Annotated in this window: 107 protein-coding genes, 2 tRNA genes and 1 pseudogene (2 of these 110 only partly in view); 49 read left to right on the forward strand and 61 right to left on the reverse strand. The window is 63.5% G+C overall.

Annotation, left to right across the window (positions count from 1 at the left end; genetic code table 11):
• The 5 genes from leuS to LJX93_RS23780 all read left to right on the forward strand — a co-directional run.
• On the forward strand, window positions 1–2,406 hold the 3' portion of the coding sequence (leuS, locus tag LJX93_RS23760) for a leucine--tRNA ligase (protein ID WP_033701708.1). It extends 201 nt beyond the left edge of the window; only the last 2,406 of its 2,607 coding nucleotides appear in the window; the start codon falls outside the window, past its left edge; the stop codon is at window positions 2,404–2,406.
• A gap of 60 nt (window positions 2,407–2,466) precedes the next feature.
• A complete protein-coding gene (gene lptE / locus LJX93_RS23765; RefSeq protein WP_033701709.1) occupies window positions 2,467–3,072 on the forward strand; it encodes an LPS assembly lipoprotein LptE in 606 nt (201 codons plus the stop codon).
• Window positions 3,073–3,109: 37 nt separating this feature from the next.
• On the forward strand, window positions 3,110–4,147 hold the full coding sequence (gene holA, locus LJX93_RS23770) for a DNA polymerase III subunit delta (RefSeq protein ID WP_033701710.1): 1,038 nt from the start codon (window positions 3,110–3,112) through the stop codon (window positions 4,145–4,147).
• Between the two features lie 144 nt (window positions 4,148–4,291).
• Entirely contained in the window at window positions 4,292–4,456 is a 165-nt protein-coding gene (gene arfA, locus LJX93_RS23775) for an alternative ribosome rescue factor ArfA (protein WP_016501800.1), read from the forward strand.
• A 60-nt stretch (window positions 4,457–4,516) separates the two neighbouring features.
• Window positions 4,517–5,833, forward strand: coding sequence for a lytic murein transglycosylase (locus tag LJX93_RS23780; protein ID WP_033701712.1), 1,317 nt, complete (start codon window positions 4,517–4,519; stop codon window positions 5,831–5,833).
• 27 nt (window positions 5,834–5,860) lie between these two features.
• Here LJX93_RS23780 and LJX93_RS23785 read toward each other — a convergent pair whose 3' ends face one another.
• The 13 genes from LJX93_RS23785 to LJX93_RS23845 all read right to left on the reverse strand — a co-directional run bounded on the left by LJX93_RS23785 (window position 5,861) and on the right by LJX93_RS23845 (window position 18,304).
• Window positions 5,861–6,799 carry a S66 peptidase family protein gene (locus LJX93_RS23785; RefSeq protein WP_033701713.1) on the reverse strand — a complete coding sequence of 313 codons (939 nt, stop codon included), beginning with the start codon at window positions 6,797–6,799 and terminating at the stop codon, window positions 5,861–5,863.
• Between the two features lie 135 nt (window positions 6,800–6,934).
• The gene (gene lipA, locus LJX93_RS23790; protein WP_033701714.1) at window positions 6,935–7,951 is read right to left on the reverse strand and encodes a lipoyl synthase; all 1,017 of its coding nucleotides are present in this window, start codon (window positions 7,949–7,951) and stop codon (window positions 6,935–6,937) included.
• 2 nt (window positions 7,952–7,953) lie between these two features.
• Window positions 7,954–8,601 (reverse strand): lipoyl(octanoyl) transferase LipB, encoded by a 648-nt coding sequence (gene lipB, locus LJX93_RS23795; protein ID WP_033701715.1) that lies wholly within the window; start codon window positions 8,599–8,601, stop codon window positions 7,954–7,956.
• Window positions 8,601–8,876, reverse strand: a complete 276-nt coding sequence (locus tag LJX93_RS23800; protein ID WP_033701716.1) for a DUF493 domain-containing protein — start codon at window positions 8,874–8,876, stop codon at window positions 8,601–8,603. The genes lipB and LJX93_RS23800 overlap by 1 nt, the downstream gene beginning before the upstream one ends.
• Window positions 8,877–8,951: 75 nt before the next feature.
• Window positions 8,952–10,112: a D-alanyl-D-alanine carboxypeptidase family protein gene (locus tag LJX93_RS23805; protein WP_033701717.1), complete on the reverse strand. Its 1,161-nt coding sequence runs from the start codon at window positions 10,110–10,112 to the stop codon at window positions 8,952–8,954.
• Window positions 10,113–10,352: 240 nt separating this feature from the next.
• Complete coding sequence (locus LJX93_RS23810) at window positions 10,353–11,354, reverse strand: septal ring lytic transglycosylase RlpA family protein (protein WP_033701718.1); 1,002 nt, start codon at window positions 11,352–11,354, stop codon at window positions 10,353–10,355.
• A complete protein-coding gene (gene mltB, locus LJX93_RS23815) occupies window positions 11,354–12,364 on the reverse strand; it encodes a lytic murein transglycosylase B (protein ID WP_033701719.1) in 1,011 nt (336 codons plus the stop codon). The genes LJX93_RS23810 and mltB overlap by 1 nt, the downstream gene beginning before the upstream one ends.
• Window positions 12,365–12,381: 17 nt before the next feature.
• Window positions 12,382–13,485, reverse strand: a complete 1,104-nt coding sequence (gene rodA / locus LJX93_RS23820; RefSeq protein WP_050506153.1) for a rod shape-determining protein RodA — start codon at window positions 13,483–13,485, stop codon at window positions 12,382–12,384.
• 38 nt (window positions 13,486–13,523) lie between these two features.
• Window positions 13,524–15,413, reverse strand: a complete 1,890-nt coding sequence (gene mrdA / locus LJX93_RS23825; RefSeq protein WP_033701721.1) for a penicillin-binding protein 2 — start codon at window positions 15,411–15,413, stop codon at window positions 13,524–13,526.
• Window positions 15,414–15,429: 16 nt separating this feature from the next.
• Window positions 15,430–15,897 (reverse strand): 23S rRNA (pseudouridine(1915)-N(3))-methyltransferase RlmH, encoded by a 468-nt coding sequence (rlmH, locus tag LJX93_RS23830; protein WP_023382530.1) that lies wholly within the window; start codon window positions 15,895–15,897, stop codon window positions 15,430–15,432.
• A gap of 9 nt (window positions 15,898–15,906) precedes the next feature.
• Window positions 15,907–16,329, reverse strand: a complete 423-nt coding sequence (gene rsfS / locus LJX93_RS23835; RefSeq protein WP_033701722.1) for a ribosome silencing factor — start codon at window positions 16,327–16,329, stop codon at window positions 15,907–15,909.
• A gap of 42 nt (window positions 16,330–16,371) precedes the next feature.
• Entirely contained in the window at window positions 16,372–17,031 is a 660-nt protein-coding gene (nadD, locus tag LJX93_RS23840; protein WP_033701723.1) for a nicotinate-nucleotide adenylyltransferase, read from the reverse strand.
• 1 nt (window position 17,032) lies between these two features.
• Window positions 17,033–18,304, reverse strand: coding sequence for a glutamate-5-semialdehyde dehydrogenase (locus LJX93_RS23845; protein ID WP_033701724.1), 1,272 nt, complete (start codon window positions 18,302–18,304; stop codon window positions 17,033–17,035).
• A 262-nt stretch (window positions 18,305–18,566) separates the two neighbouring features.
• On the opposite strand from LJX93_RS23845, the gene LJX93_RS23850 reads away from it, so the two are divergent.
• Entirely contained in the window at window positions 18,567–19,235 is a 669-nt protein-coding gene (locus LJX93_RS23850) for a DNA-3-methyladenine glycosylase (RefSeq protein ID WP_047582379.1), read from the forward strand.
• Between the two features lie 3 nt (window positions 19,236–19,238).
• Window positions 19,239–20,555, forward strand: coding sequence for a bifunctional DedA family/phosphatase PAP2 family protein (locus tag LJX93_RS23855; protein ID WP_033701726.1), 1,317 nt, complete (start codon window positions 19,239–19,241; stop codon window positions 20,553–20,555).
• Between the two features lie 22 nt (window positions 20,556–20,577).
• On the opposite strand, the gene LJX93_RS23860 is transcribed toward LJX93_RS23855, so the two are convergent.
• From LJX93_RS23860 to LJX93_RS23870, 3 genes are read right to left on the reverse strand one after another with little or no spacing between them, the layout of a single operon-like run.
• Window positions 20,578–21,168: an LON peptidase substrate-binding domain-containing protein gene (locus LJX93_RS23860; protein ID WP_033701727.1), complete on the reverse strand. Its 591-nt coding sequence runs from the start codon at window positions 21,166–21,168 to the stop codon at window positions 20,578–20,580.
• A gap of 9 nt (window positions 21,169–21,177) precedes the next feature.
• A complete protein-coding gene (locus LJX93_RS23865) occupies window positions 21,178–21,894 on the reverse strand; it encodes an LrgB family protein (RefSeq protein ID WP_033701728.1) in 717 nt (238 codons plus the stop codon).
• Window positions 21,891–22,253, reverse strand: a complete 363-nt coding sequence (locus LJX93_RS23870) for a CidA/LrgA family protein (protein WP_033701729.1) — start codon at window positions 22,251–22,253, stop codon at window positions 21,891–21,893. The genes LJX93_RS23865 and LJX93_RS23870 overlap by 4 nt, the downstream gene beginning before the upstream one ends.
• A gap of 143 nt (window positions 22,254–22,396) precedes the next feature.
• On the opposite strand from LJX93_RS23870, the gene LJX93_RS23875 reads away from it, so the two are divergent.
• From LJX93_RS23875 to LJX93_RS23915, 9 genes are all read left to right on the forward strand, one after another.
• A complete protein-coding gene (locus LJX93_RS23875; protein ID WP_033701730.1) occupies window positions 22,397–22,852 on the forward strand; it encodes a MaoC family dehydratase in 456 nt (151 codons plus the stop codon).
• A 198-nt stretch (window positions 22,853–23,050) separates the two neighbouring features.
• Window positions 23,051–23,929, forward strand: coding sequence for a 50S ribosomal protein L11 methyltransferase (prmA, locus tag LJX93_RS23880; protein WP_033701732.1), 879 nt, complete (start codon window positions 23,051–23,053; stop codon window positions 23,927–23,929).
• A 40-nt stretch (window positions 23,930–23,969) separates the two neighbouring features.
• On the forward strand, window positions 23,970–25,328 hold the full coding sequence (locus LJX93_RS23885; protein WP_227696479.1) for a DUF3426 domain-containing protein: 1,359 nt from the start codon (window positions 23,970–23,972) through the stop codon (window positions 25,326–25,328).
• A 213-nt stretch (window positions 25,329–25,541) separates the two neighbouring features.
• Entirely contained in the window at window positions 25,542–26,555 is a 1,014-nt protein-coding gene (gene dusB / locus LJX93_RS23890) for a tRNA dihydrouridine synthase DusB (RefSeq protein WP_033701734.1), read from the forward strand.
• Complete coding sequence (gene fis, locus LJX93_RS23895; protein ID WP_012274390.1) at window positions 26,552–26,872, forward strand: DNA-binding transcriptional regulator Fis; 321 nt, start codon at window positions 26,552–26,554, stop codon at window positions 26,870–26,872. Before dusB ends, fis begins: the two co-directional genes overlap by 4 nt.
• Before the next feature lie 79 nt (window positions 26,873–26,951).
• On the forward strand, window positions 26,952–28,559 hold the full coding sequence (gene purH / locus LJX93_RS23900) for a bifunctional phosphoribosylaminoimidazolecarboxamide formyltransferase/IMP cyclohydrolase (protein ID WP_033701735.1): 1,608 nt from the start codon (window positions 26,952–26,954) through the stop codon (window positions 28,557–28,559).
• Between the two features lie 99 nt (window positions 28,560–28,658).
• Window positions 28,659–29,954 (forward strand): phosphoribosylamine--glycine ligase, encoded by a 1,296-nt coding sequence (gene purD / locus LJX93_RS23905; RefSeq protein ID WP_033701736.1) that lies wholly within the window; start codon window positions 28,659–28,661, stop codon window positions 29,952–29,954.
• Between the two features lie 135 nt (window positions 29,955–30,089).
• The gene (locus LJX93_RS23910; protein WP_227696480.1) at window positions 30,090–32,861 is read left to right on the forward strand and encodes a hybrid sensor histidine kinase/response regulator; all 2,772 of its coding nucleotides are present in this window, start codon (window positions 30,090–30,092) and stop codon (window positions 32,859–32,861) included.
• A 53-nt stretch (window positions 32,862–32,914) separates the two neighbouring features.
• The gene (locus LJX93_RS23915; RefSeq protein ID WP_033701739.1) at window positions 32,915–33,511 is read left to right on the forward strand and encodes a MarC family protein; all 597 of its coding nucleotides are present in this window, start codon (window positions 32,915–32,917) and stop codon (window positions 33,509–33,511) included.
• On the opposite strand, the gene LJX93_RS23920 is transcribed toward LJX93_RS23915, so the two are convergent.
• The 7 genes from LJX93_RS23920 to cobG form a co-directional block, all read right to left on the reverse strand.
• Window positions 33,508–34,131: a hypothetical protein gene (locus tag LJX93_RS23920; protein ID WP_095063864.1), complete on the reverse strand. Its 624-nt coding sequence runs from the start codon at window positions 34,129–34,131 to the stop codon at window positions 33,508–33,510. The two genes, LJX93_RS23915 and LJX93_RS23920, sit on opposite strands and share 4 nt — an antisense overlap.
• Window positions 34,118–34,798, reverse strand: coding sequence for a hypothetical protein (locus LJX93_RS23925; protein ID WP_227696481.1), 681 nt, complete (start codon window positions 34,796–34,798; stop codon window positions 34,118–34,120). The genes LJX93_RS23920 and LJX93_RS23925 overlap by 14 nt, the downstream gene beginning before the upstream one ends.
• Window positions 34,799–34,861: 63 nt before the next feature.
• Entirely contained in the window at window positions 34,862–35,551 is a 690-nt protein-coding gene (locus tag LJX93_RS23930; protein ID WP_047582365.1) for a hypothetical protein, read from the reverse strand.
• A 99-nt stretch (window positions 35,552–35,650) separates the two neighbouring features.
• Window positions 35,651–37,348 (reverse strand): precorrin-3B C(17)-methyltransferase, encoded by a 1,698-nt coding sequence (cobJ, locus tag LJX93_RS23935; RefSeq protein WP_227696482.1) that lies wholly within the window; start codon window positions 37,346–37,348, stop codon window positions 35,651–35,653.
• Window positions 37,336–38,070: a precorrin-2 C(20)-methyltransferase gene (locus LJX93_RS23940; RefSeq protein WP_033701745.1), complete on the reverse strand. Its 735-nt coding sequence runs from the start codon at window positions 38,068–38,070 to the stop codon at window positions 37,336–37,338. Before LJX93_RS23940 ends, cobJ begins: the two co-directional genes overlap by 13 nt.
• Window positions 38,067–38,693: a precorrin-8X methylmutase gene (locus tag LJX93_RS23945; RefSeq protein WP_033701746.1), complete on the reverse strand. Its 627-nt coding sequence runs from the start codon at window positions 38,691–38,693 to the stop codon at window positions 38,067–38,069. Before LJX93_RS23945 ends, LJX93_RS23940 begins: the two co-directional genes overlap by 4 nt.
• On the reverse strand, window positions 38,686–40,017 hold the full coding sequence (gene cobG, locus LJX93_RS23950) for a precorrin-3B synthase (protein ID WP_033701747.1): 1,332 nt from the start codon (window positions 40,015–40,017) through the stop codon (window positions 38,686–38,688). Before cobG ends, LJX93_RS23945 begins: the two co-directional genes overlap by 8 nt.
• Window positions 40,018–40,148: 131 nt before the next feature.
• On the opposite strand from cobG, the gene LJX93_RS23955 reads away from it, so the two are divergent.
• From LJX93_RS23955 to cycA, 11 genes are all read left to right on the forward strand, one after another.
• On the forward strand, window positions 40,149–41,360 hold the full coding sequence (locus LJX93_RS23955) for a bifunctional cobalt-precorrin-7 (C(5))-methyltransferase/cobalt-precorrin-6B (C(15))-methyltransferase (RefSeq protein ID WP_047582358.1): 1,212 nt from the start codon (window positions 40,149–40,151) through the stop codon (window positions 41,358–41,360).
• Window positions 41,353–42,447: a cobalt-precorrin-5B (C(1))-methyltransferase gene (locus tag LJX93_RS23960; RefSeq protein WP_047582356.1), complete on the forward strand. Its 1,095-nt coding sequence runs from the start codon at window positions 41,353–41,355 to the stop codon at window positions 42,445–42,447. The genes LJX93_RS23955 and LJX93_RS23960 overlap by 8 nt, the downstream gene beginning before the upstream one ends.
• On the forward strand, window positions 42,444–43,166 hold the full coding sequence (locus tag LJX93_RS23965) for a cobalt-precorrin-6A reductase (protein WP_227696483.1): 723 nt from the start codon (window positions 42,444–42,446) through the stop codon (window positions 43,164–43,166). The genes LJX93_RS23960 and LJX93_RS23965 overlap by 4 nt, the downstream gene beginning before the upstream one ends.
• A 226-nt stretch (window positions 43,167–43,392) precedes the next feature.
• The gene (locus LJX93_RS23970; protein WP_033701751.1) at window positions 43,393–43,830 is read left to right on the forward strand and encodes an NfeD family protein; all 438 of its coding nucleotides are present in this window, start codon (window positions 43,393–43,395) and stop codon (window positions 43,828–43,830) included.
• Window positions 43,831–43,856: 26 nt separating this feature from the next.
• On the forward strand, window positions 43,857–44,711 hold the full coding sequence (locus LJX93_RS23975; RefSeq protein ID WP_033701752.1) for an SPFH domain-containing protein: 855 nt from the start codon (window positions 43,857–43,859) through the stop codon (window positions 44,709–44,711).
• A gap of 141 nt (window positions 44,712–44,852) precedes the next feature.
• Window positions 44,853–45,242: a DUF2946 domain-containing protein gene (locus tag LJX93_RS23980; RefSeq protein ID WP_033701753.1), complete on the forward strand. Its 390-nt coding sequence runs from the start codon at window positions 44,853–44,855 to the stop codon at window positions 45,240–45,242.
• 46 nt (window positions 45,243–45,288) lie between these two features.
• The gene (locus LJX93_RS23985) at window positions 45,289–45,774 is read left to right on the forward strand and encodes a copper chaperone PCu(A)C (protein ID WP_033701754.1); all 486 of its coding nucleotides are present in this window, start codon (window positions 45,289–45,291) and stop codon (window positions 45,772–45,774) included.
• Window positions 45,775–45,797: 23 nt separating this feature from the next.
• A complete protein-coding gene (locus LJX93_RS23990) occupies window positions 45,798–46,238 on the forward strand; it encodes a DUF2946 domain-containing protein (RefSeq protein WP_227696484.1) in 441 nt (146 codons plus the stop codon).
• A 66-nt stretch (window positions 46,239–46,304) separates the two neighbouring features.
• Window positions 46,305–48,371 carry a TonB-dependent copper receptor gene (locus LJX93_RS23995; RefSeq protein WP_227696485.1) on the forward strand — a complete coding sequence of 689 codons (2,067 nt, stop codon included), beginning with the start codon at window positions 46,305–46,307 and terminating at the stop codon, window positions 48,369–48,371.
• A gap of 58 nt (window positions 48,372–48,429) precedes the next feature.
• The gene (locus LJX93_RS24000) at window positions 48,430–49,794 is read left to right on the forward strand and encodes a PepSY-associated TM helix domain-containing protein (RefSeq protein ID WP_227696486.1); all 1,365 of its coding nucleotides are present in this window, start codon (window positions 48,430–48,432) and stop codon (window positions 49,792–49,794) included.
• Window positions 49,795–49,926: 132 nt separating this feature from the next.
• A complete protein-coding gene (cycA, locus tag LJX93_RS24005; RefSeq protein ID WP_227696487.1) occupies window positions 49,927–51,333 on the forward strand; it encodes a D-serine/D-alanine/glycine transporter in 1,407 nt (468 codons plus the stop codon).
• Window positions 51,334–51,374: 41 nt separating this feature from the next.
• On the opposite strand, the gene LJX93_RS24010 is transcribed toward cycA, so the two are convergent.
• On the reverse strand, window positions 51,375–52,826 hold the full coding sequence (locus tag LJX93_RS24010; RefSeq protein ID WP_227696488.1) for a hypothetical protein: 1,452 nt from the start codon (window positions 52,824–52,826) through the stop codon (window positions 51,375–51,377).
• Between the two features lie 265 nt (window positions 52,827–53,091).
• Here LJX93_RS24010 and urtA point away from each other — a divergent pair, with 265 nt between their 5' ends.
• From urtA to LJX93_RS24040, 6 genes are all read left to right on the forward strand, one after another.
• Window positions 53,092–54,357: an urea ABC transporter substrate-binding protein gene (urtA, locus tag LJX93_RS24015; protein ID WP_033701760.1), complete on the forward strand. Its 1,266-nt coding sequence runs from the start codon at window positions 53,092–53,094 to the stop codon at window positions 54,355–54,357.
• 129 nt (window positions 54,358–54,486) lie between these two features.
• Window positions 54,487–55,974 carry an urea ABC transporter permease subunit UrtB gene (gene urtB / locus LJX93_RS24020; protein WP_156311342.1) on the forward strand — a complete coding sequence of 496 codons (1,488 nt, stop codon included), beginning with the start codon at window positions 54,487–54,489 and terminating at the stop codon, window positions 55,972–55,974.
• Complete coding sequence (gene urtC, locus LJX93_RS24025; RefSeq protein ID WP_033701763.1) at window positions 55,974–57,053, forward strand: urea ABC transporter permease subunit UrtC; 1,080 nt, start codon at window positions 55,974–55,976, stop codon at window positions 57,051–57,053. Before urtB ends, urtC begins: the two co-directional genes overlap by 1 nt.
• Window positions 57,050–57,907, forward strand: coding sequence for an urea ABC transporter ATP-binding protein UrtD (urtD, locus tag LJX93_RS24030; protein ID WP_033701764.1), 858 nt, complete (start codon window positions 57,050–57,052; stop codon window positions 57,905–57,907). The genes urtC and urtD overlap by 4 nt, the downstream gene beginning before the upstream one ends.
• Before the next feature lie 37 nt (window positions 57,908–57,944).
• Entirely contained in the window at window positions 57,945–58,643 is a 699-nt protein-coding gene (gene urtE, locus LJX93_RS24035) for an urea ABC transporter ATP-binding subunit UrtE (RefSeq protein ID WP_033701766.1), read from the forward strand.
• A 31-nt stretch (window positions 58,644–58,674) separates the two neighbouring features.
• On the forward strand, window positions 58,675–59,190 hold the full coding sequence (locus LJX93_RS24040) for a GNAT family N-acetyltransferase (RefSeq protein ID WP_227696489.1): 516 nt from the start codon (window positions 58,675–58,677) through the stop codon (window positions 59,188–59,190).
• Between the two features lie 122 nt (window positions 59,191–59,312).
• Here LJX93_RS24040 and LJX93_RS24045 read toward each other — a convergent pair whose 3' ends face one another.
• Together LJX93_RS24045 and cbpA are read right to left on the reverse strand one after the other, a co-directional pair.
• On the reverse strand, window positions 59,313–59,621 hold the full coding sequence (locus LJX93_RS24045) for a chaperone modulator CbpM (RefSeq protein ID WP_033701768.1): 309 nt from the start codon (window positions 59,619–59,621) through the stop codon (window positions 59,313–59,315).
• A gap of 2 nt (window positions 59,622–59,623) precedes the next feature.
• Window positions 59,624–60,580, reverse strand: coding sequence for a curved DNA-binding protein (gene cbpA, locus LJX93_RS24050; RefSeq protein ID WP_033701769.1), 957 nt, complete (start codon window positions 60,578–60,580; stop codon window positions 59,624–59,626).
• A 164-nt stretch (window positions 60,581–60,744) separates the two neighbouring features.
• Here cbpA and LJX93_RS24055 point away from each other — a divergent pair, with 164 nt between their 5' ends.
• The gene (locus LJX93_RS24055; protein ID WP_033701770.1) at window positions 60,745–62,016 is read left to right on the forward strand and encodes an Hsp70 family protein; all 1,272 of its coding nucleotides are present in this window, start codon (window positions 60,745–60,747) and stop codon (window positions 62,014–62,016) included.
• A gap of 38 nt (window positions 62,017–62,054) precedes the next feature.
• On the opposite strand, the gene LJX93_RS24060 is transcribed toward LJX93_RS24055, so the two are convergent.
• The 3 genes from LJX93_RS24060 to LJX93_RS24070 all read right to left on the reverse strand — a co-directional run bounded on the left by LJX93_RS24060 (window position 62,055) and on the right by LJX93_RS24070 (window position 64,281).
• Entirely contained in the window at window positions 62,055–63,062 is a 1,008-nt protein-coding gene (locus tag LJX93_RS24060; RefSeq protein ID WP_156311339.1) for an AI-2E family transporter, read from the reverse strand.
• Between the two features lie 71 nt (window positions 63,063–63,133).
• Window positions 63,134–63,418, reverse strand: a complete 285-nt coding sequence (locus tag LJX93_RS24065) for a PsiF family protein (RefSeq protein ID WP_047582340.1) — start codon at window positions 63,416–63,418, stop codon at window positions 63,134–63,136.
• Between the two features lie 74 nt (window positions 63,419–63,492).
• Entirely contained in the window at window positions 63,493–64,281 is a 789-nt protein-coding gene (locus tag LJX93_RS24070) for an AraC family transcriptional regulator (protein WP_033701774.1), read from the reverse strand.
• 132 nt (window positions 64,282–64,413) lie between these two features.
• Here LJX93_RS24070 and LJX93_RS24075 point away from each other — a divergent pair, with 132 nt between their 5' ends.
• The gene (locus tag LJX93_RS24075) at window positions 64,414–65,307 is read left to right on the forward strand and encodes a DMT family transporter (protein ID WP_227696490.1); all 894 of its coding nucleotides are present in this window, start codon (window positions 64,414–64,416) and stop codon (window positions 65,305–65,307) included.
• Here LJX93_RS24075 and LJX93_RS24080 read toward each other — a convergent pair.
• Window positions 65,288–66,178 (reverse strand): esterase/lipase family protein, encoded by an 891-nt coding sequence (locus LJX93_RS24080; protein WP_227696491.1) that lies wholly within the window; start codon window positions 66,176–66,178, stop codon window positions 65,288–65,290. The two genes, LJX93_RS24075 and LJX93_RS24080, sit on opposite strands and share 20 nt — an antisense overlap.
• 123 nt (window positions 66,179–66,301) lie before the next feature.
• Between LJX93_RS24080 and osmE the strand changes: the two genes are divergently transcribed.
• A complete protein-coding gene (gene osmE, locus LJX93_RS24085; RefSeq protein WP_033701777.1) occupies window positions 66,302–66,643 on the forward strand; it encodes an osmotically-inducible lipoprotein OsmE in 342 nt (113 codons plus the stop codon).
• Window positions 66,644–66,691: 48 nt separating this feature from the next.
• Window positions 66,692–67,222, forward strand: a complete 531-nt coding sequence (locus LJX93_RS24090) for a ferritin-like domain-containing protein (RefSeq protein WP_033701778.1) — start codon at window positions 66,692–66,694, stop codon at window positions 67,220–67,222.
• Window positions 67,223–67,336: 114 nt separating this feature from the next.
• On the opposite strand, the gene LJX93_RS24095 is transcribed toward LJX93_RS24090, so the two are convergent.
• The gene (locus tag LJX93_RS24095) at window positions 67,337–69,403 is read right to left on the reverse strand and encodes an AsmA family protein (RefSeq protein WP_033701779.1); all 2,067 of its coding nucleotides are present in this window, start codon (window positions 69,401–69,403) and stop codon (window positions 67,337–67,339) included.
• A gap of 338 nt (window positions 69,404–69,741) precedes the next feature.
• Here LJX93_RS24095 and LJX93_RS24100 point away from each other — a divergent pair, with 338 nt between their 5' ends.
• The 4 genes from LJX93_RS24100 (at window position 69,742) to LJX93_RS24115 (ending at window position 72,328) form a co-directional block, all read left to right on the forward strand.
• Entirely contained in the window at window positions 69,742–70,104 is a 363-nt protein-coding gene (locus LJX93_RS24100; RefSeq protein ID WP_227696492.1) for a hypothetical protein, read from the forward strand.
• A 123-nt stretch (window positions 70,105–70,227) separates the two neighbouring features.
• On the forward strand, window positions 70,228–70,860 hold the full coding sequence (locus LJX93_RS24105) for a TetR family transcriptional regulator (protein WP_033701781.1): 633 nt from the start codon (window positions 70,228–70,230) through the stop codon (window positions 70,858–70,860).
• A 50-nt stretch (window positions 70,861–70,910) separates the two neighbouring features.
• Window positions 70,911–72,008, forward strand: a complete 1,098-nt coding sequence (locus LJX93_RS24110; protein WP_156311338.1) for an AGE family epimerase/isomerase — start codon at window positions 70,911–70,913, stop codon at window positions 72,006–72,008.
• Window positions 72,009–72,082: 74 nt separating this feature from the next.
• Window positions 72,083–72,328, forward strand: a complete 246-nt coding sequence (locus LJX93_RS24115; protein WP_047582332.1) for a hypothetical protein — start codon at window positions 72,083–72,085, stop codon at window positions 72,326–72,328.
• Window positions 72,329–72,365: 37 nt separating this feature from the next.
• On the opposite strand, the gene LJX93_RS24120 is transcribed toward LJX93_RS24115, so the two are convergent.
• The 6 genes from LJX93_RS24120 to LJX93_RS24145 form a co-directional block, all read right to left on the reverse strand.
• Window positions 72,366–73,133 carry an SDR family oxidoreductase gene (locus LJX93_RS24120; protein ID WP_033701784.1) on the reverse strand — a complete coding sequence of 256 codons (768 nt, stop codon included), beginning with the start codon at window positions 73,131–73,133 and terminating at the stop codon, window positions 72,366–72,368.
• A 596-nt stretch (window positions 73,134–73,729) separates the two neighbouring features.
• On the reverse strand, window positions 73,730–74,446 hold the full coding sequence (locus LJX93_RS24125) for an ABC transporter ATP-binding protein (protein ID WP_033701785.1): 717 nt from the start codon (window positions 74,444–74,446) through the stop codon (window positions 73,730–73,732).
• Complete coding sequence (locus tag LJX93_RS24130; RefSeq protein ID WP_047582330.1) at window positions 74,443–75,318, reverse strand: ABC transporter ATP-binding protein; 876 nt, start codon at window positions 75,316–75,318, stop codon at window positions 74,443–74,445. The genes LJX93_RS24125 and LJX93_RS24130 overlap by 4 nt, the downstream gene beginning before the upstream one ends.
• Entirely contained in the window at window positions 75,315–76,616 is a 1,302-nt protein-coding gene (gene livM / locus LJX93_RS24135; RefSeq protein ID WP_033701788.1) for a high-affinity branched-chain amino acid ABC transporter permease LivM, read from the reverse strand. The genes LJX93_RS24130 and livM overlap by 4 nt, the downstream gene beginning before the upstream one ends.
• Before the next feature lie 2 nt (window positions 76,617–76,618).
• Window positions 76,619–77,533 (reverse strand): ABC transporter permease subunit, encoded by a 915-nt coding sequence (locus LJX93_RS24140; protein WP_033701789.1) that lies wholly within the window; start codon window positions 77,531–77,533, stop codon window positions 76,619–76,621.
• 154 nt (window positions 77,534–77,687) lie between these two features.
• The gene (locus tag LJX93_RS24145; protein ID WP_047582328.1) at window positions 77,688–78,824 is read right to left on the reverse strand and encodes a branched-chain amino acid ABC transporter substrate-binding protein; all 1,137 of its coding nucleotides are present in this window, start codon (window positions 78,822–78,824) and stop codon (window positions 77,688–77,690) included.
• A gap of 457 nt (window positions 78,825–79,281) precedes the next feature.
• Here LJX93_RS24145 and pncB point away from each other — a divergent pair, with 457 nt between their 5' ends.
• Window positions 79,282–80,487 carry a nicotinate phosphoribosyltransferase gene (gene pncB / locus LJX93_RS24150; protein ID WP_033701793.1) on the forward strand — a complete coding sequence of 402 codons (1,206 nt, stop codon included), beginning with the start codon at window positions 79,282–79,284 and terminating at the stop codon, window positions 80,485–80,487.
• Between the two features lie 3 nt (window positions 80,488–80,490).
• Complete coding sequence (nadE, locus tag LJX93_RS24155; protein ID WP_033701794.1) at window positions 80,491–81,318, forward strand: ammonia-dependent NAD(+) synthetase; 828 nt, start codon at window positions 80,491–80,493, stop codon at window positions 81,316–81,318.
• 130 nt (window positions 81,319–81,448) lie between these two features.
• Here the strand turns inward: nadE and azu are convergent, their stop codons facing one another.
• Window positions 81,449–81,898: an azurin gene (gene azu, locus LJX93_RS24160; protein ID WP_033701795.1), complete on the reverse strand. Its 450-nt coding sequence runs from the start codon at window positions 81,896–81,898 to the stop codon at window positions 81,449–81,451.
• A 349-nt stretch (window positions 81,899–82,247) separates the two neighbouring features.
• On the opposite strand from azu, the gene LJX93_RS24165 reads away from it, so the two are divergent.
• Window positions 82,248–82,835, forward strand: coding sequence for a TIGR00730 family Rossman fold protein (locus LJX93_RS24165; RefSeq protein WP_033701796.1), 588 nt, complete (start codon window positions 82,248–82,250; stop codon window positions 82,833–82,835).
• Between the two features lie 43 nt (window positions 82,836–82,878).
• Here the strand turns inward: LJX93_RS24165 and LJX93_RS24170 are convergent, their stop codons facing one another.
• The 8 genes from LJX93_RS24170 to rnr all read right to left on the reverse strand — a co-directional run bounded on the left by LJX93_RS24170 (window position 82,879) and on the right by rnr (window position 92,507).
• Window positions 82,879–85,179 carry a YgiQ family radical SAM protein gene (locus tag LJX93_RS24170; protein ID WP_033701797.1) on the reverse strand — a complete coding sequence of 767 codons (2,301 nt, stop codon included), beginning with the start codon at window positions 85,177–85,179 and terminating at the stop codon, window positions 82,879–82,881.
• A 141-nt stretch (window positions 85,180–85,320) separates the two neighbouring features.
• Window positions 85,321–86,718 (reverse strand): replicative DNA helicase, encoded by a 1,398-nt coding sequence (gene dnaB / locus LJX93_RS24175; RefSeq protein ID WP_033702579.1) that lies wholly within the window; start codon window positions 86,716–86,718, stop codon window positions 85,321–85,323.
• A 113-nt stretch (window positions 86,719–86,831) separates the two neighbouring features.
• Window positions 86,832–87,278 carry a 50S ribosomal protein L9 gene (gene rplI / locus LJX93_RS24180; protein WP_033701798.1) on the reverse strand — a complete coding sequence of 149 codons (447 nt, stop codon included), beginning with the start codon at window positions 87,276–87,278 and terminating at the stop codon, window positions 86,832–86,834.
• 20 nt (window positions 87,279–87,298) lie between these two features.
• Entirely contained in the window at window positions 87,299–88,162 is an 864-nt protein-coding gene (locus tag LJX93_RS24185) for a hypothetical protein (RefSeq protein WP_033701799.1), read from the reverse strand.
• Between the two features lie 34 nt (window positions 88,163–88,196).
• Window positions 88,197–88,427 (reverse strand): 30S ribosomal protein S18, encoded by a 231-nt coding sequence (rpsR, locus tag LJX93_RS24190; RefSeq protein WP_003249563.1) that lies wholly within the window; start codon window positions 88,425–88,427, stop codon window positions 88,197–88,199.
• Window positions 88,428–88,455: 28 nt separating this feature from the next.
• Complete coding sequence (gene rpsF / locus LJX93_RS24195) at window positions 88,456–88,881, reverse strand: 30S ribosomal protein S6 (protein ID WP_033701800.1); 426 nt, start codon at window positions 88,879–88,881, stop codon at window positions 88,456–88,458.
• 306 nt (window positions 88,882–89,187) lie between these two features.
• Entirely contained in the window at window positions 89,188–89,934 is a 747-nt protein-coding gene (rlmB, locus tag LJX93_RS24200; RefSeq protein ID WP_027592540.1) for a 23S rRNA (guanosine(2251)-2'-O)-methyltransferase RlmB, read from the reverse strand.
• A complete protein-coding gene (gene rnr / locus LJX93_RS24205) occupies window positions 89,931–92,507 on the reverse strand; it encodes a ribonuclease R (protein WP_033701801.1) in 2,577 nt (858 codons plus the stop codon). Before rnr ends, rlmB begins: the two co-directional genes overlap by 4 nt.
• 275 nt (window positions 92,508–92,782) lie before the next feature.
• Here rnr and LJX93_RS24210 point away from each other — a divergent pair.
• From LJX93_RS24210 to LJX93_RS24225, 4 genes are all read left to right on the forward strand, one after another.
• A tRNA-Leu gene (locus tag LJX93_RS24210) sits at window positions 92,783–92,869 on the forward strand.
• Between the two features lie 88 nt (window positions 92,870–92,957).
• Window positions 92,958–93,044 (forward strand) — tRNA-Leu (locus tag LJX93_RS24215).
• Between the two features lie 199 nt (window positions 93,045–93,243).
• A complete protein-coding gene (locus LJX93_RS24220; protein WP_033701802.1) occupies window positions 93,244–94,257 on the forward strand; it encodes an extracellular solute-binding protein in 1,014 nt (337 codons plus the stop codon).
• Complete coding sequence (locus tag LJX93_RS24225) at window positions 94,257–95,822, forward strand: ABC transporter permease (RefSeq protein ID WP_033701803.1); 1,566 nt, start codon at window positions 94,257–94,259, stop codon at window positions 95,820–95,822. Before LJX93_RS24220 ends, LJX93_RS24225 begins: the two co-directional genes overlap by 1 nt.
• Before the next feature lie 301 nt (window positions 95,823–96,123).
• On the opposite strand, the gene LJX93_RS27550 is transcribed toward LJX93_RS24225, so the two are convergent.
• The 13 genes and pseudogenes from LJX93_RS27550 to LJX93_RS24285 all read right to left on the reverse strand — a co-directional run bounded on the left by LJX93_RS27550 (window position 96,124) and on the right by LJX93_RS24285 (window position 110,526).
• Complete coding sequence (locus LJX93_RS27550; RefSeq protein ID WP_371856394.1) at window positions 96,124–97,008, reverse strand: methyl-accepting chemotaxis protein; 885 nt, start codon at window positions 97,006–97,008, stop codon at window positions 96,124–96,126.
• Between the two features lie 21 nt (window positions 97,009–97,029).
• A pseudogene (locus LJX93_RS27555) lies at window positions 97,030–97,722 on the reverse strand (methyl-accepting chemotaxis protein); the annotation flags it as partial.
• A 515-nt stretch (window positions 97,723–98,237) separates the two neighbouring features.
• Window positions 98,238–99,530, reverse strand: coding sequence for an adenylosuccinate synthase (locus LJX93_RS24235; RefSeq protein ID WP_008095424.1), 1,293 nt, complete (start codon window positions 99,528–99,530; stop codon window positions 98,238–98,240).
• A gap of 56 nt (window positions 99,531–99,586) precedes the next feature.
• Window positions 99,587–100,774: an ATP phosphoribosyltransferase regulatory subunit gene (locus LJX93_RS24240; RefSeq protein ID WP_033701805.1), complete on the reverse strand. Its 1,188-nt coding sequence runs from the start codon at window positions 100,772–100,774 to the stop codon at window positions 99,587–99,589.
• Window positions 100,775–101,075: 301 nt separating this feature from the next.
• Window positions 101,076–101,945: a protease modulator HflC gene (gene hflC, locus LJX93_RS24245; protein WP_033701806.1), complete on the reverse strand. Its 870-nt coding sequence runs from the start codon at window positions 101,943–101,945 to the stop codon at window positions 101,076–101,078.
• Window positions 101,945–103,126 (reverse strand): FtsH protease activity modulator HflK, encoded by a 1,182-nt coding sequence (hflK, locus tag LJX93_RS24250; protein ID WP_033701807.1) that lies wholly within the window; start codon window positions 103,124–103,126, stop codon window positions 101,945–101,947. The genes hflC and hflK overlap by 1 nt, the downstream gene beginning before the upstream one ends.
• 96 nt (window positions 103,127–103,222) lie before the next feature.
• A complete protein-coding gene (gene hflX, locus LJX93_RS24255; protein WP_033701809.1) occupies window positions 103,223–104,524 on the reverse strand; it encodes a ribosome rescue GTPase HflX in 1,302 nt (433 codons plus the stop codon).
• Window positions 104,525–104,536: 12 nt separating this feature from the next.
• Window positions 104,537–104,797, reverse strand: coding sequence for an RNA chaperone Hfq (gene hfq, locus LJX93_RS24260; protein ID WP_003258160.1), 261 nt, complete (start codon window positions 104,795–104,797; stop codon window positions 104,537–104,539).
• A 94-nt stretch (window positions 104,798–104,891) separates the two neighbouring features.
• A complete protein-coding gene (gene miaA, locus LJX93_RS24265; protein WP_227697315.1) occupies window positions 104,892–105,863 on the reverse strand; it encodes a tRNA (adenosine(37)-N6)-dimethylallyltransferase MiaA in 972 nt (323 codons plus the stop codon).
• A 1-nt stretch (window position 105,864) separates the two neighbouring features.
• Window positions 105,865–107,763: a DNA mismatch repair endonuclease MutL gene (gene mutL / locus LJX93_RS24270; protein ID WP_033701811.1), complete on the reverse strand. Its 1,899-nt coding sequence runs from the start codon at window positions 107,761–107,763 to the stop codon at window positions 105,865–105,867.
• Window positions 107,760–109,193 carry an N-acetylmuramoyl-L-alanine amidase gene (locus LJX93_RS24275; RefSeq protein WP_033701812.1) on the reverse strand — a complete coding sequence of 478 codons (1,434 nt, stop codon included), beginning with the start codon at window positions 109,191–109,193 and terminating at the stop codon, window positions 107,760–107,762. The genes mutL and LJX93_RS24275 overlap by 4 nt, the downstream gene beginning before the upstream one ends.
• Window positions 109,194–109,213: 20 nt before the next feature.
• Window positions 109,214–109,678, reverse strand: coding sequence for a tRNA (adenosine(37)-N6)-threonylcarbamoyltransferase complex ATPase subunit type 1 TsaE (gene tsaE / locus LJX93_RS24280; RefSeq protein ID WP_033701813.1), 465 nt, complete (start codon window positions 109,676–109,678; stop codon window positions 109,214–109,216).
• A complete protein-coding gene (locus tag LJX93_RS24285) occupies window positions 109,666–110,526 on the reverse strand; it encodes an NAD(P)H-hydrate dehydratase (protein WP_033701814.1) in 861 nt (286 codons plus the stop codon). Before LJX93_RS24285 ends, tsaE begins: the two co-directional genes overlap by 13 nt.
• 65 nt (window positions 110,527–110,591) lie before the next feature.
• Here LJX93_RS24285 and queG point away from each other — a divergent pair, with 65 nt between their 5' ends.
• On the forward strand, window positions 110,592–111,656 hold the full coding sequence (gene queG / locus LJX93_RS24290) for a tRNA epoxyqueuosine(34) reductase QueG (RefSeq protein ID WP_033701816.1): 1,065 nt from the start codon (window positions 110,592–110,594) through the stop codon (window positions 111,654–111,656).
• 24 nt (window positions 111,657–111,680) lie between these two features.
• Here the strand turns inward: queG and LJX93_RS24295 are convergent, their stop codons facing one another.
• Both LJX93_RS24295 and orn read right to left on the reverse strand, forming a co-directional pair.
• Complete coding sequence (locus tag LJX93_RS24295; RefSeq protein ID WP_033701817.1) at window positions 111,681–112,292, reverse strand: trimeric intracellular cation channel family protein; 612 nt, start codon at window positions 112,290–112,292, stop codon at window positions 111,681–111,683.
• A 91-nt stretch (window positions 112,293–112,383) separates the two neighbouring features.
• Window positions 112,384–112,735, reverse strand: partial view of an oligoribonuclease gene (orn, locus tag LJX93_RS24300; RefSeq protein ID WP_033701818.1) — the 3' portion only. The gene runs 191 nt beyond the window's last position; the window shows 352 of its 543 coding nt (coding positions 192–543); its start codon lies beyond the right edge, outside the window — the gene reads right to left on this strand; its stop codon occupies window positions 112,384–112,386.

A 112,735-nucleotide genomic window follows, 5' to 3' on the forward strand; every position in this document is an offset into this window, starting at 1 on the left:
ATGCTGGGCAAAAACGTCCTGCAGCCGATGGGCTGGGACGCCTTCGGCATGCCCGCGGAAAACGCGGCGATGAAAAACAACGTCGCCCCGGCCAAGTGGACATACGAAAACATCGACTACATGAAGACCCAGCTCAAGAGCCTGGGCCTGGCCATCGACTGGGCACGTGAAGTCACCACCTGCAAGCCGGACTACTACCGCTGGGAACAGTGGCTGTTCACCCGCCTGTTCGAAAAGGGCGTCATCTACCGCAAGAACGGTACCGTCAACTGGGACCCGGCCGACCAGACCGTGCTCGCCAACGAGCAGGTCATCGACGGCCGCGGCTGGCGTTCGGGCGCGCTGATCGAAAAGCGCGAAATCCCGATGTACTACTTCCGCATCACCGACTATGCAGACGAGCTGCTGGAAAGCCTCGACGAGTTGCCGGGCTGGCCTGAACAGGTCAAGACCATGCAGCGCAACTGGATCGGCAAGTCGCGCGGCATGGAAGTGCAGTTCCCGTTCGACCAGGCCAGCATCGGCCACGAAGGCACCCTCAAGGTCTTCACCACCCGCCCCGACACACTGATGGGCGCCACCTACGTCGCAGTCGCCGCCGAACACCCGCTGGCCACCCAGGCCGCCCAGGGCAACCCGGCGCTGCAGGCGTTCATCGACGCGTGCAAGAGCGGTAGCGTCGCCGAGGCCGACATGGCCACCCAGGAGAAGAAGGGCATGCCCACTTCCCTGTTCGTCGACCACCCGCTGACCGGCGAGAAGCTGCCGGTGTGGGTCGCCAACTACGTATTGATGCATTACGGCGATGGCGCGGTGATGGCCGTGCCGGCCCACGACGAGCGCGACTTCGAGTTCGCCCACAAGTACAACCTGCCGGTCAAGGCCGTGGTGCGCACCAGCGCTGGCGATGACGTCGGCAACGAGTGGCTGGCCGCCTATGGCGAGCATGGCCAGCTGATCAACTCCGGCGAGTTCGACGGCCTGGACTTCGCCGGCGCCTTCGACGCCATCGAGGCCGCCCTGATCCGCAAGGACCTCGGCAAGTCGCGTACCCAGTTCCGCCTGCGCGACTGGGGCATCAGCCGTCAGCGCTACTGGGGCTGCCCGATCCCGATCATCCACTGCCCGTCCTGCGGCGACGTGCCGGTACCGGAAGACCAGCTGCCGGTCACCCTGCCGGAGAACGTGGTACCGGACGGCGCCGGCTCGCCACTGGCGCGCCTGCCAGAATTCTACGAATGCACCTGCCCGAAATGCGGCACCGCGGCCAAGCGCGAAACCGATACCATGGACACCTTCGTCGAGTCGTCCTGGTACTTCGCCCGCTACGCCTCGCCAAACTACGATCAGGGCCTGGTCGACCCGAAAGCGGCCAACCACTGGCTGCCGGTCGACCAGTACATCGGCGGCATCGAGCATGCGATCCTGCACCTGCTGTACGCGCGCTTCTTCCACAAGCTGATGCGTGACGAAGGCCTGGTCACGTCGAACGAGCCGTTCAAGAACCTGCTGACCCAGGGCATGGTGGTCGCCGAGACCTACTACCGCGTCGCCAGCAACGGTGGCAAGGACTGGTTCAACCCGGCCGACGTCGAAATCGAGCGTGACGCCAAGGCCAAGATCATTGGTGCGCGGCTGAAGACCGACGGCCTGCCGGTGGAAATCGGCGGCACCGAGAAGATGTCGAAGTCGAAGAACAACGGCGTCGACCCGCAATCGATGATCGAAGCCTACGGCGCCGACACTTGCCGCCTGTTCATGATGTTCGCCTCGCCACCAGACATGAGCCTGGAGTGGTCCGACTCCGGCGTCGAAGGTGCAAGCCGCTTCCTGCGCCGTGTCTGGCGCCTGGCTCAGGGCCACGTCAACCAGGGCCTGCCGGGCACGCTGGATGTCGCCGCGCTGGACGACGCGCAAAAAACCATCCGTCGCGCCATCCATGCCGCCATCAAGCAGGCCAGCACCGACGTGGGCCAGTACCACAAGTTCAACACCGCCATTGCCCAGGTGATGACCGTGATGAACGTGCTGGAAAAGGCCCCGCAAGCCACCGAACAGGACCGCGCCCTGCTGCAGGAAGGCCTGGAAGCCGTGACGCTGCTGCTGGCACCGATCACCCCGCACATCTCCCACGAACTGTGGAAGGCGCTGGGCCACGACCAGGCGGTCATCGATGCTGGCTGGCCAGCGGTCGACGAGAGCGCGCTGGTGCAGGACAGCATCGTCCTGGTGGTACAGGTCAACGGCAAGCTGCGTGGCCAGGTCGAAATGCCGGCCGCCGCCAGCCGCGAGGAAATCGAAGCCGCCGCCCGCAGCAACGAGAATGTCCTGCGCTTCATCGATGGCCTGACCATCCGCAAGGTCATCGTGGTGCCGGGCAAGCTGGTCAACATCGTCGCCAATTGATGGCACGCCCGCCCGCAGCCACTGCGGGCGGGCGGTACAGGCCCAAGAGGGAGCAACAACATGATCAAACGCAATCTGCTGGTAATCGGCCTGGCCGTTTTGCTCAGCGCCTGCGGTTTCCAGCTGCGCGGCACTGGCTCTACCGAGCTGAGTGTCAAGGAGATGGACGTCAGTGCACGTAATGCCTATGGCGAAACCGTGACCGAACTGCGCCAGGTGCTGGAGCGCAGCGGCGTCAACGTGCACGCCGGCGCACCGTACCGCCTGGTCCTGACCAACGAGCAGGAAAACCAGCGCGCCGCGACCTACAGCGGTGGCAGCCGCTCGGCCGAGTACGAGCTGACCACGGTGCTGAACTACAGCATCCAGGGCCTGAACAACCTGGAACTGCTCAGCGACAAGCTGGAAGTGCGCAAGATCTACGTGCGTGACGCCTCCAACATCACCGGTTCCGAGCAGGAAGCCAATCGGGCACGTGAAGAAATGCGCCGCGACCTGGTCAACGCCATGGTTGTACGCCTGCAAATGCTGACCCCGGCCCAACTGGACGAGCTGCAGGTCAAAGCCGACGAACGCGCCAAGGCCGAAGCCGACGCGCTGGAAGCGGCCCGCAGCCAGCAGGCTGAAACGCCGCAGCAGTCGCCACTGGAAGTTCCGGGCAACTGAGCCCGCGCGGGGCACCCCGGTGCCCCGCCTGTTTCCAATGAAACTCGCCCCCGCCCAACTCAACAAGCACCTGCAAGGCGCCCTGGCACCGGTCTACGTGGTCAGTGGCGACGACCCGTTGCTGTGCCAGGAAGCCGCCGACGCCATCCGTGGCGCCGCACGCCAGCAGGGTTTCGACGAACGCCAGGTGTTCAGCGCCGACGCCAATTTCGACTGGGGCACCCTGCTTCAGGCCGGTGCCAGCCTTTCCCTGTTCGCCCAGCGCCGCCTGCTGGAACTGCGCCTGCCCTCTGGCAAACCCGGGGACAAGGGCGCTGCCGCGTTGATGGAATACTGCGCCAACCCGGCCGAGGACACGCTGTTGCTGATCAGCCTGCCCAAGCTCGACGGCAGCGCGCAGAAGACCAAATGGGGCAAGGCCCTGATCGAAGGCGCCCACTGCCAGTTCATCCAGATCTGGCCGGTAGATGCCCACCAGCTACCCCAGTGGATCAACCAGCGGCTGTCACAGGCGGGCCTTTCGGCACAGCGTGATGCGGTCGACCTGATTGCCGCACGCGTCGAAGGCAACCTGCTGGCCGCCGCCCAGGAAATCGAAAAGCTCAAGCTGCTGGCCGAGGGTAACCAGATCACCGTGGAGACCGTGCAGTCGGCAGTCGCCGACAGCGCCCGCTTCGATGTCTTCGGGCTGGTCGATGCCATTCTCAATGGCGAAGCCGCGCATGCCCTGCGCATGCTCGAAGGGCTGCGCGGTGAAGGCGTGGAGCCACCGGTGATTCTGTGGGCACTGGCCCGCGAGCTGCGGCAACTGGCCGGGCTGGCTCAGCAGTTCAGCCAGGGCGTACCGTTGGACAAAGCCTTCAGCCAAGCACGACCACCGGTGTGGGATAAACGCCGCCCGCTGGTCAGCAAAGCACTGCAGCGCCTTTCCGCGCAGCGTTGGGCCCAGCTGTTGCAGGATGCCCAGCGTATCGATGCGCAGATCAAGGGGCAGGCCGAGGGGTCGCCTTGGACCGGGCTGGCGCGGCTTTCGTTGTTGATGGCGGGGCAACGCTTGGCGCTTCCTTCGCAATAGCCGGGCGCGCTGCGCGCGCCTTTCGCGACGCAAGGCCGCTCCTACGAGCGTCGCGTACTGCCACCCATAAACACAATCAATTGGCCCGTAGTAGCCCTGGGGCCTACAGTGCGCCCCGAAAGCCACCCATCGGGAACCTGCACCATGAGCAAAAAGCCGAAAAAGCACGGCCCCAACAAGGCCAAGTCGATCGTCGCCCAGCCCCTGTTCCGCTGCCGCCAGGAACAACCAGACAAGGGCAAAGGCAGCTACCGCCGCGAAGCCTTCCAATCGAGAGATTGGGAGGCTTCTTACTTTTTGGCCGCATGAAAGCATCGAAAGCGCAGGCATGGTATGGTCGGCACCTGACCTGAAATTCTGGATCTGTGCATGCTCTTCAGTCTTCTCCCCCGTTGGAAATCCCGTCAGCTGATCGCGGCCTCCAGCTTCATCCTGCTCGTCGCCTGTGCGGAAAAGCCCACCGCCGCCGATGCCTTGCCGCTGGCCCCTGCCCAGCCCGCTCCAGTGGTGAACCTGCCCGGTGCAACGCCCGACGCCAGCACTGAGATCCAACCCCTGCAAACCTTCGCGCAATGGCAGGCTGGCTTCCGCCAACAAGCGCTGCAGGCCGGTATTTCGCCCAACACCTTCGACCGTGCATTCCTCGGTGTTACCCCCGACCTGGACGTGATCAAGGCCGACCGCAGCCAGCCTGAGTTCAGCCGGCCGGTGTGGGAGTACCTTGAAGGCGCCCTGTCGCCACTGCGTGTGCGCAACGGCAAGAAACTGCTGGAGCAGAATGCAGAGCTGCTGACCCGCCTCGAACAGCGCTATGGCGTGGATCGCCAGGTGCTGGTTTCGGTCTGGGGCATGGAAAGCAACTTCGGCCAGTTCCAGGGCAGCAAGTCGGTCATTCGCTCGCTGGCGACCCTGGCCTACGAAGGCCGCCGCCCGCAGTTCGCCCAGGACCAACTGATTGCCGCCCTGCAGATCCTGCAGAACGGTGACATCCAGCCGGAGGCCATGCGCGGTTCGTGGGCCGGTGCAATGGGCCAGACCCAGTTCATTCCGACTACCTACAACACCCATGCGGTGGATTTCGACGGCGATGGCCGCCGGGACATCTGGAACAGCACCCCGGACGCCCTGGCCTCGACCGCGCACTACCTGCAAAGCTCCGGCTGGAAGCGTGGCCAACCCTGGGGCTTTGAAGTGCAGGTGCCGGCAGGTTTCGACTTCTGGCTGGCGGATGGTTCGCTGCGCAAGCCGGTGAGCGAGTGGCTGCAACTGGGCGTGACACTGCCAGCCGGCACCCAACTGCCCGCCAACAGCAATCAGCTGTCCGCCGCCCTGCTGCTGCCTGCGGGCGCTCGCGGCCCGGCGTTCCTGGTACTGGACAACTTCCGCGCGATCCTCAAGTACAACAACTCATCGTCCTATGCCCTGGCAGTGAGCCTGTTGGGTGATCGGTTCTCAGGCTGGGGATTCATTGCCGGCAGCTGGCCGAAAGAGGACCTGCCCCTGAGCCGCAGCGAACGCATGGAGCTGCAGCACCTGCTCAATGCCAGCGGGCATGACGCGGGCAATGCCGACGGCATCATTGGCGCCAATACCCGCAAGGCCATTCGCACCGCCCAGCAGGGGTTGGGTTGGCCGGCGGATGGGTATCCGACGCACAAGCTGCTTGAGAGCTTGCGTCAGCGTTGAGGCAGTTGGGGCTGCGCCGCAGCCCCATCAAGCCCTGAACAGATCCTGCTGCAACACCAGGCTCATCTTCTCGCTGTCCAGCACCACCTCGGCTCCCAGCGGCAAGCACACATTCGGGTCACAATGCCCACTGCGCCACCCGGCCAGCACAGGCACACCCAGCGGCCCGAAAATGTCCTGCAGCAACGGCGTCATAGCCGCCACGGTAATACCGGCGAAATCCCCCACCAGCACCCCCTTCACCCCTGCAAGCTTGCCCGCCAGGCGTAACTGGGTCAGCAAACGGTCCACGCGAAACAGCGGCTCGTTGACGTCTTCGATGAACAAGATGCAGCCCTGCGTATCGATCTGGGCCACAGTGCCCAGGGTCGCACCCAGCATCGACAGGTTGCCGCCCAACAAACGCCCGCTGGCAACACCCGGCACTACGCAGCTCAGGGCAAAGTCTGCCGGATGAGCGATCGCGTCCCCCGCCCCTACCTGCCCCATCAACTGGGCCACCAGCGACGACTCGGTCGGTTGCTGCTTGGCACCTAGCAGGTCGGCATTGAGCATCGCCCCATGAAAGGTAATCAACCCGGTCTTGCGGTAGATGGCCGTGTGCAGCGCGGTGATGTCGCTGTAGCCGATCAGCGGCTTGGGATTACGCCGAATGAGCTCAAAATCGAGCCTATCGAGCAAACGCATGCTGCCGTACCCCCCGCGCATGCACACAATCGCATCGATGGCTGGATCGGCGAAGGCATCGTGAAGGTCCTGCAGCCTTTGCTGATCGGTACCTGCGAGGTAACCCTGGGCCTCTTCCACCCCCGGGTAGATACGGCAACGGTAGCCACGCCCGGCAAACCATTGGCTGGCCTTTTGCGCATCCAGCCGTGCCGGACCGGCCGGGGCGACGATGGCAAAGCAGGCATTGCCTGGCAGTGCAACAGGTAGGCGTGACTCGGTGCGTTCAGTGCAGTACATCGTGCAACTCCTTGCAGGTATAGGGCCGCCCAAATCTAAATACGCAAGGCTTTCCAACACAGTAGGAAAAAAGCCTAAACAAAAATGCCGATGCCGCCTTTCGGCGCGCATCGGCATGTGTGGCTCAGACCAGGCTCAGAGCTTGATCTTGGCTTCGTGAGCCTGCTGGTCGGCATGGTACGAAGAACGCACCAGCGGGCCGGAGGCGACGTTCTTGAAGCCCATCTTGTAGCCTTCCTCGGCGAACCAGGCGAAGGTGTCGGGGTGCACGAAACGCTGCACCGGCAAGTGGCTGCGCGACGGCTGCAGGTACTGGCCGAGGGTCAGCATGTCGATCTCATGCTCGCGCATGCGCTGCATCACTTCGATGACTTCTTCGTCGGTCTCACCCAGGCCGAGCATCAGGCCCGATTTGGTCGGCACGTGCGGCACCATCTGCTTGAACTTCTGCAGCAGGTCCAGCGACCAATCGTAGTCCGAACCGGGGCGCGCTGCCTTGTAAAGGCGCGGTACGGTTTCCAGGTTGTGGTTGAACACATCCGGCGGCTCTTGCGCGGTGATCTGCAGGGCGACATCCATACGACCACGGTAGTCCGGGACCAAAGTTTCCAGCTGCACGCCCGGCGACAAGGCGCGGATCTCGCGAATGCAGTCGGCGAAGTGCTGGGCACCACCGTCACGCAGGTCGTCGCGGTCTACCGAGGTGATCACCACGTACTTCAGGCGCAGGTCGGCGATGGCGACCGCGAGGTTTTTCGGCTCATCGACGTCCAGTGCCTTCGGTCGGCCGTGGCCAACGTCGCAGAATGGGCAACGACGGGTGCAGATGTCACCCATGATCATGAAGGTCGCGGTACCGCCAGAGAAGCACTCGCCCAGGTTCGGGCAGGAGGCCTCTTCGCAGACGCTGTGCAGCTTGTGCTTGCGCAGCAGTTGCTTGATGCGGTCTACCTCGGGCGAAACCGGGATGCGCACACGGATCCAGTCGGGTTTCTTCGGCAGCTCATCGGTGGGGATGATCTTCACCGGGATGCGCGCCACCTTGTCGGCGCCACGCAGTTTGACCCCAGCTTCCACCTTTTTCGGCGCAGTGCGCGGGGTGGCATCCAGGGTAGGTATCAGGTTCGGCACGGCTTCTTGCACAGTTGTCATATTCAGTCGATTCCGCCCGTGAGGGTCGTCTGCTCAGCGTAGTCGAGGTGCTTGACCAGCTGTCCGCGCAGCCTTGTCCTGACCTCGTTGAGTTCGATCGGGCCTGCCTGATCGCGTAGCTGGGTCATGGCCAGCCCCGCATAGCCGCAGGGGTTGATTCGGCGGAATGGCGCAAGGTCCATGTCCACGTTCAGGGCAAGGCCGTGGAAAGAACGGCCGTTGCGGATTCGCAGGCCGAGGGAGGCGATCTTCGCTCCATCGACATAGACACCCGGGGCGTCGGGCTTGGCCGCGGCCTGGACATCGTAACTGGCAAGCAGGTCGATCAGCGCCTGCTCGATGCGGCTGACCAGCTCACGTACACCAAACCCCAGCCGCCGTACATCCAGCAGCAGGTAAGCCACCAACTGCCCGGGGCCGTGATAGGTCACCTGGCCACCGCGGTCGGTCTGCACCACCGGGATATCGCCCGGGATCAGCAGGTGCTCGGCCTTGCCAGCCTGGCCCTGGGTAAAGACCGAAGGGTGTTCGACCAGCCAGATTTCGTCCTGGCTGTCGGGCCCACGCTGCTCGGTAAAGCGACGCATGGCTTCCAGCACCGGTTCATAGGGCTGCAGGCCGAGATCGCGAAAACCGAGACAGGCGGACATCAGAGCACCATTTTCACGATGCCGGTAGCACGCAGGGCGCTATTGATATCGTGCAACTGATCCTCGCTGGTGGCAACGATGTGCAGTTGCACCGTGGTGTACTTGCCTTCCTTGCTCTGGCGCTCGGCCAAGGTCTGCATGTCGACCTCAGCATATTTCTTCAAGATCTCGATGACCGTGTCCTTGAAATTGACCACGGTGTCACCGATCACCTTGATCGGGTAATCAGCGCAGGGGAATTCGATCTTGTGCGACTTGACGTCAGGTTCGCTCATGGCGGAAACGGCCTCGTAAGCCGTGGCAACAACAACGCTCCCGCATGCACAGCGGGAGCGTGGCAGGTCACGTTATCAGTTGAACAACCCGTAGAAGAATAGACGGATGCTATCCCACATACGGCGGAAGAAACCACCTTCCTCGACGCCATCGAGGGCGATCAGGTCGGCGCTGTGAACCACGTTCTCGTCCAGTTTGACTTCCACTTTGCCGATCACGTCACCTTTGGCGATCGGCGCGGTGAGCTGCGGGTTCATGGTCATCGAAGCTTGCAAGCGCTTCAATTGGCCTTTAGGCATAGTCATGGTCAGGTCGTTGGCCAGGCCCGCCTTGACTTGGCTGGTGGCGCCCTTCCAGACCGGGGCCTGGGTCAGCTCGGTGCCCTTCTGGTAGAAGGTCTGGGTTTCGAAGAAGCGGAAGCCGTAGGTCAGCAGCTTCTGGGTTTCGGCGGCACGGGACTGCTCGCTGTTGGTGCCGAACACCACGGCGATCAGGCGCTGGCCGTCACGTACGGCCGAAGCCACCATGCAGTAACCGGCTTCGTCGGTGTGGCCGGTCTTCAGGCCATCGACGGTCTTGTCGCGCCACAGCAGCAGGTTGCGGTTGGGCTGCTTGATGTTGTTCCAGAAGAACTCTTTCTGCGAGTAGATCGCATAGTGGGCCGGGTCGACGTCGATGATCGCACGCGCCAGCAGGGCCATGTCATGCGCCGAGGAGTAGTGCTCCGTGTTCGGCAGGCCGGTCGGGTTCATGAAGTGGCTGTTGGACATGCCGAGGTCGGCGGCTGTCTTGTTCATCATGTCGGCGAAGGCGTCTTCGCTGCCGGCGATGTGCTCGGCCAGGGCGACCGAAGCATCGTTACCCGACTGGATGATGATGCCGTGCAGCAGGTCGCTGACCGTGACCTGGCTGCCGACCTTGATGAACATGCGCGAACCGCCGGTACGCCAGGCGTTTTCGCTGACGGTAACCGGATCGTTTTCACCGATCTGGCCACGGCGAATGTCCAGGGTGGCGATGTAGGCGGTCATCAGCTTGGTCAGGCTGGCCGGTGGCAGGCGCTCGTCACCGTTGTTCTCGACCAGCACGTTGCCGCTGGACGCGTCCATGAGTACGTAGGACTTGGCTGCCAGTTGCGGTGGTGCCGGCATCATCTGCTCTGCCGCGAAAGCAGCAGGCGTGATCATCAGCAGTACGGGCAGGCAAAGTCGTTTGGCAAGGTTGGTGATGTTCATCCGTCTCTCGAAAATCGCTAATGGTCTGAGATGTTCCCTGGGCCACGTCGTGCACCCAGCGCCAGTCAGTCTAGTTTTAAGGCCTTGGGCCGTGCCCACGAAGTGCGGCTTTATGTCGCTGCGGGCAAAAACGGCCATTGTACATGCGCGCGCCCGGCAATTCATGACAAAACCGACAGTTTGGTGTAGCGCGCTTCGCGGGTAAACCGCTTGGGTTTACCCGCGAAGAAGCCGACTCGGTCAGTCAGCTGTGACCAGCTTGGCCTGCCCCAAGTTCGCCAGGCGAATGCTGTCTTGCGCCTGCTGGATCTCACCTTGGCTGCCGATCGGCCCCAGACGCACGCGGTGCAGCGTCTGCTGGTTACGCACGATAGAGCTGATGAACACCGGTGCGCTGACCATGGTGCTCAGCTTCGAACGCAGCAACTCGGCGGCGTCCGGGTTGGCGAAGGCGCCCACCTGCAGGAAGCTGCCGCCGTTGCCCGCCGGCACATTGTTACCGCCGACTTGCACGGGCACGACAGGCGCCGCGTGCTGCTGCGGTGGCGGGGTCCACTGCTCGACGCGGCCGGTGCTGGCCGGGATCGACTGGGTCTGCGCGACCTGAGGCTCCTTCAGCACCAACGGTGGCTGTTGGCCACGCTGGGCCCACCATTGTTGCGGGTCGATGCCTTCGACGCGTACATGCGCGGTGCCGATTTCGGCGTAGCCGAGCTTTTTCGCCGCCGCGTACGACAAGTCGATGATGCGGTCGGAATAGAACGGGCCACGGTCGTTGACCCGCAGGACCACGCTGCGGCCGTTGGCCAGGTTGGTCACCCGCACGTAGGCCGGCAGCGGCAAGGTCTTGTGCGCGGCGCTCATGCCGTACAGGTCATAGAGCTCGCCGTTGGCGGTGTTCTGCCCGTGGAACTTGGTGCCATACCACGACGCGGTACCCTCGGCGCGGTAGTTGCGCGATTCCTGCATCGGGTAGTAGGTCTTGCCCAGCACCGTGTACGGGTTGGCCTTGTAGTTGCCGGTGTGCACCGTCGGCGTGGCGTCGGGGATCTTGTTCACATCCACGTCCCACCACGGCGCACCGTCCTTGTGGGCACGGTTGATGTCCAGCCCAGGCTGCGTGCGCACGGTGTTACCGCTGCTTTGCGGGGTCGGGCGGCTGGAAGAACAGCTGGCCAGGGCCACGCCGACGGCGAGGCAGGTCAGCAGCTTGAAAGCGTTGGTAGAGATGATTGCGCGCATTACTTGACGCCCCGTGCTTGGACCAGCTGTTCCGAAAGCTGATGCACCGCCATGGCATACATCACGCTGCGGTTGTAGCGAGTGATCGCGTAGAAGTTCTTCAGGCCCATCCAGTACTCGGGGCCGTTTTCGCCCTCCAGGCGGAAGGCGGTAACCGGCAGATCATCGCGCAGCGCATCATGACTTGACCAGCCCAGCGCCCGCAACTCCCCGACCGTCTTCACCGGCTCGATACCGGTGGTCAGGCCTTCGTCGGCCCGCTCGCCCTGCACCATGGCACGACTGACCACGCCCTCGCCGGCCACCCAGCCATGGCGCTTGAAGTAGCTGGCGACACTGCCGATGGCATCGTCCGGGTTGTTCCAGATATTGATGTGACCATCGCCGTCGAAGTCCACGGCATAGTTGCGGAAACTGCTCGGCATGAACTGCGGCAGGCCCATGGCACCGGCGTAGGAACCCTTGAGCGTGAGCGGGTCAAGCTGCTCTTCGCGGGCCAGCAGCAGGAACTCGCGCAACTCCTTGCGGAAGAATTCGGCCCGCGGCGGGTAGTCGAAGCCCAGCGTCGACAGGGCGTCGATCACCCGGTAATTGCCGGTATTGCGGCCAAAGAAGGTCTCTACGCCGATGATCGAGACGATGACTTGCGCCGGCACCCCGTATTCCTGCTCGGCACGGGCCAGCACCGCTTCGTGCTGGCGCCAGAAGTCCACACCGCGGGCGATGCGCGCGTCGGTGATGAACATCGGCCGGTAGTCCTTCCACGGTTTGACCCGTTCGGCCGGCCGCGAGATGGCATCGAGGATCGACTGCTTACGCTGCACTTCGCGGAACACGCCGGTCAGCTGCTCACTGGCAAAGCCATAGTCACGGGCCATTTCGCCAACGAACTCGGCCACCTGGGGCGAGCCATCGTAGTCGCCCGCATGGGCCAGCTGGACAGCGCCGAACAGGCCCACCGCACCGATCCACGGCGTACAACGGGCAGCCCAGTTACGCACTGCTTGCATTAAATTCTTCACCTTATTCAAACCTGTGCGATCCATTTGCGGTGCGTATGGATCGACATCAGAACGCCAAACGCTGACAGCAGCGTCACCAACGAAGTTCCGCCATAGCTGATGAAGGGCAGCGGCACGCCCACCACGGGCAGAAGGCCGCTGACCATACCGATATTGACGAACACGTATACAAAGAAAGTCATCGTCAGGCTGCCCGCCAGCAGCTTGCCGAACAGGGTCTGCGCCTGGGCCGTGATCATCAGCCCGCGGCCGATCAGCAGCAGGTAGACGATCAGCAGCAGGCAGATGCCGACCAGGCCGAACTCCTCACCCAGCACCGCAATGATGAAGTCGGTGTGGCTCTCGGGCAAAAAGTCCAAGTGCGACTGGGTGCCCAGCAGCCAGCCCTTGCCAAAGACGCCGCCCGAGCCGATCGCGGCCTTGGACTGGATGATGTTCCAGCCGGTGCCCAGCGGGTCGCTTTCCGGGTCGAGGAAGGTCAGCACGCGCTGCTTCTGGTAGTCGTGCATGACGAAGAACCACATGGCCACCGCCACTGGCACCGCGGCGGCCACCACGCTGACGATCCAGCGCCAGCGCAGCCCCCCCATGAACAGCACGAAGGCACCGGAGGCGAGAATCAGCAGCGCCGTGCCCAGGTCAGGCTGGCGGACGATCAGAATGAACGGCACGCCGATCAGCACCAGGCTGATCGCCACATGCTTGAGGTGCGGCGGCAAGGTGCGCTTGGACAGGTACCAGGCGATGGTCGCCGGCATGATGATCTTCATGAACTCCGAGGGCTGGAAGCGGATCACCCCCGGGATGTTGATCCAGCGCGTCGCGCCCATTGCGTTGTGGCCCATGACGTCCACGACCACCAGCAACAGCACCCCCGTCAGGTAGGCCAACGGCACCCAGCGCGCCATGAAACGCGGCTCCAGCTGGGCGATGACGAACATCGACACCAGGCCGATGCCGAACGAGGTGGCCTGCTTGAGCAGCAGGTCCCAGTTCTTGCCACTGGCCGAATAGAGCACGAACAGGCTGCCGGCCGCGAGGGCCAGCAAAATGACCAGCAACGGTCCGTCGATATGAATGCGCTGCAGAAAACTGGCGCGCCGACGCATCACATCCTCGCTGGAGAGCATGCGATCGAAATTGTTCATCACAGGGCCGATTCCTGAGTAACGGTGGCGGGAGCGAACTCGGTCTTGAGCCGGCCGTGCTCGTCGAGCAACCAGGCGTCCATGATCTGGCGCACCACCGGTGCGGCGACGCCAGAGCCTGACTCACCGTTCTCGACCATCACCGAAATCACGATCTTCGGGTCATCGGCCGGTGCAAAGGCGACGAACAAGGCGTGGTCGCGGTGGCGTTCCTGAAGTTTGTTGCGGTCGTATTTTTCGCCTTGCTTGATCGCCACCACCTGGGCGGTACCGCTCTTGCCGGCGATACGGTACTGGGCGCCAACCGCAGCCTTGCGCGCGGTACCCCGTGCGCCATGCATCACCTGCTCCATGCCATGGGTAACCTTGGCCCAGTCGGACTTGTCCCGCAGGATGATGTTTTCCATGGGGTTGTCGTCCACCGGTGGCTGGCCTTCGATGGTCTTGGCCAGGTGCGGGCGGTTCCACACGCCTTTGTTGGCGATCAACGCGGTGGCCTGGGCAAGCTGCAGCGGCGTGGCCTGCATGTAGCCCTGGCCGATACCGAGAATCAGGGTTTCACCGGGGAACCAGGCCTGGCGACGGGTGGCGCGCTTCCATTCACGCGACGGCATGAGCCCGGAGGACTCTTCGAACATGTCGAGGGACACCTTCTGGCCAATGCCGAACTTGTTCATGTAGGTGGACAGGCGGTCGATGCCCATCTTGTGGGCAAGGTCGTAGAAGTAGGTGTCGTTGGAGCGCATGATCGCGGTATCCAGGTCGACCCAGCCATCGCCAGAGCGGTTCCAGTTACGGTACTTGTGATCGTAATTGGGCAACTGGTAATAGCCTGGGTCGAACACCCGGCTGCCGGCATTGACAACGCCACTGTCCAGGCCGGCGATGGCCACCGCCGGCTTGATGGTCGAGCCGGGCGGGTACAGCCCGCGCAACACGCGGTTGAACAGCGGCCGGTCGATCGAATCACGCAGTTCGGCATAGGCCTTGAAGCTGATGCCGGTGACGAACAGGTTGGGGTCGAAGCTCGGCTGGCTGACCATTGCCAGCACCTCACCCGTGCGCGGATCGAGCGCAACTACCGCGCCGCGCCGGCCGCCCAGGGCCGCTTCGGCGGCTTCCTGCAGCTTGATGTCCAGGCTCAGGACGATGTCCTTGCCCGGCTTCGGGTCGGTACGCTTGAGCACCCGCAGCACCCGGCCGCGGGCGTTGGTCTCGACTTCTTCGTAACCGACCTGGCCGTGCAGGGCATCTTCGTAGAAGCGCTCGATACCGGTCTTGCCGATATGGTGCGTGCCGCTGTAATTCACGGGGTCCAGGGTTTTCAGCTCTTTCTCGTTGATGCGCCCGACATACCCCACCGAGTGCGCGAAGTGTGCACCCTGCGGATAGTGCCGCACCAACTGCGCGACCACTTCCACGCCCGGCAGGCGGAACTGGTTCACTGCCACACGGGCAATCTGCTCTTCGTTGAGCTCGAACAGGATGGGCACCGGCTCGAACGGCCGGCGGCCTTGGCGCATGCGTTTTTCGAAGAGGGCGCGGTCGTCCGCTGTCAGCTCCAGCACTTCGACGATGTTGTCCAGCACCACCTGCCAGTCCCCTGCGCGTTCACGGGTCATGGACAGGCTGAAGCTGGGCCGGTTATCGGCGATGATCACCCCGTTTCGGTCGAAGATCAGCCCGCGGGTCGGCGGGATCGGCTGCACATGCACCCGGTTGTTCTCCGACAGCGTCGAGTGGTAGTCGTACTGGATGATCTGCAGGTAATACAGCCGCGCGATCAAGACGCAGATAAGCAGCATGATCGCCACCGCGCCGACCACGACGCGGTTACGCACCAGGCGGGCGTCTTTCTCGTGGTCCTTGAGACGGATCGGCTGCGACATCGGACTGCTTACAGGCTCATTTGTGGTAAGGATGCCCGGACAACACGGTCCAGGCGCGGTAGATCTGCTCGCCGATGAGTATCCTTACCAACGGGTGCGGCAACGTCAGCGGCGACAGCGACCAGCGTTGCTCGGCGCGCGCGCAGACCTCAGGCGCCAGCCCTTCCGGGCCGCCAACCATCAAATTCACCGTGCGCGCATCCAGGCGCCAGCGGTCCAGCTCGGTCGCCAGTTGCTCGGTGCTCCAGGGCTTGCCATGGACCTCGAGGGTAACGATGCGTTCCCCAGGCTGCACCTTGCTCAGCATGGCCTCGCCCTCCTGACGGATCAGGCGAGCGACGTCGGCATTCTTGCCACGGGTATTCAGCGGGATTTCCACCAGCTCGAGCGACAGCTCCGGGGGCAGGCGCTTGGCATATTCATGCCAACCGTCCTCGACCCACTTGGGCATGCGCGAGCCGACCGCGATCAGGCGCAGACGCACGACGCTTCCTTATTCCCGGTCTTTGATCTTGTCATCGAAGTAGGCGCTGACGTTTTCCGGGCTGTGATGCTTGGCATCAACAGCACGGCTCTGCTCGGCACCGGCCCACAAACGCTCCAGGTCGTAGAACTGACGGGCAGCGGCGGTCATCATGTGCACGATGACGTCATTCAGGTCCAGCAGCACCCAGTCGCTGTCGCCCTTGCCTTCTTCGCCCAGCGGCTGCGCGCCTTGTTTCTTGACCGCTTCACGGACCTTTTCCAGCATCGCGTTGATCTGGCGGTTGGAGGTACCGGTGGCAATGATCATGTAGTCGGTCAGGCTGTGCTTTTCGCGCACGTCGATGACCTGGATGTCCTGGGCCTTGACGTCTTCCAGCGCGCTAATGGTCAGTTTGACCAGATCTTCGCCGTGAATTTTCTGCTTGTTCATATAAAACTCGTTCAACTTGTTGGATGAGGTGCCGGAGCACCGTCAGTTAGGCACACGATACAGTTCGTGCGCCTCGATGTAGGCCAGTACGGCGTCCGGCACCAGGAACCTCACCGACTTGCCGCTGGCCAGCAGCTGTCGGATCTGTGTAGCCGACACCGCAAGCGGGGTCTGCCAGACGAACGAAATATTTCCCGCCGGGCCGGACATGGCGGTGGGATCGCTCTCGGAGCGCGCAGCCAGCAGGTTGCGCAGCTCGTCAGGGGGTTCTACGTCGGCATCCGGGCGTTGCAGCACCAGGATGTGACAGTGTTGCAGCAGTTCTTCCCAGCGGTGCCAGCCTGGCAAACCACAAAAGGCATCCCAGCCCAGCACCAGGAACAACTGGTCGTGCGTGCCCAGCTCGGCGCGGATCGACTCCAGTGTGTCGATGGTGTACGACGGCTTGTCGCGCGCGAGCTCGCGGGCGTCGACACTCAGGCGCTCGACACCCTGCACGGCACTTTGCACCATCGCCAGGCGATCCTGCGCGGCCACTTGCGGCGTGTCGCGGTGCGGCGGCCGGGCGTTGGGCAGCAGGCGCAACTCGTCCAACGCCATGAGCTCGGCCACTTCCAGCGCGCTGCGCAAGTGGCCGATGTGCACGGGGTCGAAGGTGCCGCCTAGAATGCCGATGCGCCGGACTGCCTGGGCCTTGCTCAACTCAGCAGGACTCCTGGCCGCGCAGCTGGCCGTCGCCGATCACCACGTACTTCTCGCAGGTCAGCCCTTCCAGGCCGACCGGGCCGCGGGCATGCAGCTTGTCGGTGGAAATACCGATCTCCGCACCCAGGCCGTACTCGAAACCGTCGGCAAAGCAGGTCGGGGTATTGAGCATCACCGACGCCGAGTCGACCTCGGCCATGAACTGGCGGGCCTGGCCCTGGTGCTCGGTGATGATCGAATCGGTGTGGTGCGAGCCATAGTGGTTGATGTGCTCGATGGCCTGGTCCAGGTCATCGACCACACGAATCGACAGGATCGCATCCAGGTACTCGGTGTGCCAGTCGTCTTCGCTGGCCGGCTTGGCGTCGATGAACGCACGCGTGCGCTCGCAGCCACGCAGTTCGACGCCTTTTTCCTGGAAACGGCGGGCCATTTCCGGCAGGAACCGTTCGGCTACGCGCTGGTCGACCAGCAGGGTTTCCATGGCGCCACAGATGCCGTAGCGGTAGGTCTTGGCGTTGAAGGCGACGCGCCAGGCCTTGTCCAGGTCGGCGTGCTCGCTGACGTAGACATGGCAGATGCCGTCCAGGTGCTTGATCACCGGCACCCGCGCATCGCGGCTGATACGCTCGATCAGGCCACGGCCGCCGCGCGGCACGATGACGTCAACGAACTCGGGCATGCTGATCAGCGCGCCCACGGCTTCGCGGTCGGTGGTCTCGACCACCTGCACCACTGCCGCCGGCAGGCCGGCCTCGGCCAGGCCGCGCTGGATGCAGGTGGCGATGGCACGGTTGGAGTGGATCGCTTCGGAGCCGCCACGCAGGATGGTCGCGTTGCCGGATTTAAGGCACAGGCTGGCAGCGTCGATGGTCACGTTCGGGCGTGATTCGTAGATGATCCCGATCACCCCCAGCGGAGCGCGCATCTTGCCGACCTGAATACCCGATGGGCGGTAGCTCATATCGCGGATGGCACCGACCGGGTCCGGCAGGCTGGCCACCTGGCGCAGGCCGGTGATCATGCCGTCGATACGCGCCGGGGTCAGCGCCAGGCGGTCGAGCAGCGCTGGCTCCAGGCCATTGCCGCGGCCGGCGGCCAGGTCCAGCTCGTTGGCGGCGGTCAGCTCGGCGCGTGCGGCGTCCAAAGCGTCGGCGGCCGCTTGCAAGGCGCGGTTCTTCTGCGCGGTGCTGGCACGGCCGATCACCCGGGAAGCCTGGCGAGCAGCGCGACCCAAACGGGTCATGTAGTCAAGAACGGACTCAGTCATGGGTTCGGTGTCTTGGCGAAGGGGAAATCGGCTGATTATAACTGGCGCGCAGGTGTACGCCCAGCGGCGGCTGGCGGATGGTAGAAAATGGCTGTTCACGACTTGGTATTTTCGGTGCCTGCGAGGTCGAGCGCCGCCCCTCCCAAGGCAAACATCACCCTGGCGCGAAACATATCGATACCAATGAATCAGGGCACTGGTTCAGCCTCGATTAAGCCATTCATTGCTATTATCCCCGCCTTTCCACCGACGAACTGCCAGCATGCCAGCCCTGCCCGACAGCTTTTTCGACCGTGACGCCCAAATTCTGGCCAAGGCCCTGCTGGGCAAGGTCATCCGCCATCGCCAAGGCGACCTGTGGCTGGCGGCACGCATCATCGAGACCGAGGCGTACTACCTTACCGACAAAGGCAGCCATGCTTCGCTCGGCTACACCGAAAAACGCAAGGCGCTGTTCCTCGACGGCGGGCACATCTATATGTACTACGCCCGCGGTGGCGACTCACTGAACTTCAGCGCCCAAGGCCCGGGCAACGCCGTGTTGATCAAATCCGCCTACCCTTGGCAGGATGCGACCTCAGGCCCCAACAGCCTGGCACAGATGCAGTTGAACAACCCCGATGCCAGCGGCAACCTGCGCCCGGCCGAGCGCCTTTGCGCCGGCCAGACCCTGCTGTGCCGCGCACTGGGCTTGAAAGTGCCGCACTGGGACGCCCAACGGTTCGACCCCGAGCGGTTCTACGTCGACGATTGCGGCATCGCCGTACCGCGAGTGATCCAGGCCGCCCGCCTGGGCATCCCACACGGGCGCGACGAACACCTGCCGTACCGCTTCGTCGACGCCGAATACGCCCGCGTCTGTACGCGGAACCCGTTGCGTCGTGGCCAAGTCGAAGGCCAAGACTTCTTCATACTCGAACAAGGAAGCTGACACATGGGCCAATGGCTCGACAGCCTGACCGGCTGGCTAAGCGCCAACCCACAGTGGCTTGGCCTGGCGATTTTCCTGGTGGCCTGCATTGAATGCCTGGCCATTGCCGGCATCATCGTGCCTGGCACGGTGCTGCTGTTCGCGGTCGCCGTGCTGGCCGGCAGCGGTACCTTCAGCCTGGGCGAAACCCTGCTGCTGGGTTTTCTCGGCGGTTTGCTGGGCGATGCGCTGTCATACACCGTGGGCAAGTATTTCCATCAGAACATCCGGCGTCTGCCGCTGCTGCGCCATCACCCGGAATGGATCGGCAGCGCCGAGGCCTACTTCCAGCGCTACGGCATCGCCAGCCTGCTGGTGGGGCGCTTCATCGGGCCGCTGCGGCCCATGCTGCCGATGGTCGCCGGCATGTTCGACATGCCGCTGCCGCGCTTCATCGCCGTCAGCCTGGTGGCCGGCGCCGGCTGGTCGGTCGCCTACCTGCTGCCAGGCTGGGCCACCGGCGCGGCCATGCGTCTACCGCTACCGGAAGGCTTCTGGCTAGATGCCGGCATCATCGCCGGCACCCTGGCAGTCATCATCGGCCTCAGCCTGACCACCAGCATTCGTGACCAGCGCCATGGAACACGACTGATCGCCGGCATGAGCTTCGCAGCCCTGACCGGGGTATTCCTCGGCTGGCCGTACCTGCACGAATTCGACCAGGGCGTGATGACACTGGTGCAGGAGCACCGCAGCCAGGCCGTCGACGGCGTTGTGGTGCTGGTGACCCGACTAGGCGATTTTCGCACCCAGTTCTTTCTCGGCGGGCTGCTGACCGGCCTGCTGCTGCTCGCCCGGCAATGGCGCCACGCCCTGTTTGCCGGCGGCGCCTTGATGGGGACGGCGCTAGCCAACGGCACGCTGAAATGGCTGTTCGCCCGCGCGCGCCCCGAGGTGCTGACCGACCCGCTGACGAGCTACAGCATGCCCAGCGGCCACAGCTCGGCGTCGTTCGCGTTCTTTCTGGTGATGGCGGTGCTCGCCGGGCGCGGCCAACCGCCGCGGATGCGCCTGACCTGGGTGATGCTGGGGTGCATCCCCGCCCTGGCGATTGCCTTGTCGCGGGTATACCTGGGGGCGCACTGGCCGACCGACATTCTGGCCGGCGCCCTGCTGGCGTGCTGCGTCTGTGCGTTGAGCCTGACCCTGTCGCAGTACCGCCAACCGCTTACCGCCCTGCCGCTGCGGGTGTGGTGGCTGGTGCTGCCGGCGTGCATTGCGTTGCTGGCGTTCTTTGCCATGCATGCATTGCCGCAGGCGCTGCTGCGCTATCAGTACTGAGGCCGACTAAAGCACCGCAGCATCAGGCAAACAACTCGCCCTGGATGCGCTCCAGCAGCCGCTGGATCTCTTCCAGGCGCAACTGCGGCGAATCGATCGCCAGCAGATCGAGCTTGTCCTCTTCCATGAACGGCAGCAGGTACGCCAACTGATTGGCCAACGCCTGCCGCCCGTCCACCGGTCGCGGCATGTCCAGCGCCTCGACCATCGGGTGCTCGCCCAAGGCAACCAGCAACGCCAGCAGGTCTTCGTCCGGCTCGCCCACCGGGCTGTCCGCCAACTCCGGCAGCCATTGCACCTGGCCCACCAGCAACTGGTCCTTCTGCACCTCGGTCTGCTCCAGGCTGAAACGCCGCACCCCTTCGACGCGGATCCCCAGCAGGCCGTTATCCTGCTGCACGAAGTCGCGGATCATCGCTTCGCAGCCGATCGAAGCCACCACCGGCGGCGCCTTGCCGACCTGCTCGCCTTCAAGGATGCACACCACACCAAAGCCCGCCCCCTGCTTCATGCAGCGGCTGATCATGTCCAGGTAACGCGCCTCGAAAATCTGCAAATCGAGAAAACAGCCGGGAAACAGCACGGTATTGAGGGGAAACAGCGGTAGCGTCATCACAACTCCTCAAGCCACCAGGCTGACCGCCAGCGGCAGGAACACCGCCGTGGCCACCCCCATCAGGCTCATCGCCAGCGCGGCAAAAGCGCCGCATTCGTCACTTTCCTGCAAGGCTACCGAAGTGCCCACCGCGTGCGCGGTAACGCCCAGCGACATGCCACGCGCTTCGGGGCTGTGCACACCCAGCCGGGTCAGCAGCGCTGGGCCGAAGATTGCGCCAATCACACCGGTGATCAACACGAACACCGCAGCCAGTGCAGCCACGCCGCCGATCTGCTCAGCCACCAGCATGGCGATCGGCGAAGTCACCGATTTTGGCGCCATGGTCATCAGGATCATGTGCTCGGCACCGAACCACCAGCCCAGCAGCAGGCAGCAGACGGTGGCGAACAGGCCCCCGACTACCAGCGTAGTAAATGTCGGCCAGAACAGTTGGCGGATCCGCCGCAGGTTGAGATAGAGCGGCACAGCCAGAGCCACGGTGGCAGGCCCCAGTAGCGTGTTCATGATCTCGGTGCTTTTGCGGTACTCGCTGTAGTCGATGCCACACACGAGCAGCACCCCGATCACCAGCAGCATCGAAACCAGCACCGGCTGCAGGAAGATCCAGCGGGTCTTCTCGTACGCCGCGAGCACCACCTGGTAAGCCCCGAGGGTAATGCCGATACCAAACAAGGGGTGGTGGATGACTGCGTCGAGCGCGCCTTGCCAGTCGAACATCATGGCTGCTCCTCGCGCTTGCCCTGGCGATGGATGAGCTTTTGCATCAGCACGCCGACGAATACCAAGGTCAGCAGGCACGAAATGAACAACGCACCGGCAATCGCCCAAAAGTCGGCAGCAATATCCTTGGCATACACCATCACCCCCACCGCCGGAGGCACCAGCAACAGAGGCAGGTAACGCAGCAGGCTGCCGGCAGCCTCGTTGAGCGGCTTGCCCACCTCACCCCGGGCCATCAGAAAGGCCAGCAGCAACAGCAAGCCGATGATCGGCCCTGGTAAAAACGGCACAAACAGGTGATTGATCGCCGTACCCAGCAGCTGGAACAACACCAGCCAGGTCAAACCACGCAACAGCATAAGCATCTCCCTCGGGCATGGCGGCCATTATAAGCACGCCGCAGCTATAAGCCGATATTCGCCGAAAAACGCATAACTTGACTGAAACGGTTCGCCGTGCTGATCTTGCACTTTCGTACCAAATGACAACCTGGAGAGTCGCGATGCCTTATGTACCGGTTACAGAGCTTTCGCAGTACGTTGGCAAGGAACTCGGACGTTCCGAATGGCTGACGATCGACCAGCAGCGCATCAACCTGTTTGCCGAGGCCACAGGCGATTTCCAGTTCATTCATGTCGACCCGGAAAAGGCGGCGAAAACACCCTTTGGCGGCACCATTGCCCATGGTTTTCTGACGTTGTCGCTGATCCCGACATTGATGGAGGACATCCTGGTCCTGCCGCAAGGGTTGAAGATGGTGGTGAACTATGGGTTGGACAGCGTACGGTTCATCCAGCCGGTCAAGGTCAACAGCAAGGTGCGGCTGAAGGTGGACCTGGCTGAAGTGGTGGAGAAGAAGCCGGGGCAATGGTTGCTCAAGGCGATTGCAACGTTGGAAATCGAGAATGAAGACAAGCCTGCCTATATAGCTGAGTCGCTTTCGCTCTGTTTCGTCTAGGCACCACGATAACTGTGGGGGCAACTGTCTTGTGCTTGCTCTGCCATCACCGGGGCCGCTCTGCGGCCCTTTCGCGACACAAGGCCGCTCCTACAGGGTCCGCGCCTGGTCTTCTCTACAAACCCTGCGCACTCGCGTAAACTGCCAGCCTTCGCGCAGCCTCGGGCTGCCCCTGTCGATTTACCAAAGGTGCCCGCCATGCCCTGGCTGCAAGTACGCCTGGCCATCAGCCCGGAACAAGCCGAAACCTACGAAGACGCGCTGCTTGAAGTCGGCGCCGTCTCAGTCACGTTCGTGGACGCAGAAGACCAACCGATCTTCGAACCCGACCTCAACACCACGCCCCTGTGGTCGCACACCCATTTGCTGGCCCTGTTCGAGGCCGATGCCGAACCCGAGCAGGTGTTCGCCCACGTCCGCCTGCTGACCGGCGCCGAGCTGCCCGAGCACCAGGCCGAAGTGATCGAAGACCAGGACTGGGAGCGCAGCTGGATGGACAACTTCCAGCCGATGCGCTTCGGCCGCCGCTTGTGGATCGTGCCAAGCTGGCACGAAGCCCCGGAGAAGGACGCAGTCAACCTGCTGCTCGACCCGGGCCTGGCGTTTGGCACCGGCACGCACCCGACCACCGCCCTGTGCCTGGAATGGCTCGACGGCCAGCAACTCGAAGGCACCCACGTGCTGGACTTCGGCTGCGGGTCGGGGATTCTGGCCATCGCGGCGCTGCTGCTGGGCGCCCGCGAAGCGGTCGGCACCGACATCGACGTGCAGGCGCTGGAAGCCTCGCGCGACAACGCCGGGCGCAACGGCATCGCTGACGCACAGTTCCCCCTGTACCTGCCCGAGCACATGCCGGCCATGCAAGCCGACGTACTGGTCGCCAACATCCTGGCCGGCCCGCTGGTCTCGCTGGCGCCACAGTTGTCTGGCCTGGTTCGCCCTGGCGGCCTGCTGGCACTGTCGGGCATCCTTGCCGAACAAGGCGAGGAAGTGGCCGCTGCCTACGCCGCCGACTTCGAGCTGGACCCGATCGCCGTACGCGATGGTTGGGTGCGCATCAGTGGTCGCCGCCGTTAAGCGGGCCTAGAATAACCTTTGTACAACCCCGGATCGCCGCATGACCGACAGTTTCGTCACCCAGTGCCCGCATTGCCAGACCAGCTTTCGCGTCACCCATCACCAGTTGAGTGTGGCGCGCGGGGTGGTGCGTTGCGGCCATTGCCTGCAGGTGTTCAACGCCGCAAAGCAACTGCTGGAGCAGAACCGTACCGATGCCGCCAGCACCCCCGTGGTGCCGCCAGCACCGGCCGCGCCTGCCGAACCGGTTGCCGCGCCTGCGGTTACGCCCGATCCGCCCATCAGCGAGCGCCCAGCGGCCATCGAGGAAGACTGGGCGCTCACCGCCCAGGCCCTGGATGAACTGGACCTGGACCAGGAGCTTGCCCGCCTTGAACGTCGCGGCGACCCTGCCGCCGCTCGCCCGGTCAAGCCGGACAACGGCTTGCAGGCCCGCCGTGACGAGCATCAGCCAGACGCGCATGCCGACACCCTGTTCGGCAACGCCACCGACGACCGCTTCGAGCAGCAGCAGGCGCCCGCGCCTGCACCGGTGCTGCTGGAACAGGAACCTCTGGACCTGGAGCCAGCCCCGGGCGATCGCACCGAACCTACCCTGGGCGGCCATCTGGACCTGGACATCGACGATGAGCCGCCTGTACGCCGGGACATCGAGGCCGACGAGCACCATGCGTTCGTCAGCGAGCACTTCGCCGCCAGCGATGATGCCGCCCCGGAAAAGGGCCTGAGCGCCCGCGACGACGACGACGAACTGGACCTGCACCTGTCGGCCCATCACGACGCCCCTGACGCGCCGCTGCCCGGCGAACGCCTGGAGCCAGGCCTGTCCAGCAGACCCGAGCGTGCACCGCGCAAGGAGCCGCTGGTCGACGTGGTCGACGACCCGCTGCAACTGGGCTGGGAAAAACCCCAGCCGAACTGGGGCAAGCGCCTGCTGTGGGGCTGCCTGACGCTGCTGGCCGCCGGCCTGCTGGCGTTCCAGTACGTCTGGTTCCACTTCGACGAAATGGCCCGCCAAGACCAGTACCGGCCGATCTTCCAGCAGTTGTGCCCGGTATTGGGCTGCAAGGTGCCGACCCGCGTCGACATCGCCCGCATCAAGAGCAGCAACCTGGTGGTGCGCAGCCATCCGGACTTCAAGGGTGCGCTGATCGTCGATGCGATCATCTACAACCGCGCGCCCTTCGCCCAGCCGTTCCCGCTGCTGGAGCTGCGCTTCGCCGACCTCAATGGCCAATTGATCGCCAGCCGGCGCTTCAAACCGAGCGAGTACCTCTCCGGCGAACTGGCCGGGCGTGGCGAAATGCCCAGCCAGACCCCGATCCACATCGCCCTGGACATCCTCGACCCGGGCCCCAAGGCCGTGAACTACAGCCTCAGCTTCCGCTCGCCGGAATAAGCGACAAGCGGCTAGCCGCAAGCTACAAGACAAGAGGCCCAGACCGCGCCCGCTTTTGTCTTGCCGCTTGCGGCTTGCGGCTTGAAGCTCAAAGTCATAAGCCGACAACTGTTCAGATTTTATCCAAATCCATCTTTATCCGGTCACCGAGAGCGGGTATCATGCCCACCCTTTTTCGAACTCCAAGATTCGGCCCCACAACAGGGATCACCTATGTCGGCGGTACGCATCGGCCCATACACACTGCGCAACAACCTGATCCTCGCCCCCATGGCCGGGGTCACGGACCAGCCTTTCCGAACACTTTGCAAGCGCCTTGGCGCAGGCATGGTGGTATCGGAGATGGTGTCCAGCGACATGAACCTGTGGAACAGCCGCAAGTCGAGCCTGCGCCGCATCCACGAAGGTGATCCCGAGCCACGCTCGGTACAGATCGCCGGTGGTGACGCACAGATGATGGCGGCGGCGGCAAAGGCCAACGTACAAGCGGGTGCCCAGATCATCGATATCAACATGGGCTGCCCGGCAAAAAAAGTCTGCAACAAAGCTGCAGGCTCTGCTTTATTGAGAGATGAAGCCTTGGTCAGCGAGATTCTCCACGCCGTGGTAGGCGCCGTGGACGTCCCGGTGACGCTGAAGATCCGCACTGGCTGGGATCGGGCGAACAAGAACGGCCTGAATGTGGCGAAGATCGCCGAGCAGGCCGGTATCCAGGCGCTGGCGGTGCATGGCCGCACACGCGCCGACCTGTACACAGGCGAAGCAGAATACGACACCATCGCTGCCATCAAGCAGGCGGTGTCTATCCCGGTATTTGCCAACGGCGATATCACTTCGCCAGAAAAGGCCCGGGCGGTACTGGACGCCACTGGCGTCGATGGCCTGTTGATCGGCCGCGCCGCCCAGGGGCGGCCATGGATCTTTCGCGAGATCGAGCATTACCTGCGTACTGGCGAACACTTGCCAGCCCCGCAGCTGGACGAAGTGGAACGCATCCTGCTGGAGCACCTGGCCGCGCTGCATGCCTTCTATGGCGATGTGATGGGCGTACGTATTGCCCGCAAGCACGTTGGCTGGTACCTGGCGACACGACCCGGCGGCAAGGAGTTTCGCTCCCGGTTCAATGCTTTGGAAGACACACAAGCGCAGTGCGCCAACGTTCGCGCGTTTTTCAGTGAACGTCGACAGAGCCTTGAGACAGAGGACGGACAAGGGGTGGCCGCATGACGATGATGACCGAGACATTTGTGAGTGGAACAACGCCCGTGAGCGACAACGCCAACCTGAAACAGCACCTCAACACGCCGAGCGAAGAGGGCCAGACCCTTCGCGACAGCGTCGAGAAGGCGCTGCACAACTACTTCGCCCACCTGGAAGGCGCGACCGTCACGGACGTGTACAACCTGGTGCTCTCCGAAGTCGAGGCGCCCCTGCTTGAAAGCGTGATGAACTACGTGAAGGGCAACCAGACCAAGGCCAGCGAGATGCTCGGGCTCAACCGAGGCACCCTGCGCAAGAAGCTCAAGCAGTACGACTTGTTGTAAGCCAGAATCCCAATCAGAAAAGGCGGCTCCTGCAAAGGGACGCCTTTTTTGCTGACTCCACCGCGTTATGGAATCCGAAATGACCGACCAGACTACCCGCCTGCCGATCCGCCGCGCCCTGATCAGCGTCTCCGACAAGACCGGTATCCTCGAATTCGCCCGTGAGCTGCAGCAGCTCGGTGTCGAGATCCTGTCCACCGGCGGCACCTACAAGCTGCTCAAGGATAACGGCGTGAACGCGGTGGAAGTGGCCGACTACACCGGCTTCGCCGAAATGATGGATGGCCGGGTCAAGACCCTGCACCCGAAAATCCACGGCGGCATTCTGGGCCGTCGCGGCGTCGACGACGCCATCATGAACGAGCACGGCATCAAGCCGATCGACCTGGTCGCCGTCAACCTGTACCCCTTCGAAGCGACCATCTCCAAGCCAGGCTGCGACCTGCCGACCGCCATCGAGAACATCGACATCGGTGGCCCGACCATGGTCCGCTCGGCCGCCAAGAACCACAAGGATGTCGCCATCGTGGTCAACGCCAGCGACTACGCCAGCGTCCTCGACGGCCTGAAAGCCGGTGGCCTGACCTACGCCCAGCGCTTCGACCTGATGCTCAAGGCCTTCGAGCACACTGCTGCCTACGACGGCATGATCGCCAACTACATGGGCACCATCGACCAGGCCAAAGAAACCCTGTCGACGTCCGACCGCAGCGAATTCCCGCGCACCTTCAACAGCCAGTTCGTCAAGGCCCAGGAAATGCGCTACGGCGAGAACCCGCACCAGAGCGCGGCGTTCTATGTCGAAGCGCGCAAGGGTGAGGCGAGCATCTCCTCCGCCATCCAGCTGCAAGGCAAAGAGCTGTCGTTCAACAACGTGGCCGACACCGACGCCGCACTGGAGTGCGTGAAGAGCTTCGTCAAGCCGGCCTGCGTCATCGTCAAGCACGCCAACCCGTGCGGCGTGGCCGTGGTACCGGAAGAAGAAGGCGGCATCCGCAAGGCCTATGACCTGGCCTACGCCACCGACACCGAGTCGGCGTTTGGCGGCATCATCGCCTTCAACCGCGAGCTGGACGGCGAAACCGCCAAGGCCATTGTCGAGCGCCAGTTCGTCGAAGTGATCATCGCCCCGAAAATTTCCCAGGCCGCCCGCGACGTGGTGGCTGCCAAGCAGAACGTGCGCCTGCTGGAGTGCGGCGAGTGGCCTGCCGAGCGTGCTGCCGGCTGGGACTTCAAGCGGGTCAACGGTGGTTTGCTGGTACAGAGCCGCGATATCGGCATGATCACCGCCGATGACCTGAAGATCGTCACCAAACGCGCACCGACCGAGCAAGAAGTCCATGACTTGGTGTTCGCCTGGAAAGTGGCCAAGTTCGTCAAGTCCAACGCCATCGTCTACGCCAAGCAGCGCCAGACCATCGGCGTCGGCGCCGGCCAGATGAGCCGCGTCAACTCCGCCCGCATTGCTGCAATCAAGGCCGAGCATGCTGGCCTGCAGGTACAAGGCGCGGTCATGGCATCGGATGCGTTCTTCCCGTTCCGTGACGGCATCGACAATGCAGCAAAAGTGGGTATCAGCGCCGTGATCCAGCCGGGTGGCTCGATGCGCGATGCCGAGGTGATTGCTGCCGCTGATGAAGCCGGTATCGCCATGGTCTTCACCGGTATGCGCCACTTCCGCCACTGATTTACGGCAATCGGCCGCACTGAAGCAGGCATCTGCTTCATTGCGACCTCGTACAGCGTGAGGCTTTGCCTTACGCCCGAAAGAATTCGAGGTTTTGACATGAAAGTTTTGATCATCGGCAGCGGCGGCCGTGAGCACGCCCTGGCCTGGAAAGTTGCCCAGGACCCACGCGTCGAGAAAGTCTTCGTTGCCCCAGGCAACGCTGGCACCGCCATTGAAGCCAAGTGCGAGAACGTTGCCATCGACGTGTGCGCCCTGGAGCAACTGGCCGACTTCGCCGAGAAGAACGTCGACCTGACCATCGTCGGCCCGGAAGCGCCACTGGTCATCGGTGTGGTCGACCTGTTCCGCAGCCGTGGCCTGGACTGCTTCGGCCCCACCAAGGGCGCGGCCCAGCTGGAAGGCTCCAAGGCCTTCACCAAAGATTTCCTGGCGCGTCACAAGATCCCGACCGCCGACTACCAGAACTTCACCGAAATCGAACCAGCCCTGGCCTACCTGCAGGAAAAGGGTGCGCCGATCGTGATCAAGGCCGACGGCCTGGCTGCGGGCAAAGGCGTGATCGTCGCCATGACCCTGCAGGAAGCCGAAGACGCCGTGCGTGACATGCTGGCTGGCAACGCCTTTGGCGACGCTGGCTCGCGTGTGGTGATCGAAGAGTTCCTGGACGGCGAGGAAGCCAGCTTCATCGTCATGGTCGACGGCCACAACGTGCTGCCAATGGCCACCAGCCAGGACCACAAGCGCGTCGGCGACGCCGACACCGGCCCGAACACCGGCGGCATGGGCGCTTACTCCCCTGCCCCGGTCGTCACCGCCGACGTGCACCAGCGCGTGATGGACCAGGTCATCTGGCCGACCGTGCGCGGTATGGCCGAGGAAGGCAACGTCTACACCGGCTTCCTCTACGCGGGCCTGATGATCGACAAAGCGGGCAACCCCAAGGTCATCGAGTTCAACTGCCGCTTCGGCGACCCGGAAACCCAGCCCGTCATGCTGCGCCTGGAATCGAGCCTGGTGCTGCTGATCGAGGCCGCTTTCGCCAAGGCCCTGGACAAGGTCGAAGCGCAGTGGAACCCACGGCCGAGCCTGGGCGTAGTACTGGCCGCCGGCGGCTACCCGGGCGACTACGCCAAGGGTGACGCAATCAGCGGCCTGGACGCGGCTGCCAAGCTCGAAGGCAAGGTGTTCCACGCTGGCACCACCCTCAAAGATGGCCAGGTGGTGACCGCCGGCGGCCGTGTGCTCTGCGCGACCGCCCTGGGCGAGACCGTCGAAGCCGCTCAGCAGCAGGCCTACCGCCTGGCAGAGCAGGTCAAATGGGACGGCAGCTTCTACCGCACCGACATCGGCTACCGGGCCATCGCCCGCGAGCGCGGTGAACACCAGCAGTAACCTTTACCGAAGCGCCGTGACGCCTTGCGCCCACGGCCTTCGGCTCGTCGACAGGGCCCTGTGTGGGCCTTGCCTTCGACTTGGCGCGCCGCGCATAGTTAGTATCCGGCACATCGGCTAAGAAGGGATTTCGTAGTGCGTCGGCTTCGGATTGCCACAGCTCTGATCGTCAGCTTGCTGACCTTGCTCTGCCTGCTCCCGGCTTCGGCCGAAGAAGGCGGAGGCTGGTCTGTGCTGCTCGACGAACAGGCCAACCTGCAATTGAGCGACGTGCGCTCCGACCGCTACCGCAACCAGTTCAGCCCCCTGCTGCTCGCTGACCTGGACGCTGCCCCCGCAGAACAAGCCCTGTGGCTGCACTATCGCCTGGAACCCGGCGATCAGGAGCAACTGCTGCGGGTCTTCGCGCCAGACCTGTCTGGCCTGGACCTCTACGCCCTCGATGGCGACAAATTACTCCGTCAGCTGCACCACGGGCGCCAGGCCGGCAATGCCAGCCCGACCCTGCGCGGCAGCGACCATGTACTGCCCCTGCCCAACAGCAAGCAGCCGCTGGACATCTACCTGCGCCTGGTCTCAGAGCATCAACTGCGCCCGGCGATCAGCCTGGAGCCCGCCGCCGTGGCTGCCTCGGACCAAAGCCGGCCACTGCTGTTCGGCATGCTCTTTGGCGGCCTGGTGATGCTGATCCTGCACAACCTGATCCGCTTCCTCTATAGCCGCTCCAGCACTACCCTGATTCTGGCCCTGTACCACGGGCTGATGTTGCTCAGCGGGTTGATCCTGCTCAATCTTAGCGGCCCCTGGTGGCATGTGTGGCACAGTGCGCAAACGCCCGCTGCCTATCTCACCCTGGTGCTCGCGGGCCTGGCCGGGCTGTATTTCACCCTGCATTTCTTCTCGCCGTGCAATTCGCCGCGGTTGAACCGCCTGCTGCAAGGCGAGATGCTGGTGGCAGCAGTCAGCGGCCTGGTGCTGCTGTTCGTCGACACCTTGCCGCTCAACCTGATGACCTATGCGCTGCTGGCCCTGGGCAGTGTCAGCATGCTGCTGGTCAGCACCTTCCACTGGTACAAGGGCTATGCGCCAGCCCGTCTGTTCAGCCTCGCCATGGTGGTCTATAACCTTGGCGGGCTGGTACTGCTGCCGGCGCTGCTGGGCCTGACCCGCACCTCCACGCCCTGGCTGCTGTGCGTGCTCATGGGCCTGACCGTCATCAGCGGCCTGCTGCTGAACCTGGCGGTCAGCGAACGCCTGCGACGCATGAGCGAAGAGCGCTTCAGCGCCAGCCGTGCACTGGCCGCCAGCGATGCCGAGATCAACGCCAAGGCCGAGTTCCTGGCCAAGATCAGCCACGAAATCCGTACGCCCATGAACGGCGTGCTGGGCATGACCGAGCTGCTGCTCGGCACGCCGTTGTCGGTCAAGCAGCGCGACTATGTGCAAACCATCCATAGCGCCGGCAACGAGTTGCTGACGCTGATCAACGAGATTCTCGACATCTCCAAGCTGGAGTCACGGCAGATCGAGCTGGACGATGTGCAGTTCGACCTCAACGCCCTGATCGAGGACTGCCTGAACATCTTCCGGGCCAAGGCCGAGCAGCAGAACATCGAGCTGATCAGCTTTACCCAGCCGCAAGTGCCACGGGTGATCAGTGGCGACCCGACACGCCTGCGCCAGGCGCTGTCGAGCCTGCTGGAAAATGCTCTTAAAAACACCGACCAGGGCGAGATCCTGCTGGTGGTGGCGCTCGACCAGCGCGGCGCGACCCCGCGTTTGCGCATTGCCGTGCAGGACAGCGGCGAACCGTTGCCCGCCGCCGAGCGCGAAGCGCTGCTGCAAGCCGAGCTGCACAGCCACCACTTCCTCTCCAGCAACAAGCTGGGCGGCCACCTCGGGCTGGTCATCGCCAAGCAGTTGATCGGCCTGATGCAGGGCGAATTCGGCATCAAGAGCAGCAGCGGCATGGGCAACACCCTGTGGCTGACCCTGCCGCTGGACCCTTCGCGCCTTGAACAGCCACCCGCCGACCTCGACGGCCCGCTGCGCGACGCTCGGGTACTGGTGGTGGACGACAACGACACCTGCCGCAAGGTGCTGGTACAGCAGTGCAGCGCCTGGGGCATGAATGTCAGCGCGGTGCCGTCAGGCAAGGAGGCGCTGGCGTTGCTGCGCACCAAGGCCCACTTGCGTGATTACTTCGATGCCGTGCTGCTGGACCAGAACATGCCCGGCATGACCGGTATGCAACTGGCGGCCAAGATCAAGGAAGACCCCAGCCTCAACCACGACATCCTGGTGGTGATGCTCACCGGCATCAGCAATGCGCCGAGCAAGGTCATCGCGCGCAATGCCGGGGTCAAGCGGATTCTCGCCAAACCGGTGGCGGGCTATACACTCAAGACCACGCTGGCTGAAGAGCTGGCCCAACGCGGCCGTGAGCAAGCGGTGCCCGCCAGCCTGCCCGGTACCCCGCAAGCACTGGACCTGCCCAGCGACTTCCGCGTGCTGGTCGCCGAGGACAACAGTATTTCCACCAAGGTCATCCGTGGCATGCTCGGCAAGCTCAACCTTGAGCCGGACACGGCCTGCAACGGTGAAGAGGCGTTGCAAGCGATGAAAGCGCAACGCTATGACCTGGTGCTGATGGACTGCGAGATGCCTGTGCTGGACGGTTTCTCGGCGACCCAGCAACTGCGCGCGTGGGAAGCCGCACAGCAGCGCCAGCGCACGCCGGTGGTGGCGCTGACTGCGCATATCCTTGCCGAGCACAAGGAGCGCGCCAAGCTGGCGGGCATGGATGGGCACATGGCCAAGCCGGTGGAGCTGTCGCAGTTGCGCGAGCTGATCCAGTATTGGGCGAATCACCGGGAAGCCAAGACGGACCCTGCGCCTATCCCGTAACCCATGCCGATGAAGTGCCAACAGGCCTGCACCGCAGCCGAGGATCAACGCCCATGCTCCATGAGTTGTTCAGCGTCTACCTGAAGATGCTCGTGCTCTACAGCCCGTTCTTCGTGCTGTCCTGCTTCATCAGCCTGACCCGCGGCCACTCCAGCAAGGAACGCAAGCAACTGGCCTGGAAGGTGGCCTTCGCCGCACTGGTCGCCAGCATACTGCTGTACCTGTTCGGGCGGGCGATCTTCGGTATTTTCGGCATCACCGCCGACGCCTTCCGCATCGGTGCCGGCAGTGTGCTGTTCATCTCTGCGCTGGGCATGGCCCAGGGCAAACCCGCCGTGCAAGCCGACAACGTGCAGCAGGATGTGACCATCGTGCCGCTGACCATCCCGCTGACCGTCGGCCCCGGCACCATCGGTGCGCTGCTGGTGATGGGCGTGGGCCAGCCGCACTGGGACGACAAGCTGCTGGCCATCGTCAGTATCGCGCTGGCCAGCTTTACCGTGGGCCTGGTGCTGTACCTGTCGCACGGCATCGAGCGGCTGCTCGGCGACCAGGGCCTGCAGATCGTCAGCCGCCTGATGGGGCTGTTCGTCTGTGCCCTGGCGGCGCAGATCATCTTTACCGGGATCAAGGGTTACCTGGTGCTCTAGACCTCCATTTCATGGATTTCCTTCAGCGCGATGCTCACCAACGCACGCTCAACCGCACTGCGGCGTTCCTGGTCGAACAGACGTGTATTGAACCGCACCAGCTCTGCGTTCACGTGCATGTCGCGGCGCTCATGAAACACAAATCCTGCCGTGAACGCTGCGGTTTTGCCGGCCTCGTGATACACCACGATGTCCACGTAGCTACCACTCACCGGCGCGCAGGACAGAAGCTGAAACTGCGCCCTAGCCATACTGCGCGCTTCAAAATGCAGCAACGGCTTGCTGTTCTTCTTCAGTGCCTCAAGCGCCAGTGCCATATGGCTGGAATGCCGAACCCCGGCGATGGCGTCGATCTTGCTCAGCGCCTGATCAACGATTTTCGGCCGCTCAGGGTCCGGCCAATGCACTTCTTCAGCCGACTTCGCGTCCCACCCCAGGTACATCAACTTCTTGCGGTAATACTGATACTGTTCCTGGGCAGTCTCTTTGGCCATATCCTGCAAAGTCACAGTCTCAGCCCACAGTGTGGCGAGCTTGACGGCCTTGCGCTGTCCTAAGCTGATACCGGGGATGAAAGAGACCAGGCTGGCACCGACCACTGCGGCTTCATAGGTTTGCATGGCTGCCCTCCGGGTTCAGCACGCCCAAGTTCCTGATGCGTTCTGCGTACTGCTTGCGCTCAAGCAGCGCGTGCAGGCTTTCACGGTCAACTTCGGTCAGTTGCTCGCCCAAGGTTGCGAGGGTAGTGCGCAGATCGACCTTATCGGTGGGTGACGACGCCAGTACCGCGCCAGGGAGGATCTGGGTGGCAGGCGTGGCAGTGGTCAAGGCCAACCCACACAGATCCAGGGAAGGGCCTGGCAGCATCACCCCCAGCTCGTAGACCACATGGGTTGCCTGACCGTGCTCGTCCAGGGTGAAAGGCCGCAGGTACTGCTGCACCTCATTCTGAGACAGCCTGGCGATGGCTGCCTGCAAATAGGGCGAGAGCCCCGGATGACGGGCCTGCAATTCATCGGTAAGACGCTGAGTCAGCGGGACGCTGCCCTGCAAGGGCTGATAATCACTGCGACTGCCTGGGATGCCCCACCCACGCGCTTCCAACGCTTCACGGTAACCGCTGTACCAGCGTGCATAATCGGCAAAGCGTGAGCCATTCAGTTTGTCCGAACGCAACTGTGCAAACAGCAACGAGTCCAGTGCATATTGCCGAGACGGCAATGCCACTTCTGCGACCAACAAAGCCGTGCCGCCAACGAGCCATAAGGAATAGGCATCCTTACTCATCGCAATACCTCGATGTTCAATCACATGAGAAGAAAAACGGGGCCTGAAAGCCCCGCTCCGCTGTCAGATTTCAAATTCGCTGACAGCCTTGACCGCCTTGTCGATCAGCTTCTGCTCGGTCGTTGCCCGCACCTCGTCGGTGTAGACCACTTCGTTGAGACTGAGCACAACCGAACCGCAATAGCGCTCCTTGCTCGAACTCTTCCATTCGAACACGGTGGTATTCAGGTCGTTTTCACTCGGCGAGGCACTGAAGGCATTCACCAGCATGAACAGTTCGCCTTCAGGCGTTTCGATGCAGGCCGCCAGCCCCGTGGTCGAGACAGGGTGGCCTTTGAGGTTTTGCTTGTAGATCTGCTGGGCTTCCTCGATGTTGCCCAGTGCCGAAAGGGCCTTGCCCGCCAGCTTGGCCATGGCCGCGCCCATGGGGCCGCCGAGCAAGGCCTGGCCTGCGGTGCTGGCGACTTTGAAAGCAATCGGCCCCAACGTCAGCGATCGGCTTTGGTCATAGTCGCGCTCGTAGGAGCGTTTACCCACCGCCCAACCCAAGGTGTGCATCACCTGCACGAACTTGTTGAACCAGGCTTCGGATTCGCCATCGCGATCATGCAGCTTGGACGCTACACGAGAGGCAAACTGGAACGTTGTCTTGGCATCGCGCCGGCTTTGCACCGACATGCCTGCGCTGAGCGCGAGCAGCGATTGCTCGACAACGGCGATGCTATCGCCATTGATAGTGTTTTCATCGGTCATTTGCAGGGTCCTTGAAGGCCCCGACGGGTATCGTCGAGGGGCCTTCACCCTATGCTGCAAAGGGCCGGGTAACAGGCATGAACAGGTTCCCTCGGTGCCTCAACCCGGGGCCGGGTACCAGCGCGGGGTGTACACCCACTGTTCGCCATCGGCCCTCGGAAATTGGCAGGTCGTGGACGACCCGAGCAGGACCATGGTGCGCATGTCGACCATTTCCGGCAGCAGCTCGGCCAAAGTGACTACCTTCAGCGTCTGCCCCGGCCTACCGATGTCACGGCCAAGGACTACAGGCGTGCTCCCATCGCGGTGCCGACGCACAACCTCCAGTGCCACCCCAAGCTGATGCGGTCGGGATTTGGAAATCGGGTTGTAGAAGGCCAGCACCAGGTCCGCCTGGGCGGCCAGGTCCAGACGTTTTTCAATGATCGACCACGGCTTGAGGTTGTCCGACAGCGACATCACGCAGAAGTCGTGCCCCAGCGGTGCCCCCGCCTGAGCGGCAGTGGCCAGCGAGGCCGAAACCCCCGGCAGGATCTCGAGATCGACCCGATGCCAGGCCGGGTCACTGGATTCGTGCAACGCTTCGAGCACCGCTGCGGCCATGGCGAACACGCCCGGGTCACCCGACGACACCACCACCACCGAACGCCCTTGGGCGGCCAGTTCGAAGGCATGCCGAGCGCGCTGCATCTCTTCGCGGTTGTCGGTGCAATGCTGCACCTGATCGGCGCGGAACGGCCCGGCCATGCGCACGTAGGTTTCGTAGCCGAGGATGTCCTCGGCGCGGGCCAGCTCGGCCTTGACCGCCGGCACCATCAGCTCGGCAGCGCCTGGGCCAAGGCCGATCACCGCCAGCCGACCACGGCGGCGGCCGACCTGCGCGGCATCCACCGGCGCCGGGGCCACGGCGATGACGGTACCCGCCTGCTCGATCAACTCGGCGCCGGGTAGCGCCTGGGCCAGCATGTCACGCAGGTCGCCAGGCTTGGCTGCAAAACGCAGCGCCACGCCAAGGGCCTGTGCAGCCTCGTGCAGGGCGGCATCGGCCATGGCGTGCTCGCCAGCTAACAGGCAGGCCAGCGATTGCTCGGCGATACCCGCCGCCTGCAGCGCGGCGCGGATGCCTTGCAGGTCAGCGGTATCGACGCCCACCACGACCGAACGCGGGTGGATCAACAGCTCATCACGGCTGCTCGGGCGTGCCTGATGGCCGACATGGATGGTGCGCCGGGCGCTCTCGCTCGCGGGCAGCTGCGCCTGCTCAAGCCAAGGTGCATCGCCTTCGACGCGCACCGCCTCACCGGCCAGCAGGTCAGAGACAAAGCGCTTGCCTTGCTCGATGTCCGCCAGGGCATAGCCCTGTGGCGGGTTCAGCAGGCAGGTGCCAAAGCGCAGCTCGCCACTGGTGGTGATGGCTGCGGCCACGCCCAGCGCTTCGCCGATCTCACGCGCCATCACATTCACGCCACCCAGGCCACCGAGCAGCGGCACTACCGCACTGCCATCCTCGGCCACTGCCAGCACCGGCGGCTCGACGCCTTTTTCACTGAGCAGGCTGGCCAGGCTGCGGATAACGATGCCTGCGGCGCACAGGGCGATGATCGGGGTGTCCTGCTGATACAACGTGCGCAGGGTGTCGCCAAACGATGCGTAAAGCTGATCGGCGCCCTCGACCCGGCCACTCAGGCCATGGATCGAGGCGTGTGGATAACACAGCTGAATGCGCTGCGCCGTGGCCAGGCTGCCAGGGCCAAGCACGACGATTGCCGGTGCCTTGTGCATGCTCATCCCTGCCATTTTTCACCCGGTACGATAATCAGCGAGAAGTACGGCGACGACAGCGGGTCGACCTCCGCCAGCGGCACGATCTTCTGATTGGCCATGGTTGCCCGTTCGACATACAGCGCACGGCTGTCCAGGCCCAGCTCGGCCAACACCTCACGCACCTTGGGGAAGTTGCGGCCAAGCTTCATGATCACGGCAGCATCGGCATCGGCCAGGCGCCGCTTCAGTTCCTCGGCCGGCAGCACGCCCGACAGCACCGAAAGGCTCTGGTTGCGGTAGACCAGCGGCGCGCCCAGCACCGACGCCCCCCCCAGCATCGAGCAGACGCCAGGGATCACTTCGGCCTCATAGCGCTGCGCCAGGCGGTCATGCAGGTACATGTAGGAGCCGTAGAAGAACGGGTCGCCCTCGCAGATCACCGCCACGTCGCGGCCGGCATCCAGGTGCTCGGCAACCTGCACACTGGCTTCATCGTAGAAATCGCTGATCACCTGTTCATAGGACAGCGGCGCCGGCAGCGCTTCGGTGGTGACCGGGTAGACCAGCGGCAGCAGTGTCTGCTCGGCCTGCAGGTGCGCCTCGATGATGCCGAACGCGTTGCCGCGCTTGCCCTTGGCCACGAAGTAGCCGACAACCGGCGCCTCGCGCAGCAGGCGCAGGGCCTTGACGGTGATCAGTTCAGGGTCGCCGGGGCCTACGCCCAGGCCGAGCAGACGTCCACGTGGGGTCATCATTCCACCTCCGTGGCCAGGGCGTTGACCGCGGCAGCGGCCATCGCGCTGCCGCCCAGGCGGCCTTGCATGATCACGAACGGCACGCCGCGGCTGTCGGCGGCCAGCATGGCCTTGGATTCGGCCGCACCCACGAAACCGACCGGGAAGCCGAGAATCAGCGCAGGCTTGGGCGCACCGGCGTCGAGCATTTCCAGCAGGTAGAACAGTGCGGTCGGGGCATTGCCGATCACCACCACACTGCCTTCCAGGTGTGGGCGCCACAGCTCCAGGGCCACGGCAGAACGGGTATTGCCGGCGTCTTTGGCCAGGCCAGGCACGCTCGGGTCACGCAGGGTGCAGATCACCGGGTTGTTCGCCGGCAGGCGCGCGCGGGTAATGCCTTCAGCAACCATGTGCGCATCGCACAGAATCGGCGCGCCCTTGGCCAGGGCCTCGCGCCCGGCGCGGCCTGCCCCTTCGGAGAACTGCAAGCCGTCGATGGCCTCGACCATGCCGCAGGCATGGATCACGCGCACGGCGAGCTTTTCGAGGTCTGCGGGTATCCGCTCGAGTCGGGCTTCCTCGCGGATGATCCGGAAGGAATTGCGATAGATCTCCTGACCATCGCGGATGTAGTCAATCATCAAGGTGCTCCGTCGGCAGGTCGAGCATGGCGCCTGCTTCGTTCAAGGTGAGGTCGATGGCGCGCAGGGCACCGAAGCCCGGCAGGCGCGCATCGCGCACATACAAGTCGTAACGGCCCGGTGAACGGGCCAGCAAAGTGGCCGGGGCAACATGGGCCACGGCGCAAGATCGGGGGCAACCGGACAGGTGCACGCTGCCGGGAACGCCTGGGCCGAGCAGCGCGGCCAGGGCAACGGCATCGGCCTTGGTCTCGCCGTGGGCCTTGGCGCACCCACTGCTGCCGGTGCACGCGGTGATGCGCGCCAGCGGCTCATGGCGGTGGCAAAGCAGGCCCAAGGCGGACAGCTGCGCCTGGGCCTGCTCGATGTGGGCCAGATCGAGATTGGTCAGCACCAGGCTTTGCCAGGGACTCAGGCGCAGGCTGCCGTCACCCAGGTGGCGGGCGATGTGCGCGGCACCGCGCAGCATCTCCGGCGTCAACCGGCCCTGGGGCGGGGCGACGCCCAGCGCAAGGCCGTGGTTTTGTGGCAGTACCCCCAGCCATACGGGGTGGTTTCGTGCACGGCGCCATTGCAGCACGGCAGCATCGCGACGAATGTCCAGGCCGAGCCCTTCGACGAAAAACGCGGCCGAACAGCCTTCCAGCAATTGGCGCATACGCGATTGGTCCGCAGACGCCAGATCAAGGAAACGCGCCAGCACCGCACGCACCAGGGCCAGGCCCTGCTCCAGCGGCACGGCACCGAGCACCTGGCCGTCGGCCGGGCAGCCCGCCAGGCCAAACGCCAGCCACGTGCGCTGCTCAAGGTGCAGAGCCGAAAGCCATAGGTCATGGGGGTGTTCGAGCATGGCCAGGCCTTCACCGGCGTCCAGCTGCACGGCGAACTTGGCCGACAATTGATGAAAACGCGGTGTGCTTTCGAGCATGGCGAGGATCTGCCCCGCCAATGGTCGGGCATCCAGCAACATGGCCGGGTCATGCCCGGCCAGCGGGCTGAGCATCAGGTTGCGCACATCGTCACCGGCGGCATCGCGCGGGCCCAGGCCGGCGGCCAGCAACCTGGCGACCAGGCCATTGTGGTCGCTGCCGATACCGCGGACCTGCAGGTTGGCGCGGTTGGTCGCCTCGATCACGCCGCCGGCGAAGCGTTCGGCGGCCTCGGCCACGGCATCGGCCTGATCGGCCAGCAGCAGGCCACCGGGCAGCTTGACCCGGCAAATCCCACCATCACGCGCATTGACGATGCGCCACAACCCCGGGCAGGCCGAGGGGCGAGGTGAAACATCGGGGGCTTGGGCCTGCTTCAAAGGGGTGTCCGGCAATCTGTGAAGTGCGCTTGAGTGTAGAAGGCGCGGTATTATGCCTGCTTTGTCCGGCGGCATGAAAAGCCGGTGGTCGAGCTTATCGTTTACCCGGGGCCGCTTCGCGCCCCAGAAATGGCGGATTGAAACACATGGCACCCTGGCTGACAGTAGTAGGCATCGGCGAAGACGGCTTCAACGGCCTGGGCAAGCAGGCCCGGCGCGCCCTGCTGGGCGCTTCGCGGATCTTCGGCAGCCCCCGCCAACTGGCCTTGCTGCCGCGCTGCGTGGTCGGCGAGCGGCTGAGCTGGCCCACCCCGTTCGCCCTGGCGCCGGTACTCGCAGCGCGCGGTGCCCCTGTCTGCGTGTTGGCCAGCGGCGACCCGATGTTCTTCGGCGTCGGCGCCAGCCTGGCACGCCAGGTGCCCGCCAGTGAGATGCGCGTGCTGTCGATGCCGTCCTCTTGCGCCCTGGCTGCCGCCCGCCTGGGCTGGCCGCTGCAGGAGGTGCAGGTGGTATCGGTGGTCGCCCGGCCGCTGGCGGCGCTCAATGCCCAGCTGCACAGCGGTGCCCGCCTGCTGGTGCTGAGCAACGACGGCGACAGCCCTGCCGCGATTGCCGCCCAGCTGTGCGCGCGTGGTTTCGGGCCAAGTCGCCTGCGCGTGCTCGAACACCTTGGCGGCGCCGATGAACGCGAACTGGCCGGCAGCGCCCAGGACTGGCCTCACACCCAGGTTGCAGCGCTGAACCTGGTGGCCATCGAGTGCCTCGCCGCGCCCGATGCACCACGCTTGCCACGGGTTGCCGGGCTGCCAGACACGGCCTTCCAGCATGACGGCCAACTGACCAAGCGCGATGTCCGCGCCATCACCCTGGCCCGCCTCGCCCCGCAGCCCGGCGAGCTGCTGTGGGACGTGGGCGCAGGCTGTGGCTCGATCGGCATCGAGTGGATGCGTGCCCACCCTGCCTGCCGTGCGTTGGCCATCGAGGCCGACGAAGGGCGCCAGGGGTTTATCGAACACAACCGCGATGCACTGGGCGTACCCGGCCTGCAACTGGTACGCGGCAAGGCGCCGGCGGCATTGGCAGGCCTTGAGCAGCCCGACGCGATCTTCATCGGTGGCGGGGTAACCCGTGAAGGCGTGCTGGAGCTGTGCTGGGAGCGTCTGCGCCCGGGTGGGCGGCTGGTGGCCAACGCGGTCACCCTGCAAAGCGAATTGGCCCTGGCGCATTTTCGCGAGCAGCACGGTGGCGAGCTGACCCGTATCCATGTTGCCCACGTGCAGCCGCTAGGGGCGTTCGACACCTGGCGCCAGGCCTTGCCGATCACCTTGCTGGACGTGGTGAAACCCTTCGATGCGTGAAGAAACCCACGAACAACCCGCGCCGCTGCGCAGCGGCCTGACCACCGGCAGCTGTGCCACCGCCACCAGCCTCGCAGCAGCGCGCCTGCTGCTGACAGGCGTCTGTGACGACGCAGTGAGCATCACCCTGCCCAAGGGCAAGGTGGTGCAGATGCGCCTGGAGTTCTGCCGTCGCGCAGGCCAGTGCGCTGAAGCCGGTACCCTCAAGGACGCCGGCGACGACCCGGACGTGACCCATGGCGCCCTGCTCTACAGCCAGGTCCGCTTGCTGGCCGAGCCCGGCATCCGCTTTGTCGCCGGCCATGGTGTGGGGACCGTGACGCGCCCGGGGCTGGTACTGGCGGTGGGCGAGCCGGCGATCAACCCGGTGCCCCGACGCATGATTGGCGAACACCTGCAACGCCTGGCCGAGGCGTGTGCCTATCACGGCGGCTTCGAAGTGACGGTCAACGTGCAGGGCGGTGAATTGCTGGCGCTCAAAACCATGAACCCGCGCCTTGGCATCCTCGGCGGGCTGTCGATCCTGGGCACCAGCGGCATCGTCCGGCCGTTTTCCTGCGCGGCCTACATCGCCTCGATCCATCAGGGTATCGACGTGGCCCACACCAACGGCTACACGCACATTGCCGCCTGTACCGGCAACGCCAGCGAAGACACCATGCGCCGGGTCTACGGCCTGCCGGAAATCGCCCTGATCGAAATGGGCGACTTCGTCGGTGCCGTACTCAAGCACTTGCGCAAGGTGCCGGTAGCGCGCCTGAGCCTGTGCGGTGGCTTCGGCAAGATCAGCAAGCTGGCCGCCGGGCACATGGACCTGCACAGCCGCCATTCGAGCATCGACCTGCCGCAACTGGCCGGCTGGGCGGCGGCTGTCGGCGCCGATGCAAACCTTCAGGCCGCGATCATCGCCGCCAACACCAGCCAGCAAGCCCTGGCACTGGCCCATGCCGCCGGCATTGCCCTGGGCGACGCCGTCTGCGCGCATGCGCTGGCATTCGCCCGCAGCGTGGTGCCCGCGCAGGTCCAGGTCGAGGTGTTCGCCATCGACCGCCAAGGCGGTATCGTCGGCCAGGCGGGCGTGCAATGAGCGCGCGCATCCTGCTGCTGGGCGGCGTGACCGAGGCCCTGGCCATCGCCCGCCAGCTTGGCCCGCAGCATGTCTACAGCCTGGCAGGCATCGGCCGCGTGCCGCAGGGCCTGCAATGCCAGGTGCGGGTTGGCGGCTTTGGCGGTGCCGAAGGCCTTGCCCGCTACCTGCGTGAGGCGGGTATCACCCTGCTGATCGATGCCACCCACCCCTATGCCGCGCAAATCAGCCACAACGCCGCTGTTGCCTCACGCGCTGCAGGTGTTCCGTGCTGGGCGTTGCGCCGGCCTGCCTGGCAGGCGCAGCCGGGTGACGACTGGCGCGAGGTGCAAGACTGGGCGGGGCTGATCGACGCACTCGCGCCCTTCCGGCGGCCGCTGTTCACGCTGGGGCGCGAGCCGTTGCAGCATCTGGCAGAGATACCGCCAGAACAGTTCTGGACATTGCGGGCCCTGGAAGCCTGCCCGGGTAACGACCGCTGCGAAGTGATTGGCGCACGTGGGCCGTTTCGTATTGAAGACGAGCGTGCGTTGTTCGCGCGGCGGCAGATTGATGTGCTGATCAGCAAGAACAGCGGCAGCCTGGCGACCGAGCCCAAGCTTGAAGTGGCCCGGGAGCTGGGGGTGCCGGTGTTGATTCTGGAGCGGCCGGCGCTGCCTGGGGTGGATCGGGAGTATGGGGCGTGTGAAGCGTTGATGGCGGACTTGGGCTGCGGGTAGGGACGAGGCGCATGGCGTGGGTTTTGTAGCGCCTTCGAGATCGAGCGCCGCGCGGGCGGCGCTCGATCTTCAAGGCGCCAAAAAACCTACGCCAAGCACTTCTCCCCCCCAACCGCCTCCATGCCAAATCAGCCTCTCCCTACACCCAACGCCAACTTGTCTGAATAGCCTTCCGCCCATTCTCTGCCCTAAACTCTTCCCCCCTCCCCCGGAAGGCTTCATTCATATGGAAATGCAATGGTGGATCTGGCTGGTGTTCGGTATCGCGCTGATCCTGCTCGAACTGGTCCTGCCTACGTTCTTCATTCTCTGGTTCGGCATCGGTGCCGTGCTGGTTTCGCTCATCTCGCTCGCCGCACCCAGCCTGCAACTGGATATGCAGATGCTGCTGTGGGTGCTGCTGTCTTCAGCCACCACCGCCCTGTGGTTCAAGTTGTTCCGGCGCAAAAAACCGGATGTGCGATGGACGGCCGATAGCGTGATCGGTGAAGTCGGCCTGCTGACCGCCAGCGTTTCCGAGTTCCAGAAAGGCCGCGTGCGTTTCCAGAAGCCGATCCTCGGCAACGAAGAATGGACCTGCGTCGCCGACACTGAAATCCCGTCCGGCGAGCGTGTGCGCCTCACCGCCATCGAAGGCAATACCGCCCGCGTCATCCGGGCCTGAATCCGTACTGAAAGGAAGTTCGTATCATGACCAGCCTTATCGTCGTGGGCGCCCTCGCCCTGTTCGTCCTGATCACCGTGTTCAAGGGGGTGCGTATCGTGCCCCAAGGCGAGGAGTGGATCGTCGAGCGCCTTGGCCGCTACAACAACACCCTCAAACCCGGCCTGAACATCGTCATTCCGTACGTGGACGTGGTCGCCTACCGCCTGCCCACCAAAGACATCATCCTCGATGTGCAAGAGCAGGAAATCATCACCAAGGACAACGCGGTGATCGTCGCCAACGCCTTGTGCTTCGCCAAGGTAGTCGACCCGCAGAAGGCCTCGTACGGCGTACAGAACTTCTCCTTCGCCGTCACCAGCCTGACCATGACCTCGCTGCGCGCCATCGTCGGTGCCATGGACCTGGACGAAGCCTTGTCCAGCCGTGAGCAGATCAAGGCCCGCCTGCGCGAGGCGATGTCCGAGCAGACCGAAGACTGGGGCGTGACCGTGCGCTCGGTCGAGATCCAGGACATCAAGCCGTCCGAGAACATGCAACTGGCCATGGAACGCCAGGCCGCTGCCGAGCGTGAACGTAAAGCCGACGTCACCCGTGCCGAGGGTGCCAAGCAGGCTGCGATCCTCGAAGCTGAAGCACGCCTGCAATCCGCCAAGCTGGACGCCGAGGCGCAGATCAACCTGGCCGAGGCGTCGGCACGGGCGATTTCGCTGGTCAAGGAGGCCGTGGGCAACGAGACCGTGCCGGCCATGTACCTGCTGGGCGAGCGCTACATCGGCGCGATGGAGAACCTGGCCAGCAGCAGCAATGCCAAAGTCGTGGTGTTGCCTGCAGACCTGCAAGAGACCGTGCGCGGCCTGATGGGCCGCAACAAGCCCTGAGTTAGCGGGCCAAGCTTGCCCCGCGAAGGGGCCGCAAAGCGGCCCCAGCCCCTCCCCACCTGCGTCACTTCACCGCACCCCGCCTTTTTTACCTATACTGCGCCTTACAATACCCACCACGATTCCTGACCGGATCTCTCCATGCCCCCACGTCGGCACATTGCCTGGATAGCCTGCCTAGCAGTGCTGTTCAACCTGCTGGCCATGCCGCTGTCTTCTGCCGCGCCCAAGGGCCCGGCCGAGCAGTTGCTGTGGGGGGCTTTCTGTTCCAGCATGGCCAACAAGGCCAAGGTCGACGTCCAGGCCCTGGCCAAGATCGACCTCGGCCCGCAAAGCGACGACAGCGCCAGCATGATGAACTGCTGGTGCTGCTCGGGTGCCGCACCGCTGCTGGCCTTGCCCGGCTACCCGCCGCAGCTGCACAACCCGCCGACACTGCACGCCGGGCACCTGCCGCTGCTTGCCGACTACCAACCCACGCCGCGCCAGCTATGGCCCGCGCTCAACCCCCGTGCCTCCCCTCTGGTCTGAGTTGCTCACGCTGTCCGCCTGAACCTGAACAGATCGGAGACTCACCATGCTCAAGCAAGCCCTCGTCGTGGCCGCCCTGCTGCTGCCCAGCGCCTTCGCCACTGCCCACGAATACACCGTGGGCAACCTGCACATCGCGCACCCCTGGTCGCTGCAACTGCCCCCCAACGCGCCCAACGTCGCCGCGTATTTCGTCGTGCACAACAATGGCCAGGCCGATGACCGCCTGCTGAGTGTCGACAGCCCCATCAGCGATGACGCCCAGTTGCACGAGCATGCCATGACGGCCAGCGGCACCATGAAGATGCAACAGGTGCCCAGCGTGGTAGTACCCGCCGGCAAGGATGTGACCTTCGCCCCCAGCGCCTACCACGTGATGCTGATGCAGCCCAAGGACCGCAGCCTGCTCAGCGACGGCAAGCGTTTCCCGTTGACCCTGCACTTCGAGAAGGCCGGTGATGTCACGGTCGAAGTCGCCGTGCAGAAAGAGGCGCCCTCGGGCCAGCCCCAGGCTCACGAACACGCGCACTGAACATTAGCTGACAGGCACTCGCCATGAGCCTGCCGCGCAACAGCATCAGCCGTACCCCCCGCCCTGAACGCAGGTGCGTTGGGGGCGGCTGGCTGAGCCTGTTCGCCATGTGGATGATCTTCATCGGCCCGCTGGTTTCCCAGTCGATGCCGATGGACCACCACGCCGGCATGAACATGCCGACGGGCATGTCGATGGCCCCCGAGCACGCGCAGAGCGTGGACTCGCACCACAGCCATGATGGCCATGGCGGCGATGGCCAACTGCATGTGATGTGGGAAAAGTGCGGCTACTGCAGCCTGCTGTTCAACTGCCCCGCACTGCCGCAAACCCTCAGCCCGCTCAGTGCCGGCGTAGCAGTCCCCTCCACTCACCTTCTTGCAACCACGCGCCAGGGGCATGCCCGGCAGGCTGTATTCCCGGGTGCGCGCAGCCGCGCGCCGCCTTCCTCGATCAGCGTCTGAAAACACATTGTCCGCACGGAGCCAGGAGGCTTCGCGCTCACTCATGACTGATCGACTGGAATCATTATGTCTGGCTGCACCCCTGTTTTTGCCCTGTCCCTGCGCGGGGCCATCGCCGCCGTCTGCGGTTCGCTGATCGCGCCCATGGCCCTGGCCAGCGACCTCGGCCACGCCGAGCACGCGCATGCCGCCCCCGAGCTGAGCCCGACGGTGATCACCGCCGTGGCGCCCAGCTCGCCGCTGACCGTGGTCACCAACCCGAAGGACCCACGCCAGCCGGTACCGGCCAGCGACGGTGCCGATTACCTCAAGACCATCCCCGGTTTCTCGGCAATCCGCTCCGGCGGCACCAACGGTGACCCCGTGTTGCGCGGCATGTTCGGTTCACGCCTGAACATCCTCACCAATGGCGGCGTGATGCTGGGCGCCTGCCCCAACCGCATGGATGCACCGACGTCGTATATATCACCCGAAACCTACGACCGCCTGACCGTGATCAAAGGCCCGCAAAGCGTGATCTGGGGCCCTGGCGGCTCGGCCGGTACCATCCTCTTCGAACGCGAACCGGAAAAATTCGGCACCCTGGGCAGCCGCGTCAACGCCAGCCTGCTGGCCGGCTCCAATGGCCGCTTCGACAAGGTACTGGACGCCGCCGCCGGCAACAGCCAGGCCTATGCCCGCTTCGTCGGCAACCAGTCGCGCTCGGACGACTACCATGACGGCAACGATGACACCGTGCCGTCGCGCTGGGACAAATGGAACGGCGATGTCACCCTCGGCTGGACCCCCGACCAGGACACCCTGCTGGAACTCACCGCCGGCAAGGGCGACGGCGAAGCACGCTATGCCGGGCGCGGCATGGACGGCTCGCAGTTCAAGCGTGAAAGCCTGGGGCTGCGGTTCGAGAAGTCCAACCTCGGCGACGTGCTCGACAAGGTCGAGGCGCAGGTCTACTACAACTACGCCGACCACGTGATGGACAACTACAGCCTGCGTACCCCCTCCGGCAGCGGCATGATGGGCATGCCCATGGTCAGCAACGTCGACCGCCGCACCATGGGCGCCCGGGTCAAGGCGACCTGGCGCTGGGCCGATGTGCAACTGGTCAGCGGCATCGATGCGCAGACCAACGAGCATCGCCAGCGCGGCGGCATGGGCGTCGATGCGCACAAGGGCCAGGCCTGGACCAAGGACGCCGACTTCCATAACTACGGTGCCTTCAGCGAGCTGACCTGGTACGTCAGCGACGCAGACCGGCTGATCAGCGGCGCCCGCCTGGACCGTGCCTCGGCCCGTGACTTGCGCAAAGGCAGCGCCACTGTAGGCGACACCCGCGCCGATACCTTGCCCAGCGGTTTCGTGCGCTACGAGCACGACCTGGCGGCCATTTCCGCTACCACCTACATCGGCCTGGGCCATGCCCAGCGCTTCCCCGACTACTGGGAACTGTTCTCGCCCAAGCAAGCGCCGGCCGGTGCTGCCAACGCCTTCGACGGCATCAAGCCAGAGAAGACCACCCAGCTCGACTTCGGCATCCAGTACCGCGACGAACGCCTGGAGGCCTGGGCCTCGGGGTATGTCGGGCAGATCCGCGACTACATTCTGTTCGACTACCGCACCGGCATGATGGGCATGAGCACCTCCCAGGCCCAGAACATCGACGCGCGCATCATGGGCGGCGAATTGGGCGCGGCCTACAAGCTCAGCGAAAACTGGAAAGCCGACGCTACCCTGGCCTACGCTTGGGGCAAGAACAGCAGTGATGGCAAAGCGCTACCGCAAATGCCGCCCCTGGAGAGTCGCCTGGGCCTGACCTACAGCCGCGACGTCTGGAGTGTCGGCGCCCTGTGGCGGCTGGTGGCCGCGCAAAACCGCATCGCCGAGAACCAAGGCAATGTGGTGGGCAAGGACTACGACAAGAGCGCTGGCTTCGGCGTGTTCTCGCTCAATGGTGCCTACAAGGTGAACAACAACCTCAAGCTCAGCGCAGGGGTCGACAACCTGTTCGACAAAACCTACGCCGAGCACTTGAACCTGGCCGGGAACGCCGGGTTCGGCTACCCGGCCACAGACCCACAGCCGGTGAACGAGCCAGGCAGGACCTTCTGGACCAAGGTCGACTTCAGCTTCTGACAACAACAATGGGCGCGGCTGCGGTCGCGCCCCTCACCTGGTCAAACAGGAGGTTCCCATGCGCGGAACACGCATCTCTTTCTACAACCTGGCCTGGCGTTGGCATTTTTACGCGGGGCTGTTCGTCGCCCCGTTCATGATCCTGCTGGCGATCACCGGGATCATCTACCTGTTCAAACCGCAGCTCGACCCGCTGCTGTACCGCGACCTGATGGTGGTCGAAGCCGGCCATCATCGACAGCCTGCCGACACCCTGCTGGCCGAGGTGCACAAGGCTTATCCACAAGGCCATGTCGGCCAGTACCTGCCGCCGCTGGATGCCGAGCGCAGCGCGCAGTTCGTGGTGCATGACGGCGGGCGCGAATTGAACGTGTTCGTCGACCCCTACAGTGGCAAGCTGCTCGGCGAGCAGGATGGCAAACAGAACCTGCAGGCGGTTGCCCGTGCCCTGCACGGCGAGCTGATGGTCGGCACGGTCGGTGATCGCCTGGTCGAGCTGGCGGCGGGCTGGGGCATCGTGCTGGTGGTGTCGGGCCTGTATCTGTGGTGGCCACGCGGGCGCAACAGCGCCGGCGTGCTGTGGCCGCGGTTTTCCGCACGCGGTCGGCTGTTATGGCGTGACCTGCATACGGTGACCGGGTTCTGGGGCTCGGCCCTGTTGCTGCTGATGTTGCTCAGTGGCATGACCTGGACGGGCATGTGGGGCAAGCAGTACGCCGACTTATGGAACCGTTTTCCCGCCGCGATGTGGAACGACGTGCCCAAGTCCGACCAGCAGGCCCGCGAGCTCAACAGCGCCCACCGCCAGACCGTGCCCTGGGCGGTGGAGAACACCCCCATGCCGCAGTCCGGCGCCCATGCCGAACATGCCGGGCACCACATGATGTCGAACGCCCCGGCAGCGCCGCAAGTGAGCTTGCAGCAGGTCGAGGACATCGCCACTTCGCGTCAGGTCGAGCCGGGCTACAGCATTACCTTGCCGACCACGGCCGACGGCGTGTTCACCGTTGCGGTGTTCGCCGACGACCCGCGCAACGACGCCACCCTGCATGTCGATCAGTACACCGGCAAGGTGCTGGCCGACGTGCGCTGGCAGGACTACAGCCCGGTCGCCCGGGCTACCGAGCTGGGCGTGATGCTGCATGAAGGCAAGATGTTCGGGGCGTTGAACCAGATCATCATCTTTGTGGTGTGCCTGATGATTCTGCTGGGGTCGGTCAGTGGCTTGGTGATGTGGTGGAAGCGCCGGCCAACGGGCGGGCTGGGTGTGCCGCCGCTGCGCCATGACCTGCCGCGCTGGAAGACGGCGGTCGGGGTGATGGTCGTGCTGGGGGTGATGTTCCCGCTGGTGGGGGTGTCGATGGTAGTGATGTGGCTGGTCGACAGCCTGGTGGTGCGCCGCCGGGTACTGGCCCAGGCTTGAGGCCTGCGGGGCCGCAAAGCGGCCCCCTGCAACCCATGAATCGTGTCGATCTGTCGCGCCCCGAATTGGGACGCCCGTGTTAGCCTACTTGGCTTTCACAAAAAAAGACTGACCCTCAATGGAATGCAGCCAATGACCCGGACCTCTTCCCCTCCCGCTGAAGAGCAGCATCTGCAGCGCAACCTGACCAACCGCCACATCCAGCTCATCGCCATCGGCGGCGCGATCGGCACTGGCCTGTTCATGGGCTCGGGCAAGACCATCAGCCTTGCCGGCCCATCGATCATCTTCGTCTACATGATCATCGGCTTCATGCTGTTCTTCGTCATGCGCGCCATGGGCGAACTGTTGCTGTCGAACCTCAGCTACAAGTCGTTCATCGACTTCTCCGCCGACCTGCTGGGCCCCTGGGCCGGCTACTTCACCGGCTGGACCTACTGGTTCTGCTGGGTGGTCACCGGCATCGCCGATGTGGTGGCGATCGCCGCCTACACGCAATTCTGGTTCCCGGAACTGCCACAGTGGATACCCGCGCTGACCTGCGTGGCGGTGCTGCTGTCGTTGAACCTGGTGACCGTGAAGATGTTCGGCGAACTCGAGTTCTGGTTCGCCCTGATCAAGATCGTCGCCATCCTCGGCCTGGTTGCCACCGGCCTGTACATGGTCATCAGCGGCTTCGAGTCGCCGAGCGCGCGCACCGCGCAGCTGGCCAACCTGTGGAACGACGGCGGCATGTTCCCCAATGGCCTGATGGGCTTCTTCGCCGGCTTCCAGATCGCCGTGTTCGCCTTCGTCGGTATCGAATTGGTCGGCACCACTGCCGCCGAAGCGAAAAACCCAGAGCGCACCCTGCCCCGGGCGATCAACTCGATCCCGATCCGTATCATCGTGTTCTACGTGCTGGCACTGCTCGCGATCATGGCCGTGACCCCGTGGCGCGACGTGGTACCGGGCAAGAGCCCATTCGTCGAACTGTTCGTCCTGGCCGGCCTGCCGGCAGCGGCCAGCATCATCAATTTCGTGGTGCTGACCTCGGCGGCCTCGTCGGCCAACAGCGGCGTGTTTTCCACCAGCCGCATGCTCTACGGCCTGGCCCAGGAAGGTGACGCGCCGAAGGCACTGGAGAAACTGTCGCGCCGCGCGGTACCGGCCAACGGCCTGTACTTCTCCTGTACCTGCCTGTTGCTGGGCGCGGTGCTGATCTACCTGATTCCTGACGTGGTCGAGGCGTTTACCCTGATCACTACGGTTTCGGCGGTGCTGTTCATGTTCGTCTGGACGCTGATCCTGCTGTCGTACTTGAAGTACCGCAAAACCCGCGCAGCGCTGCACCAGGCTTCGAAGTACAAGATGCCCGGCGGGCGCTTCATGTGCTACGTGTGCCTGGTGTTCTTCGCCTTCATTCTGGTGCTGCTGAGCCTTGAAGCAGACACCCGCTCCGCGCTTGTCGTCACGCCGATCTGGTTTGTGCTGTTGGCGGTCACCTATCAATCTGTGCGCAGTCAACGCCGTCCGCGGACGTCAGTTCGCAATACCTGATGAAGACAGGGGCTGCTCTCGGCCCCTGTGCTTGCTCATGCTTAGCGACGCACGGCCATGGTGACCAGAATAGGGACTGACCAGGTGGAATTGTCGACGTCCAGAGCCTTCAGCTCTACCGTGCCGTTGTACCAACCCGCTGGAAGCTGAAGGTTGTCCTCGACTTCGTAGGAGAGAATCAGCGTCATGGCCCCCCCACTGTCAGGGTGGCACAGCTGATAGCTGTTCATCGTCGTGGTCTGTGGACACCCCGACATGTGTCGTAGTGCGCGGAAGTTGACGGGATGCTGCCGCCCGTCGGCGCCCTGCAACTTGACGGTTAATGTTGTGACACCTTGCCCACCGTAAACCAGGGAGATCGGGCCAACTTCGGTAGAAAGCGCCACTACGCCCACGCGACGCCTCGCATTACCGGCCGGGAGGGTAACCTGCGCAGCTCCCTGTGTGGACACGTAGATAAGTCGCTCACCGGCCAATGCTGGGCTATAGCTGCTGAGCCGACCAGCCTGCTCGCGCCAGAGCCTAGCCATGTCGGCCGTTTTCGCGTCACCAATAACGCGGCCGTCGACGCTAATGTCGGGCGTCGAATAATAAGGCCGGCTGTTGCCACAGAGGTTGGTGGTAAAGCCACCTCCGGCATCGAAGCCGTGTCTGTAGTTGTCCCCAGCGGCGGGGTAACAGTGGGCACCGCCAACGTTGTGGCCCATTTCGTGTTTGAACGGCGAAGTCCCATGGATGGAATTGACACTTGAATACCCAGGTCTGTAGGCCCAGCCGCCGGCGTCCCCGCCTACCGAGAAGCCGACGTTGATGTCATGCCGGTAACTGGAGCGCAGCGCCGTCAGTCGCTGCTGCCACGTCGACAGCCCTGCGGTAGTCACCGGAATATCTTCTTGAGTGACGAGAACCCCCGCTAGGCGCAACTCGATGTTTCTGACTGCGGAATTGCGCAAGCTCAAATTGACCCACTCCATCTGGCCAAGCGCAAAAGCATATGGGTCGACTTCTCTTGCGGCCAATGCCTGGGTGGTGAAACCGACCAACGCGTCCACGTAAGTGACAGCACCGGGCGCCGGTAGCGCGGAGGGTCTTGTTTCTTGCGGCTTGTCCTCGACAGTGTCTAGCTGCAGTGGATCGAACTCGACATCAGGCGTGAAAGTTCGCTTGCCTGAGGCATCCACCTGCAGCAGCCCACGATTGCCTTCGCGGTCAACGAAGACGGTCACGGCGCCATCGGGTGCGCGGATCACCACCATGGCGCCGCTTACCCCCTGCTTGCCGAGAAGATTGCCGCTTTGCACGCTGTAACCGCTTGCCTGCTGCTGCAATGCGCCTGGCTCGAACCGGCTGTCTCCGATCTGATCAGCGTAGACATCAGCGGAAACCGGCACTGGCGCCTCGACGCTTGAAACCTGTGCGCAACCGGTAGTGGCGAGGACCCACGACAGCGCGCAAGTCCCTGCAATAACCTTGTAGAGGGGGTTCAGTGGCATAACTCAGAGCTCCTTCGTTGAGCACAGAATAAACACTGCCTCAGTGTGTAAGGCGTGCGCAAAATCGGCTACTGACAGAATTATCAGGTCCTCGGCAACAACGCCCCAACTTGAAGCATGCTCTGCACCGCCTTCCCATCGCAGTGCACAGCCACCCCGATCTACCACTGTAAACCCCGTTCCAGAGCCATCCGATGGTTCGGCACACCCCTTGCAACGCCCCTCCCGCTTGGCCAACACCAAAAAAAACCAGCGGAGAGAGCACATGAAGCGTCGCAGTCTGATCAAGGCCTTTACCCTCAGCGCATCGATTGCGGCGATGGGCCTTAGCTGGAGCATCCAGGCCGCCGAGACCATCAAGGTCGGCATCCTGCATTCGCTGTCGGGGACCATGGCCATTTCCGAGACCTCGCTCAAGGACATGGCGCTGATGACCATCGACGAGATCAACGCCAAGGGTGGGGTGAATGGCAAGATGCTCGAACCGGTGGTGGTCGACCCGGCATCCAACTGGCCGCTGTTCGCCGAGAAAAGCCGCCAGCTGCTTACCCAGGACAAGGTTGCCGTGGTGTTCGGTTGTTGGACATCGGTGTCGCGCAAGTCGGTGCTGCCGGTGTTCGAAGAGCTCAACGGCCTGCTGTTCTACCCCGTGCAATACGAAGGCGAAGAGATGTCGCCGAATGTCTTCTACACCGGCGCCGCGCCCAACCAGCAGGCCATCCCGGCCGTGGAATACGTGATGAGCGAAGAAGGCGGCAGCGCCAAGCGCTTCTTCCTGCTGGGCACCGACTACGTCTACCCGCGCACCACCAACAAGATCCTGCGTGCCTTCCTGCACAGCAAAGGCGTGGCCGACAAGGACATCGAAGAGGTCTACACCCCGTTCGGCCATGCCGATTACCAGACCATCGTCGCCAACATCAAGAAGTTCTCTGCCGGCGGTAAAACTGCTGTCATCTCTACCGTCAACGGCGACTCCAACGTGCCGTTCTACAAAGAGCTGGCCAACCAGGGCCTGAAGGCCACCGACGTGCCAGTGGTAGCCTTCTCGGTGGGTGAAGAAGAACTGCGTGGCATCGACACCAAGCCGTTGGTGGGCCACCTGGCGGCGTGGAACTACTTCGAATCGGTGGATAACCCGGTGAACCAGAAGTTCGTCGCCGACTGGAAGGCCTACGCCAAGGCCAAGAACCTGCCCGGCGCCGACAAGGCGGTGACCAACGACCCGATGGAAGCCACCTATGTGGGCATCCACATGTGGGCGCAGGCGGCGGAAAAAGCCAAGTCCACCGAGGTCGACAAAGTGCGCGAAGCCTTGGCTGGGCAGAGCTTCAAGGCACCGTCCGGCTTCACCCTGACCATGGACAAGACCAACCACCACCTGCACAAGCCGGTGATGATCGGCGAGATCCAGGATGACGGGCAGTTCAGCGTGGTCTGGGAGACCGAGCAGCCACTGCGGGCACAGCCTTGGAGCCCGTTCATTCCGGGTAACGACAAGCGCCCTGATTACGCAGTGAAAGGTAACTGAGTGCACTGGGGCTGCTGTGCAGCCCATTCGCGGGACAAGCCCGCTCCCACAGGTCTTGAGAACAGCCTCGAGCCTGTGGGAGCGGGCTTGCCCCGCGAAGCATCCACACTGATTTCCAGGATTGCCCGCATGCTCAGACTCCTGCTCATCTTGCTCCTTATGCTGCCCCTGGCATCCCAGGCCAGCGAGGGCGAATTCTTCCTCAGCGCCAAGCCCGCCGAACAGGCTCGCCTGCTCGAAGGCTGGGCGGCGCAACCCGATGCCGCGCGCCTGGCGCTGCTGGCAAACCTGCGCCAAGGCCGCATCGCCGAAGGCGACACCCGCAAGGTGCGCCTGAACAACCGCCTGCGTGGCCTGATCGACAACGCCCTGGCCAGCCACCAGTTGCTCAGCGACAACAGCGACGCGCGCCTGGCCGCCGCCCAGCAACTGCAGAAGAGCGCGCAACCGGCGCAGATGGCCTTCCTCGACCGGCGCTTCGCCAACGAAGCGGACCCTGCCGTACACGCCGCCCTCGGCCTTGCCCTGGCCAACCTGCAGTTGGGCGCCAGCGAGCCTGCGGTACGCCTGGCCGCCGTGCGCCTGCTCGGCGAGACCGGCGACCCGGTCGCCCGCACCCGCCTGGAGGCGCTGCTGCAGCCCGGCGTCGAAAGCGATGCCGGCGTGCGTACCGCTGCCGAAACCAGCCTGGCCCAGGTCAAACGCAAGCTGCTGGTTGGCGAGCTGCTGGGCCAGGCGTTCAGCGGCCTGTCGCTGGGGTCGATCCTGCTGCTGGCGGCGCTGGGCCTGGCGATCACCTTCGGCCTGCTCGGGGTGATCAACATGGCCCACGGTGAAATGCTGATGCTCGGTGCCTACAGCACCTACATGGTCCAGGTGCTGCTGCAGCGCTACGCCCCGGGCGCCATCGAGTTCTACCCGCTGATCGCCCTGCCGGTGGCGTTCGCCGTCAGCGCCGGGGTCGGCATGGCGCTGGAGCGCACGGTGATCCGCCACCTGTACGGCCGCCCGCTGGAAACCCTGCTGGCGACCTGGGGTATCAGCCTGATCCTGATCCAGGCCATCCGCCTGATCTTCGGCGCGCAGAACGTCGAAGTGAGCAACCCGGCGTGGCTGTCCGGTGGTGTCCAACTGCTGCCGAACCTGGTGTTGCCGTACAACCGCCTGGTGATCATCGGCTTCGCCCTCGCCGTGGTGCTGCTGACCTGGCTGCTGCTCAACCGCACGCGGCTCGGCCTGAACGTGCGCGCGGTGACGCAGAACCGCAACATGGCCGCCTGCTGTGGCGTGTCCACCGGGCGCGTCGACATGCTCGCCTTCGGCCTCGGCTCCGGTATCGCCGGGCTCGGTGGCGTGGCCCTGAGCCAGGTCGGCAACGTCGGCCCGGACCTGGGCCAAAGCTATATCATCGACTCGTTCCTGGTGGTGGTACTCGGCGGTGTCGGGCAACTGGCCGGCAGCCTCTGGGCCGCCTTCGGCCTAGGCATCGCCAACAAGCTGCTGGAGCCGCAGATCGGCGCGGTGCTTGGCAAGATCCTCATCCTTGCGTTGATCATTCTGTTCATCCAGAAGCGCCCGCAAGGCCTGTTCGCCCTCAAGGGACGGGTAATCGACTGATGAACCAGCCACTGCTTGTCACCGCTTCGCAAAAAGCCGGGCCGCGCCTGTCGCTGGCCATCGGCACTGTCGTCGTGCTGTTGCTGCTGGCACTACCACTGCTGTCGTTGCTGCCGGCCGACCATGCCCTGCAGGTCTCGGCCTACACGCTGACACTGGTCGGCAAGATACTCTGCTACGCCATCGTCGCCCTGGCCCTGGACCTGGTCTGGGGCTATGCCGGGCTGCTGTCGCTCGGCCACGGGCTGTTCTTCGCCCTCGGCGGCTACGCCATGGGCATGTACCTGATGCGCCAGGCCGCCGGCGATGGCCTGCCGGGTTTCATGACCTTCCTGTCGTGGACCGAGCTGCCCTGGTACTGGGCCGGCACCCAGCATTTTGCCTGGGCCCTGTGCCTGGTGGTGCTGGCGCCTGGGCTGCTGGCGCTGGTGTTCGGCTTTTTCGCCTTCCGCTCGCGGATCAAGGGCGTTTACTTCTCGATCATGACCCAGGCCCTGACCTTTGCCGGCATGCTGCTGTTCTTTCGCAACGAGACCGGGTTTGGCGGCAACAACGGCTTTACCAGCTTCCGCACCATTCTGGGCTTTGACATTGCCGCGCAAGGCACACGGGCCGTGCTGTTTCTGCTGACTGTCGGCCTGTTGCTGGCCAGCCTGTACCTGTGCTGGCGCCTGACCACCAGCAAGTTCGGCCGGCTGCTCACTGCCGTGCGCGACGCCGAGAACCGCCTGATGTTCTGCGGTTACGACCCGCGCGGCTTCAAACTGCTGGTGTGGGTGCTGAGCGCCGTGCTGTGCGGCCTGGCCGGCGCGCTGTATGTGCCCCAGGTGGGCATCATCAACCCCAGCGAAATGTCGCCGACCAATTCCATCGAAGCCGCTGTCTGGGTCGCCCTGGGCGGGCGTGGCACGTTGATTGGCCCGCTGCTGGGCGCAGGCCTGGTCAATGGCATGAAGAGCTGGTTCACCGTGGCGTTCCCCGAGTACTGGCTGTTCTTCCTCGGTGCGCTGTTCATTCTGGTCACTCTGTACCTGCCCAAAGGCGTGGTGGGCCTGCTGAAGAAAAGGAGCCAGCCATGAGAGGCGTGCCCCCGGTTCATCCCGAGTTCATGCTGGAGCCGGTGTTCGACACCCTTGGCGCCAGCCGCGACGCCATCGGCCTCGGCCAGAGCCGCAAGGCCGGCCTCGATATCCGCCACGGCACGGTGCTGAGCCTGGAAGACATCAGCGTCAGCTTCGATGGGTTCAAGGCGCTGAATGGTTTGAACCTGTACATCGGCGTCGGCGAACTGCGCTGCATCATCGGCCCCAACGGCGCCGGCAAGACCACGATGATGGACGTGATCACCGGCAAGACCCGCCCCGACAGCGGCAGCGCCTTTTTCGGCGACACCCTCGACCTGACCCGCATGAGCGAATACCAGATCGCCCAGGCCGGGGTCGGCCGCAAGTTCCAGAAGCCCACGGTGTTCGAGGCGCTGACGGTGTTCGAGAACCTGGAGCTGGCGCTGAAGGCCGACAAGTCGGTGTGGGCCAGCCTGGCCGCGCGCTTGAGCGGCGAGCAACGACAGCGCATCGAACACGTGCTGGCCACCCTGCGCCTGCTACCGCTGGCGCAGCGCCAGGCAGGGTTGCTGTCCCACGGCCAGAAGCAGTTTCTGGAGATCGGCATGCTGCTGGTACAGGAGCCGCAACTGCTGTTGCTCGACGAGCCGGTGGCGGGCATGACCGATGCCGAAACCGAGTTCACCGCAGAGCTGTTCAAGGGGCTGGCCGGCACGCATTCGCTGATGGTGGTGGAGCACGACATGGGGTTTGTCGGCAGCATTGCCGACCATGTGACGGTGCTGCACCAAGGCAGCGTGCTGGCGGAGGGCTCGCTGGCGCAGGTGCAGGCGGATGAGCGGGTGGTCGAGGTTTATCTGGGCCGATGATCCTCACAGCCAGCGCACAAACTTCCAGGGACATGACATGCTGAAAATCGACACACTGCACCAATACTACGGCGGCAGCCACATCCTGCGCGGCCTGTCCTTCGAGGCCAAGGTCGGCGAGGTCACGTGCCTGCTGGGCCGCAACGGCGTGGGCAAGACCACCCTGCTGCGCTGCCTGATGGGCCTGGTCGCAGCCCGCGAAGGCAGCGTCGAATGGGAAGGCAAGCCGATCACCATGCTCAAGCCCCAGCAACGGGTGCAGGCCGGTATCGCCTACGTGCCCCAAGGCCGCGAAATCTTCGCGCGGCTGACCGTGGAGGAGAACCTGTTGATGGGCCTGTCGCGCTTCCCCGCCCGCGAGGCCCGTGAAGTGCCCGCCTTCATCTACGAACTGTTCCCGGTACTGGAACAGATGAAACAGCGCCGCGGCGGCGACCTGTCCGGCGGCCAGCAACAGCAGTTGGCCATTGGCCGCGCCTTGGCCAGCCGCCCGCGCCTGTTGATACTCGACGAGCCCACCGAAGGTATCCAGCCTTCGGTGATCAAGGAAATCGGCGCGGTCATCCGGCGCCTGGCCCAACGTGGCGACATGGCCATCCTGCTGGTGGAGCAGTTCTACGACTTCGCCGAAGAACTGGCCGACCAGTACCTGGTGATGGCCCGCGGCGAGATCATTCAGCGTGGGCGCGGGGATAACATGCAGGCAGAAGGTGTACGCGGGCTGGTAACCATTTAATCTGCGCCCATCGACCTTGTGAGACGCTGCAATGAGCCACGAAATCCGCGACGCCTTGCCCGCCGATGTACCGGGCATCCTCGACATCTACAATGACGCCGTGCGCAACACCACGGCGATCTGGAACGAAACACCCGTCGACCTGGGCAACCGCCAGGCCTGGTTCGAGGCCCGTGCGCAGCAGGGCTACCCGATTCTGGTGGCGGTGGATGAGAGCGGCGTGCTGGGTTATGCGTCGTTTGGCGACTGGCGGCCGTTCGAGGGCTTTCGCAATACCGTGGAGCATTCGGTGTACATCCGCGGCGACCAGCGCGGCAAGGGCCTGGGGCCGCTGTTGATGGGCGCATTGGTGGAACGCGCGCGGGGTTGCGGCAAGCACGTGATGGTGGCGGCCATCGAAAGCGGCAACGCGGCGTCGGTACGCCTGCATGAGCGGCTGGGGTTCGTGGTGACCGGGCAGATGCCGCAGGTGGGGGTGAAGTTCGGCCGCTGGCTGGACCTGACGTTCATGCAGCTGATGCTGCACCCGGGGGCTGAGCCGGCCTGAACGTGAGGGTGCCGGTGCGGGCCCCTTCGCGGGGCAAGCCCGCTCCCACAGGGACCTCACAGTCCTTGATTGTGCTGTAACTGTGGGAGCGGGCTTGCCCCGCGAAGGGGCCCGCACTGGCCTCATCCCAGTTGGGTGAACCTGCCCAAGCGCTGTTTCAGCATGTTGTTCTCACTGCGCAGCTGCTGCACTTCCTGCAACAGCTCCAGCGCCAGCGCCACGCCTTCCCACTCCAGTTCCAACTCCTGGTGCAGCTTCGCCGCGCGCTTGGCCAAAAGCGGCGCCTGATCGTCGAACAACCAGTCCTCAGGCGTTCGCCCAGAGGGTTCGACGATGCCGTGCTCGACTATTTCGATCACGTAGTCCGCCGTAATGTCGGCTTCCTGGCAGAGGGTGCGCATGTCCAGTTGAACGATCAGGGTGCTGCTCATGATCACTTACTCCATTGTGCCCTCGGGTTGAACGCGGCCTTCTCGGAAAGCTTGGCCCACAGTTCACGGGTCGACTCGTCGGATGCAGTCGGCATGACCACCTTGAGCTGCGCATAGAGGTTGCCGCGCTCGCCCTGCTTGTTGGCCAGGCCCTTGCCCGGTACGCGCAGGCGCTGGCCGCTCTGGCTGTCGGGACGGATGGTCAGGTTGATCTTGCCGTCCAGGGTCGGCACCGCCACCTTGGCGCCCAGTGCCGCCTCCCACGGTGCCAGTGGCACGGTGATGATCAGGTCATGGCCTTCGACATCGAACAGCGGGTGCGGTGCCATGCGGATGGTCAGGAACAGGTCGCCGTTGGGCCCGCCGCCACTGCCCGGCGCACCCTGGCCCTTGAGGCGAATGCGCTCGCCGTCGGTCACCCCGGCGGGGATCTTGACGTTCAGGGTCTTGGTGGTGAACCCGGTGCGCTGCCCGGCGGCATTGGTCTGCGGCACCTGGAAGCTGATCTGCTTGGACTCCTTGCTCAGGGTCTCTTCAAGGAATACCGCCAGTTCCAACTCCACGTCCTGCCCTCGCCTGCCTGCGCTGCGCTGTTGCCGGGCGCCGCCAAAGGGGTTGCCCCCCCGCGCGCCAAAAATCGAGCTGAAGAAGTCGGAGAAGTCACCGCCTTCGAAACCACCGCCCGCACCACCGCCGCGGTTTTCCCAGCCCGGCGGCGCCTGGAACGGCCGGCCATGTTGGCCACCGTACTTGCGGATTTCGTCGAATTCGGCACGTTTCTGCGCGTCACCGAGCACTTCATAGGCCTCGTTGGCCTCTTTGAACTTGTCCTCGGCGTCGCGCTCCTTGCTGACATCGGGGTGATACTTGCGTGCCAGCTTGCGGTAGGCGGCCTTGATCGCCTTTTCGTCCGCCGTGGGCTCTACGCCAAGTATCTTGTAATAGTCTTTGAAGTCCATTTATGGATCACCAATGTGAATTTGCGTGTTGCCACTGAAGATAGGGGTCAAGCATAGCCTTTCAAGGGCCGCTTGGGATTGCTGTATGGCAGACGACTGGTCTTGATTCTGTTGCCAACTGGCATAAACTGCGCGGCCGTTTTGCCTCCGGAAACCTTTTTCCCATGTCTGACGTATCCCCGGCCCGTGCCCTTGGCATCGACTTTGGCACCTCCAACTCCACGGTCGGCTGGCACCGCCCTGGCCTTGAGTCGCTGATTGCCTTGGAAGACGGCAAGATCACCTTGCCTTCGGTGGTCTTCTTCAACATCGAGGAGCGTCGCCCGGTGTATGGCCGCCTGGCGCTGCACGAGTACCTGGAAGGCTACGAAGGCCGCCTGATGCGCTCGCTCAAGAGCCTGCTCGGCTCCAAGCTGATCAAGCACGACACCAGCGTGCTGGGCAGCGCCTTGCCGTTCAAGGACTTGCTGGGCATGTTCATCGGCGAACTGAAAAAGCGCGCCGAAACCGCCGCCGAGCGCAGCTTCGACCAGGTCGTGCTGGGCCGCCCGGTGTTCTTCGTCGATGAAGACCCGGCCGCCGACCAGGAAGCCGAAGACACCCTGGCCGACGTGGCGCGCAAGATCGGCTTCAAGGACGTGTCGTTCCAGTACGAACCGATTGCCGCAGCCTTCGACTACGAGTCGAGCATCAGCCGTGAAGAGCTGGTACTGATCGTCGATATCGGCGGGGGTACCTCCGACTTTACCCTGATCCGCCTGTCGCCCGAGCGCCACCTGGTGGCCGAACGCCAAAGCGATATCCTCGCCACCGGTGGCGTGCACATCGGCGGTACCGATTTCGACAAGCAGCTGAGCCTGCAGGGCGTGATGCCGTTGTTCGGCTATGGCAGCCGGATGAAGAGCGGTGCGTTGATGCCGACCAGCTACCACCTCAACCTGGCCACCTGGCACACCATCAACGCCTTGTACTCGCAGAAGTCGCAGCTGGCCCTGGGCAACATGCGTTACGACATCGAGGACACCCTCGGTATCGACCGCCTGTTCCAGCTGATCGAACAGCGCGCCGGCCACTGGCTGGCGATGGAAGTGGAAGCCAGCAAGATCGAGCTGACCGAACAGGACAGCCGCCGCATCGACCTGCGCCGTGTCGAGCCTGAGCTGACCGCCGAGCTGACCCGTGCGGTGTTCGAAGAAGCGATCGATAGCCTGCTGGAGCGCGTGCGCGGCAGTGTCAGCGAGCTGCTGAACAAGGCCGGTGTGAGCGAAGGGCAAGTGGATACGGTGTTCTTTACCGGGGGGTCCAGCGGGATTCCGGCGCTGCGTAACAGCGTGGCGGCGATGTTGCCCAATGCACGGCATGTGGAAGGCAACATCTTTGGCAGCATTGGCAGCGGGTTGGCGATCGAGGCACGCAAACGCTACGGCGTTATCTGAACGATCTTGGGGCCGCAAAGCGGCCCCAAGATCTCAGCTCAAACCAGTTCCACTCGCTTCAGCTCGCTCTTCAGATACGCATAGTAGATCGGCCCCGCCACCACCCCCGGCAAGCCGAATGCCGCCTCGAACACCAGCATCGCCAGCAGCAGTTCCCACGACTTGGCACTGATCTGCCCACCCACGATCCGCGCGTTGAGGAAGTACTCGACCTTGTGGATGACGATCAGATACCCCAACGCCGCCAGCGCCACCCAGATCGACAATGACAACCCGACGATGGTGATCAGGGTGTTGGACATCAGGTTGCCGATCACCGGCAGCAGCCCAAGCAGGAAGGTCAGCACGATCAGCGTCTTGGTCAGCGGCAGGTGCACTCCGAACATCGGCAGCACCACGGCCAGGAAGATGCCGGTGAAGGTGGTGTTGAGCAGCGAAATCTTGATCTGCGCGAAGACAATGTTGCGAAACGCCTGCACCAGCAGGCTCAAGCGTTCGAACAAGGCTGCGGCCAACGGTTTGCGCCGAGAAATGTCGGGGATACGCTGCAAGGCCACGATGGCGCCGAGGATCATGCCGATCAGCAAGGTGACGAACATGTGCGCCATGCCCTTGCCTACCAGTTGCAGCTCGCCCAGGTGGCTTTTGAGCCAGTCGCCGATGGCCACCTTGAACTCGGCGGCACTGGCCGGCAGGTAGCCTTCGATGAACGGCGGCAGTTGCCCACGGGCCCGCTCGACCAAGGCCATGAACTTGTCCAGCGAAGCCCCGGGGTTCTCCGCCTCGTGCAGCAGGAAGCTGAATGCGCCGGCAATCAGCAGGGTCAGAGTAATGACCACCAACGTGCCGAGCAGGGCCACGGCCAGCCAGCGGGCGCGCTGCCCGGCGATCAGTGGCTGCAACCGCGGCGTCAGCATGTTGACCAGTTCGAACACCAGCAAACCGGCAAGCAGGCTCGGCAGCAACTTCAGGGGCAGCGCCAGCAACAGGCCGGCAAACACGATGATCCAACTGGCCAGGGTGATCTGGCGGGGGGTGAAGGTCATACAGCCTCAGGGGCAGACAACGGAAAAGACCCGCAGTCTGCCAGCCTTCGCCCTACAGGCATAGGCGCAGGTCATTTCTTCTTCAGGCAGTCGCTCATGTACGCCTTGCGCTCGTCACCCTTGAGTGCCTTGGTGCTGGCGTCGGCGTTGCAGGTCTTCATCTTTTCCTGCTGGGTTGCAGGTACGCTCTTCTTCAGGCAGTTGCTCATGAACGCCTTGCGTTCATCGCCCTTGAGCGCCTTGGCGCTGGCGTCGGCGTTGCACGAGGTCATCTTTTCCTGTTGCGCAGTGGCGGCGAACCCCTGTGCGCTGAACAATACAGCCAACACCAGCAATGGCATTTGCAGCAGCTTCATGGAGTGGTCTCCTTGTCTCCGCGCCCGATGCACGGTGGTGCCACTGAGTGTAGACAAGATTTTTTACACTCATTTCAGCCGCCAGCCCGCGCCTGACGCCGGTACTGCTCCGGTGTGCAATTGGCCTGGCGCTGGAACATGGCGATGAAGGCCGAGGCGCTGCTGTAGCCGAGGTCGAAGGCAATGGCCTGGATCGGCAAGCCTGCCTCCAGCATCTCGATGGCACGCAGAAAGCGCAGGCGCAGGCGCCACTCGCCAAAACCGATGCCCAGTTCGCGGATGAACTGGCGGGCCAGGGTACGTTCGCTGACATGCACCTGCCGCGCCCAATCGGCCAGCGGGCGATTGTCGCCCGGGGCACGGCTCAAGCCATCGAGCACCTGGCCCAGGCCCTCGCTGCGGGCGAAGGGCAAGTAGCAGGTCTGGGTCGGCGCCAGCAGCAACTGGTCGAGCAGCACCTGCACCAGGCGCTGGTCGCGTTCGTCCTGCGCCACGTTCAGGTCACGCCGGGCGAAGTCGCCGAGGATGGCCTTGAGGATGTCGCTGATGACCAGGCTGCACGGCTGCTGCGGCAACCCGGTGCACAAGCTGCGGTCCAGGTAGAGCGAGCGGTAGACGATGGCCTGGGGGTTGTAACAGCCATGCTCGATGCCCGGTGGCACCCACACGGCGTAGTGCGGCGGCGAGAGGAAGCGCTGGCCTTCGACATCCAGGTGCATGACACCGTGGGCCGCGTAGTTCAGCTGGCCCCAGGCGTGGCGGTGGGGGGCGCTGTGGGTATCGGCGCCGAACTCGTCGTGGCGCAAGTACACCGGCGCCGGGAGCCGGTCGAAACCAGGGATGTCGAGGTATTTGCGCGGCATGCTGTCTGCTTTGAAGGGCGGATTGTCTGGATACAAGTATAGGCTTGCGGACAGACAACGGATAATGCCGGGCAACCTGGGCCTGCTACGCAGCAGCCCAAAATTCCTGGTCTAACCCAGAGTTGCACCTTTATGAATTACCTGTTCCCCCTCACCGCCATCCTTATCTGGGCCGGCAACACCGTGGTCACCAAGCTGTCGGCCGGTGCCATCCACCCCGCCGAGATCGGCTTCTACCGCTGGCTGCTGGCCGGCCTGCTGTTCACCCCCTTCCTGCTGCCCGCCGTGTGGCGCAACCGTGCAGCCATCCGCCCGCACCTGGGCAAGGTGTTCGTCCTCGGCGTGCTGGGCATGGCGTTGTACCAGAGCCTGGCGTACTTCGCCGCCAGCATCACCAGCGCCACCAACATGGGCATCATCCTCTCGCTGATGCCATTGATGTCGCTGGCGCTGTCGATTGCCTGGCTCGGCCAGCGCCTGACCTTCGGCGCCCTGGTCGGGGCCCTGGTGTCGTTTTTCGGCGTGCTTGAAGTGGTCAGCGCAGGCCAACCCGGGGCCTTGCTGGAACAGGGCCTGAACAGCGGCGACCTGCTGATGCTGGTGGCCACCCTGGCCTATGCGCTGTACAGCTTCCTGCTGAAAAAATGGCAATTGCGCCTGCCGCCCTTGCAGTTGCTGTACCTGCAGGTGCTGGTGGCCATCGTCGTGTTGCTGCCGCTGTTCCTGCTGTCGGACAAGACCGGCCTGAATGCCCACAACGTCGGCCTGGTGCTGTACGCCTGCGTGCTGGCCTCGATGATCGCCCCGCTGGTGTGGATGCAGGCCGTGCACCGCCTGGGGCCAAGCCGCACCACGCTGTTCTTCAACCTGCTGCCCTTGGTCACCGCGCTGATCGCCGCTGGTGTGCTCGATGAACAGCTGGCCAGCTACCACCTGATCGGCGGCCTGTTGACCCTGCTGGGGGTGATCCTGGCCGAGCGCTGGACCACACCCGTACGCCGCAGCCTTACAGCCCCGCAGCCTTGAGCCGGACGGCGTGCTCGGTGAACAGGCGCACCGGCTCGGCGCCCTTGCCCACGGCGCCGAGCGACTGGTTGACGATGTCCAGGTGGTCGAGCGGGTAGTCGTCGCCGATCACCTGCCCCAGGTGCGAGCTGAAGCGCCCGACCATGCCATCGCAATGGCCCTTTTCCTTGACGAAACTGCGGGCGAACAGGCGGCAGAAGCGGTTGCTGCCGTCAAAGCGGTTGCGCCCCTGGTCGGTCAGTCCGGGCTGCAAGGTGCCTGACCAGGAGTAGTAGCGTACGCCGTTGACCTCTGCCGGCCCTTCGCCGCCCCAGGTGTCGGGCAGGCCCTGTGGATAAGCCTGGTTGAACAGCGCCACCCCGGCACTGGTCAGCGCCTGGTGCGAGGCGTGCACGTCGATGGGCAATGGCTCGCGGCGCCAGCCGGTTTCCAGCCACACCAGCAGCACCGCCAGGCCGTGCAGCGCGCCTTTGAGGATACGCCCCTGCGGCGAGTCGCCCGGCGCCGTACGGTGCAGGTGGTCGGCCAGTTCCGAGCCATGGTTGGGCCCCGCCACGGACGTCACCGAGGCCACCCGCTCAGGCCGTTTGGCCGCGGCATTGCGCGCGTCCAAGGCGCCCTGGCTGTGGCCAATCAGGTTGACCTTGTCGGCACCGGTGCGCTGGCAGATGGCTTCGATGATCCCCAGCAACTGTTCACCCCGCACCTCACTGGCGTGCAACGGCGAGACTTGCACGGGGAACACCTGCGCCCCGCCCTTGCGCAGGGCCGGCACGATGCCGAACCAGTAGGGGTAGAGCAGCACCCGGACGAAACCGAGCATGCCCGGCACCAGCACCAGTGGGTATCGCGTGGCCAACTCCTGCGGCATAGCCCCTGCCCCTTTGCGTGGTCGACCGGCCAACACTACAGCGGCCTGGATGACCATCGCAATCGAACTCCTGGCGCGCCGTGCGGTTCCAAACCAAACAGACCCTGAGCAAGGAGCGGGACCATGTACAAACAGACCCTGGCAATCCTTCTGGCCAGCGCAACACTTGCCGCTTGCGGCAGCCGACCGGAGAACCCGGTGGACTACGTTACCTACCGTGACGAGCCGCTGGTCAAGCAAGTGGAGCACGGCATGACCATGCAGAAAGTGATCGCCATTGGTGGCAGCCCATCCAATGCGATCGACCTGCCCCACGGCGGCACCTGCAACGACTACATCCTCAACCGCGACGGCAAGCAACAGGCGTACTACGTGCGCTTCGACGCCACCGGCCATGTCGATGCCAAGGGCTTCAAAACTTGCAAGCAACGAGAAGAGGACAGCGAAGCCGTACCCGGCGCGTGAGCCTACGCAACACCTTGACCACCCGTCCTGATCTTTTTGGAGATAACCATGAGCAACGTTGAACTGACCGATGTGCAAACCCTGCGCGAACGTGCCCGCCAGCACGTCGAGCAAGGCGCCGTGACCGAGGGCTACCATGCCGACCGCCAAGAGATCCTGCGCCTGCTCAACGAGTCGCTGGCCACCGAGCTGGTCTGCGTGCTGCGCTACAAGCGCCACTACTTCATGGCCAGCGGGATCAAGGCGAGCGTGGCGGCCGAAGAGTTTCTGGAGCATGCCAACCAGGAAGCCGAGCACGCCGACAAGCTGGCCGAGCGGATCGTGCAGTTGGGCGGCGAACCGGACTTCAACCCCGACAACCTGACCAAGAACTCCCATGCCCAATATGTGGCGGGCAATAACCTGAAAGAAATGGTGCTGGAAGACCTGGTGGCCGAGCGAATTGCGATCGACAGCTACCGCGAGATCATTCAGTACATTGGTGACAAGGACCCGACCACGCGGCGCATCTTCGAAGACATCCTGGCGCAGGAAGAAGAGCACGCAGACGATATGTCCGATCTGTTGCAAGGTTTGTAATCGAAAGGGGGCTGCCTGCAGCCCATTCGCGGCACAAGGCCGCTCCCACAAGTATTGCTCGGTGTTGTGGGAGCGGCCTTGTGCCGCGAATGGGCCGCAGAGCGGTCCCTTACATTATTTCTTGCCTTTGACCGCCGCCGGCGCCTTGCCCGCCTTCATCTGCTGCAACAACGGCGTGCACTGGTTCGGTTCGTCCCCACTGCTAGGCGCAATCAGTGCCAGCAGCCCCGCCGCGGGGCCCGCAACCACCCCCAAGGCCACCATCCCCGCCCCGCGCAAGGCCAGCGGCACCGCCTGCACACCCGCACTCGGCTTGGCAAACGGCCCGCGTACATACAGCGGCGAACGCAGCGAGAACAGCCGCAGCCCCTTCGACTCCGGGGTCACCTTCAGGTCCAGCTGCTCACTGGCAAAATTCGCCGTGCCGTTGATGTAGATGATCGCGTTCTCGGTATCGAAGATGAACAGGCGTGTGCTCGCCAGCCCATCCTTGATCCCGACGTCGGCCGCCGCGCAGTTGATCTGCACATCCTCGTCACCGAACAACTTGCCAACCACGTAGTTGCCCACGTTGAGGCCGGCAATTTCCATCAGGCTGCGGCTGATCGCGCCATCGTTGATCAGCATGCGCAGGTCGCCATTGGCCGTCCCCAGCAGCGCCGCCACCGAGTTGCCGCGGCCGGTGATGTCGGCATCGCCGTTGAGTTCGCCGAAGCTGGTCTGCATCGGCGCGAAGGTGGGGAACAGTTGCTTGAGCTTGAAGCCCCGCGCGGTCAACTGCGCCCGCCCCTGCAACGGTACGCTGCGGCCATCGAGGCGGATCCTGGAGGCCAGGTTGCCACCGGCCACGCCAAAGCGCAGCGGCTCCAAGCGCAGCAGGCCGTCTTCGAGGATCACGTGGGCAGACAGGTCGTTGAACGGCAACTGCTCGCTGTGGACGATGCGCTTGCCGGCAAACTCGACGTCGGCGTCCATGGCGCGCCAGCGTTCGGTGCGGAACTCCTCGACCGGCAATACCTTGCCCGTCGGCTGCTTGCTGGCGCCCCCGCGAGCCTTCTGCTCGGCGTTGGAGTCGGCACCGATCAGCGGCGCGAGGTCCTTGAACAGCAGCTGGTTGGAGACCAGCTTGCCGGAGAGCTTGGGCCGCGGCTGGCTGGCCACGAAGGCCAGGTCGCCGTGGATGTCGCTGTCGCCGATCTTGCCGTTGAACCCCTGGTAATTGAAGGTCGCACCTTGCGCGGCATGCAGGTTGGCAGTGAGGTGGCCATCAGTGGCGTAGGCCGGGGTGTCCGGCAGGGTCACGCCGGTCAGCGGGTAGAGGTTGCCCAGGCTCTTGCCGGACAGGCGCAGGCGCAGGTCCAGGGCGCCCAGGTTACGCGGGTCGGTCAGGGTGCCGGCGAGCACCACGTGGGTGTCGGCGATGCGCACGTCAGCCTGCAACGGGAACGGTTGGCTGGCGTCCTGCAGCGCCAGCAGGCCACCGATCTTGCCGGTGCCGGACACCGGCTGCCCTTTGTAGCGGCCCTGGGCCTTGAGGCCGAAGGCATAGTCCTGGGCGCCCGCCGTTTTCTCGGCCCGCGCCTTGCCGACGATGTCGCTGTAGGGTATCGGCTTGCCCAGCGGGTCGATCTGTACCTTCATGCTGGTCTTCAGGGTCTGGTCATCAAGGCTGACATTGCCTTGGTCAAAACCGATGGCACCGATGTCCAGCTGCCATTTCGAGGGTTCTGCGTTTTCATCCTTGGGGCCGAAGTCGAAGGTCCAGTTGGCACGGCCATCGGCCAGTCGAGTCAGGCTGGCGGTGGGCTTGGTCAGGTTGATGCGGGGGATGACGATCTGCTGGAACACCAGTGGCAGTGGCGCCAGGCGGAACTCGACACGCTCGAGGGCGACCATTTTCGGTTCCTTGAGCCAGTCTGGGTTGCCCAGGGTCAAGTCCTCGGCAATGAAGTGCGGCCACGGCACCCACGCCCGCCAACCGCCTTCTTCGGGCTCGGTACGCCACTGCACCGCAAGGTTGCCATTGATTGCGAAAGGCCGATGCAGGGCCTCGGAAACCTTCTCGTTGAGCAACGGCTTGACGCGGTTCCAGTCGAAGGTGGCGATTACCACCACCAGTATCGCCAACAGGGTCAACAGGGTGGCAAGGGTCCAGACAAGGATTCTGGCGGGTCGCGTCATTGCGTGATTCTCCTGACGGCATGGCACAAAGCGGGCACCGGTGGCACTCATTAACTCGGACTGATGAAAACCCGCTGGGTTTTATCGGTGGCGCCATGATAACGAAGTTTTTCCTGGCGCCTTGCTCAGCATTTGGTCTGGGCAACGGCGTTGCGTTACCTGGCAAAGATGAAGGCCAAAAGCCACCAAGCATGTCGAAACAACCGTGCTAGAGCCTCCAAAAAGCTCTATCAATGCTGTCGATTGTTACCATTATCCTTATGAACTTTTCTCTGGCGTTACCGGGCGTAGCATTGGCTTCGTACCCACTTTCCAGCCCCCCAGAGGAGCAACTACTCATGAAACGCCACCTGCTGACCCTGACCCTGTCGATCCTTGCTGCCAACGCCTTCGCCCTGCCGGCTGCTGACCAGCACCTGACCGCCGAATCGCGCCCCAGCGCCGCTGAAATCGCCCAGCCCCTGAAAACGGTTACCGAAGGTGGTTCGGACCGCCTGATCGAACGCACTGGCCGCGTCGCCGAAGGTGGCTCGGACCGCCTGATCGAACGCACTGGCCGCGTCGCCGAAGGTGGCTCGGACCGCTTGATCGAACGCACTGGCCGGGTAGCCGAAGGCGGTTCGGACCGCTTGATCGAACGCTCCGGCCGAGTGGCCGAAGGTGGCTCGGATCGCCTGGTTGAACTCAGCCGTGTGAGCTGATCGCCATGGCCGAAAATAACAACCTGCGGCACAATGCCTGCTCACCTCCAAGCCCGGTCCATTGACCGGGCTTCGTTTTATTATCTAGAGTGCCCTGCCTCGACCGACACAGAACCCTGACCCATGCTGCCGCGTGCCGAACAGAAGCTACAGACCCGCCAGGCCCTGCTCGATGCCGCCTGCCAGCTGATGGAGAGTGGCCGTGGTTTCGGCAGCATCAGCCTGCGCGAAGTGGCGAAAACGGCAGGTATCGTACCCACCGGTTTCTACCGGCATTTTCCCGATATGGACGCCCTGGGCCTGGCTCTGGTGGCCGAGGTCGATACCACCTTCCGCCAGACCATCCGTCTGGTGCGCCAGAACGAATTCGAGTTTGGCGGCATCACCGACGCCTCGGTGCGCATCTTCCTCGACGTGGTCGCCGCCCACCGGGCGCAGTTCCTGTTCCTGGCCCGTGAGCAATACGGTGGCTCGCAGGCGGTACGCCAGGCGATTGCCCGCCTGCGCCAGGACATCAGTGACGACCTGGCCACCGACCTTGCGCGCATGAAACGCTGGCAGCACCTGGACGGTGCAGCACTGGCGGTGATGGCCGACCTGGTCGTGAAGACGGTATTTGCCACACTGCCCGAGCTGATCGACAACCCTGATTCAGGTTATCCACAGGCGCTGTCCGCGCAGGAAAAGATCACCCAACAGCTGCGCTTCATCTTCGTCGGCGCGCGGCACTGGCAAGGCCTGGGTAACCCGGGCTGAAGCGCAGTTCTGCTACCATGGCGCACTGCCCGATTGTGACGAGCGCATTCATGTCCGACCCCCGCCCCACTCCGCCCGAACTGGCCCGCTTCAACCAGCACTTTGCCGAGCTTATCGTGCCGCTGTGGCAAGGCCCGGGCTGGAACGTCGAAATGGCCCTGCCCTTCGAGGCCCTCGATGCCCAGCACCGGCCGTTGCCGGTTCAGCGCTATCGAGCGATGGCCTGCGCGCGCCAGCTGTACCTGTTCAGCAGCCGCATCGAGCAGCCGGGCGCGGCAGAGCGGGCAGCGGCGTTGTTCCGCTCGCTGCAGCGGCATTTCCACGATGCCGAGCACGGCGGCTGGTTCTACAGCATCGATGCCGAAGGCAAGCCACTCGACCGGCGCAAGGACCTCTACACCCACGCGTTCATCGTGTTTGCCTGCGCGCATTACTGGGGCAAGGTCCGCGACAGCCTGGTGGAGTCTGCGCTGAACGCTGCCCTGGCAATCGTCAGCACGCAGTTCGCCCGCGACGACGGCCTGTACGAGGCCAGCCTCGCTGAAGACTGGGCCGACCTTGGCAGTGGCCCGCTGCAGAACCCCCAGATGCACTTGGCCGAAGCCTTCCTGCAGGTGCTTGCCGTGCGTGAAGATGCCAGCGTGCAGCAGGCACTGCTGCAGTTGTGCGATGCCCTGCTGGCACAGTTCATCGAACCGCAGCACGGCTTGATGCTGGAAAAACCACGCGATGCTGTGGATAACTGGTTCGAACCGGGGCATCAGTTCGAATGGTTCTACCTGCTCGACACCTCGCCACTGTTACGCGGCACCCCGCTGCATGGCGCCATTGCCCGGGCGTTCGATTATGCCGAGCAGTGCGGGGTAAAGGATTCGGCGGTCTTGGCAATGCTGGCTGTGGACGGCAAGGTCATCGATGCCACCCAGCGGATCTGGGCCCAGGCGGAGTACCTGCGGGCGCTGGCGTTGCGCTCAGGCAACGAAACCAAGCTTGCGGCGCAGTTGCAGGCGATGACGCAGCGGTTCCTGCATGACGGCGGCTGGTATGAATGCCGGGACGGCGAAGGCGCTGTCAGCCGGCATGACATGCCTTCGACTACGCCTTATCACTTGGCGACCTGCCTGGCAGGGCTGCAGCGCTTGGAATGACCTGACATTTTTACCAGTTTCGGTTCTCAAGACGCGTTGATAGCGTAAAGGCTCCCCTAACGAGGAGTTCAGTCATGGGCAACGAAATTCTGAAGGCTCACTTTCAAACTGAAATTGAGGCTACCGGTAAGGACATCGCGGCTTCCAAGCTTGAGAAGAACAAGCTGCTGCATGAGCGAAAGCTTGGTTTGCTTGCAAGCCTTTTGAGGTATGTCGAGGGGCAGCCGAGTAGAGAAGATGCCATGCTCGCTGATGTCGTCAACGATATGCTGCAAGCCCTGCAACTTCTGAACCCCAACGAGACTTTCCGAGACAACTGAAGGCCTGCGGCAGCATGGGCACGCCCGGGGATGCTGATCAGCCCTTGGGCGACCGGTCGATCGAGAACCCTGCCCAGTCCTGGCTCACCGGCATCAGCTCCAGGCTGTTGATGTTGATGTGCGCAGGCTGGTTGAGGATCCAGAAGATGGTCTCGGCAATATCCTGCGGCTGGATCGGCTCTGCACCCGCGTAGGTGGCGTCGTACTTGGCCTGGTCGCCACCGAAACGCACCAACGAGAACTCGCTCTCGCACAGCCCCGGCTCGATGTTGCTGACGCGCACGCCAGTGCCGCGCAGGTCGCAGCGCAGGCTCAGGGAAAACTGCCCGACAAACGCCTTGGTGCCGCCATACACGTTGCTGCCCGGGTACGGGTAATTGCCCGCCACCGAACCTACGTTGAGGATCGACGCGCCGCGGCCGTGTGCGATCAACCGAGGCAGCAGCAGGCGCGTGGTGTAGATCAGGCCCTTGATGTTGGTGTCGACCATGGTTTCCCAGTCGTCCAGGCTGCAGTTCTGCGCCGCATCGACGCCCAGCGCCAGGCCTGCGTTGTTGACCAGGCCGCGCAGCTTCTCAAAACCGGGCGGCAGCGTGGCGATGGCATGTTCCATGGCGTTGCGGTCGCGCACATCCAGGACCAGCCCGTGCACGTCGGTCTTGGCCGACAGTTCGGCACACAGGGCGTCCAGGCGCTCTTTACGCCGGCCAGTGAGGATCAGCTTCCAGCCGGCCTCGGCGAAACGTCGGGCGGTAGCTTCACCGAAACCGGAAGTCGCGCCAGTGATGAATACGGTGGACGTCATGCTCTGTTCCTCGCTGTGGATTAATTTCGGCAGGGGGTTGCAGCATGCCTTCGTGCTACGCAGGCAGCAAGCCATTGAGGCAACTGATCAAATATTGACCATATTGGCGAAAGCCCCGTTGCAGAGGGCCTGGCGTCATGTATGCGCATGTTATCCACAAGGCTTTCCCCACAGATTGGGGGCAACTTGTCGGGGTAGCGGAACCCTTTCAGCGTTCCAGGGTCGGTGGATATCGTTTTAGTGATGGCGCAAGGCTTTAAACCATGCCGCTTGCAGCGGTATGTCCAAGGGTTTTGCACAGAGTTATACACAGGTGCTCAAAGCGATTACACACAGCTGCATGTGGGTAAAAACCCCTGAAAAATCATCCACAAGGGCAAACCGATCAAAAAACGATCAGATGCCTGCAGGCCTCGACAGCAAAGGGCTACAGCGAGGTGCACCCATGTTTTCCACAGGCAGCTCCACATTATCCGTGGGTAAAACAAGGCTGTGGAAACAATGGCCTAGGCTGGAGTTGTGTGGAGGCCTGGGAGCGATGTGCAGCAAGTTGTCCACATTTACAGCGGGGGCTGCTTTGCAGCCCCCGAATCAACTCAGTGCCCGCCCAGATAGGCGCTACGCACCTCTTCATTCACCAACAACTCTTGCCCCGTCCCGGTCATGCGGATTTCTCCGTTGACCATCACATACGCCCGGTCCGACAGTTTCAGCGCATGGTTGGCGTTCTGCTCCACCAGGAAAATGGTCATGCCGGTCTTGGCCAGCTCACGCAAGGTGGCGAAGATCTGCTTGACCACAATCGGCGCCAGCCCCAGCGACGGCTCATCGAGCAGCAGCAACTTCGGCCGGCTCATCAGCGCACGGGCGATGGCGAGCATCTGCTGCTCGCCCCCCGACATGGTCATCGCCCGCTGGGTACGCCGCTCCTTCAACCGCGGGAACAGTTCGTACATGCGCTCCATGTCCTCCTTGGCATATTTGTCGCCAATCGGGATGGTGCCCATCATCAGGTTTTCTTCGACGGTCATGTCGGGGAATACCCGCCGCCCTTCCGGCGACTGGGCAATGCCGTTGGAGGCGATGTAGTGCGACGACTTGCGGGTGATGTCGGTGCCGCGGTACACGATGTGCCCCGACGCGGCGCGCGGCTGGCCGAAAATCGACATCAGCAGGGTCGACTTGCCGGCACCGTTGGCGCCGATCAGGCTCACCGTCTCGCCCTCGTTGATGTGCATCGACACCTTCTTCAGCGCCTGGATCGGCCCGTAGAACACATCCAGGTCCTTGAGCTCGAGAATGGGTGCACTCATACCAGTTCCTCTTCGTCTGCACCCAGGTAGGCGGCAATCACCGTCGGGTTGTTGCGGATTTCCTGTGGCGCGCCTTCGGCGATCACGTTGCCATGGTCGAGCACGACGATGTGGTCGGAGATGCTCATGACCATGCCCATGTCGTGTTCGATCAGCACCACGGTGATGTCGTGCTCGTCGCGCAGCACGCGGATCATGCCACTCAGGGCCTCGGTTTCCTGCGGGTTGAGGCCGGCAGCCGGTTCGTCCAGGCAGATGATCTTCGGCCGCGTGCACATGGCCCGGGCAATTTCCAGGCGCCGCTGCTGGCCGTACGACAACTCACCGGCCAGGCGGTTGGCGCAATCGACCAGATCGACCACCTCCAGCCAGTAGAACGCATGGTCCAGGGCATCGCTCTCGGCCTTGCGGTAGGCCTTGGTGTTGAGCACCCCGGCCAGCAGGTTGCGGTTGACCCACATGTGCTGGGCCACCAGCAGGTTTTCCACCACCGACATTTCCTTGAACAAGCGAATGTTCTGAAAAGTCCGGGCAAGGCCTGCCCGGTTCACCAGGTGGGTGCCGCCGAACATCTTGTAGTACAGGCGGTTGGCAAAGCGTGCGGGCGATATGAAGTCGGCCGCCTGGAAGCGCTCGCCGAGCAACTGGATGACGTTGGTTTGACTGCCGCGCACGTTCAGTTCGATGCGCCCGCCGCTGGCCTTGTAGAAGCCTGTGAGGCAGTTGAACACCGTGGTCTTGCCGGCACCATTGGGGCCGATCAGGGCAAAGATCTGATTGCGCCGGACCTTGAGGCTGACATCGCTGAGCGCCTTGATGCCGCCAAACTGCATCATCAGGTTGTCGACCGAAAGAATGATTTCGTCGCTCATGGCGCCACTCCTTTACGCGGAACCACACCGGTACGGCTGATGCGGATCAGCCCACGCGGTCGCCAGATCATCATCAGCACCATCAGCACGCCGAACAGCAGCACGCGGTACTCGGAGAAGCTGCGCAGCAGCTCCGGGGCCACAGTCAGCACGAACGCTGCGATCACTACGCCCACCGTCGAACCCATACCGCCCAGTACCACGATGGCAAGGATCAGCGCCGACTCGAAGAAGGTGAACGACGACGGGTTGACGAAGCCCTGGTACGTGGCGAAAAACACACCAGCAATGCCCGCAGTAGATGCCCCGAGGGTGAAGGCCGAGAGCTTGACCAGCACGTGATTCAGGCCCATCGAGCGGCAGGCGATCTCGTCTTCACGCAGCGCTTCCCAGGCGCGACCGACTGGCATACGGGTCAACCGGTGCTTGATGTACAGCACCGCCAGCACCACCAGGAACAATACGGCGTAGATGAACACGAACTTGAGGTTGGCGTTGTAATCGAAGCCGAAGAACTCGTGGATCGGCACCCCGCCATCCTTGGCTCGACGGCCGAACTCCAGGCCGAAGAAGGTTGGCGACGGCGCCGGCATGCCGTTCGGCCCGCCGGTGAACGACAACCAGTTGTTCAATACCAGACGGATGATCTCGCCAAAGCCCAGGGTCACGATCGCCAGGTAGTCACCGTGCATGCGCAACACCGGGAAGCCGAGTATGCACCCTGCCAGCGCTGCGGCGATGGCCGCCAGCGGCAGCACGCTCCAGAAGCCCAGGCCCAGGTACTGGTAGCCCAACGCCAGGCCATAAGCGCCAATGGCATAGAACGCCACGTACCCCAGGTCGAGCAGGCCGGCCAGGCCGACCACGATGTTGAGCCCTAGGCCCAGCAATACGTAGATCAGGCCGAGGATGACCACGGTCAGCAGGTACTTGTTGGCAAAGATCGGGAAGACGATGGCGATCACGATCAGCGCCGGGATGATGTAGCGCAGGCGTGACTTGTAGTTCGGCGCGTTCACATGCACGCCCGAGCCACCACTGTCGAAGCCTTGCAGCATGCGCCGTCCAGCGCCGCTCTGCAGGTACAGGCTGAGCAGGAAGCGCCCGACCATTACACCACCGACCAGCCACGCCACGCGGCGGGGTTCGGCATTGAAGGTGTAGCCGTCGAGCACCACGCCGACGACCGGGCCAAAGACAATGAGCGCCAGCAGGCCGGCGACGAAGGTCTCCAGCAGGCTGCGTTTGAGGTCGAAACCGTTGGTTTCGGAAACAGGGGCAGTTTTGGCAGTGGACATGTTCACACCTTAGCCACGAGCGGGCGACCCAGCAGGCCTTGGGGACGGAAGATGAGGATCAGCACCAGCAGCGAGAAGCTGAACACGTCCTTGTAGTCGGAGTTGATCAGGCCAGAGAACAGCGACTCGGAAATGCCCAGGATGATGCCGCCAAGCATGGCCCCCGGGAGCGAGCCGATGCCGCCCAGTACCGCCGCCGTGAACGCCTTGATGCCGATGATGAAGCCGGCGTAGAAGTCGAAGGTGCCGTAGTTCATGGTGATCAGCACGCCCGCCAGGGCGGCCATTACCGCACCGATGACGAACACGTAGGAAATCACCCGGTCGGTGTTGATGCCCAGGATCGAGGCCATCTTGCGGTCTTGCTGCGTGGCGCGGCACATGCGGCCGAGCTTGGTGAACTTGATCACGTAGGTGAGCAGGCCCATGCCTACGAACGCGGCAATCAGGATGAAGATCTTGGTGTAGGTCAGTTGCACGAAGCCGGTGCCGACTTCGATGCGCATGGCGCCTTCCAGCAGGGTCGGCACGCCTTGCTGGCGAGCGCCCTGGCTGATCTGAGCGTAGTTCTGCAGGATCAGCGAAATACCGATGGCACTGATCAGCGGTGCCAGGCGGGTGGAGTTGCGCAGGGGCTTGTAAGCGATGCGTTCGATGGTAAAGCCATAAACGCCCGTGACGACGACGGTGAACAACAGCGTGCCCAGCATGAGCAGCGGGAACGACTCGACGCCGAAATAGGCCAGCAATGCCAGGCTGATTGCCGCGAGGTACGCGGAAATCATATACACCTCGCCGTGCGCGAAGTTGATCATGCCGATAATGCCATAGACCATTGTGTAGCCGATGGCGATCAGGCCATAGACCGACCCGAGGGTCAGGCCGTTGACCAGTTGCTGCAGGAAAATACCATCCATAACGCAATCTCACCTGAGTGAGACTGCACAAGTACCGACCACGGCAGGTCCCGGATGAAGCGGCCCTCGCAGCGCAGAACTGTGCAGATCTCCGAATAAAGACAGGTACCGCAGGGGCATTGGCCCGGGCGCGTGCCCGGGCTGGCTGCCGTTATTATTTTTGTTTTTCCAGCTGGTGGTACTTGCCGTCCTTGTTCCACTGGTAGACCACGTAGTCGGACACAGTCAGGTCGCCCTTGCTGTCCCACTTTTTATCGCCCATGACGGTCTTGACCGTGTTGGCCTTGAGCCATGTGGCAGCGTCTTCGCCCTTGTTCGATTTGGCACCATTGAACGCGGCGGCCAGCGCTTGAAGCGAGGCATAGGCGTACAGGGTGTAACCTTCAGGCTCGGTACCGTTCTTGCGGAACTCTTCCACGACGGCTTTGCTGTCGGGCAGCAGACGTGGGTCGGCGCCGAAGGTCATGTACACGCCGTCGACATTTGGGGCGCCGCCTGCGGTGGTTACCAGTTCGTCAGTGACGATGCCGTCATCGGACATGAACCTGACGTCCTTCAGGCCCTGCTCGCGCATTTGACGTACCAGTGGCCCGGCCTCCGGGTGCAGGCCGCCGAAATAGACCACATCGGCACCGGTAGAGCGAATCTTGGTCACCAACGCGCTGAAGTCTTTCTCGCCACGGGTCAGGCCTTCGTACAGCACAGGCTTGACGCCGCGCTTCTCCAACTGCGCCTTGGTCGCATCGGCCAGGCCCTGACCATAGGTGTCCTTGTCGTGCACGACGGCAACCTTCTTGCCCTTGAGCACATCGACGATATAGTCACCGGCCACGATGCCCTGCTGGTCGTCACGGCCACACATGCGGAACATGGCGTTCAGGCCGCGCTCGGTCACTTGCGGGTTGGTCGAGCCCGGGGTAATGGCGATGATGCCCGCTTCGTCATACACCTCGGACGCCGGGATGGTGTTCGAAGAGCAGAAGTGGCCCACCACGCCGATCACCTTGTCCTGATCGGCCAGGCGGTTGGCCACGGCCACGGCCTGCTTCGGTTCGCAAGCATCATCACCCGCCACCAAGACGATCTTCTCACCGTTGATGCCACCGGCTTTGTTGATCACGTCGGCTGCCGCCTGGGCACCTTTCATGTACTGCTCGCCAAACGCTGCGTTGGCACCGGTCATCGGGCCCGCGACGCCGATCTTTACGTCGGCCTGAACATACGAAGAAACACCCAGTGCCGTAGCTACGGCCAGTGCCAGGAAACCTTTCTTGTAAAACGTCTGCGACATGAGGTGGTGCTCCTAGAGTTTTTTTTGGTTGGCACTACAACTTCTCAACCCTGTGCTCTGAGCAAGGGCCGTGCCATTGGTTTTGTCTTCCGGGAAAACACACTGTGAAGGTCGCCAGCAGGCGACCGACGGCCTTTTCTTTATTGAGCGTGCAACCGTCTGCCCTGCGGCAGGCGCCACCACACGTACAGACAAGTAGCAACCGTCGAGTGCCATCATTGCAACCCTGGCAAGTGTTTACGTGCAACCGCCCTGTAACAGCGGACGTCACCGAAGTGCACACCGCTGGTGCGCGACTGCTACAGGCAGCACCGTTTGAAGGCTAGCTGGTGCACGGAAAAACACCTGTTTTGCCGGTGCTGGCCTCTTCGCGGATAAACCCGCCCCACTGCCAGCCAGTTCATCGCGATACCTGTGGCACAATGGCCGCCATTCGCCGCTTCTGGAGCCACCCTTGATGAGCGAAAGCGCATTCGCCGAGCGCATCGTGCTCAACCTGCTCGACACCGACTTCTACAAACTCACCATGATGCAGGGCGTGCTGCACAACTACCCGGACGCCGACGTGGAATGGGAATTCCGCTGCCGCAACGGTGAAGACCTGCGCCCTTACCTCGGCGAGATCCGCAACCAGCTCGAACGGCTCAGCGAGCTGACCCTGGATGACGGCCAACTGGCCTTCCTCGAACGTATCAGCTTCCTCAAGCCCGACTTCCTGCGCTTTCTGCGGCTATTCCGCTTCAACTTGCGCTACGTGCGCATCGGCATCGAAAACGATCAGCTGTACCTGCGCCTGCGTGGCCCCTGGCTGCATGTGATCCTCTTCGAAGTGCCCTTGCTGGCCATGATCAGCGAAGTGCGCAACCGCCACCTGCACCCGCACATGCGCCTGGCCGAAGCCCGTGACCAGCTCTACCGCAAGTTCGACTGGCTGCGTGCGCATGCCAGCGAAGATGAGCTGGCCGATCTGCAGGTGGCCGACTTCGGCACCCGTCGGCGCTTCTCCAGCCGCGTGCAGGAAGAGGTGGTACGGGTACTGCGCGATGACTTCCCGGCCCGCTTCGTCGGCACCAGCAACGTCGACCTGGCATGGAAACTGGATATCAAGCCCCTGGGCACCATGGCCCATGAATGGTTCATGGCCCATCAACAGCTTGGGCCGCGGCTGATCGACAGCCAGATCGCCGCGCTGGACTGCTGGGTGCGCGAGTACCGCGGCCTGCTGGGTATCGCCCTGACCGACTGCATCACCATGGACGCCTTCCTCAACGACTTCGATCTGTACTTCGCCAAGCTGTTCGACGGCCTGCGCCACGATTCGGGCGAGCCGGTGGCCTGGGCGGAAAAGGCCATCGCCCATTACCAGAAGCTGGGCATCGACCCCATGACCAAGACCCTGGTGTTTTCCGACGGCCTCAACCTGACCCGCTCGCTGGAAATCTTCCGCGCCCTGCGCGGGCGCATCAACGTCAGTTTCGGCATCGGCACCAACCTGACCTGCGACATCCCGGGTGTGGCACCGATGAACATCGTGCTTAAAATGACCGACTGCAACGGCTCGCCGGTGGCGAAAATCTCCGACGAGGCGGCCAAGACCCAATGCCGCGACGAAAACTTCGTTGCCTACATGCGCCACGTTTTCAAAATCCCCAGCAAGGAGTAACCCATGCAAGCCGTTCAGCGAGAGATTGCCCAAGCGCTCAAGGTGCAGCCGCCGTTCGCCGATGCTGCCGCGCTCGACCAGGAAGTGGCCCGGCGCGTGGCGTTCATCAAGGGCTGCCTGGCCAATGCCCGGCTCAAGACGTTGGTACTGGGCATCAGCGGCGGCGTCGATTCCTTGACCGCCGCCCTGCTCGCCCAGCGCGCGATCAACGAGCTGCGTGCCGAAACGGGCGATGCGGCCTACCGCTTCATTGCCGTGCGCCTGCCCTATCAGGTGCAGCACGACGAGCACGACGCCCAGGCTTGCCTGGAGGTGATCAACGCCGATGAAGTGCACACCGTCGACATCGCACCCGCCGTGCGTGCACTGGCGGCCGAAACCGAGGCGTTGCAAGGGGGTTCGCCGACCCTGGTTGACTTCGTTGTCGGCAATATCAAGGCACGCACGCGCATGGTCGCGCAGTACACGATCGCCGGCGCGCGCGCGGGCCTGGTGATCGGTACCGACCATGCGGCCGAAGCGGTGATGGGCTTCTTTACCAAATTTGGTGATGGCGCGTGCGATCTGGCGCCGCTGAGCGGGCTAGTGAAGCACCAGGTGCGGGCGATTGCACGCAGCTTCGGTGCGCCGGAATCGCTGGTGGAGAAGGTCCCGACAGCGGACCTGGAAGACCTGGCGCCGGGCAAGCCGGACGAGGCGTCACATGGCGTGACCTACCAGCAGATCGATGCGTTCCTGCAGGGTGAGCCAGTCGAGCAGGAAGCGTTCGACATCATCGTCGCCACCTACCGCAAGACCCAGCACAAGCGCGAACTGCCGTTCGCCCCGTAAAAGCTTCGCGGGGCAAGTCGGATCGCCGCACCGCCGCCCCCACTGGCATCAGGCCTGTGGGAGCGGCGGTGCGGCGATCCGACTTGCCCCGCGAATGGAGGGCAAAGCCCTCCCCTCTACGCCATCGTCATTACTTGACGACGACCTTGCCCTTCATCATCGAGATGTGGCCCGGGAAGGTGCAGAAGAAGCTGTAGTCGCCGCCGGCTTCCAGCTTGGTAGCGTCGAATTTGACTTCGGTTTCTTTCTCTGGCGCGCCGATCATCTTGGTGTGAGCGATGATGCCGGCGTTGTCGGCCTTGATGTAGTCCTTATCCAGGCCTTGAGTCATGCCTTCGGTGGCAATGCCCTGCATGTCGGCAGTCTTGCTGATCACCAGGTTATGGCCCATGACGTTCTTCGGCAGGTTGCCGGAATGGGTCAGTTTGACGGTGAATTCCTTGCAGCTCTTGTCGACGGTGATTTCCTTGGTATTGAAGGACATCTGGTCGGTCGAGTCGACAGTTACCGAGCACTCGGCGGCGAAGACAGAGGCGCTGGCGAGGGTCAGCAGGGATACCGCTACAGCTTTCGCAAACATCATGAATCTCCTTGGCAGGGTTTTATCAATTGCGAGACTGCCTGAAACCGTTCAGCCCCTTGCTGATATGGGTCAAGGGGGTGTCAAGTGGCCAGTCAGTTGAATTGTTCAATGGATTGTATACAACCAATCTAAGGGCACATCATGCCCTTTTAATAGACGATGGGACAACCTCTCATTTAGGAGCAATACCAAATGCCCATGTCCAGCTTTCTGAACAGCCTGCTCGCCGCCTACGCCCAGGGTGCCACTGGCGCCGTCTGCGAATTCTCCCGGCCGGAGTGAAAGCGGCCTTGGAACTGCCAGGCAGGCGCCGTACCCTGTCACCCTGAGTGACTGGAGATGAGCAATGCCTGTACGTTCCGTTTGTGTCTTCTGCGGCGCCAGCATCGGCGCCAACCCTGCCTACCGTGAAGCGGCCGTCGCCCTTGGCCAGGCCATCGCCCGGCGCGGCCTGACCCTGGTCTATGGCGGTGGCGCGGTCGGCTTGATGGGCATCGTCGCCGACGCTGCCATGGCCGCAGGTGGCGAAGTGGTCGGGATCATCCCGCAAAGCCTGCTGGACGCCGAGGTCGGCCACAAAGGCCTGACCCGCCTGGAAGTGGTCGATGGCATGCATGCGCGCAAGGCACGCATGGCCGAACTCAGCGATGCGTTCATTGCACTGCCGGGTGGCCTGGGTACGCTGGAGGAGTTGTTTGAGGTGTGGACCTGGGGGCAACTGGGCTATCACGCCAAGCCGCTGGGCCTGCTCGATGTCAATGGCTTCTATGAAAAGCTGGGCGGGTTCCTCGACCATATCGTCGAAGAAGGTTTCGTGCGGCCGCAGCATCGGGCCATGTTGCTGCTGGGTCAGCAGCCGGATGCGCTGCTGGACGGGATGAACGAGTTCGTCGCGCCGGTGGTGCCGAAGTGGGTCGACAAGCAGCCTGATTGAGCTTGGCATTTTGGGGCTGCTTTGCAGCCCCGCAATGAATCACTCAGCGCGGAATGACAGGCTGACGCGGCTTCTTGCCAGCCTTGCCGCCCTTGGCCGCTTCTTTACGCTCCTTGGCCGCCTGCTGGTTGCGGGCAAACGCATCGGCCTTGGCCTTCTCACGCTTGTCCCACGGCTTGCTGCCATCGCTGCCGCGCGGTGGCAGGCCGGTGTGCTGGGTCAGGATCTTCTGTTCCTTGGCCACCTTGTGGCTGCCAGCTGGGGTCGAGTTCTTGCGCCGGGCACTCTGGTAGCTGTCGGACTGCGGCTGGTGCAACGGGATCAGCTGGTGCTTGCCCGGCCCGATAAGGTCGGCGCGGCCCATGCGCTCCAGCGCCTCGCGCAGCATTGGCCAGCCCTTCGGATCGTGATAGCGCAAGAACGCCTTGTGCAGACGGCGCTGCTCATCGCTCTTGACGATCTCGACCCCTTCGCTCTTGTAGGTCACCTTGCGCAGCGGGTTCTTGCCCGAGTGGTACATCGCCGTGGCCGACGCCATTGGCGACGGGTAGAACGCCTGCACCTGGTCGGCGCGGAAGCCGTTGCCCTTGAGCCACAAGGCCAGGTTCATCATGTCTTCGTCGGTGGTGCCCGGGTGCGCGGCGATGAAGTACGGGATCAGGTACTGCTCCTTGCCCGCCTCTTTCGAGTACTTCTCGAACATGCGCTTGAAGCGGTCATAGGAACCGATACCCGGCTTCATCATCTTGTCCAGCGGGCCACGCTCGGTGTGCTCCGGGGCAATCTTCAGGTAGCCGCCCACGTGGTGGGTAACCAGCTCCTTGACGTACTCCGGCGATTCCACCGCCAGGTCGTAGCGCAGGCCCGAGGCGATCAGGATCTTCTTCACGCCCGGCAAGGCACGCGCCTTGCGGTACAGCTCGATCAGCGAGCTGTGGTCGGTGTTGAGGTTCTCGCAGATACCCGGGAACACGCACGACGGCTTGCGGCAGTGCTTCTCGATCTCGTGGCTCTTGCAGGCGATGCGGTACATGTTGGCGGTCGGGCCGCCGAGGTCGGAGACCACGCCGGTGAAGCCTGGCACCTTGTCACGCATCTCCTCGATCTCGTGCAGGATCGATTCGTGGGAGCGGTTCTGGATGATCCGCCCTTCGTGCTCGGTGATCGAGCAGAAGGTGCAGCCACCAAAGCAGCCGCGCATGATGTTCACCGAGAAGCGAATCATCTCGTAGGCCGGGATGCGCTCCTTGCCATAGGCCGGGTGCGGGACACGCGCGTAGGGCATGCCGAACACGTAGTCCATTTCTTCGGTGGTCATGGGGATGGGTGGTGGGTTGAACCACACATCCACTTCGCCATGTTTCTGCACCAGGGCGCGGGCGTTGCCAGGGTTGGTTTCCAGGTGCAGCACGCGGTTGGCGTGGGCGTACAGCACCGGGTCGTTACGCACTTTTTCGAACGACGGCAGGCGAATCACCGACTTGTCACGGGTCATGCCCGGGCTGTCGAGAATCTGCACCACTTTGGCTTCGTTCGGGTCTTCCACGTCGCCCTTGGCCTGTTCGATGGCGCAGGCCTGGGTGTCCTGGGTGTTGACGTAGGGGTTGATGATCTTGTCGACCCGGCCTGGGCGGTCGATGCGGGTGGAGTCGATCTCGAACCAACCCTGGGGCGTGTCACGGCGCACGAACGCGGTACCGCGCACGTCGGTGATGTGCTCGATGCTCTCGCCCTGGGACAGGCGCTGGGCGACTTCGACGATCGCCCGCTCGGCGTTACCATACAAAAGGATGTCGGCACTGGCGTCGATCAGGATCGAATGGCGCACCTTGTCCTGCCAGTAATCGTAATGGGCGATACGGCGCAGCGAGGCCTCGATGCCACCGAGCACGATCGGCACGTGCTTGTAGGCCTCCTTGCAACGCTGGCTGTACACCAGGCTGGCGCGGTCTGGGCGCTTGCCGGCCATGCCGCCAGGGGTGTAGGCGTCGTCGGAACGGATCTTCTTGTCCGCGGTGTAGCGGTTGATCATCGAGTCCATGTTGCCGGCCGCGACGCCGAAGAACAGGTTTGGCTCGCCCAGCTTCATGAAGTCTTCTTTGGACTGCCAGTTCGGCTGGGCGATGATGCCAACCCGAAAGCCCTGGGCTTCCAGCAGGCGGCCGATGATGGCCATGCCGAACGACGCGTGGTCGACGTAGGCGTCCCCGGTCACGATGATGATGTCGCAGGAATCCCAGCCGAGCTGATCCATCTCCTCCCTGCTCATGGGCAGGAACGGTGCTGGCCCGAAGCATTCGGCCCAGTACTTGGGATAGTCGTAGAGTGGTTTGGCTGCTTGCATGTCAGTGACCGGTTCTGGTGTTCAGGGAAATCGCGGGCGCGGAATATAGCACAAATTTTGATCAAATCCGACGGTGGTTGTCGGATTCATTTGCAACACGAATAACCCCGTGGGGCCGGGCAAGCCCGACCCACAGGGTTGTTATTCGTCGTCGTCGAAGTTGTACATGCCAGGCGCAAGGTTCTCGAAGCGGGTGTACTTGCCGATGAAGGCCAGGCGGATGAAACCGATGGGGCCGTTACGCTGTTTACCGATGATGATTTCGGCAATGCCCTTGTGCTCGGTCTCCGGGTGATACACCTCGTCACGGTAAACGAACATGATCACGTCGGCGTCCTGCTCGATTGCACCGGATTCACGCAAGTCGGAGTTCACCGGGCGCTTGTTCGGCCGCTGCTCCAGGGAGCGGTTGAGCTGCGACAGGGCGATGACCGGGCAGTTGAATTCCTTGGCCAGGGCCTTGAGCGAGCGGGAGATCTCGGAAATCTCGTTGGTCCGGTTGTCACCGGAAGAGCCCGGAATCTGCATCAACTGCAGGTAGTCGACCATGATCATGCCGATCTCACCGTGCTCCCGAGCCAGGCGGCGGGTACGCGCACGCATTTCCGACGGGCTGATGCCAGCGGTATCGTCGATGAACAGCTTGCGGTCGTTGAGCAGGTTGACCGCCGAGGTCAGGCGTGGCCAGTCGTCGTCGTCGAGTTGGCCGGAACGCACCTTGGTCTGGTCGATGCGCCCGAGCGACGAGAGCATACGCATGATCAGCGATTCGCCTGGCATCTCGAGGGAGAACACCAGCACCGCCTTGTCGCTGCGCAGCACGGCGTTTTCCACCAGGTTCATGGCGAAGGTGGTCTTGCCCATCGACGGACGGCCGGCAACGATGATCAGGTCGGCCGCCTGCAGGCCGCTGGTCTTCCCATCCAGGTCGGTGTAACCGGTGGAAATACCGGTAATGTCGCTGTCAGAGTTGAACAGCGTGTCGATACGGTCGATGGCCTTGGTCAACAGCTCGTTGACCCCCACCGGGCCGCCGGTCTTCGGCCGCGCCTCGGCGATCTGGAAGATCTGCCGCTCGGCGTCGTCGAGGATTTCTTCGGCGTTGCGCCCTTGTGGATTGAAGGCGTTGTCGGCGATATCGGTGCTGATGCTGATCAGCTGTCGCAGCGTGGCCCGCTCGCGAATGATCGCGGCATAGGCCTTGATGTTGGCCACCGACGGGGTGTTCTTGGCCAACTCCGCCAGGTAGGCGAGGCCACCGACTTGCGACGACACGCCCTCCTTGTCCAACTGCTCGTGCAACGTGACCACGTCGAACGGGTGGTTCAGGTCGACCAGCTTGTGGATGGCGCGGAAGATCAGGCGGTGGTCATGCCGATAGAAATCGCCATCCGAGACCTGATCCAGTACCCGCTCCCAGGCGTTGTTGTCCAGCATCAGGCCACCGAGCACGGCCTGTTCGGCCTCGATGGAATGCGGCGGCACCTTTAGGGCTGCGGTTTGCAGGTCGAGCTGTTCGGAGGAGGTGATCTCGTTCATGGCCACGAAAGAATTCTGGGGGACGAAAAAGACAAAGGGCACGGCCTGTAGAAGACAGGACCGTGCCCGATGTTAACCGGCTGGGCCGCGGACGGCCAGCCAGTCAGCGCAGCTTAGGCAGCTACGACAACCACGCGTACGGTGGCTTCAACGTCGCTGTGCAGGTGCACGGCTACGTCGTATTCGCCAACCTGACGGATGGTGCCGTTCGGCAGACGCACTTCAGCTTTGGCCACTTCAACGCCGGAGGCGGTCAGGGCGTCAGCGATGTCGTGGGTGCCGATCGAACCGAACAGCTTGCCTTCGTCGCCAGCGGTGGCAGTGATGGTCACTTCCAGCTCGGCCAGTTGGGCAGCGCGGCTTTCAGCCGACGTTTTACGGTCAGCAGCTGCTTTTTCCAGCTCGGCGCGACGCTCTTCGAACGCAGCCAGGTTGGCGGCGTTGGCAACGGTGGCCTTGCCGAATGGCAGCAGGAAGTTACGGCCGTAACCAGCCTTAACTTTTACTTTGTCGCCCAGGTTGCCCAGGTTAGCGACTTTTTCCAGCAGGATCAGTTCCATTTGGTAAAACCTCTTAACTTTTAACCTTCACCGTTCGCGGAGTCATTCCCCTCAGGGGACTTGCGACCGCGAAAATCAATCAGGCTGTCGACAATGGCCAAAACCACGAGCAACGGATAAATCAGCTGCATGATCAGCGGCAGCGTCACGTACATGCCCACCAGCCAGAAACCAGCCAGTCGGCCCTGTGCCACCAGCCCATGCATCAAGGCGATGCCGGCCAGGACGAGCACCAGGCTGGATGCAGAGGCCAGGACGATAAACTGCGGCCCGATGAACGGACCCAGCACCATCACTGCCACCAGCGTCAGCATGGTGACCCGCGGCAACTTCAGGGCGCGAAACTCGCGACCGAAGCCTCCAGGGTTGTACAACGCAGCCTGCCAATACCGCGCCAGCATCAAAGCCAGCACACTGAACAGCTGCAGCATCACCGCCGTTGAAGCGACCAGCACAGGGCCGATCAGCTCACCGGGGATCACCGGTTTGCCTTCGATTTGTGGCAGGGCTTGTACAAGCGCCTTGGCCAACACCTCGAAGGTTTCACGCAGTACCGTGTCCAGGATGAGGCTGTAGACCAACCCCAGCACAACACTGGACATCAACACCCGGCTCCAGGAATGCCCGGCACGCAACAAGGCGGCCAGCCCCAGCGTCCCCAACAGCACCAGCAAGGTGCTTGGGTCGCCAAAGGCCCAGATGGCCACCGCCGGCAAAAGCCCGAACGCGATGACCGTTGAAGCATCCTTGAACCCGCGCCGCAGAAGCACGAGGCTCCCGGCAGCGGCACTCAACCAGAACAACAGCGGTAACACTGCACTGATGACCACCACCAGGGTGGCCTGCACACGACCGCGCATGATGAAATCAGCTAACGCTCGCATGCTTTATCCCTTACTGCTTGTCGACGACCCGGTCTCAGCGGCCGTGGCTGTCGGTGTAGGGCAGCAGGGCCAGGAAGCGGGCGCGCTTGATAGCGGTAGCCAGCTGACGCTGATAACGAGCTTTGGTACCGGTGATACGGCTTGGAACGATCTTGCCGGTTTCGGATACGTAAGCTTTCAGGGTGTTGAGATCTTTGAAGTCGATCTCTTTCACGTCTTCAGCAGTGAAGCGGCAGAATTTACGACGACGGAAGAAACGTGCCATGTAATAGGCTCCTCAAAAGGTCCGTGGATTACTCGTCAGCGTTATCGCTGGAGTCGCTGTCATTGCTGTCATCGCCTTCGGCGGAGTCAGAATGCTCAGGACGCTCACGACGCTCACGGCGCTCGCTGCGGTTCTCTTCTGCCTTGAGCATCTCGGACTGACCGGTTACGGCTTCGTCGCGACGGATGACCAGGTTACGGATCACGGCATCGTTGTAGCGGAAGTTGTCTTCCAGCTCGGCCAGGGCCTTGCCGGTGCACTCAACGTTCAGCATCACGTAGTGAGCCTTGTGAACATTGTTGATTGCATAGGCCAGTTGACGACGGCCCCAGTCTTCCAGGCGGTGGATCTTGCCACCATCTTCTTCGATCAGCTTGGTGTAACGCTCAACCATGCCGCCGACTTGCTCGCTCTGGTCCGGGTGAACCAGAAAGATGATTTCGTAATGACGCATGAATGCTCCTTACGGGTTAGTAGTCTGCCAGAACGCTGGTCAGACAAGGAGTGAATGACACTGTATGTCTTGCCATGGAGGGGAGGCACATAAGCGCCTGCCAGCTCGGCAAGGGGCGCAATTGTAGAGAAGGCGTGGCGCACAAGCAAGGTGATTGGCGATTATTTGAACAGCCGGAAACATATTTTGCCTGCACCAACCCTTCGCGGGGCAAGCCCGCTCCCACAGGCCAACTGCAGCCTCAGCCATTGCAGTAATCCTGTGGGAGCGGGCTTGCCCCGCGAAGAGGCCAGCACAGACTGAATATCAGCGCTTGGCTTGACGCTGGCGCACGGCCTCGAACAGGCAAACGCCGGTCGCGACCGAGACGTTCAGGCTGCTGACGCTACCGCCCATCGGCAACTTCACCAGGAAATCGCAATGCTCACGGGTCAGTCGGCGCATGCCCTTGCCTTCTGCCCCCATGATCATCACCAAAGGCCCGGTCAGGTCCTGCTGGTAAATCTCCTGCTCGGCCTCGCCGGCAGTGCCGACCACCCACAGGCCACGCTGCTGGAGCTTTTCAAGGGTACGCGCGAGGTTGGTCACGGCCACCAGCGGGATCACCTCCGCAGCGCCACAGGCCACCTTGCGCACCACCGGCGTCAGGGTCGCCGACTTGTCCTTGGGCACCACCACCGCCGTGGCACCGGCGGCATCGGCGGTGCGCAGGCAGGCGCCGAGGTTGTGCGGGTCGGTGACACCGTCCAGCACCAGGATCAGCGGCGGCGTTTCGGTGCGCTCAAGCAACTCTTCGAGCATCAACTCGCCCCACACCTGGCTCGGGCTGACCTCGGCGACCACGCCCTGGTGCACGCCTTCGACCCAGGCATCCAGCTCACGGCGCTCGGCCTGGCCGACCGCCACACGGTTTTCCGCGGCCAGCTCCAGCAGCTTCTGCAGGCGGGGCTCGCTACGCCCCTCCGACAGCCAGACCTGCTTGACCCGCTTGGGGTGGTGCTGCAACAACGCCTGCACGGCGTGTACGCCGTAGATCTTTTCCAGCTGACTCATGACTTGCTCTTGCTCTTGCGGGGCGCACCGGACTTCGGCGGGCCTTTGCGATGCTTGGTCGGCTTGCCGGATGGCTTGCCAGCCTTCTCCGACTTGCTGCCGGCAGTGCTGCGCGCGTCGGTCATCAACGCCTTCTTCATCTCGCGGCTTTTGCGCACCTCAGCATTACGCTGCACGGCATCTTTCGGGAAGTAAGCCTCGGAAGCCTCGCTCTTGCGGCTGCGCGGCTTGGGCGTGGCTTTCGCTTCGGTGGCCGGTTGCTGCTGCTCGGGCTTGCCGTCGGTTGGCGCTGCACCGCGCTGCTTGCGACCGATCGGGCCGCTGAGGGTCTTCTCGGAGACTTCGAAGTCGATCTTGCGCTCGTCCAGGTCGACGCGCATGACCTTGACTTCGATGGTGTCGCCCAGGCGGAAGCTGCGCCCGGTACGCTCGCCGGACAGGCGATGGTGGACCGGGTCGAAGTGGTAGTAGTCACCCGGCAGCGCACTGACGTGCACCAGGCCTTCCACGTAGATGTCGGTCAGCTCGACAAACAACCCGAAGCCGGTCACCGCAGTGATCACGCCTGGGAAGGTCTCGCCCACGCGGTCTTTCATGTATTCGCACTTGAGCCAGTTGACCACGTCGCGGGTCGCTTCGTCGGCGCGACGCTCGGTCATCGAGCACTGCTCGCCAAGCTGTTCCAGGGTGTTCTCGTCGTACGGGTAGATACGCGCCTTGGGAATGCTCATGGCACCCGCACGCTTGACGTGCGGGGTATCGACCTTGGAACGGATGATGCTGCGAATGGCGCGGTGCACCAGCAGGTCCGGGTAACGGCGAATCGGCGAGGTGAAGTGGGTGTACGCCTCGTAATTCAGGCCGAAGTGGCCATTGTTGTCGGTGCTGTACACCGCCTGGCTCAGCGAACGCAGCATCACGGTCTGGATCAGGTGGAAGTCCGGGCGCTCGGCGATGCTCGCCAGCAGTGCCTGGTAATCCTTCGGCGACGGGTCCTTGCCCTTGTGCAGCGACAAGCCCAGCTCACCGAGGAAGGCGCGCAGTTTTTCCAGGCGCTCCGGCGGCGGGCCGTCGTGAACGCGGTACAGGGCCGGCACGCCGTGCTTTTGCAGGAACTCGGCGGTGGCCACGTTGGCCGCCAGCATGCATTCTTCGATCAGCTTGTGCGCATCGTTGCGCACGGTCGGACGGATTTCGGCGATCTTGCGCTGGTCACCGAAGACGATGCGGGTTTCCTGGGTCTCGAAGTCGATCGCACCGCGGGTGTGGCGCGCGTCCAGCAGCACCTTGTAGAGCGCATACAGGCTCTTGAGGTCAGGCAGGACTTCCTTGTACTGCTCGCGCAGCGCCTTGCCTTCACGGGTGCGGGAATGCTCGAGCATGCTGCTGACCTTGTTGTAGGTCAGGCGGGCATGGGAGTGGATCACGCCTTCGTAGAACTGGTAGTCGACCATCTGGCCGGCTTTGTTGATGGTCATCTCGCAGACCATGGCCAGGCGATCGACGTGCGGGTTCAGCGAGCACAGGCCGTTGGACAGCTCCTCCGGAAGCATCGGCACCACGCGTTCGGGGAAATACACCGAGTTGCCGCGCTGCTGGGCTTCGACGTCCAGGGCAGAACCCAGGCGCACGTAGCTGGAAACGTCGGCGATCGCCACATACAGGCGCCATCCGCCCGAGAACATGCGCAGCTTGCCCAGTGGCTCGCAATAGACCGCGTCGTCGAAGTCGCGGGCATCTTCGCCGTCGATGGTGACGAAAGGCAGGTGGCGCAGGTCGATGCGCTTTTCCTTGTCCTTGTCTTCCACTTCGGAGCGGAACTTGCGCGCTTCCTTGACCACATCGTCGGGCCAGACGTGCGGAATGTCGTAGCTGCGCAGGGCGACGTCGATTTCCATGCCCGGCGCCATGTAGTTGCCGATCACCTCGACCACATCACCCTGCGGCTGGAAGCGCGGGGTTGGCCAGTGGGTGATTTTGATCTCGACGAACTGGCCGATCTTGGCGCCGCCATTGCGACCGGCGGTCACCAGCACTTCCTGCTGGATCTTCGGGTTGTCCGGCGTCACGTAGCCGATACCGCCCTCTTCGAAGTAACGCCCGACCACGCTTTCGTGGGCACGGGAGATGACTTCTACCAGTACACCTTCACGGCGGCCACGGCGGTCGGTGCCGGAGACACGCGCCAGGGCGCGGTCGCCGTCGAACACCAGACGCATCTGCGAAGGGCTGAGGAACAGGTCGTCGCTCTTGTCATCGGGGATGAGGAAGCCAAAACCATCGCGATGGCCGGAAACGCGGCCACAGATCAGGTCCAGCTTGTCTACCGGGGCATAGGTGCCGCGCCGGGTATAGATAAGCTGGCCATCGCGCTCCATGGCACGCAGACGGCGGCGCAGGGCTTCAATCTGGTCTTCCTCGTACAGACCGAATTCTGCCGCCAGCTCCTCGCGGGCGGCCGGCTCGCCGCGATCGGCAAGACGCTGGAGGATCAGCTCACGGCTGGGGATAGGGTTGTCGTATTTTTCCGCTTCGCGAGCGGCCTCGGGATCGAGGGATTGCCAATCGGCCATCAGAAGGGGTTCACCTTGGGGTATATAGATAGGAATTCTGGCATAGGCGTATTGAAACCGGAAATGTCAGCCTTGGACAGCCCCCCAGCAATGAGTCGAGGAAGTCGTAATAGGGCTGAAGAATCAACAAGTTGAATTTTTTGAAATTTTTTTCTACCAGGGGCTTTACAGCCTACAGGACCGTCCGTATAGTGCGCACCACAACGACGGACAGACGACGTTGTAGTTGAGATGAAACGCGATGTAAAGCATCATGTGACCTCGACGAAATGTGTGCCCAGGTGGCGGAATTGGTAGACGCGCTGGTTTCAGGTATCAGTGACCGCAAGGTCGTGGAAGTTCGAGTCTTCTCCTGGGCACCAAGTATTATCAAGTAATAGATGACCAAGGATCTATTACTACTGTGTGAAAGCGAACGATAGTCGCCTTCATCAGACGATGTAAAGCTTTGCCCAGGTGGCGGAATTGGTAGACGCGCTGGTTTCAGGTATCAGTGACCGCAAGGTCGTGGAAGTTCGAGTCTTCTCCTGGGCACCATACAAAAACCCACTAGCTTGCTAGTGGGTTTTTTCTTGCCTGCGTTTTCTGTTTCCCCTCCCCTTTGCGCACGACACCCTCGCGCACTCCACCACTCGACGATCGTCTCGCGATGAATTTCTTGTCACCCGGCCACCTGAGAAACGATTTCGTTTACCATTGTTTCCAAATATGTAGCCGTAAGCGAGGAAGTACCCGCATGACGATCCGTCCGCAACCGCTGATGCGCACCCTGGCCGCCGCTGTACTGAGCCTGGTGATCGGCGCGCCGGCCGCCATGGCAGACGCACCGGTAACACTGACCCTGTACAACGGGCAGCACAAGGAAATCGGCGACGCCATCGCCAAGGCCTACGAGGCCAAGACTGGCATTCACATCAATATCCGCAAGGGCAGCAGCAACCAGCTGGCCAGCCAGATCATCGAAGAAGGCGAGCGCTCGCCGGCCGATGTCATCTACACCGAAGAGTCGCCGCCGCTGAACAACCTGGGCGAACTGGGCCTGCTGGCGAAGATCGACGACGCCACCTTGAACATGCTTCCCAAGGAATACGTGGCTGCCAACGGCACCTGGATGGGCGTTACCGCGCGTACCCGCGTCGTGGTGTTCAACCCCAAGCAAATCGATGAGAAAGACCTGCCGCAATCGGTAATGGACTTCGCCAACCCTGAGTGGGATGGCCGCGTCGGCTTCGTACCGACCAGCGGTGCCTTCCAGGAACAGGCCGTGGCCATTCTGAAGATGCACGGGCGTGACGCTGCCGAAGAGTGGCTGACCGGCCTGAAAGCCTTCGGCAAGACCTACACCAACAACATGGTGGCGCTCAAGGCCGTGGAAAAAGGCGAAGTCGCCGCCGTGCTGGTGAACAACTACTACTGGTATGCCCTTGAGCGTGAGCGCGGCAAGCTGGACTCCAAGCTGTACTACCTGGCCGACGGCGATGCCGGTGGCCTGGTGACCATCTCTGGCGCCGCCGCAGTCAAGGCCAGCAAGCACCCCAAGGAAGCCCAGGCCCTGCTCAACTGGATGGCCAGCGAAGAAGGCCAGCGCGTGATCACCCAGACCACCGCCGAATACCCACTGCACAAGGGCATGGTGTCCGACCGTGGCTTGAAGCCGTTCGAAGAGCTGCGCCCGCCGAAGATCTCGCCGGCCGACCTTGGCAACGCCGAGGAAGCGCTGGAGCTTGAACGTGAGGTCGGCCTGCTCTGATGACCGCCGCCCTGTCCGAGCCGGTGCCGGTACGCTTCGTACCGCGCCGCAAGCGCCCCTCGATCTGGGTGGTGCTGCCTGTGCTGTTTCTGGTGGCGATGAGCCTGCTGCCGCTGGCGTATGTCGCCCTCAAGGCCTGGGAAGCAGGCTGGCGAGAGGCCCTGCATCTGCTCTGGCGCCCGTTCGTCTGGGGCCTGATGCGCAACACCCTGATGCTCATGTTCGGGGTGACGCTGGTGTGCATGGTGGTCGGGCTGGCCCTGGCCTGGCTGCTCGAACGCAGCAACCTGGCGGGCCGTCGGCTGTGGGGCGTAGTGCTGTGCTTGCCGTTCGCAGTGCCCTCGTTCGTCAGCAGCTTTACCTGGGTATCGCTGAGCTCGGACTTCGAAGGCCTCGGCGGGGCCATCCTGGTCATGGCCCTGTCCAAGTATCCCCTGGTGTTCCTTCCAGTGGCCGCCACCCTGCGCAACGTCGACACCTCGCTTGAAGAGTCGGCACGCACGCTGGGCTGCAGCCGCTGGGGGGTGTTCGTCAAGGTGACCCTGCCGCTGCTGTGGCCATCGATGCTGGGCGGCGCGCTGCTGATTGCCCTGCACATGCTGGTGGAATTTGGCGCCTTGTCGATTCTTGGCCTGCAGACCTTCACCACGGCTATCTACCAGCAGTTCGAGCTGGAGTTCAGCAACGCCAACGCTGCCATGCTCTCGGCCGTGCTGCTGGCGCTGTGCCTGATCATGCTGTGGCTGGAGCTGCGGGTGCGCGGCAAGGCCCGCCATGTGCGCATCGGCCAAGGCGTGGCGCGCCGCGCGCAACCGGTGCGCCTGCGCGGCTGGGCGCCGTTGGCGCAGCTGTTCTGCGTGGCCCTGGCGGTACTGGGCAGCGGCATCCCACTGGCGATGCTCGGCTACTGGCTGAGTGTCGGCTCGTCGGCAGCGTTCCCGGTGGCGGAAATCTCCAAAGCGCTGCTCACGTCGCTGTCGGTGTCGCTTGGCGGCGCGGGCTTGTGCGTGTTGCTGGCACTGCCGATCAGCTTCCTGGTGGTGCGCTACAAAGGCCGCCTGGCGATCTGGGCCGAACGCCTGCCCTACCTGCTGCATGCCCTGCCGGGCCTGGTGATCGCGCTGACCCTGGTGTTCTTCGCCTTGCACTATGTGCCGGCGCTGTACCAGACCACTGCCCTGTTGTTGCTGGCCTACGGGTTGCTGTTCCTGCCGCTGGCCCAGGCCCCGGTACGCACCGCCTTGAACAAGGCCTCGCCCACCCTCGAAGAGGCCGCGCGCACCCTGGGCGCCAGCAGCTTCACGGCGTTTTGCCGGGTGACGCTGCCGATCATCTTCCCAGCCTTGGCGGCGGCGTTCGCGCTGGTGTTCCTCGATGCCATGAAGGAGCTGACCGCTACCCTGCTACTCAGCCCGACCGGCATGACCACCCTGGCCACCGAGGTCTGGGCACATACCGCCAACGTCGAGTTTGCAGCGGCGGCGCCTTATGCAGCGCTGCTGATCGTGGTGTCGGGGTTGCCGGTGTATTTGCTGACGACGCGGATGTATTTGAACAAGGCGTGATGTGTACGCCTTGAGTCATTGATCGCAGCATAAATCGAGCGCCGCCCGCGCGGCGCTTCGCGGGACAAGCCCGCTCCCACATCCGTTTCGGGCCAGTGAGTCCTGTTATATAGGCGCGCGCCCCCTTGCTTGTACGGCGCGATATTGAGCCGGGCGCCAAGGGGTCGCGCGCCAATGCCCCAGGAATAACTGGCCCGAAACGGATGTGGGAGCGGGCTTGTCCCGCGAAGCGCCGCGCGGGCGGCGCTCGATCTGATAGGCGCAGAAAGACGCCCGGCGAACACAAGCTCCCCCACTCATCTCAAGCCCTGAACTGCCCCAGGCTAGCCCGTAACTGCGCCGCCAGGTCATCCAGCACCTTGCTGCTGGCCGTAGTCTGCATCACCACCTCAGCCGAACGTTCAGCCTGGGCATGGATGGTCTCCACCCGCCCGCGCACCGCCTGCGCCCCATGCGCCTGCTGTTCTGCCGCGCGGGTCGCCAGCCCGATCGCCGCATGCACCTGCTCCACCGCCACCTGCACCGACTGCTGGCGGCGCTCGTTCTCGCGCAGCACCAACAACCCTTCACTGGCCTTGAGCCCCGCCTGGCTGATGGTTGCCACCGCCTCCTTGGCGCCTTTTTGCAGCGCGGCAATATGCGCCTGGATATCCCCCGTCGAGCTTTGCGTCTTGCTGGCCAGCGCACGCACCTCATCGGCCACCACGGCAAACCCACGCCCGGTCTCCCCGGCCCGCGCTGCTTCAATTGCCGCGTTCAACGCCAGCAGGTTGGTCTGTTCGGCAATGCCGTGGATCACCGTCAGTACCACCTCGATCTGCTCACTCTGCTTGGCCAGCCGTTCGATCACATGGGAGCCGGTCTCCACCTGCCCTGCCAAGCTCTCGATCAAACCGGCGAGCTGGGTCGAGGTGCGGCTGTTCTCATCCGTCGCCTGGCGGATGTCCACTACTTGCTGCAAGGCCGACTGCATGGCGTGGCTCTCGGCCTGCGCCTCATCGGCCATGCTCGACAGATCACGCAGGCTGGCAGCCACTTCATCCCGTTGCAGCGCAGCAGCGGCATCGGCGCCGGCATTGCGCTGGGCCATGGCACCAATCTCGACGCCGGTACGCTGCGCCACCTCGCCGGCTTCACGCACAATGGGCTGCAGCTTGTCGACGAAGCGGTTGACCGCCGAAGCCATGTCGCCGATCTCGTCGCGGCTGTCGAGGCTGACGCGCTTGGTCAGGTCGCCTTCGCCAGCGGCCAGATCGTTCAGGGCATCGATCAACAGGCGCAGCTTGCTGAGCACGCGGCGACCCAGCACCACCGCCACCACCAGCAACACACCAAGGCCCACCAGCACCAGGCCCAGGCCAATGCGCCAACGCAGTTCGGCAGCGGCTTCGCGCACGGTCTGCGCGGTATTGGCCTGCATGGCGGTGGCACTGCTCTGCGCCGTTTCCAGGCGTTCACGCAGGGCCTTGCCACTGTCGGCGGCGGCGCCATTGAGGCTATCACCCACCAGTTGCTCACCACTGGCGATCAAGGCAGCAAAACGCTGGTCAAGGGCCGCCAGCTCCTGATCGACGCCGGCAGTGGAAACACCCATCAGCACCTTGCCAATTTCCGCACCATTCGGGTTGATCGACGCCTCGACGAAATACACCGCCGGGTCGCGGCGCGCCGCCTCGATGACCTTGTCCAGCGCCCGCTCGCCCTGCCCCTTCTCCATCAACGCCTGGTTGATCGGGTTTTGCCGGTTGAGGTAGCGGGTCAGGTGCTGGCCCTGGGCGTCGTCGTAGACCACGAACAGCACATTGGGGTTGCGCTGGGCACGCCGGGCGAAATCGGAGAGCACCGGCACGTCGTTGTCCCAGATCGCCCGCGGCGCCACCGAGGCCAGCAGCTCGGCCATGTCGTTGGCGGAATCCTTGAGGTTCTTTTCCAGGGTCGTGCGCAGTTGCTGCTGCTCGTTCTGCAGGCGCGTGGACAACCCCGCGCTCAGACGCTGACGCGTGCTGCTGGAGAGGCTGTCGAGGCCCGAGCGCACCTCCTGCCCGGCCTGCTCCAGCTCGCTGGCAAGCTTGCGGCTGTCGGTACCCAGGCGCTCGCCAAGGTCAGCCTCCAGGGCGGTGACGGTGCTTCGGGTCAGCGCAACGGCCACCAGTACCTGCACCAAAAGGGCGATACCAAGGGCAACAAACACAGGCCGCAAAAGGCGGCTTCGTAACAGTGAGAGGATGGCAGACACGGTGTAACCCTCGTGTTTACTGGCGCCACTATTTTGATGGCATCTACAGAAACTTCTTACAGCAAGGGTTATGCCGGGAACAGCAGGGATATGCGCCAAGGTCTAGCAGCCCAGGCCTACAAACAAAAACGCCGCGATCCCTTGCGGGGTCGCGGCGTCAGATCAGCCTGGAAAGCGGATCAGGCGAACGGATGACGCAGCACGATGGTCTCGTTGCGGTCCGGGCCGGTGGAGATGATGTCGATCGGCGCGCCGGTCAGCTCCTCGATACGCTTGATGTAAGCGCGAGCAGCTTCTGGCAACTCTTCCAGGGTCTTGGCACCCAGGGTCGACTCGCTCCAGCCTGGCATCTCTTCGTACACCGGCTCCAGGCCGATGTAGCTGTCGGCATCGGAAGGCGCGTCGATGACAGCACCGTTCTCGTTCTTGTAGCCAACGCAGATGTTGATGGTTTCCAGGCCGTCCAGTACGTCCAGCTTGGTCAGGCAGATACCCGAGATGCTGTTGACGTCGATGGCGCGACGCAGGATGACGGCATCGAACCAGCCGCAGCGACGGGCACGGCCGGTGGTCGAACCGAACTCATGACCACGCTTGGCCAGGGTAGCGCCAGTCTCGTCGAACAATTCGGTCGGGAACGGGCCGGAACCGACACGGGTGGTGTAGGCCTTGGTGATACCGAGGATGTAGTCCAGGTACATCGGGCCAACGCCGGAGCCGGTCGAGATACCGCCAGCGGTGGTGTTGGAGCTGGTGACGTACGGGTAGGTACCGTGGTCGATGTCCAGCAGCGAGCCCTGGGCGCCTTCGAACATGATGTCCTTGCCGGCGCGGCGCAGGTTGTGCAGCTCGGCGGTGACGTCGAGCATCATCGGCTTGAGCTGCTCGGCGTAGGCCATGCACTCGTCCAGGGTCTGCTGGAAGTCGATGGCCGGCTCTTTGTAGTAGTTCACCAGCTGGAAGTTGTGGTAGTCCAGCAGCTCACCGAGCTTGGCGGCGAAACGCTCACGGTGGAACAGGTCACCGACGCGCAGGCCACGGCGTGCGACCTTGTCTTCGTATGCTGGGCCGATACCACGGCCGGTGGTGCCGATCTTGGCTTCGCCACGGGCTTTCTCGCGGGCCTGGTCCAGGGCCACGTGGTACGACAGGATCAGCGGCGCAGCCGGGCTGATGCGCAGGCGCTCGCGCACCGGTACGCCCTTCTCTTCCAGCTTGGTGATTTCACGCATCAGGGCATCTGGAGCAACGACCACGCCGTTGCCGATCAGGCACTGAACGCCTTCACGCAGGATGCCGGACGGAATCAGGTGCAAAACGGTTTTTTCACCGTTGATCACCAGGGTGTGGCCCGCGTTGTGGCCACCCTGGTAGCGCACTACGGCGGCAGCATGTTCGGTCAGCAGATCGACGATCTTGCCTTTGCCCTCATCACCCCACTGGGTGCCCAGGACGACGACATTCTTACCCATTACATTGGTCCTCATTCACGCAAACTTGGTTGCCGGCCTACTGCCGACGCAGAAACTCACTGGGTCAGCGGCAGAACCTGCCAGCGCCCGTCTTGCTGAATCAATTGCCGATCACAATCCGCCTCGAGAGCAGCACTCAACGGCTGGCCAGGCAAAGCCTGGACCACACGCTGGCCCTCGTTGCGCAACTGGCAGACCTGCTGCCAGAGGGCCGCGTCGCCACTGTCAGGCATCCAGATGCCGCCAGTTGGCAATACGACCTCCGCTCGCCCCAGTGTGACCAGGGTCTTCAAATCCGTGGAGAATCCGGTGGCCGGGCGTGCCCGGCCAAAATCGGCGCCGATGTCGTCATAGCGACCGCCCTGAGCGATCGATTGACCTTCGCCCGGCACGAACACAGCGAACACCACGCCGGTGTGGTAGTTGTAGCCACGCAGCTCGCCCAAGTCGAAGTACAGCGGCAGGTCCGGGTAGCGCGACGCCAGGCGATCGGCGATCGCCAGCAGGTCGTCCAGCGCTGCCAGCACGCTGGCCGGGGCACGGCCCAGGCGCACGCGGGCTTCGGCCAGCACTTCACGGCCACCACACAGCTCGACCAGGGCACGCAGCATGTTGCCCAGGTCTTTAGGCAGGTCGGCAGTCAGTGCCTGCACTTCATCGACCGACTTGCGCTGCAGAGCATCGAACAGCTGCTGCTCGACTGCACCCGACAGCCCGGCGGCACGCGCCAGGCCGCGGTAGATGCCGACATGGCCAAGGTCCATGTGCACATCCGCGACGTCGGTCAGTTGCAGCGTGGCGAGCATCAGGCTGATGACTTCGACATCGCTGGTGGGGCTGGCATCGCCGTACAGCTCGGCGCCCAGCTGGATCGGGCTGCGCGAGGTCGACAGTGCACGCGGCTGGGCGTGCAGCACGCTGCCGGCATAGCACAGGCGGCTCGGGCCTTCACGGCGCAGGGTGTGGGCGTCGATACGCGCCACCTGCGGGGTGAAGTCGGCACGGAAGCCCATCAGGCGTCCGGACTGCGGGTCGACCACCTTGAAGGTGCGCTGATCCAGGTCCTGGCCGGCGCCGGTAAGCAGCGACTCCAGGTACTCGATATGCGGGGTGACAACCAGTTCGTAGCCCCAACTCTGGAACAGGTCCAACACCTGGCGACGCGCGATCTCGATGCGCGCAGCCTCAGGTGGCAGTACTTCCTCGATGCCATCTGGCAGCAGCCAGCGGTCTACCGTTGCCATTACGCCATTTCCCCTCTGGTCCGGGCGGCCTGCCTGTGGCGAGCCGTCAGTAAAGCAGGTATCGGCGCACAGCAGCGGGCAGCACTGATCCCAGCGCAGCCACCGTACCCAATACCCTCGAATTGCCTTGCGACCTGACCAAACCGTCAACTGGCCGTGTGCCAATCAACCTTGCAGACGCAAAAAAGCCGGGAAATTTCCCGGCTGCCTCATCATACACCCCTTTTCATTCAGGATGCACCCCGCCTGGTGTTTTAGCTGCCAGGCGGGGCGTTACCCCAATGAAAACGGGCTCAGAGCATCAAGGCTTGCTCTTGTCCAGGTAGCGGAAGAACTCGTTCTTCGGGTCCAGGACCAGCACGTCGCTCTTGCTGGAGAAGCTTTCGCGGTACGCCTGCAGGCTACGGTGGAACGCATAGAAATCAGCGTCCTGGGTGTAGGCCTTGGCGTAGATGGCGGCCGCCTGGGCGTCACCGTCACCGCGGGTTTCTTCAGCTTCACGGTAGGCTTCGGCCAGCAGTACACGGCGCTGACGGTCGGCATCCGCACGGATACCCTCGGCCAGCTCGTTACCTTTGGCGCGATGCTCGCGAGCCTCACGTTCACGCTCGGTGCTCATACGGTCGAACACGCTGCGGTTGACTTCCTTCGGCAGGTCGATGGCCTTGACGCGAACGTCGACCACCTCGATACCCAGCTCCTTGTTGGCCATGCGGTTCAGCGAAGCGGTGATGTCAGCCATCAACGCGTCACGCTCACCGGATACCACTTCGTGCAGGGTACGTTTACCGAACTGGTCACGCAGGCCGCTTTCCAGACGACGCGACAGACGTTCGTCGGCGATCTGCTTGAGGCCGGACGTGGCGGTGTAGAAGCGCTCGGCATCCTTGACGCGCCACTTGGCGTAGGCGTCGACCATGACCGCTTTCTTCTCCAGGGTCAGGAACCGCTGGGTCGGAGCATCAAGGGTCATCAGACGGGCGTCGAACTTGCGCACCTGGTTCACATAAGGAACCTTCACATGCAGGCCTGGCTGGACATCCGCCTGGACCACACGGCCGAATTGCAGCAGCACGGCGCGTTCGGTCTGCGAGACGATGTAGAAGCAGTTCCAGGCCACGACGGCCAGCACCACAGCGGCGATCAGGGCGATCAGCGATCTATTGCTCATCAGCGGCTCTCCCTAGTGCGCAGCGGCTGTTGTTGCTGTTGCAGGTCCTGCGCCGCACGCGCGGCCGCATCGTTGACCGACGCAGACACGCTGCTGGTCGGTGCGGACGTGTTGCGGCTGCCTTCGACCATCTTGTCCAGCGGCAGGTAGAGCAGGTTGTTCTGCCCGTCCTTGGTTGCCACCATGACCTTGCTCGAATTGCTGTAGACCTCTTGCATGGTTTCGAGGTACAGACGTTGACGGGTCACGTCAGGTGCCTTGTGGTACTCGGTAACCAGCTTGGTGAAGCGGTCGGCCTCACCCTTGGCGCGGGCAATCACTTCGTCGCGGTAACCGTTGGCATCCTCGATGATGCGCTGGGCCTGACCACGGGCTTCCGGCACCACGCCATTGGCGTAGGACTCGGCCTGGTTGCGGGCACGCTGCTCATCTTCGCGGGCGCGGATCACGTCGTCGAAGGCTTCCTGCACTTCGCGCGGGGCTGCCGCGCTCTGTACGTTGACCTGGGTGACGGTGATACCGGTGCGGTAGTTGTCGAGGAAGCGCTGCAGGCGCTCGCGGATGTCCACGGCCATCTGCTCACGGCCTTCGGTCAGCACCTGGTCCATCGAGGTGGAACCCACCACGTGGCGCAGGGCACTGTCGGTCGCATGCTGCAGGCTCACCTCTGGCTGGTCGACGTTGAGCACGAAGTCCTGCAGGTTGGTGATCTTGTACTGGACGGTCAGCGGCACCTCGACGATGTTCTCGTCTTCGGTCAGCATTTGCCCCTGCTTGGTGTAGGCACGCTCACGCGTGACGTTTTCCAGGTACTTGCGATCGATCGGCGGGAAGTAGATGTTCAGGCCGGGACCTACTGTCTCGTAGTACTTGCCGAAGCGCAGCACAACGGCTTGCTCCTGCTCGTCCACCACGTACACGGCACTGTACAGCCAGATAGCCGCCAGCACCGCCAGGCCAATGCCCAGCAGGCCGTAGCCGCCACCCCTGCCGACATTGCGGTCACCGCCGCCACGTTTCTTGCCGCTGCCGAACATGCCGTTCAGGCTGTCCTGCAGTTTGCGGAAGGCCTCGTCCAGATCCGGCGGACCTTTCTTGTCACCACCGCCGCCACCGCCACCACGGCGGCCGCCCCAGGGATCCTGATTGTTCGAGTTGCCACCCGGCTCGTTCCAAGCCATAGCGCTCTCCATCTGATAAAGCAAAGACGCGCCCACGGCGCGCCGTCCAATGCTACAGAATGCCTGTCACTGCTGCCCGGCGACCTCGACGAGCATTTATTGCAAAGTGTGTTGCTCGACAAACACTTGCGGCTCCATGCCTTCGCGGCTGACCAGACGATTCAACTCGACCCTGGGCAGTCGCACGCTCAGCAGGCTGCGCCCTTCTTCATCATGCTCTTCACTCTGCACCGCCCCCAAGGCAAAGAATTGCGCGCGCAAGCGGGCAAAACGCTGCTCCAGGCACAGGGTGCCGACAAACAGATCATCCCCCAGCAACTCGGCAATCGCCTGGCCAACCAGCTCCAGGCCACGCCCGTCTCGTGCCGATACCCAGACCCGCTCCGGCTTGCCATCGGCATCGCGCTGGATCTGCGGCTCGACATCTTCAAGCAGGTCGAGTTTGTTATACACCTCAAGGATCGGCAAGCCTTCGGCGCCGATCTCGCCCAATACCGCCAGAACCTGTTCGATCTGCTCCATGCGGTCGGGCTCATGCGCATCGATCACATGCAGCAGCAGGTCGGAGTTGCTCGACTCTTCGAGCGTAGCCCGAAAAGCCTCGACCAGCTTGTGCGGCAGGTGGCGAATGAAGCCGACAGTGTCGGCCAGCACGATTGGCCCAAGGTCATCCAGCTCGAGCCGGCGCAAGGTCGGGTCGAGGGTGGCGAAGAGCTGGTCGGCGGCGTAGACGTCGGATTGAGTCAGGGCGTTGAACAGGGTGGACTTGCCGGCGTTGGTGTAACCCACCAGCGAGACCGACGGCAGCTCGGCGCGGCGTCGGCCGCGACGGGCCTGTTCGCGCTGGCTACGCACTTTTTCAAGGCGTGCCTTGATCTGTCGCAGGCGCACCCGCAGCAGGCGGCGGTCGGTTTCCAGCTGGGTTTCACCCGGACCGCGCAGGCCGATACCGCCTTTTTGCCGCTCAAGGTGCGTCCAGCCGCGTACCAGCCGCGTGCTCATGTGCTCGAGCTGGGCCAGTTCGACCTGCAGCTTGCCTTCATGGGTACGCGCCCGCTGGGCGAAGATATCGAGAATCAGCCCGGTGCGATCAAGCACGCGACACTCGAAGACACGTTCGAGGTTGCGCTCCTGGCTGGGCGTGAGGGTGTGATTGAAAATCACCAGGTCGACCTCATCGGCTTTGACCCGGTCGCGCAATTCTTCGACCTTGCCGCTGCCAATCAGGTATTTGGCCGTAGGCTGATGCCGTGACACGGTCACCAGCGAGACGATGTCCGCCCCGGCCGACAAAGCCAACTCCTGAAACTCCTGCGGGTCTTCGCGCGCCTCAGGGTTCTGTCCTTCCAAGTGAACGAGCAGCGCCCGCTCACCACCACCGTGGCGCTCAAAGAACAATGCAGGCTCCTATCAGGCGTTGCCTGGCTCGCTGTCACCGTGTTCGGAATCGGACGGGCTTGGCAGGCGAACCGGACGCGCAGGCACCACAGTCGAAATGGCGTGCTTGTACACCATCTGGCTGACGGTGTTCTTCAGCAGCACAACGAACTGGTCAAACGATTCGATCGAGCCCTGCAGCTTGATCCCGTTGACCAGGTAGATGGAAACCGGAACCTTTTCTTTTCTCAAAGTGTTCAAGTAAGGGTCTTGTAGCGAATGCCCTTTTGACATATGCCGCACTCCTGTAAGGATAAATAATAGAAATTCAAGAAAATCGATAAATTAGGCCGCCCCTTCGCAAGAATAGACGGCAATTAGCAGGGACTCAGCTCAATATGGAGACGCTTCCCAGGTATTTCAAGGTGCGGGACAGATTGTCGCAGGCCAGGCTGTCGAGCCAGTGGACGTCGGACCAACCGCGCAACCAGGTGAACTGTCGCTTGGCCAGCTGGCGAGTGGCAATGATACCGCGCTCTCGCATCTCATTCTCACTTAGCCTGCCATCCAGGTAGTCCCAGACCTGCCTGTACCCCACAGCCCGTATAGACGGCAACCCGGCGTGCAAGTCACTTCTGGCTCGCAGCGATCGGACCTCGTCGATGAAGCCCTGTTCCAGCATCTGCGAAAATCGTAACGCAATTCGCTGATGCAAAATGTGACGATCTGTAGGAGCAATCGCCAAACCCGCGACAGTATAGGGCAAATGTCCGTCAGCGCCTGCGTCTGCGCCGCGACTTTCCGCGTATTGACGCTGGCGATGAGCCGTCATGCTCTCGCCACTGACCCGGTAAACCTCAAGCGCACGTATCAGCCGCTGCGGGTCATTCGGATGGATGCGCGCCGCCGATTCCGGGTCCACTTCGGCCAGCTGACGGTGCAATTCGGCCAGGCCCAGTTCACGCGCCTGGGCTTCCAGCTCGGCACGCACGCTGGCGTCGGCCGGCGGCATGTCCGCCAGGCCATCGATCAAGGCTTTGTAATACAGCATGGTACCGCCGACCAGCAGCGGGATCTTGCCGCGCGCAGTGATTTCGGCCATGGCCTGCAAGGCATCGGTGCAAAAATGTGCGGCGGAGTAGCTTTCGGCCGGGTCGAGAATGTCGATCAAACGGTGTGGGTGAGCCGCAAGCAGCTCTTTGGAAGGCTTGGCGGTACCGATGTCCATCCCGCGGTAGACCAGCGCCGAATCGACACTGATCAGCTCGCAGGGCAGGGCCTTGGTCAGCTCGATGGCCAGGTCGGTCTTGCCGGCCGCCGTCGGGCCCATGAGGAATATTGCTGGGGGCTTGCCGCTCATGTCATCGACCGCGCAGGAAAAGTTTGTCCAGATCGTCCAGGCCCATTTGGGTCCAGGTCGGGCGGCCATGATTGCACTGGCCGCTGCGCTCGGTGCTTTCCATGTCGCGCAGCAGTGCGTTCATCTCGGGGATGGCCAGGCGCCGGTTGGCGCGCACGGCGCCGTGGCAGGCCATGGTGCCGAGCAATTCGTTGAGGTGCGCCTGAATGCGGTCGCTGGTGCCGTATTCCATCAGGTCGGCGAGCACATCCTGTACCAGGCGGTTGGCCTCGGCCTGCTTGAGCAACGCCGGGATCTGCCGGATCGCCAAAGTCTCGGGGCCCAGGCGCTGCAGCTCGAAGCCCAGGCGCTGGAACCACTGGGCGTGTTCCTCGGCGCAGTCAGCTTCGCGCTGGCTCATCGCTAGCGATTCGGGCACCAGCAGTGGCTGACCGCTCAAGCCTTCGCTGGCCATGGCCACCTTGAGCCGCTCGTACATGATCCGCTCATGCGCAGCGTGCATGTCCACCAGCACCAGGCCGACGGCGTTCTCGGCCAGAATATAGATGCCCTTGAGCTGGGCCAGGGCGTAGCCCAGCGGTGGAATATCACCCTGGCTTTCGGGCAGCGACGACGGCGTCTCGGCGACGTCGGCCAGCGGCTTGTAGAACTCGCGATAGACGGCTTGCGACTCGGCTGCCGGCAACGGCTGGGACGGGCGCGGGCTGTACTGGGACTGATAGCCCGCGCCACTGCCACCATTGGAAATCGAAAACTGAGGTGCCCGAGGCTGTTCGAGCACCGGCGAGGCCAGGCGCATCTCACCCTGAGGCCCGAATTCACCGGCCTGTTGGCCACTGGGGCGAACGATTTCGGCAACGGCGGCGGGCGCGGCCAACTGGTCTTCCGGGCGCACATCGGCCAGGGCACGGTGCAAGGTACCGTAAAGGAAGTCGTGCACCGAACGCCCTTCGCGAAAGCGCACTTCGTGCTTGGTCGGGTGCACGTTGACGTCGACGCCGTTAGGCTCAAGCTCCAGGAACAGCACGAAGGTCGGGTGCCGACCGTTGAACAGCACGTCCCGGTACGCCTGGCGCACAGCGTGGGCCACCAGCTTGTCGCGCACCGCCCGGCCGTTGACGAAGAAGTACTGCAGGTCGGCCTGGCTACGCGAGAAGGTCGGCAGCCCTACCCAGCCCCACAGGCGTAGGCCGTTGCGCTCGACATCGATGGGCAGCGCCTGCTCCATGAAGCCAGGCCCGCAAATGGCGCCGACCCGCCGCGCACGCGCGGTTTCATCATGGGCCTCGTGCAGGCTGAGGATGCTCTTGCCGTTGTGGCGCAGGTGGAAGCCGACATCGAAGCGGGCAAGGGCCAGGCGGCGGATGACTTCCTGCAGGTGGTCGAATTCGGTCTTCTCGGCCTTGAGGAACTTGCGCCGCGCCGGGGTGTTGAAGAACAGGTCGCGCACCTCGACCGATGTACCGACCGGGTGCGCGGCAGGCTGCACGCGCGGGGTCATGTCGCGGCCTTCGGTCTCGACCTGCCAGGCCTCGCCGGCACTGGCCGTGCGTGACGTCAGGGTCAGGCGCGCCACCGAGCTGATCGAGGCCAGGGCCTCCCCCCTGAAACCGAGGCTCAGCACGCCTTCGAGGTCTTCCAGCTCGCGGATCTTGCTGGTGGCGTGACGGGCCAGGGCCAACGGCAGGTCGTCGGCGGAGATCCCGCCGCCATCGTCGCGCACGCGCAGCAACTTGACCCCACCCTGCTCGACTTCGACATCGATGCGCCGGGCACCGGAGTCGAGGCTGTTCTCCAGCAGCTCCTTGGCCACCGAAGCCGGGCGCTCGACCACCTCCCCGGCGGCAATCTGGTTAGCCAGCCGCGGGCTTAGCAGCTGGATGCGCGAGCCACCATTCATTGCTGCGAAGCCAGGGTGGTGGCTGGCACATCGAGACGCTGGCCGACCTTCAGCTCATCGGTCTTGAGGCTGTTGGTGCTGCGCAAGCTGGCCACACTGACCTGATAGCGAACCGCAAGCATGGCCAGGGTTTCGCCAGGGCGCACGGTGTGCTCACGCGGGCCGGCAGCGATCTTGCCGGTATCACGCAGCCAGGCGATGTAGGTGCCGGGCGGCGGATTCTGCTGGAAGAACTGCCGCACGCCGGTGTGGATCGAGCGGGCCAGGGCCTGCTGGTGGCTGCGGGTAGCCAGTTTGGCCGCCTCGTTAGCGTTGGAGATAAACCCTGTTTCAACGAGGATCGACGGAATATCTGGCGACTTCAACACCATGAAGCCCGCCTGTTCCACCCGCTGCTTGTGCAGGGAAGTGACGCGGCCCATGTTGCCCAGTACCTTCTGCCCGACATTGAGGCTGGAGCTGAGGGTGGCGGTCATCGACAGGTCGAGCAACACGCCAGCCAGCATGCGGTCCTTGTCGTCGAGGCTGACGTTGCCGGCACCGCCGATCAGGTCGGAGCGGTTTTCCGTGTCGGCCAGCCAGCGCGCGGTCTCGGACGTGGCGCCACGATCGGACAGGGCGAATACCGACGCACCGAAGGCGGCCCTGGATGGCGCGGCGTCGGCGTGGATCGAGACGAACAGGTCGGCGCCCTTCTTGCGGGCGATCTCGGTGCGTTTGCGCAACGGGATGAAATAGTCACCGGTACGGGTCAGCTCGGCGCGGAAGCCCTTCTCGCTGTTGATCTGGCGCTGCAGTTCCTTGGCGATCTGCAGCACGATGTCTTTTTCGTGCTGCCCGCGCGAGCCAGAGGCGCCCGGGTCTTCACCGCCGTGACCGGCATCGATGGCGACCACGATGTCACGCTTGCCACTAGGCACCGGTGGCAGCTTGATGGCCGGTTGGGCCGGGCTCACCGGCACGGCCGGCGTGGTCGCAGGCGTTTGTACTGGCACAGGCGGTGGGGTCGGCGCGCTGGCGGCGACGGCATCGGCCTCCTGGTCGTACAGGTCGACCACCAGGCGGTTACCGTACTGGGCATTGGGCGCGAGGGTGAAGCTCTTGGGTGTGACCGACTTTTTCAGGTCGACCACCACGCGCAGGTCGGTAGGCGTGCGCTGGGCCGAACGCACGCTGCTGATCGGTGTATTGGACGTGGCCACGTTCAACGGCGCGGCCAGGGTCGCGCCATTGATGTCGATGACCAGGCGATCAGGTGCGCTGAGGGTGAAGACGCTGTGCTGCACGGGGCCAGACAGGTCGAAGACCAGCCGCGTGTTGTCCGGCGCGCGCCACAGGCGCACGCTCTTGACTTGTGTGACGGCCAGAGCCTCAACGGTCACCGTTGTCAGCAGCAGACCAACGATGGCGACCAGTGCGCGTATGCGCATACCTACCCCACTTTCTGTTTTTAGTGTTTGCCCAGTGCCACGCACCAGGCCTCGCCGCGAGCCCCCTGCGGCGAAAGGTTCAGCGAGCGTCCGCGCGCTTGGGGGCTTATGGTAATGGTCAGGTCAGGCTTTGGCAAAACGCCCGCACCCTTTTCTGGCCACTCGAACAGGCACAACGCATCGCCATCGAAGTAGTCACGAATGCCCATGTACTCCAACTCCTCCGGATCGACCAGGCGATACAGGTCGAAATGGAAAGCGCGCACGTCTCCGATCTCGTAAGGCTCGACCACGGTGAAGGTCGGGCTCTTGACTGCACCAGTATGGCCCAGGCCGCGGATCAGGCCACGCGAGAGCGTGGTCTTGCCAGCCCCCAGGTCACCTTCGAGAAAAATCACGCCGTGACCGCCGGTCACTTCGGCAAGCCGCGCACCAAACGCGACCATGGCCGCTTCATCGGCCAAAAACAAGGTTAAGCCAGACACGCAGAATGCTCCTCCAACAACTCACGAATGACCGGCGCCAGATCACTGGCTGCCAAGCCTCTACCCTTGACGCCCAGGCGCTCGCCCGCACAGGCATGCAGCCAGACACCCAGGCAGGCCGCCGGCCAGGCCGCCATGCCCTGAGCCAGCAGCGCCGCCAGCACGCCGGTGAGGACGTCGCCCAGACCAGCACCGGCCATGGCCGGGTGGCCACGGTCACAGCGCGCCAGTTGCCCACCAGGGTCGGCCACCAGGGTGCCGGCGCCCTTGAGCACGCAGACGCTGGCATAGCGGCGGGCGAGCTTGCGAGCAGCGCCCGGTCGGTCGGCCTGAACGGCCTCGGTGGAAATCCCCAGCAACCGCGCCGCCTCCCCAGGGTGCGGGGTCAGGATGCTGCCACTGGGCAGGGCCAGCGGCGTGCGCGCCAGCAAGTTCAACGCATCGGCATCCCACACCTGCGGGCGCGCGGCATTGGCCACTGCCGACAGCAGGCTGCGGCCCCATGCGCCCTGCCCCAGCCCCGGGCCGACCACCAGCACCGAGGCGCGCTCCAGCACGCCCATCAACTGATTGGCCGAACTCACGCCCAGGCACATGGTTTCTGGCAGGCGGGCCAGGCTCGCACCGACATGTTCCGGCCGCGTTGCCACGCTGACCAGGCCCGCGCCACAGCGCAGCGCCGCCTCGGCACTGAGCAGCACCGCGCCGCCGGTACCGAGGTCGCCACCGACCACCAGCACATGGCCAAAGTCACCTTTATGGGCATGCGCCTGCCTTGCCGGCAGGTGCGCGACGGTCACGCTACTGAGCAGTTGCGGGGCACTACCTGGGTGTTTGGTCTGGGGCATGGGGTCAAAGGCTCCAATGTCTGGCAGAATTATACGCACCTGAGCCCGTATTGCCTTGCCCATCCATGTCCGCTTGCACACTTGACCTCGCCGCACTGGCCCAATCGATCAAGAATTGGGGCCGAGAACTCGGTTTTGCCCACGTCGGCATCGCCGGTGTGGACCTTGGCGAGCACGAACAGCACCTGCAACGCTGGCTCGACGCTGGCTACCAGGGCGAAATGGAGTACCTGGCCGCTCACGACGGCAAGCGTGCCCACCCTGACCAGTTGATCCCCGGCACGGTACGGGTGGTGTCGCTGCGCATGGACTACTTGCCAGGCGACACGCAGATGGCGCAACGCCTGGCCCAGCCAGAAAAGGCCTACGTATCGCGCTACGCCCTTGGCCGCGACTACCACAAGCTGGTGCGCAAACGCGTGCAGCACCTGGCCGATCGCATCCAGGAAGACATTGGCCCGTTCGGTTACCGGGCGTTCGTCGACAGCGCCCCGGTGCTGGAAAAGGCGATTGCCGAGCAAGCTGGGCTGGGTTGGATCGGCAAGAACACCCTGCTGCTCAATCGCAAGGCCGGTAGCTACTTCTTCCTTGCCGAGCTGTTCGTCGACCTGCCGCTGCCGGTGGACGAAGCACATACCAGCGAGCACTGCGGGCGCTGCCAGGCGTGCCTGGACATCTGCCCGACCCAGGCCTTTGTCGGCCCCTATGTGCTGGATGCCAGGCGCTGCATCTCGTACCTGACCATCGAGCTGAAGGGTGCGATTCCCGTCGAGTTGCGTTCGATGATGGGCAATCGAGTGTTCGGCTGCGATGACTGCCAGATCGTCTGCCCGTGGAACCGCTTTGCCCGGCCCACCCAGGAGAGTGACTTCCAACCCCGGCATGGGCTGGAGAATGCCGAGTTGGCCGAGATGTTCCTGTGGGATGAAAAGACTTTTTTGCGCAAGACCGAAGGCGGGCCATTGCGGCGGGCGGGGTATGAACGCTGGCTGCGAAACCTGGCGGTGGGGTTGGGCAATGCCCCTTCGACGATTCCGGTGCTGGAGGCCTTGAAGGCCCGACGGGATGACCCGTCGGCACTGGTGCGTGAGCATGTCGAGTGGGCGCTGGCGCGTCACGGACAGGTGTAGGCGGGGTCAGGCGGGCGAGGCCCCTCACTGCTGGTCGTTGTAATGAAACTTGGGCATTTCCCAATGAAACCTGATCGCCAGCAAACGCAGCAGAAACCCGCCAAACAAGGTCAGCAACGTCGCCTGCTCCGCCGGCAGCTGAAAGTGCACGCAGCCCAGATAGAACCATGCCGCCGCAAACGACACGCTGGCATACAGCTCCCGGCGGAACACCAGCGGGATGTCGTTACAGAAGATATCGCGCAAGATCCCACCGAATACCCCGGTGATTACCCCGCTGATCGACGCCACCAGCATGCCCTGCCCCATCTCCAGCGCCGTCATGCAACCGATCAAGGTAAACGCCACCAACCCCAGGGCATCGAGCACCAGGAACAATGAACGCAGGCGGCGCATCATCGGTGCGATGAAAATCGTCAGCAGTGCCGCACAGCTGGTCAGTACCAGGTACTCCGGGTGCTTGACCCAGGTCAGCGGGTAGTGCCCAAGCAGCACGTCACGCACCGAGCCACCGCCCAGGGCGGTGACGCAGGCAATCAGCACCACGCCAAACCAGTCCATGCCGCGGCGGCCGGCAGACAAGGCACCGGTCATGGCTTCAGCGGTGATGGCAATGAGGTAGAGCATCAACAACATGGTGCGAGTCCGTGCGAGAAAGGCGCGCAGTCTAACCAGTTGCCCGAGGCACCAAAAGAGGGCGCAGACACAATATCTGCGCCCTTTCAGCTCACACCTTGATGAAGTGCTCGCGGTAGTGGCGCAACTCGGCGATCGACTCGCGGATATCGTCCAGCGCCAGGTGGGTGCCGCCCTTCTTGAAGCTGTCGCGAACATTCGGCGCCCAGCGTGCGGCCAGCTCCTTGAGGGTCGAGACGTCGAGGTTGCGGTAATGGAAGTAGTTTTCCAGGTTGCGCATATGGCGATAAAGGAAACGGCGGTCCTGGCAGATGCTGTTGCCGCAGATGGGCGACTTGCCTTTGGGCACCCACTGCTCGAGGAAGGCGATCGTCTGCGCCTCGGCCTCGGCCATGCTGACGCGGCTTTCGCGCACACGCTGGGTCAGGCCCGAGCCGCCGTGG

Origin of the sequence: Pseudomonas sp. HN2-3 (assembly GCF_020691745.1) — a bacterium.
Taxonomy (GTDB): domain Bacteria; phylum Pseudomonadota; class Gammaproteobacteria; order Pseudomonadales; family Pseudomonadaceae; genus Aquipseudomonas; species Aquipseudomonas capeferrum.

Bases quoted from the DNA above. Each gene is read 5' to 3' on its own strand.
- lptE (WP_033701709.1), top strand. From the start codon at position 2,467: ATGATCAAACGCAATCTGCTGGTAATCGGCCTGGCCGTTTTGCTCAGC.
- holA (WP_033701710.1), top strand. From the start codon at position 3,110: ATGAAACTCGCCCCCGCCCAACTCAACAAGCACCTGCAAGGCGCCCTG.
- arfA (WP_016501800.1), top strand. From the start codon at position 4,292: ATGAGCAAAAAGCCGAAAAAGCACGGCCCCAACAAGGCCAAGTCGATC.
- LJX93_RS23780 (WP_033701712.1), top strand. From the start codon at position 4,517: ATGCTCTTCAGTCTTCTCCCCCGTTGGAAATCCCGTCAGCTGATCGCG.
- LJX93_RS23785 (WP_033701713.1), bottom strand. From the start codon at position 6,799: ATGTACTGCACTGAACGCACCGAGTCACGCCTACCTGTTGCACTGCCA.
- lipA (WP_033701714.1), bottom strand. From the start codon at position 7,951: ATGACAACTGTGCAAGAAGCCGTGCCGAACCTGATACCTACCCTGGAT.
- lipB (WP_033701715.1), bottom strand. From the start codon at position 8,601: ATGTCCGCCTGTCTCGGTTTTCGCGATCTCGGCCTGCAGCCCTATGAA.
- LJX93_RS23800 (WP_033701716.1), bottom strand. From the start codon at position 8,876: ATGAGCGAACCTGACGTCAAGTCGCACAAGATCGAATTCCCCTGCGCT.
- LJX93_RS23805 (WP_033701717.1), bottom strand. From the start codon at position 10,112: ATGAACATCACCAACCTTGCCAAACGACTTTGCCTGCCCGTACTGCTG.
- LJX93_RS23810 (WP_033701718.1), bottom strand. From the start codon at position 11,354: ATGCGCGCAATCATCTCTACCAACGCTTTCAAGCTGCTGACCTGCCTC.
- mltB (WP_033701719.1), bottom strand. From the start codon at position 12,364: ATGCAAGCAGTGCGTAACTGGGCTGCCCGTTGTACGCCGTGGATCGGT.
- rodA (WP_050506153.1), bottom strand. From the start codon at position 13,485: ATGCGTCGGCGCGCCAGTTTTCTGCAGCGCATTCATATCGACGGACCG.
- mrdA (WP_033701721.1), bottom strand. From the start codon at position 15,413: ATGTCGCAGCCGATCCGTCTCAAGGACCACGAGAAAGACGCCCGCCTG.
- rsfS (WP_033701722.1), bottom strand. From the start codon at position 16,329: ATGAACAAGCAGAAAATTCACGGCGAAGATCTGGTCAAACTGACCATT.
- LJX93_RS23845 (WP_033701724.1), bottom strand. From the start codon at position 18,304: ATGACTGAGTCCGTTCTTGACTACATGACCCGTTTGGGTCGCGCTGCT.
- LJX93_RS23850 (WP_047582379.1), top strand. From the start codon at position 18,567: ATGCCAGCCCTGCCCGACAGCTTTTTCGACCGTGACGCCCAAATTCTG.
- LJX93_RS23855 (WP_033701726.1), top strand. From the start codon at position 19,239: ATGGGCCAATGGCTCGACAGCCTGACCGGCTGGCTAAGCGCCAACCCA.
- LJX93_RS23860 (WP_033701727.1), bottom strand. From the start codon at position 21,168: ATGACGCTACCGCTGTTTCCCCTCAATACCGTGCTGTTTCCCGGCTGT.
- LJX93_RS23865 (WP_033701728.1), bottom strand. From the start codon at position 21,894: ATGATGTTCGACTGGCAAGGCGCGCTCGACGCAGTCATCCACCACCCC.
- LJX93_RS23870 (WP_033701729.1), bottom strand. From the start codon at position 22,253: ATGCTGTTGCGTGGTTTGACCTGGCTGGTGTTGTTCCAGCTGCTGGGT.
- LJX93_RS23875 (WP_033701730.1), top strand. From the start codon at position 22,397: ATGCCTTATGTACCGGTTACAGAGCTTTCGCAGTACGTTGGCAAGGAA.
- prmA (WP_033701732.1), top strand. From the start codon at position 23,051: ATGCCCTGGCTGCAAGTACGCCTGGCCATCAGCCCGGAACAAGCCGAA.
- LJX93_RS23885 (WP_227696479.1), top strand. From the start codon at position 23,970: ATGACCGACAGTTTCGTCACCCAGTGCCCGCATTGCCAGACCAGCTTT.
- dusB (WP_033701734.1), top strand. From the start codon at position 25,542: ATGTCGGCGGTACGCATCGGCCCATACACACTGCGCAACAACCTGATC.
- fis (WP_012274390.1), top strand. From the start codon at position 26,552: ATGACGATGATGACCGAGACATTTGTGAGTGGAACAACGCCCGTGAGC.
- purH (WP_033701735.1), top strand. From the start codon at position 26,952: ATGACCGACCAGACTACCCGCCTGCCGATCCGCCGCGCCCTGATCAGC.
- purD (WP_033701736.1), top strand. From the start codon at position 28,659: ATGAAAGTTTTGATCATCGGCAGCGGCGGCCGTGAGCACGCCCTGGCC.
- LJX93_RS23915 (WP_033701739.1), top strand. From the start codon at position 32,915: ATGCTCCATGAGTTGTTCAGCGTCTACCTGAAGATGCTCGTGCTCTAC.
- LJX93_RS23920 (WP_095063864.1), bottom strand. From the start codon at position 34,131: ATGCAAACCTATGAAGCCGCAGTGGTCGGTGCCAGCCTGGTCTCTTTC.
- LJX93_RS23925 (WP_227696481.1), bottom strand. From the start codon at position 34,798: ATGAGTAAGGATGCCTATTCCTTATGGCTCGTTGGCGGCACGGCTTTG.
- LJX93_RS23930 (WP_047582365.1), bottom strand. From the start codon at position 35,551: ATGACCGATGAAAACACTATCAATGGCGATAGCATCGCCGTTGTCGAG.
- cobJ (WP_227696482.1), bottom strand. From the start codon at position 37,348: ATGGCAGGGATGAGCATGCACAAGGCACCGGCAATCGTCGTGCTTGGC.
- LJX93_RS23940 (WP_033701745.1), bottom strand. From the start codon at position 38,070: ATGATGACCCCACGTGGACGTCTGCTCGGCCTGGGCGTAGGCCCCGGC.
- LJX93_RS23945 (WP_033701746.1), bottom strand. From the start codon at position 38,693: ATGATTGACTACATCCGCGATGGTCAGGAGATCTATCGCAATTCCTTC.
- LJX93_RS23955 (WP_047582358.1), top strand. From the start codon at position 40,149: ATGGCACCCTGGCTGACAGTAGTAGGCATCGGCGAAGACGGCTTCAAC.
- LJX93_RS23960 (WP_047582356.1), top strand. From the start codon at position 41,353: ATGCGTGAAGAAACCCACGAACAACCCGCGCCGCTGCGCAGCGGCCTG.
- LJX93_RS23965 (WP_227696483.1), top strand. From the start codon at position 42,444: ATGAGCGCGCGCATCCTGCTGCTGGGCGGCGTGACCGAGGCCCTGGCC.
- LJX93_RS23970 (WP_033701751.1), top strand. From the start codon at position 43,393: ATGGAAATGCAATGGTGGATCTGGCTGGTGTTCGGTATCGCGCTGATC.
- LJX93_RS23975 (WP_033701752.1), top strand. From the start codon at position 43,857: ATGACCAGCCTTATCGTCGTGGGCGCCCTCGCCCTGTTCGTCCTGATC.
- LJX93_RS23980 (WP_033701753.1), top strand. From the start codon at position 44,853: ATGCCCCCACGTCGGCACATTGCCTGGATAGCCTGCCTAGCAGTGCTG.
- LJX93_RS23985 (WP_033701754.1), top strand. From the start codon at position 45,289: ATGCTCAAGCAAGCCCTCGTCGTGGCCGCCCTGCTGCTGCCCAGCGCC.
- LJX93_RS23990 (WP_227696484.1), top strand. From the start codon at position 45,798: ATGAGCCTGCCGCGCAACAGCATCAGCCGTACCCCCCGCCCTGAACGC.
- LJX93_RS23995 (WP_227696485.1), top strand. From the start codon at position 46,305: ATGTCTGGCTGCACCCCTGTTTTTGCCCTGTCCCTGCGCGGGGCCATC.
- LJX93_RS24000 (WP_227696486.1), top strand. From the start codon at position 48,430: ATGCGCGGAACACGCATCTCTTTCTACAACCTGGCCTGGCGTTGGCAT.
- cycA (WP_227696487.1), top strand. From the start codon at position 49,927: ATGACCCGGACCTCTTCCCCTCCCGCTGAAGAGCAGCATCTGCAGCGC.
- LJX93_RS24010 (WP_227696488.1), bottom strand. From the start codon at position 52,826: ATGCCACTGAACCCCCTCTACAAGGTTATTGCAGGGACTTGCGCGCTG.
- urtA (WP_033701760.1), top strand. From the start codon at position 53,092: ATGAAGCGTCGCAGTCTGATCAAGGCCTTTACCCTCAGCGCATCGATT.
- urtB (WP_156311342.1), top strand. From the start codon at position 54,487: ATGCTCAGACTCCTGCTCATCTTGCTCCTTATGCTGCCCCTGGCATCC.
- urtC (WP_033701763.1), top strand. From the start codon at position 55,974: ATGAACCAGCCACTGCTTGTCACCGCTTCGCAAAAAGCCGGGCCGCGC.
- urtD (WP_033701764.1), top strand. From the start codon at position 57,050: ATGAGAGGCGTGCCCCCGGTTCATCCCGAGTTCATGCTGGAGCCGGTG.
- urtE (WP_033701766.1), top strand. From the start codon at position 57,945: ATGCTGAAAATCGACACACTGCACCAATACTACGGCGGCAGCCACATC.
- LJX93_RS24040 (WP_227696489.1), top strand. From the start codon at position 58,675: ATGAGCCACGAAATCCGCGACGCCTTGCCCGCCGATGTACCGGGCATC.
- LJX93_RS24045 (WP_033701768.1), bottom strand. From the start codon at position 59,621: ATGAGCAGCACCCTGATCGTTCAACTGGACATGCGCACCCTCTGCCAG.
- cbpA (WP_033701769.1), bottom strand. From the start codon at position 60,580: ATGGACTTCAAAGACTATTACAAGATACTTGGCGTAGAGCCCACGGCG.
- LJX93_RS24055 (WP_033701770.1), top strand. From the start codon at position 60,745: ATGTCTGACGTATCCCCGGCCCGTGCCCTTGGCATCGACTTTGGCACC.
- LJX93_RS24060 (WP_156311339.1), bottom strand. From the start codon at position 63,062: ATGACCTTCACCCCCCGCCAGATCACCCTGGCCAGTTGGATCATCGTG.
- LJX93_RS24065 (WP_047582340.1), bottom strand. From the start codon at position 63,418: ATGAAGCTGCTGCAAATGCCATTGCTGGTGTTGGCTGTATTGTTCAGC.
- LJX93_RS24070 (WP_033701774.1), bottom strand. From the start codon at position 64,281: ATGCCGCGCAAATACCTCGACATCCCTGGTTTCGACCGGCTCCCGGCG.
- LJX93_RS24075 (WP_227696490.1), top strand. From the start codon at position 64,414: ATGAATTACCTGTTCCCCCTCACCGCCATCCTTATCTGGGCCGGCAAC.
- LJX93_RS24080 (WP_227696491.1), bottom strand. From the start codon at position 66,178: ATGCCGCAGGAGTTGGCCACGCGATACCCACTGGTGCTGGTGCCGGGC.
- osmE (WP_033701777.1), top strand. From the start codon at position 66,302: ATGTACAAACAGACCCTGGCAATCCTTCTGGCCAGCGCAACACTTGCC.
- LJX93_RS24090 (WP_033701778.1), top strand. From the start codon at position 66,692: ATGAGCAACGTTGAACTGACCGATGTGCAAACCCTGCGCGAACGTGCC.
- LJX93_RS24095 (WP_033701779.1), bottom strand. From the start codon at position 69,403: ATGACGCGACCCGCCAGAATCCTTGTCTGGACCCTTGCCACCCTGTTG.
- LJX93_RS24100 (WP_227696492.1), top strand. From the start codon at position 69,742: ATGAAACGCCACCTGCTGACCCTGACCCTGTCGATCCTTGCTGCCAAC.
- LJX93_RS24105 (WP_033701781.1), top strand. From the start codon at position 70,228: ATGCTGCCGCGTGCCGAACAGAAGCTACAGACCCGCCAGGCCCTGCTC.
- LJX93_RS24110 (WP_156311338.1), top strand. From the start codon at position 70,911: ATGTCCGACCCCCGCCCCACTCCGCCCGAACTGGCCCGCTTCAACCAG.
- LJX93_RS24115 (WP_047582332.1), top strand. From the start codon at position 72,083: ATGGGCAACGAAATTCTGAAGGCTCACTTTCAAACTGAAATTGAGGCT.
- LJX93_RS24120 (WP_033701784.1), bottom strand. From the start codon at position 73,133: ATGACGTCCACCGTATTCATCACTGGCGCGACTTCCGGTTTCGGTGAA.
- LJX93_RS24125 (WP_033701785.1), bottom strand. From the start codon at position 74,446: ATGAGTGCACCCATTCTCGAGCTCAAGGACCTGGATGTGTTCTACGGG.
- LJX93_RS24130 (WP_047582330.1), bottom strand. From the start codon at position 75,318: ATGAGCGACGAAATCATTCTTTCGGTCGACAACCTGATGATGCAGTTT.
- livM (WP_033701788.1), bottom strand. From the start codon at position 76,616: ATGTCCACTGCCAAAACTGCCCCTGTTTCCGAAACCAACGGTTTCGAC.
- LJX93_RS24140 (WP_033701789.1), bottom strand. From the start codon at position 77,533: ATGGATGGTATTTTCCTGCAGCAACTGGTCAACGGCCTGACCCTCGGG.
- LJX93_RS24145 (WP_047582328.1), bottom strand. From the start codon at position 78,824: ATGTCGCAGACGTTTTACAAGAAAGGTTTCCTGGCACTGGCCGTAGCT.
- pncB (WP_033701793.1), top strand. From the start codon at position 79,282: ATGAGCGAAAGCGCATTCGCCGAGCGCATCGTGCTCAACCTGCTCGAC.
- nadE (WP_033701794.1), top strand. From the start codon at position 80,491: ATGCAAGCCGTTCAGCGAGAGATTGCCCAAGCGCTCAAGGTGCAGCCG.
- azu (WP_033701795.1), bottom strand. From the start codon at position 81,898: ATGTTTGCGAAAGCTGTAGCGGTATCCCTGCTGACCCTCGCCAGCGCC.
- LJX93_RS24165 (WP_033701796.1), top strand. From the start codon at position 82,248: ATGCCTGTACGTTCCGTTTGTGTCTTCTGCGGCGCCAGCATCGGCGCC.
- LJX93_RS24170 (WP_033701797.1), bottom strand. From the start codon at position 85,179: ATGCAAGCAGCCAAACCACTCTACGACTATCCCAAGTACTGGGCCGAA.
- dnaB (WP_033702579.1), bottom strand. From the start codon at position 86,718: ATGAACGAGATCACCTCCTCCGAACAGCTCGACCTGCAAACCGCAGCC.
- rplI (WP_033701798.1), bottom strand. From the start codon at position 87,278: ATGGAACTGATCCTGCTGGAAAAAGTCGCTAACCTGGGCAACCTGGGC.
- LJX93_RS24185 (WP_033701799.1), bottom strand. From the start codon at position 88,162: ATGCGAGCGTTAGCTGATTTCATCATGCGCGGTCGTGTGCAGGCCACC.
- rpsR (WP_003249563.1), bottom strand. From the start codon at position 88,427: ATGGCACGTTTCTTCCGTCGTCGTAAATTCTGCCGCTTCACTGCTGAA.
- rpsF (WP_033701800.1), bottom strand. From the start codon at position 88,881: ATGCGTCATTACGAAATCATCTTTCTGGTTCACCCGGACCAGAGCGAG.
- rlmB (WP_027592540.1), bottom strand. From the start codon at position 89,934: ATGAGTCAGCTGGAAAAGATCTACGGCGTACACGCCGTGCAGGCGTTG.
- rnr (WP_033701801.1), bottom strand. From the start codon at position 92,507: ATGGCCGATTGGCAATCCCTCGATCCCGAGGCCGCTCGCGAAGCGGAA.
- LJX93_RS24220 (WP_033701802.1), top strand. From the start codon at position 93,244: ATGACGATCCGTCCGCAACCGCTGATGCGCACCCTGGCCGCCGCTGTA.
- LJX93_RS24225 (WP_033701803.1), top strand. From the start codon at position 94,257: ATGACCGCCGCCCTGTCCGAGCCGGTGCCGGTACGCTTCGTACCGCGC.
- LJX93_RS27550 (WP_371856394.1), bottom strand. From the start codon at position 97,008: ATGGCTTCGGCGGTCAACCGCTTCGTCGACAAGCTGCAGCCCATTGTG.
- LJX93_RS24235 (WP_008095424.1), bottom strand. From the start codon at position 99,530: ATGGGTAAGAATGTCGTCGTCCTGGGCACCCAGTGGGGTGATGAGGGC.
- LJX93_RS24240 (WP_033701805.1), bottom strand. From the start codon at position 100,774: ATGGCAACGGTAGACCGCTGGCTGCTGCCAGATGGCATCGAGGAAGTA.
- hflC (WP_033701806.1), bottom strand. From the start codon at position 101,945: ATGAGCAATAGATCGCTGATCGCCCTGATCGCCGCTGTGGTGCTGGCC.
- hflK (WP_033701807.1), bottom strand. From the start codon at position 103,126: ATGGCTTGGAACGAGCCGGGTGGCAACTCGAACAATCAGGATCCCTGG.
- hfq (WP_003258160.1), bottom strand. From the start codon at position 104,797: ATGTCAAAAGGGCATTCGCTACAAGACCCTTACTTGAACACTTTGAGA.
- miaA (WP_227697315.1), bottom strand. From the start codon at position 105,863: ATGAGCGGCAAGCCCCCAGCAATATTCCTCATGGGCCCGACGGCGGCC.
- mutL (WP_033701811.1), bottom strand. From the start codon at position 107,763: ATGAATGGTGGCTCGCGCATCCAGCTGCTAAGCCCGCGGCTGGCTAAC.
- LJX93_RS24275 (WP_033701812.1), bottom strand. From the start codon at position 109,193: ATGCGCATACGCGCACTGGTCGCCATCGTTGGTCTGCTGCTGACAACG.
- LJX93_RS24285 (WP_033701814.1), bottom strand. From the start codon at position 110,526: ATGCCCCAGACCAAACACCCAGGTAGTGCCCCGCAACTGCTCAGTAGC.
- queG (WP_033701816.1), top strand. From the start codon at position 110,592: ATGTCCGCTTGCACACTTGACCTCGCCGCACTGGCCCAATCGATCAAG.
- LJX93_RS24295 (WP_033701817.1), bottom strand. From the start codon at position 112,292: ATGTTGTTGATGCTCTACCTCATTGCCATCACCGCTGAAGCCATGACC.